Raw genomic sequence first — 115,343 nt, forward strand, 5'->3', positions numbered from 1 at the left:
CTGGATGGGACGATGGCTGCTGACAGCAGCCGGCACCACCGTGCCCGGCTGACGGAGTGGCCAAAGCCCCTCCAACAACACAGTTGCTACAAGGAAGTACTTGCGGCGTGTCCCGCGATGGAGGGCGGGCACAAGGGCCCTGCAGCCAAGCAACAGATCAGCCGCTCCACAGGTAACCTGTCCGCACAGACCTATCACTTGCTGCAAAAGTGATCCATCCGCGCCGATCTATTCACTCCTCAGGGCTTGGCCGCAGCCTTGTCATCGCCGGTAGCGAACACCGTGCGGCAATCCACGCGAATCTGCGCCCCGGTGCTGCGCCAATAGAACAGGTCGCAGTGACGCTTGCCTTCCACGGTTTTCTTCACCGCCACCGCGTAAAACGACTGCGCGATCTCGTTGCGGCTGGCGGTGCCGTCGTTGTTCCAGTCCATGTCCTTGAATTCGACACCCTGGGTGATCGCCATGCCCACCGACCACGCATAGGCCAGCCACGCCAGGATCAGCACGATCACGCCGAGCAGGATCTTGCGACGGGTAGTGAAGCGGCCGCGCAGGATCATGCGGTGCGCCGGATGGTCGCGCCCAGCGCCCCCAGCTTCTCCTCGATGTTTTCGTAACCACGGTCCAGATGGTAGATGCGGTCGATGGTGGTATCGCCGTCGGCGACCAGACCGGCCAGGATCAACGACGCCGAGGCGCGCAGATCGGTGGCCATCACCGGCGCACCGCTGAGGCGTTCGGCGCCGCGCACGATCGCGGTGTGGCCTTCGACCTGGATGTCCGCACCCAGGCGCAGCAGTTCGTTGACGTGCATGAAGCGGTTTTCGAAGATCGTTTCGTTGATCACGCCCACGCCGTCGGCCACGCAGTTGAGCGCCATGAATTGCGCCTGCATGTCGGTCGGAAACGCCGGATACGGCGCGGTGGTCAGGCTGACAGCACGCGGACGCTTGCCCTGCATGTCCAGGGTGATGCTGTCGGCGGTGGTGGTGATGGTGGCGCCGGCTTCGGTCAACTTGTCCAGCACCGCATCCAGGGTTTCCGGACGCGCGCGGCGCACGGTGACGCTGCCGCCGGTCATCGCCGCAGCGACCAGGAAGGTACCGGTCTCGATACGATCCGGCAGCACCGCATGGTGCCCGCCGCCCAGCCGCTCGACGCCCTGCACCACGATGCGCGGCGTGCCGGCGCCTTCGATCTGCGCACCCAATGCGATCAGGCAGTCGGCCAGGTCGGTGACTTCCGGCTCCATCGCCGCGTTTTCCAGCACCGTGGTGCCCTCGGCCAGCACGGCGGCCATCAGCACGTTTTCGGTGCCGGTGACGCTGACCATGTCGAACACGTAGCGGGCGCCCTTCAGGCGTCCGTTGCTGGTGGCCTTGATGTAGCCGTTTTCCACGCTGATATCGGCGCCCAGGGCCTGCAGGCCCTTGATGTGCTGGTCCACCGGGCGCGAGCCGATCGCGCAGCCGCCAGGCAGCGACACTTCGGCGGTACCGTAGCGCGCCAGCAGCGGGCCCAGCACCAGGATCGAGGCGCGCATGGTCTTGACCAGCTCATACGGCGCGACCTGATGGGTGACCGAGCGCGGGTCGACCAGGATCGAGCGGCCCTTGGCCAACGTGCCTTCGTCGATGGTGACCTCGGCGCCCAGCTCGCTGAGCAGCTTCACCGTGGTGATCACGTCGTGCAGGTGCGGCACGTTGCTGATCTCCACCGGCGCATCGGCCAGCAGGGTGGCGCACAGGATCGGCAGCACCGCGTTCTTGGCGCCGGAAATATTGACTTCACCGTGCAGCGCTTGGCCGCCGGTCACTACGATTTTTGCCATGGGATCTTCAGGGAATCCGAAAGAGTGGGATCGGGGGAATGCGTGAGTGGCCGGGCGCTTGTCGGCGCTTGTGGTCGAGGCGGATGGACCGCCCCGGCCAGTCAAGCGCCGACCACTGCTCAGCCCTCGTCGGGGGTCAGCGTCTTGAGCTGCAGCGCGTGGATCGCCCCGCCCATCAGCTCGCCCAGGGTCGCGTAGACCATGCGGTGGCGGGCCAGCGGGGCTTTGCCGGCAAATGCGGGGCTGACCACGGTCGCCTCGAAGTGCACGCCGTCGTCGCCGTGCACGTCGACGCGGGCTTCGGGCAAGCCGGATTCGATGAGTTTACGGATGGTTTCGGCGTCCACAGGGCGTTTCCTCATAAAATGAGCGCACATTCTACTCTTCACCCGAGTCCCGCATGGCCGTCTCGCACCTGCCTTCCGCCCCCTTCAGCGACGCCAGCCTGGTCGCCAGCGGCCAGCGCGTGCTCGAGATCGAGCGCGAGGCGCTGGCCAGCGTGGGCGCCCGCATCGGCGCCGAGTTCGCTGCAGCGTGCCGGCTGGTGCTGGCCTCGCGCGGGCGCGTGGTGGCCACCGGCATGGGCAAATCCGGGCATATCGCGCGCAAGATCGCCGCCACCCTGGCCTCGACCGGCACGCCCGCGTTCTTCGTGCATCCCGGCGAAGCCGGCCACGGCGACCTGGGCATGATCACCGAGACCGATATCGTGCTGGCGCTGTCGTATTCGGGCGAATCGGACGAAGTGCGCATGCTGCTGCCGGTGCTTAAGCGCCAGGGCAACCCGATCATCGCCATGACCGGGCGCCCGGCCTCGTCGCTTGCCCAGGCCGCCGATGTGCACCTGGACATCAGCGTGTCGGCCGAAGCCTGCCCGCTGCATCTGGCACCCACCTCCAGCACCACCGCCTCGCTGGCGATGGGCGATGCGCTGGCGGTGGCACTGCTCGATGCGCGCGGCTTCACCGCCGACGACTTCGCCCGTTCGCATCCGGCCGGCAGCCTGGGCCGGCGCCTGCTGCTGCACATCACCGACGTGATGCATGGCGGCGATGACCTGCCGCGCGTGCGCGAAGACGCCAGCCTGAGCGAGGCGCTGATGGAAATGAGCCGCAAACGGCTGGGCATGACTGCGGTGGTCGATCACGACGGCCGGCTGATCGGGCTGTTCACCGACGGCGACCTGCGCCGCGCGCTGGACAGCGACATCGACGTACGCAGCGCCGGCATTGCCGAGGTGATGACGCGCAATCCCAGGACCATCGGCGCCGACCAGCTGGCTGCCGAGGCCGCGCGGCTGATGGAGGATTACAAGATCAACGGGTTGATCGTGGTCGATGCGCAGCAGCGCGCGGTCGGCGCATTGAACATTCACGACCTGTTGCGCGCCAAGGTGGTTTAACAGGTTCAGTTTTCCACCGCCGGAACCCCGTTCTCACTGATTCGTGCCGATGCCCTATTCCCCTTTGCAGCACCTGCCCACCGACCTGATCGACCGCGCCGCACGCGTGCGCCTGGCCTGTTTCGATGTCGATGGCACCCTGACCGACGGCCGCCTGTATTACGACCACGCCGGTAACGAGAGCAAATCCTTCAATGTGCTCGACGGCCAGGGGCTCAAGCAGCTCGATCAGGCCGGCATCCATGTCGCGCTGATTACCGCGCGCGCCAGCCTGTCGGCGGAAAAACGCGGCCAGGACCTGGGCCTGCACGTGCAGATCGGGGTCAAGAACAAGCGCCTGGCGGTGCTGGCCCTGTGCCAGGAGCACGGCCTGTCGCTGGACCAGGTGTTGTTCATGGGCGACGACCTGCCCGACCTACCGGCGTTGCTGGCGGTCGGCCTTCCGGTCGCGCCCGCCAACGCCCATCCCTGGATCGCAGAGCGCGTGCAGTGGCATACCCGCGCACGCGGCGGCGAAGGTGCAGCGCGTGAGGTCTGCGATGTGGTGCTTGCCGCGCAGGGCCAGGTCGAGGGCATCATCGAAAGGTTTTCCGCATGAGCTGGAACTGGCGCACCACCCTGGGCGTGGTGCTGTTCGTAGTGGCAGCCGTGTCCGGCTGGTCGGCGTGGCAGCAGCGCGCACGCCCGGCCGCCGCCGCAGTCGACGACTCGCGCGTCGATTACGTGCTGCGCGATTTCGAATTGATCGCGCTCGATAAACAGAGCGGCAAGGAATCGATGACGCTGCGGGCGCCGGAAATGCACCGCAACCGCGCCGACCAGACCTCGGAGATCACCACCCCGGTGTTCTTCATGCCCGACAACGCCAATCAGCCGTGGACGCTGCGTTCCAAGACCGGCTGGATCAGTCCCAAGGGCGACGAGTTGCGCCTGCGCGGCGATGTGTCCGGCGACAGCCCGACCACCGGCGATACCCCGCCGACGACGTTCCGCACCCAGAGCCTGGACGTCTTCCCGCAGCAGAACCTCGCCAAGACCGCCGCCCCGGTGAGCATGACCCGCCCGGGTATCATGCAGAGCGGCGTCGGCTTCGAAGCCGATCTCAAATCACGCCAGTACAAGCTCCTTTCTCAGGTCAAGACCCGCTATGAACCGAATGCTGCCCGCTAAACTGGCATTTGCCGCGCTGCTGTTGCCTGCCATGGCGATGGCCAAGACCAGCGACCGCAATCAGCCGATGGCGATCGACTCCAATGCCAACGATTGCAACATGCTCGACGACAGCGGCAAGTGCCGCTTCAGCGGCAATGTGGTGATCACCCAGGGCACGCTGGAAATCCACGCCGATACCGCCGACATCTTCCAGAAGAACGGCCAGACCGACCGTGTGATCCTCAACGGCAAGCAGGCTACGCTCAAGCAGCAGATGGACGATGGCGCGATGATGAACGGCAAGGCCGACAACATCGAATACAAGGTCGCCGACGAGATCATCATCCTGACCGGCAACTACAAGGTCGACTCGCCCAAGGGCACCAACGCCGGCCAGCGCATGGTCTACAACACCAAGACCGGCAACATGCAAAGTGGCGGCGATGGCAGCCGCGTGCGCACGATCATCCAGCCCAAGACTGCAGCCCCGGGGGCAGCGACGCCTGCTGCCGCGCCGGCGACCACCCCGGCACCGGCAGCAGCCAAGCCTGCTGCCAAGCCGCAGGGGAAGAAGTAATGCTGGTCGCCACCGGTCTGCGCAAGAAGTACAAGCAACGCGAAGTGGTCAAGGAATTCGGCCTCACCCTGGAGGCCGGCGAAGTGGTCGGCCTGCTCGGCCCCAACGGCGCCGGCAAGACCACCTGCTTCTACATGATCGTCGGCCTGGTCGAGGCCGATGCCGGGCGTATCGAGCTGGACGGCCGCGATCTTACTGCCGAGCCGATGTACGCGCGCGCCAAACTCGGTGTCGGCTATCTTCCGCAGGAACCGTCGATCTTCCGCAAGCTGACCGTGGCCGACAACATCCGGCTGGTGCTCGAGCTGCGTGAGGAACTGGACACCGCCGGCCGCGAGAAGGAACTGATCTCGCTGCTGGAAGAACTGCAGATCACCCATGTGGCAGATCAGTTGGGCGCCAGCCTGTCCGGCGGCGAGCGGCGGCGTTGCGAAATCGCGCGCGCGTTGGCGGCCAAGCCGCGCATGATGCTGCTCGACGAACCCTTCGCCGGCGTGGACCCGATTTCGGTCGGCGAGATCCAACGCATCATCATCCACCTCAAGGAACGCGGCATCGGCGTGTTGATTACCGATCACAACGTGCGCGAAACCTTGGGGATCTGCGACCGCGCGTATATTCTGGCCGAGGGAGGCGTGCTGGCGCAGGGAGCACCAGACGCACTGCTGTCCAATCCCGACGTCCGCCGCGTCTATCTGGGGGAAACCTTCCGCCTTTGAGCGCGTCGCCGCGCCATCGCTTCTTCCAGTCATTGCCTGCATGAAAGCCCGGCTCCAGACATCGCTAGGACAGCAGTTGGTCATGACGCCGCAATTGCGTCAGGCGATCAAGCTATTGCAGATGTCCACCACCGAGCTGGAACTGGAAATCGCCGAAGCGGTGGAAACCAATCCGCTGCTCGAATGGGCCGACGAGGCGGCGCATGCGGCTAGCGCCTCGCCGGTGGAAGCGTCGTCGGCCGCCTCCACCGACGACACCCCGCGCGAAGAGCCCACGCCTGCCGAGCGCGATGACGACTGGTCGCAGGACGAGTTGCAGTGGACCGGTACCGGCAGCGGCGGCAGCTTCGACGACGACGAGTCCGGAGACGCCGCCGACCGGGTGGCCGAATCCGAGACGCTGGCCGACCATCTGCTGTGGCAGCTGCATCTGTCGCCGCTGTCGCCACGCGACCGCCAGATCGGTGCGCTGCTGATCGATGCGCTGGACGAAGACGGTTATCTGCGCGAGCCGCTGTCGGCCATTCTCGAAACCCTGGCGCTCGGCGCAGCGGTGGACGAAGCCGAAGTACTGACCGTGCTGCACCAGATCCAGCGCTTCGACCCGGTCGGCGTGGGTGCGCGCACGCTGGGCGAATGTCTGGCACTGCAGCTGGCCGTGCTCGACCCTGCCATCCCGGGGCGCGAACTTGCGCTGCAGATCGTCGCCGGCCCGCTGGAACGCCTGCCGCGCGCCGGTGTGGCCGGGCTGGCGCACGAACTCAAGCGCTCCGCCGCCGATGTCGAACAGGCCGTGCAGCTGGTGCGCTCGCTGGACCCGCGCCCGGGCAAGCAGATCGGCGACCTGGCGCAGGACACCTACGTGGTGCCGGACTGCGTGATCTGGCGCCAGCATGGCGTCTGGCGCGCCTCGCTGGCCGGCCGCTCGCAGCCCAAGGTCACCATCCACCGTGGCTACGAGAACCTGATCCGCAGCTGTGGCGAATCCGACGCCGGCTATCTGCGCGGGCAGTTGCAGGAGGCGCGCTGGCTGCTCAAGAGCCTGGAAGCGCGCGGCGAAACCCTGCTGCGGGTGGTGCGCTGCCTGCTGCGGCATCAGGCCGGGTTCCTGGAATTCGGCGCGCAGGCCTTGCGCCCGCTGACGCTACGCGAGATCGCAGGCGAGCTCGGCCTGCACGAATCCACCATTTCCCGCGCGATCGCCCGCAAATACGTGCGCACCCCGCGCGGCACCATCGCGTTGCGTGCGTTCTTCGCTTCCGGCATCGACACCGACAGCGGCGGCGAGGCCTCCAGCACCGCCATCCAGGCCATGATCCGGCGGCTGATCGAGGCGGAAAACCCGCGCAAGCCGCTGTCCGACGCCAAGTTGGCAGATCTGCTGAAAACCTCCGGCATACCAGTGGCGCGGCGCACCGTTGCGAAGTATCGTGAGGCCATGAACATTTCCGCCTCCCACGAACGCGTCCGTATCGCCTGACGTTGCAACCACCGCAACGCCGGCCTGCGCCGGGTAAGTCGGATCACCGGAAAGGTTCATTGGCCCACCGACCAATGGAGGTATCCGATGCGTATCGAGACGTATGGCCACCAGCTTGAAGTGACCCCCGCGCTGCGGGAGTACGTGGCAAGCAAGCTGCAGCGACTGCAGCGCCATTTCGACCAGCACTGTGAAGTCCGAACGCAGCTGGCCGTTCGCAAGCCAGACCACCACGTGGTCGCCACCGTCAACCTTCCCGGTCGTACCCTGCACGCCGATGCCAGCGGCTCCACCATGTATGCGGCCATCGACCTGCTGGTCGACAAGCTCGACCGCCTGGTGCTCAAGCACAAGGAAAAGAAATGTAACCACCATGCACGCGAGGTGCGCGACAATCTCGCATGACGCTTCCCGCTTGATGCCCTCATGCCTTTAACCGATCTGATGGCGGCCGTGCGCACCGTGGTGTCGCCGGCCGCCGATCGCGACACCGTCCTGCATACCGCCGCCGACCTGCTGTCCTGTCGCCAGGCCGGCGCAGACGAGCTCTACGCCAATCTGTGCGAACGCGAAGCGCTGGGCAGCACGGCCATCGGCCACGGCATCGCCATTCCACATGGGCGTTGCCCCAATCTCACCGAACCACGCGGGGCGCTGCTGCGGCTGGACACGCCCGTGCCTTTCGGCAGCGACGAGCCGGTGGATCTGATCTTCGCCATGGCGGTGCCGGCGCACTACACCCATCAGCATCTGATGCTGTTGTCGGAACTGGCCGAACGGTTTTCCGATGCGGACTTTCGTCAGCAGTTGCGCGCCGCCCCCAATGCGGACGCCCTGATGGCGCTGCTCACCGAGGTGCCACCACCACAGGCCAGCGCCGCATGAATACCAGCATCACCGCACGCGAACTGTTCGACCAGCAGCGCGACAAGCTGGCGCTGCGCTGGGTGGCCGGCCAGAAGGGCGAGCACCGCGAGATCGAGGCCGGCAGCAACAATGCACGCCGTCCGTCGCTGGCCGGCTATCTCAACGTGATCTATCCCAACAAGGTGCAGATCCTGGGCACTGAAGAGCTGGCCTGGCTGGACTCGCTGGACGCGCGCCAGCGCTGGGAAACGATCGAAAAGATCATCCAGGTGCAACCGCTGGCGCTGGCGATCAGCAAGAACCAGTCGTGCCCGGAGGATTTGCGCGCGGCCGCCGACGAATCCAATACGCCGTTGTGGATTTCGCCCAAGCGCGGCCACGAACTGCTCAATCACCTGTCCTACCACCTGGCACGCACGCTGGCGCCACGGGTCACGCTGCACGGCGTGTTCATGGAAATCTATTCGATCGGCGTGCTGATCACCGGCGAAGCCGGTTCGGGCAAGAGCGAACTGGCGCTGGAACTGCTTAGCCGCGGTCATCGGCTTGTCGCAGACGATGCGCCAGAATTCACCCAGATCGCGCCCGACGTGCTCGACGGCACCTGCCCCGAGCTGCTGCAGGATCTGCTGGAAGTGCGTGGCCTGGGGGTCTTGAACGTGCGCGACATGTTTGGCGACACCGCCGTGAAGAAGAACAAGTACCTGCGCCTGATCGTGCACCTGACCCGCCCGATGACCGAGCCCACCCCATCTGGCTACGAACGCCTCACCGGCGATTCCGGCAGCCGCCACGTGCTGGATCTGGACGTGCCGCTGATCACCCTGCCGGTGATGCCCGGCCGCAACCTGGCGGTGCTGACCGAGGCCGCCACCCGGCTGCATATCCTGCGCACCAAGGGCATCGACCCGGCGGCGATGTTCATCGCCCGCCACAGCAACCTGCTGGAGAGACGCACGCCATGAGTACCGCGCCCTCCACGTTGATGATCGTGAGCGGGCTGTCCGGCTCGGGCAAATCGGTTGCGTTGAAGACCTTCGAAGACCTGGACTACTACTGCTCGGACAACCTGCCGGTCGAACTGCTGCCGGACTTCGTCAAGAGCCGCCTGCGGGGCAACCCGATCGGCGACCAGCGCCTGGCGGTGGGCATCGATGTGCGCAGCCGCAGCGACCTCACGCAGCTGGCGCAGTGGCGCCAGGCCGCGCAGGAATACGGCATCGAGGCACGCCTGCTGTTCTTCGAGGCCAGCGACGAGGCCTTGATCAAACGCTACGCGGACACGCGCCGCCGCCATCCGCTCAGCCATCTCGGGCTGGCCTTGCCCGAAGCGATCACCCGCGAGCGCGAGCTGACCGAACCGCTGCGAACGCAAGCCGATGCCATCATCGACACCAGCACGCTCAATGTGCACCAGTTGCGCCGCCGCGTGGTCACCGAATTTGCGCTCGGCAGCAACGATCGCTTGTCGCTGTTGTTCGAGTCGTTCGCCTACAAGCGCGGGGTGCCGGCCGAGGCCGACTTCGTGTTCGATGCACGCGTATTGCCCAATCCGCACTGGGACCCGGAGCTGCGCCCGCTCACCGGCCGCGATGCCGGCGTGCGCGAGTACCTGGACGGACAACCGGATGTGGTGCGCTACAGCGCGCAGATCGTGGACCTGCTCGACACCTGGCTGCCGCGGCTGCGCAACGACACCCGCAGCTACGTGACCATCGCCTTCGGCTGCACCGGCGGCAAGCATCGCTCGGTGTATCTGGCCGAACGCATGGCCCGGCATGCGCGCGAACAGGGCTGGCCGGAAGTGGCGACGTTTCATCGCGAGCAGGACTGAAGGGCTGGGATTGGGGAATCGGGATTCGGAAATCGTCAAAGCGGTGTCATGCGGCTTGGAATGTGCGAACGGCCGATGACATCTGTGCTTTGACGCTTGGCCTTGCGAGTTGGCTTCGGCATCGGGTCCCTGCCCCGCGCTTGCTGTGGATGTTTTGGTCTTGATGGCTGATTTGGGCGATGCAGGTCGCCTCTTTGCCACGGCTGCTTTCTTTTTTTGCTGCGGTCGCAGATCGATCGGCCTGACGCAGGCATTGGGTCTGCGAGAAAAAACTTCTGATCGGTGCATTTCGTCGGCGCGTTCCGGTCGCGCGCTGCAGCGTTCGCTTGTGATGCGGTTCGCATCGGCAGACTCTGGACTCACGACCATCGCCATGCGGCAGCGGCGCACTTGCTGCTTACGCTGCACGCTGCAGCGGTCCTAAACGGCTATTCAGTTCGCAACGCATCGGTGCGGGCAAACGCTATCGCGCGGTCATGCCGACCTGTTAACGTTTCGGCATGGCCTGTGGCATTCTCCTCATTACTCATCCCGGCATCGGCGCGGCGTTGTTGAACGTGGCGACGGGGCTGTTGCGGCAGTTGCCGCTGAAGACCGAAGCCTTCGAAGTTCCGTTCGATGCAGACCTGGACGCGTTACTGCCCCAGGCATCGGCGGCGATGCGTCGGGTCGACAGCGGCGACGGCGTGCTGGTCATCACCGACCTGTATGGCGCCAGCCCCAGCAATCTCGCCAGCCGGTTGGCCAAGCTGGGCACGCCGGTTCGCCGGGTGTCCGCGCTCAGCCTGCCGATGCTGCTGCGGGTGATGAACTACCCCGAACAAGGATTGCAGGAGCTACCCGCCACTGCGGCGGCAGGCACCCGCAACGGAGCGATCATCGACGATGCTTGAACGCGAACTCATAGTTTCCAACCGACTCGGACTGCATGCGCGGGCAACCGCCAAGCTGGTGCAGACGCTGTCGTCCTATCGCGCCAATGCGACGCTGGCGGCCAAGGGCCGCGAGGTGAATGCCAAGAGCATCATGGGCGTGATGTTGCTGGCCGCCGGCCAGGGCACCAGCGTGGTGGTGCGGCTGGATGGCGAAGACGAAGCCGAGGCCTTGCAGGCGCTGGTGGACCTGTTCGAGCGTCGCTTCGACGAGGACAGCTGAGCATGCGTGGCGTCGGTGCCGTTTCGACCGACACGGCGCCGCCGCGCCAGGCACACGCATGAGCCTGCGCCTGCGCGGACACGGCGCCTCGCGCGGCAACGCACTCGGGCGTGCGCGCGTGCGCCAGAGCCACACCCTGGAAGTGGCCGAGCAACGCGTGCCCGCCAGCCAGGTGGAAACGCAGCTGCAACGCCTGCATGTGGCGATCGAGGCAGCGCGCACCGAGATGCAGCAATTGCGCGATCGCCTGCATGGCGCGCTTGCGCGCGAGGTCGGCGAATTCCTCGAACTGCATGCGCTGCTGCTGGACGACCCGGAGCTGCTGCAAGGGCTGGACGAGCTGATCCGCACCCACCGCTACAGCGCCGACTACGCCTTGCGTGTGCAGCGCGACCGGCTGGCGGCGGTGTTCGACGGCATGGAGGATGCGTACCTCAAGAGCCGCATGGACGATCTGGATCACGTGATCGGCCGCATCCATGCGTTCCTGCACAAGCGCGCGCCCGACCTCAAGGGCGTGGCCGGCGAGATCCTGGTCTGCGACAACGTGGCGCCGTCCGAGCTGGCGCAGCTGCAGGCGCAAGGGGTGGTCGGCATCGTCACCACCGCCGGCAGCGCGCTGTCGCATAGCGCCATCCTGGCGCGCAGCCTGCACCTGCCGTTGGTGGTCGGCGTGGCCGATGCGCTGCAACGGATCGACGATGGCGATGTGCTGATCGTCGATGCCGGCTCGGGCCAGGTGATCGTCGATCCCAAGCCCGAACATCTGCGCGACTACCGCGAACGCCTGCGCGCGCTGGCCAAGGAGCAGCGCGAGCTGGGCCGGCTGCGTTCCAAGCCCACCCGCACCCGCGACAACGTCGATATCACCCTGCTGGCCAATGCCGAGTCGCTGGAAGACGTGGCGCGTGCGCATGCACTGGGCGCCAGCGGCCTGGGTTTGTATCGCACCGAATTCCTGTTCCTGCAGCGCAACGAGTTGCCGGACGAAGACGAGCAGTTCCACACCTATCGTGCCACCGTGCTGGGCATGAGCGGGCGCCCGGTCACCATCCGCACGCTGGATCTGGGCGCCGACAAGGCCGACCGTACCGGGCTGACCTTGAGCGACGAAGACAACCCGGCGCTGGGCCTGCGCGGGGTGCGCCTGTCGCTGGCCCGCCCGGCGGTGGCGCAGACGCAACTGCGCGCGATCCTGCGCGCGTCCGGCTACGGCCCGGTGCGCATCCTGGTGCCGATGGTCAGCGGCCGCGAGGAAATCCAGCTGCTGCGTCGGCAGATCAAGAAGCTGGCGGTGCAATTGCGCGAGCAAGGCCACGAGATCGCCGAGCACATTCCGTTGGGCGCGATGATCGAAGTGCCTGCCGCCGCCCTGGCGCTGGATTGCTTCATCGACGATATCGATTTCCTGTCGATCGGCACCAACGATCTGGTGCAGTACCTGCTGGCGGTGGATCGCAACAACGAGGCCCTGGGCGAGTTGTATTCGCCACTGCATCCGGCCGTGTTGCGCTTGATCGCGCAGGTGATCGCCACCGGCCGCAGCTACGGCAAGCCGGTGGCGGTGTGCGGCGAGATCGCGGGCGACCCGCGTTTCGTGCCGATGTTGCTGGCGTTGGGGCTCACCGAGTTCAGCCTGCATCCGGCCACGCTGCTGGAAGTGCGCCGTGCGGTGCGCGACATCCACCTGGGCGAGCTGCGCGTGCAAGGCGACAAACTGCTGCGCGCACGCGACCGCAAGGGCATCGAGAAGTGGCTGGCCGGCAACGCGTCGGGTTAGCCGCATCTGGCTGGCTGTGTCATCGCAGCGCGCGCAGTGGCACAGCACTGTATGTTTCGTCACCATGCGCAAGCGATAATGCCGGGCTGATCCAGCACCGCGTCCTCCATCAAGACGCGTCCACTCTTCCAGGGAGCTGCGCATGGCCGAAGCCGTCCGCCACGACAAGACCGCGCGTCAGCTTCGATTGCTGTCCGATGCGCTGGATAGCGGACGCCTAGGACCGGTACGCCGGCTGGTCAATACGCTGGCGCCGGCGGAGATCGGCAACCTGCTCGAATCGCTGCCGCCCGGCAAGCGCGAAGTGGTGTGGGGGCTGGTCGATCCGGAAGACGACGGCGAAGTGCTGCTGCATGTCGGCGAGGAAGTGCGCGAAAGCCTGCTGGCCGACATGGACACCGACGAGATCGTGGCCGCGGTCGAAGACCTCGACATCGACGATCTGGCCAATCTGGTCGAAGACCTGCCCGACACCGTCATCGACGAAGTGCTCAAGTCGATGGACCGCGAGAACCGCGAGCGGCTCGAGCAGGTGTTGTCGTACCCGGAAGACACCGCCGGCCGCCTGATGAATCCGGACGTGGTGACGGTGCGCGCCGACGTCAATGTCGATGTGGTGCTGCGCTATCTGCGCCTGCGCGGCGAACTGCCCGATCACACCGATCACCTGTATGTGGTGAGCCGACGCCATCAGTACCTGGGCCGCGTGTCGCTGGCCGCGCTGGTCACCCATGAAGACAACACGCCGGTCAATCGCCTGATCGACGACGAACAACCGGCGATCGATGTCGGCGATGGCTCGGACGAAGTGGCGCGGCGCTTCTCCGACCATGACTGGATCTCCGCCCCGGTGGTGGACGACAACAACATCCTGCTAGGCCGCATCACCATCGATGACGTGGTCGACATCATCCGCGAGCAGGCCGAGCACCAGGCGTTGAGCGCCGCCGGCCTGGACGAGGACGAAGACATGTTCAGCCCGGCACGGCGCGCGTTCCGCCGCCGCCTGATCTGGCTGGGCATCAATCTGTGCACCGCGTTTCTGGCCTCCAGCGTGGTCAGCCAGTTCGAAGGCACCATCGAAAAGCTGGTCGCCCTGGCCGCGCTGATGCCGATCGTGGCCGGCATGGGCGGCAACGCCGGCACCCAGGTGCTGGCACTGATGGTGCGCGGCCTGGCGCTGGGCCAGATCGGCTCGTCCAACGTGATGACCCTGATGAAGAAGGAGCTCACCGTCGCCTTGATCAACGGCATGGTGCTGGGCATCGGGCTGGGCCTGATCGTCCTGGTCTGGTTCCGCCAGCCGATGCTGTCGCTGGTGATCGGTACCGCACTGACCTTGAACATGCTCACTGCGGCGTTCGGCGGCGTACTGGTGCCGGTGACCTTGAAACGGCTCGGCTTCGATCCTGCGCTGGCCGGTGGCGTGATCCTGACCACGTTGACCGATGTCATGGGCTTCCTGAGCTTCCTCGGCCTGGCCACGCTGATCCTGCTGCCGTGAACGCGCGCAACGGGCAGCAGAGGACCGCGCCGCATGATCCGTGGCACGCCTCGCCGCAGCGCGGCATGCCAGTACATCTGAATGCGGTAATACTGCAGTCCTGTAATTGTTGGGGAGTGGTGCGTGATTCGTCGTTTCCTTGTACTTGCCGCCCTTGCGCTGGTGCTTGCCGGCTGTTCCAGCATGGCTGATCGCCATCACGACGGACGGCGCGGCCATTTCGTCAGCCGCACGCTGGAAATGGAAGGGCGTCTGTACCGCTATCAAGTGTTCGTGCCGGCCTCCAAGGTGCCGCAGCCGCGCCCGATCGTGTTGTTCCTGCACGGATCGGGCGAGCGCGGCGACAACGGACGCGACCAGGCCGAGGTCGGCGTCGGCCCGTACCTGAGCGAACACACCGCCGAGTTTCCTGCGTTGGTGGTGCTGCCGCAGGTGCCTGACGACGAAGAATGGATGGGCGTGAACGCACGCATGGCGCTGGCCGCGCTGGATGCGGCCAGCACCGAGTTCGAAGCCGACCCACAACGCACCTATCTCACCGGCATTTCGATGGGCGGCTACGGCGCGTGGGAGATCGGGCTGATGCAGCCGCAGCGTTTCGCAGCGATCGTGCCGATCTGCGGCGCACTCAAGGCGCCGCGCGATGAGCGCCGCACGCTCTACGTCAGCCTGGTCGCGCAGGAAGCCGACCCCTACACCGCAGCGGTCACCCGCTTGAAGCACGTGCCGATCTGGATGTTCCATGGCGCCAAGGACGACGCGGTGCCACCGCACGACGACCGCGCGTTGTACCGCGCCGCAAAAGGCGTCGGTGCCAATGTGCGCTACAGCGAGTATCCCGACGGCAACCACAACGCCTGGGACGCGACCTACGCGGAGCCGGCGATGTGGGCGTGGATGTTCAAGCAGCGCCTACGCTGAGCGGGGCGGGCATCCAGCGGACCGCAGCGTGGGGACCAGACCCGCTTGGTGCAGCCGTGCGCATGCTGGCTGGAACTTACCGCAGGTTTCCAACGCGATTACCGCATCGACAGTCACCGCACCGCGCATTCAATCGCAGCATGTGGCGCGGTGACGCCGCAGACCCCCTCAATGGTGATAGCCGGTTTCTGCAGTGACCTTGCCGCGAAACACCCGATACGACCACACCGTATAGCCCAGGATCAGCGGCAACAACACCACCAGGCCGATCAAGGCGAACACCTGCGAAGACGGCGGCGCGGCGGCCTGCCAGATGGTGTAGACCGGCGGCACCAGGTACGGCCACATGCCCAGCACCAGGCCGAGAAAGCCGAGCACGAACAGGCCCATCGCCAGCAAGAACGGCGGCATATCCGGCCGCCCCGCTTCCGTGGCACGCCACAGCGCAACGCCGACGATGGTGACCAACACCGGCACCGGCATCAGCCACAGGTAATGCGCGCCGGTGAACCAACGCTCCATCACATGCGATTGCAGCGACGGCAGCCAGGCGCTGACCAGGCCGATGAAGAGCAACACGGCGATGGTCAGCGGCCGACTCAATCGACGCGCAAGCTGCTGCACGTGGCCTTCGGTCTTGAGGATCAACCAGGTGCTGCCGAGCAAGGCATAGCCGAACACCAGCGCGGCCCCGGTGAGCATGGCGAAGGGACTGAACCAGCCCCAGATGCCGCCGACATAGCGGTCGTTCTCGATCGGCAGGCCCTGCACCAGCGCGCCCAGGATCACGCCCTGCGCAAACGTCGCCAGGATCGAGCCGGCGGCGAAGGCGTTGCTCCACAGCCGCCGCGAACGCTGCGCCTTGAAGCGGAACTCGAACGCCACTCCGCGGAACACCAGCGCCATCACCATCAACAACACCGGCAGGTACAGCGCCGACAGAATCACCGCATATGCCTTGGGAAACGCCGCCAGCAGCCCTGCCCCGCCCAGCACCAGCCAGGTTTCGTTGCCGTCCCAGATCGGCGCGGCGGTGTTCATCATCAGATCCAGTTGCGCTTCGTCCTTGCGGAACGGCGCCAGGATGCCGATGCCGAGCACGAAGCCGTCCAGCACCACGTACATCAGCACCCCGAAGCCGATCACCGCGAACCACGCCACCGGCAATACGCTGCTCATGTCCATCATGCGGCTCCGTCGATCGGTTCGTCGGCCGCCGACAGCGGCCGCGCGGGTGTGTGTTCGCCGTGGTCCAGCTGCGGCGCGTCATGCGGGGTCGGCCCGATCTTGCCGATCTTGACCAGGTACCAGATGCCCCAGCCGAATACGAATGCGTAACCGGCCACGTACACCGCCAGCGAGATCGCGGTCATCAGCGTCGATTGCGGGCCCACTGCATCGGCGGTGCGCAACAGCCCATAGACCACGTACGGTTGCCGCCCCATCTCGGTGACGAACCAACCCGAGACCAGCGCGATGAAGCCGCTCGGCAACATCCAGCGCCAGGTCGCCAGCAACCAGCGCCACTGCAGCAACTTGCCGCGCCACCAGGCGAACGCCGATACCCAGGCCACCAGCAACATCAACGAGCCGATCCCCACCATGATGCGGAAGGCGAAGAACACCGGCGTCACCGGCGGACGATCGGCCGCAGGCACCGAGGTCAGCGGCGCGATGCTGCCATCCAGGCTATGGGTCAGGATCAGGCTACCCACGCGCGGAATCGCCACCTCGTAATCGTTGCGCTCGGCCTTCTCGTTGGGCAACGCGAACACCACCAGCGGGACGCCCTTGCCCTGCCCGTCGTCGTGCCAGTGCGCTTCCATTGCCGCGATCTTCATCGGCTGGTGCTTGAGCGTGTTCAGGCCATGCATGTCGCCGACGAAGATCTGCAGTGGCACGGTAATCGCCGCGAAGGCCACCGCCAGCTTGAGCATGCGCAGCCCGGCCTCGCGGTGTACGCCGCGATGCAGATACCACGCCCCCACCGCACCGACCACGAAACAGGTGGTGATGAACGAGCCCAGCGCCATGTGCGCAAGCCGGTACGGAAACGAGGGATTGAAGATGATCTTCAGCCACGCCACCGGATGCACGATGCCGTCGACCACCTCATAGCCGGCCGGGGTCTGCAACCAGCTGTTGGACGACAGGATCCAGAACGTGGAAAACAGCGTGCCCAGCGCCACCATGCAGGTGGCCAGGAAATGCAGGCGCTCGGAGATGCGCCCCCAGCCGAACATCATCACGCCCAGGAAACTGGCTTCCAGAAAGAACGCGGTGAGCACTTCGTAGCTGAGCAGCGGGCCGATCACGCTGCCGGCGATGCGGCTCAGCTCCGGCCAGTTGGCGCCGAACTGGAACGCCATCACGATGCCGCTGACCACGCCCATGCCGAACGACACGGCGAAGATCTTCTGCCAGAAGAAATACAGCTCGCGCCATACCGGCTGGCGGGTGCGCAGCCAGCGCCATTCGAGAAAGGCCAGCAGGCTGGACAGCCCGATGGTGAATGCGGGAAACAGCACGTGGAATGCGATGACGAACCCGAACTGGATCCGCGATAACAGCAAGGCATCCATGGAGAATCCTCCAGGAGAGATGGGGCAGCATCAGCGCACAGGTTGCGGGTCGACGAACGAAGTAACAGTGCGCTCGATCGCGACGTCTGCGCTGCAGGAGCATCATAGAGAAGGTCGTGCTCGTTCCCGATGCGACACGGCGTCGCATGTGCGGCAAATTGCCGCGCTTGTGCTGCAACGCGATGCTACACCCTATGTGCAAAGCCCACCACGCCGCCGGTCCGCACGCAGGTCGCCGCAAAGCGCTACGGCCGCACTCGCTCCCAGACCCGCAGGAAATTGCCGCTATACACATCGACGATGCGTTGCGCAGGCCATCCTGCATCCATCATCGCCTGCGTGAACCTGGGCAGATCCGCGCCGCTGCGCATGCCGGTCGGCAGGCTGGAAATGCCGCCATCGAAATCGCTGCCAAAACTCAGGTGTTTCCATGGATCTTCGACGATCCCCATGTCGGCGATCTGTCGAGCGAAGGCTTCGTAATAGCCAATGACAAACGCGAGATCGGCATCCATATTCGGCTTGCCATCGGCCAGATAGGAATGCTGCAGGAAGTACGGCGCCAGGATGACGCTGATGCAGCCACCGGTCTGAACGATGGCGCGGATCGCCGCGTCGTCCAGCCCCCGGTCGAGATGACGCGACGGCCGCGTCTCGGCGCCACGGGTGACGCTGCGCGATGCGGCATGCGAGGCGAAAGCCGGCACGTTGCGACGGGCGCAGATGGCGCAGGCGTCGAGTATCCCCTGGCTCGACGTATGCGAAAGATCCACCAGCAGCCCAACATCGATGCAGCGCTCCACGACCGTGCTGCCGAACTCCGAGAGCCCCGCGCCCTCGATCCCACGCCACGGATTGAGCGGCGCATAGCCGGCCTGCGAGATGTCGGTATGGCTGAAATGGTTGAGCGTCACATAGGCGGCGCCGGCCTTGGCAGCGATCTCCAGACGCTGCAGGCGCAGCGCCTGGCTGCGGATCCCGCGTGGTCCAAGCATATGCGCGCCCTCCAACGACAGGATGGCGCAGCAAAGACCCTCGGCCCGAATCGCGCGTAACTCGGCAGCGCTGCGTGCCAGCCGCATCCGACCGTTGCTCGCCGTCACCATCTCCTCGACATAGCGCTGATGCTCCACCCAGTTCTTCCAAGGATCGAGAAAAGGCGCACCGATGAGGTTTTCCCACAACGCGTGGGCGCTGAAGCAGGCAGCTCCGTACCCGCCCGCGAGAAAGTCCGGGCCGCTCACGTGGTACATCAGCGGTTGATTGCGACCTCTCGGCGAGGTTTTGGACGTCAGCCAGAGGATCAGAGAGCGTCGATGCGCTTTCCAGTCGCCCTTCCAGAAATCGAAGCCACCCAAGCGCGACAGATACAGGGAGTCCAGATGCGTATCGACCGGATAGGCCAGCGCATGTACTGCATCCAGCGTGGGCTTGGCAGGCAAGACGGCAGAGTTCTCAGATGAGACGGCATGCATGGAAGAACCCCGGCAGTGACTTGTGAAAGATCAAATGCCAAAACGACGCGTTCGATCGTTATGGAATACCAGGCCGATCTTCTCAAGGCGCCTTGACGGGGCGAACAGGTTCGCCCAAATGACGGTAACTGAACTGGATCAGCAGATCCAGAAAGCCGTCGCTCGGCCGAGCAGGAAAACGCAAGACTGCTGGCGTGCTTCTCATTTCGACCGTCCGAAGGAGATCCCTGCCGCCTGTCTCCACCGCTGGATGACCATTCGCATGCGGCTCCAGTCACCCTGCCCTGGCCGTTCGGGCGACGCAGCGGCCAAGCCATGCCGACACGATGCGGCAAGCCGCGATGGGAACCGCAAACGACGCGTCAGCGCTCACACCAGGACTCGCAGTCTCACGTCCGCGCGCGGACACGTCGCGCCACTTCGCTGACCATCGCAATGAAGGCAGTCAAACCGACCATCGACAGGAACTGCGCACGGGTATCGTCCGACCACGCGAGCAATACGAAGATCACCGCCAGGATCGCCAAGGCCAGCACGGTCAGAAACGGATACCCCCGCATACGGAACGGCAGCGCGATGCCGGCGCGGTCGGCGCGCGCGCGCAGGATCAGTTGCGACAGCAGCGAGATCGTCCACACCAGCAGACAGGTGGCGCCGACGATGTTGAGCAGCATCGGCAACACCTTGTTGGGGTACAGCAACTCCAGCGCCGCCGCTGCAAAACCGAACAGCACGCTGGCGATCACCGCCGCCAGCGGCACCTGCTCGCCGCTGGTCTTGCCAAGCAGCTGCGGCGCCTCGCCGCGCTGGGCCAGCGAAAAGATCATCCGCGAGGCGCCATACAGGTTGGCGTTGAGCGCCGACAGCAAGGCCACCACGGCGACCAGCGTGATGGCGGTGGCCGCGCCGGGAATGCGCGCCACCTCCAGCACGGAGGCGAACGGCGAGCGGAGCGCCACCCTGTCGGTCCACGGCACCACCGCCACGATCACGCTGATCGAGCCGATGTAGAACACCAGGATGCGCCAGGCCACGGTGCGAATGGTGCGTGCCAGGCTGCGGCCCGGGTCGGCGGTTTCCGCAGCGGCCACGGCCACGATTTCGGTGCCGCCGAAGGCGAACACCACCACCAGCAACGCCGCGCCGATGCCGGCCAGTCCCGTCGGCGCGAATCCGCCGTTCCGGGTGAAGTTGGACATCCCCGGCGACGCCACGCCGGGCAACCAACCGGCCAGCAAGGCCACGCCGATCAGCAGGAACACGATGATCGCAACGACCTTGAGGATGGCGAACCAGAATTCGAACTCGCCGAAGTTGCGCACGCCGAGCAGATTGATCGCCGTGAAGGTGGCCATGAACACCACCGCCAGCAACGGCACCGGCAACGCCGGCCACACCGAGGCGAGCAGGCCTGCGGCGCCGACCGCCTCGGCCGCGATCACTACCACGATCTGCAACCACCACAACCAGCCCACCGTCGCACCGGCGGTCGGCCCCATCGCGTCGGCTGCATACACCGAGAACGCACCGCTGGCCGGCTTGGAGGCGGCCATTTCGCCCAGCGCATTCATCACGATGATCACCAAGGCGCCGGCGATCAGATACGACACCAGCACCGCCGGCCCCGCCGCGTGGATACCCACGCCGGAGCCGAGAAACAGCCCGGCACCGATCGCCGTGCCCAGGCCCATCATCATCAATTGCCGCGGTTTCAGCGCATGGCGCAACGCGGGCGCGGTGGACGGAGCGGTCTCAGCAACGGGATCGGTCGGAAGCGGCATGGACGGGCTTGGCTGGATGGAATCGCGACACGATACCGCGTCGCGGCGCCCGCCGCGCCCCTTGATGCCTGCCTGGAAGAACCTCACCAAGCCTGGCAACCCGCGCCCTGCCATTCGCCCCCATCGGGGGTCCATCTCGCCGTGCCCGCACGCTGCCGCAGATCCACTGCAGGCGCGATGGAAGAATCTGCAGCGAACTGTGCGGCGCCGATAAAAAAATCCCCGGACATGCCGGGGATCGGTGTTGCCGCTACGCCTTGCCAGCGATCACTCGGCCAGGTTGGTGCCCGCCCCTGCGGTGGCGATCACCTTGGCCTTGACCTGCGCGGCCGGCGTGACGGTGTAGATGTAGCCCAGCGATTCCGGGAACACCTTGGTGCTGACCCAGTTGGTGGCGTTGGCATACGGCTTGCTGCCATCCGGGGTGCCCCAGGTGATGCCGCTGCCAACGTAGTTGTTGATCAGGTCCCAGTAGCCGATCTCGCTGCTGTCGCGCGAGGTCACCGGGTTCTTGATGTTCTCGAAGTAGTTGGACTCGATCTTGGCCACGCCGCCCATGCGCACGTTGATGCCGGAGGTGCTGACGTTGTTGAAGTAGTTGTTGTAGATGTGGCTCAGCCCGCGACGCTGCAACGGCACGCGCGCATCCACGTTCTCGAAGCGGTTGTGGTGGTAGGTGGTGCGGGCGGCCGCGTTCTTGGTGTCGCTATCGCTGTAGCCGTTGAGCGCGACCTTTTGATAGTTATAGACGTAGTTGTAGGACACGGTGACGTGGTGCACGCCCTTCTTCATGTCGATGCCGCCATCGAACGAGGCATCGCCAGCGCCCGAGCACTTGGTCAACGACGCGAATATGGTGTTGTGATCGATCCAGATCTTTGACGGCTCGCCACTGGAATTGCCTTCCAGGGAAATCGAATCTGCATCTTCGCCACCCTGCAACAGACCGATGGTCATGTTCTGGACGATCACATTGTGCGCGTTGCCGACCACGCGGATGCCGAAGTTGGCCGAGGATCCATTTGCGCCCTTGATGGTGACATCGCTCTTGTTCTTGATCTGCACGGTCTTGGCCGGCAGTTTCCACTGCGCGCACACGTCCTTGATGGTGCCGAAGTCGAACTTGCCGGTGTAGTTGAGCACCAGCCCGCCACTGCCGGAATAACTGTCGATGGCCGACTGCATGGCCTCGAAGGTGGTCACGGTGACCGGCATCTTGTTGCCGCCGCCGGTAGTGGCAGCACCGTACCCGACCGGGCCGGCGATAGCGCTCGTGGCGCAGGCGGACAGTGCGAGCGCGAGTGCGCACTGAAGTGTGGTGATACTCATGCAGTCTCTCCCAATGATGTCGAAAAGCCATGCGTGCTGTCGGCGCAATGGCGACGACGGCAGCAAAGCGGTGCGTGGGGGCCGCATTCTTCGCGCGATTCAAAACATAAAACAATTATCCAACGTTGAAACCTTGACGCACCACGGTGTTCTCCTTGCGGGACATGCAAAAGAGACAGCGAAAGACAGTGAGGACAGGACATCTCCACAGGCAGACGACCGCTGCATTTGGATCGATGCAAGCAAGCGTTGGCGCGCATGCTTGGCGTGTGTCGGCCCTTGGCTGCTGGTGAAGCGATCACCACTGCATCGCATGCGCTTGCAAACGCGCAGCGGTGCGAAGAGACATGGCGTGGCTGCGCACGATTGCATGCAACCAAGAGTGCGTATGCGTCAGCGCAGATCGTGCGCGGCAATGCGATAACGCTGATGGAGCGTCGGCGTGCAAGAGCGCCGTGGTGATGGCGCACGCACCGTGTCGCCGCTGTGCGTCGGCGCGACCTTGGCGCTCGCTTGCCTGCTGTCGCGGGACGATCCGATCGCCATCTTGACGATCATCCACATCCGCACCATCTGGCAGACTGGCAACTTGTCGCTAGGCGTGACAGAAACGTCCTCGGCCTGTGCGTAATGCATCAGGCAACCCACAGGGTGCAGCACAGATGAGCGCGTTGATCCAAGCGCCCTGCGTGAGCGGCCATGCGCTTTCCACCCGCAGCATCGGCCCGTACGCCGCGCGCACTGGCAGGTCACCCGCTCAGACGGCGGGACTGGCCAACACCGACGGGCGTGCCAATTCTCCACCGAGCCAGGGCGTCTGGTCGTCGAGGAAGTTGCCGACCAGGCGCATGCAGGCAGCACGTTCTTCCACGTGCGGCATGTGACTGGAATTGGCGAACACATGCCAGCGCGCCTCCGCGATCAGGCGGGCGTAGGGCTCCACCGTCTCCGGCGTGGCTTCGTCGTACTTGCCGGACAGCACCAGCGTCGGGACGTTGATACGGTGCAGGCGCTCGATGATGCTCCAGTTACGCAGGCTCCCCACCACGTGGAATTCGGTGGGACCGTTCATGGCGTGGTACACGGTCGGATCGGCATCGATGGCGGCGAACGTGCGCGCCACCTCTGCCGGCCACGGCACGGTGCGGCACACGTGCTGCGCGTAGAACACCTGGCTTGCGGCGCGATAGGCCGGATCGTCCAGCGTGCCGGCGGCTTCGTGCGTGTCCAGCGCCGCCTGCACATCCTCGGGCAGGCGCGCACGCAGGCGCAGTGCCGCAGCGCGCCACAAGCCCATCGATGCCGGCGAATTGGCGATCACCAACGCACGCAGACCGGTCGGCCGACGCACCGCATGCTCGGCGGCCAGCATCCCGCCCCACGACTGGCCCAGCAACGCATAGCGCGACAAGCCCAGGTGCGTGATCAGGGTCTGCAGTTCATCCAGAAACAATCCCACCGTCCAGAAGCCCGGATCGGCATTGGGCAGATGGGTGGAGTGACCGTTACCGAGCTGGTCGTAATGGATCACCGCGCGGCCATTGGCCGCCAGATCCTTGAAACTGTCCACGTAGTCGTGGGTGCAACCAGGGCCGCCGTGCAGGACGATCAGCGGGCAATCGTCCGCGCGCAGGTCGCCGGTAATGCGGTACCAGGTGCGGTAGCCGCGGAATTCGACGTAACCCTCGGTGGACTGCATGACCTACGCCTGCCTACGGCAATGTGAGCGCCGAGCCTAGCGACCGTATGCGGCTGCGATAACTGGCAAATCTCCCAGGTTTTGGCGCGTCTGCGCCCAGGCGGAGGTACCGGCGGCGCATCGGCTCAGCCAGATGCGCCTGGCCAGCGGCGGCCCGACCCGACCTGCCCTCCGCTGCGAGTAGCGGTTCATCGGAGCGCCGGCTCTGCGCTGCGCCTCCATCGCAACGGCACGGAATCACCGGATCACGGTTCCAGCAGCCGATAGTGCATGCCGCGCACCACCGCCTCCACGCGATTGCGCGCACCCAGTTTGCGCGCGGCGGAGTTCAGATGCAGGTTCACCGTCGCGGTTGAGCGATTGAGCGCGGCCGCAATGCTTTTCGAGGTCAGGCCCTTGGCCGAATACTGCAGGCATTCGCGCTCGCGGCGGGTCAGCGCGATGTGGCAGCAACGGCGTTCGTTCGGATCGAGCAGCGTCTGCGCGCGGGCCTGGAAGGTATGCGCCAGCAACAGAAACGGCGACAACTGCGCTTCGGCCACTCCCGGCCCCTCGGCGGACACGGTGTCCACCGCCGCGGTAAATGTCGCGAACGCGCCGCCCGGCAGATGCAATGGCACGGTGACACCGGTGCCCATGCCGCTATCGCACAGATAGCGCGTGATCTGTGGATGCAGACCACCGACGTATTCCACTCCGGCCCTGTCGCCATCGGTGCGGTACGACCAGACGAAGGGCGTGGCGCGCTGCGTGGCACGCTGCTGAACGGGGTCGTTCTGGTAGTAGCCGTGTTCGCACCATACATGCTGCATATCGCGCGGCGCGTTGCGCTGCAGGAATACCGACGGGGTGATCAGCGTGCCCTCCATGCTCAGCGGTACGGGTGCGTAGTCGTACACCAGCGACTGGAAGCCCAGCCCGCAGACATCGCGGAACACCCGATCCAGGCAGGCGTCGAGCGTGTGCAGCGCCTGCAGATCGCGGCCCAGGCTGGCCAGAGTGTCGAACATGATGGGCCCTTAGGAATCGACGTTGTCGCTGGAGGACATCCAGCTTGGAAAACCTAGCACTTTTACCAATGAATGGGCTTGCCGGCCACTTTATCGTCACAATGCCAGTCAGGCAGCTGCACTGCGGCATCGACGTTCAGGTGCTGCGGCGCCTGCATCGAGATCCGGACCTTCTCTCAGCGGACAACTGCATGACCGACACCCCACGCCGCGACGATGCGGCCACGCTGGAACGCTTCGGCTACACCCAGGAGCTCAAGCGCCAGCTCACGCTCAAGGATCTGCTGATCTACGGGCTGGTGTTCATGGTGCCGACCGCACCGTTCTCCATCTTCGGCGGCGTGTTCGACATCAGCGCCGGCATGGTGCCGTTGACCTACCTGCTCGGCTTCGTGGCGATGCTGTTCACCGCGCTGAGCTACCAACAGATGTCGCAGGCGTTTCCGGTGGCAGGCTCGGTGTATGCGTACGTGGGGCGCGGCATGAGCAGCGGCATGGGCTTTCTGGCCGGCTGGGCGATCCTGCTCGATTACCTCCTGGTGCCGACCCTGCTCTACGTGGTCGGCGCCAATGCCATGCACAACGTGTTGCCGGCGGTGCCGCAGCCGGCGTGGATCGCCTTCTTCGTGGTGCTCAATACCGTGGTCAATCTGCGCGGCATCGAAACCACCGCGCGTGCGAATCGGTTCTTTCTGTATGCGCAACTGGTGGTGTTGGCAGTGTTCGTGGTACTGGCGAGCCTGGCGATCCAACGCGGCGTCAATGGTGCGTCCTGGAATCTGCGCCCGTTCTACAACCCGCAGGCGTTTTCGCCACAATTGATCTTCAGCGCGTTGTCGGTGGCGGTGGTGTCGTTTCTGGGCTTCGATGCGATTTCCACGCTGTCGGAAGAAACCCGCGGCGGCAACCGCGTGGTCGGGCGGGCCACCTTGCTGGCGTTGCTGATCGTGGCGAGCTTGTTCATCGTGCAGACCTGGCTGGCCGCGCTGCTGCAACCGACCCTGCAACGCTACCCGAGCGCACAGGCCTCCAACGATGCATTCTTCGAGATCGGGCGTTTGATCGCCGGGCCGTGGATGCAGATCGTCATCGCGCTCACGGTGGCGATCAGCGCGGCCGTCGCCAATTCATTGGTGGCGCAGGCGGCCACCTCGCGCCTGTTGTTCGCCATGGCACGCGACCGCCAGCTGCCCGCGTTCTTGCGCTACATCCATCCGCGCACCGGCGTGCCGCAGCGCGCCATCCTGCTGGTGGCCGGCTTGAGCATGGTGTTGGGCGAAGTGTTCGTCGGGCAGATCGCACTGCTGTCCTCGTTATGCAATGTGGGCGCGCTCAGCGCGTTCATCCTGTTGCATCTCGCGGTGCTGTGGCACTTCCGCAAGCAAGCACGCAGGATGCTGCACGGCGGGGTGCCCATCGTCGGCATCGTGATCCTGGCCTATGTGCTGATCAGTTCCGACCGACATGCGCAGCTCGGCGGCACTGCATGGATGGTGCTCGGGCTGGCGGTGTTGGCCTTTCTTAAAGTCAGCGGCCGCTCCACCGAGTTCCGCGCCAGCGATGCGTTGGGATAGCGCCGGTTAGAACGCGTGCCTGGCCTTCCGCACTGCGTGTTGCCGATCTTCATGGCCGGCTGCGCTGCGTCAGCTAACGCAGTGCATCGGCCAGCGCCTGCCATCCATCACCAGCCTTCGGCATCGGTTACGAAGATGCCTGCATGTAGGCCCGCAGAGGTGACGCCCACGGTGTGCGCCGCTCAGCACGCGGCTTGCGTGAGGCGGTGAATCGATGTTTGCACACACGATTGCATCTTTCTTGATTGCCAACCTCTGAACGAGATTTTCCGCACATATTCAGCTATCAACATTCGCTAGTCTCGTCCGGCGCCAATGATGGCGCCCGCAGGCTGTGGCCCCCGCCGCAACCTGCCGCTCCCTGACGACAAGGACTACCCATGAATCGCAAGAATGCGTTGTATCTGGCCCTGTTTTCCGCAGTTTCCGGCTCTGCGCTGGCAGCACCGCCAACCGAAATGGACGCAGCGCCGGTCGGCACGGCGCCGCAAGCGGCCAAGCTCGGCGCGGCGACATTGCAGTCAGCAAGTTTGCGCGGCGGCATCCTGCCCACGCGCGTGGTGCAGCTGAGCGCGCCCACCAGGACCGACATCAGCCGCGTGCGCGAGCGCCGTATCGCGCAGATCAAGCATGGGCAGCCCTTGCAGATCGGCTTTTCGCGTAGCGTGGCCAAGCCGGCGATCAACCTGTCAACCCTCGATTGGCAGATGGCCGGCGACGGTTCGCGGGTGGCGACCCTGCAGGTGAGCTCCGCACAGGCAGCGTCGCTGCGCGCAGCGTTGATCTTGCGTGGCGCCGGCGCAACGCCAGGCGACCCGTCAAAGGTGACGCTACGTTTTGCCGGCGACGATGGCCGCGTGTTCGAGCAATCCGGCGCCAGTTTTGCAACCAGCGACAACGACATCGGCTGGTCGCCAACGGTAAGCGGTGAGACGCTGCTGGTGGAAATCTCGTTGCCGGCCGGCCAGTATCCGGAGAACTTCAGTCTGCGCATTCCGCAGCTGTCGCATCTGGACATCAGCCCCACCGCCAGTACGCGCGAGATGATGACCATTGCCATCGGCGAAAGCGACTCATGCCAGAACGATGTCGTCTGCCGAGCCAATCCCACTGCCGGTTTCACCAATGCCACAAAAGCCGTGGCACGTATGGTGTTCACCACCAGCCAGGGCTCGTTCCTGTGCACCGGCACCTTGCTCAACAACAGCAACTCGCCCAAGCGCTATCTGTTCTGGACTGCCGCGCACTGCATCAGCACCCAGACCGTTGCCAATACACTGCAGACCTACTGGTTCTACGATGCAGCCAGTTGCAACGGCAGTACAGTGAGCTCGCAGGCAACGACATTGAGCGGCGGCGCGTTCCTGCGCCATGCCAATACCACGCGCGACACCGCCTTGCTGGAACTGAAGAGTGCACCGCCCAGCGGGGCGTTCTATGCGGCCTGGAATAGCGCAGCGATCGGCGCCACCGGCACCTCGATCGTGGGCATCCACCACCCGGCGGGCGACGTCAAGAAGTATTCGCTGGGCACCGTCAATGCACTGAGCACGTCCCTGGACGGCAAGAGCCCGCTGTACCGCGTGGTCTGGAACGATGGCGTCACCGAAGGTGGCTCGTCCGGCTCCGGCCTGTTCACCGTCGCCAGCGGTGGTGCGTATCAGCTACGCGGCGGCCTGTATGGCGGTTATTCGTTCTGCAGCGCGCAAACAGATCCGGATTACTACTCGCGCTTCTCGGACGTGTATTCCACGATCTCCAGCTACTTGGGCCAGTAAGCGGTTCAAGGCACGTGGCGGGTGGTAGACCGCCTGCCACGTTCGATCGCACCTGGCTTACAGTGAGCGCTTTCGACAGGAGGCCTCATGTCCGCCGCTTCTCCACATCGCTCCCGTCGGCAGCTGCTGCGCATCGCATTGGCTGCGGGCACGCTGACCGTGGCAGGTCAACTCGGCGCTGCACGACGGGTCGAGTCGAAGAAAGCAGGTTCACCAGCCGACCCGGCACCGCCGGCGCCTTTCCCTGACAATTTTCCGGCCAAGGGCAGCGTGCTGGTGCTGCTCGGCACCAAGGGTGGCCCAACCCCATCGCCGCTGCGCGCCGCAGCCGCCAATGCCTTGGTCATCGATGGGCAACCGTATCTCATCGATTGCGGCAATGGTGTTGCACAGCAACTGGCCAAAGCCGGCATCCGCCTGCCTGCGCTACGCGATATCTTCCTGACCCATCACCACTCCGATCACAACGCCGACCTGCTCAACGTGGTGTGGCTGGCGTGGGCGAGCGGGCTGCAAACCCCGGTGCATCTGTATGGCCCGCCTGGTATCGCCAGGATGGTCGACGCCTTTGTCGACATGAATGCCATCGACATCGAGGCACGCATCCGCGAAGAAGGCCGCCCGCCGTTCAAGCCGCTGATCCACGTACACGAATTTGACCGACCCGGCACGGTGCTGCAGAACGATCAGGTGACCGTCACCGCGACGCTGGTCGATCACTACACACTCAAGCCGGCATTTGCTTACCGCTTCGATACACGCGACCGCAGCGTGGTGTTCTCCGGCGACACGCGCTACGTGCCGGCGTTGGCCGCGTTCGCGAAGAACACCGACATCCTGGTGCATGAGGTGATGTATCTGCCAGCACTGGAGAAGATGCTCAAGACCAACGACAGCGCGCCGACGCTGCTCGACCACCTGCTCGAGAGCCACGCCACCAGCGAGGAAGTGGGCAAGATCGCGACGGCGGCCAACGCCAAGCGACTGGTGCTCAATCACTTCGTGCCCGGCGGCGACCCGACCATTACCGATGCGATGTGGAGCGAAGGCGCGCGCAAGCACTACGCCGGACCGATTGTGGTTGGCAAGGATCTGATGCGATTGTAGCCAAGCAACGGGGCGAGCCGATGCCAGCGCATCCCGGCGGTGTCACGTCATGTGCCTGTGCACCAGCGAGCATGCACGAGCGAACGGCGCAGAGCAGGCGCTGCATGAACATCGACAGCGCTGCATCTCCGTTTGCCTTTTACGCCACAACCGGATTGCGCAACCCCCATACGCTCGCTCCGGCTTTGCAATACCCATCGATAAACGCCTGCTGCGATGGCATCTGCGCCACCGCATGCCGGATCGGCTGTGCGATGCCGTCGAGCAGCCGGTGCAGGTCCCGATCGGAGATGGCGCGTGCCAGCGGGTGATGCTGCTGCGGCATGATGCCCTGGCCCATCAATACATGGGTCCAGGAATCGACGCGGAACAGCTCATCGGCACCTTGCCACGCATGCGCACGTTCGCGCCAGGCACGCAGGCGCAAGGCGAGCGACGCGGGCAGTTCCATGCTGCGGCATTGCTGCCATAGCGGTTCGTCACGCTGGGTGGCGTGGTAATGCAGGATGACGAAGTCGCGCACGTGTTCCATCTCGGCGCGGCTGATGTCGTTGAACAGGTCCACCTGCGACGGCGCGATACCTTCTGCCGGGAACAAGGTGAGCAGGCGCACGACGGCGGCAATGGTGAGATGGATGCTGGTGGATTCCAGCGGCTCGATAAAACCGCTGGCCAGGCCCAGCGAAACCACGTTCCTGTTCCAGGCCTTGAGCCGGCGGCCGGTGCGGAACGGTACCAACCACGGTTCCTTGAGCGGCGTTGCGGCAACGTCGCGCAGCAACTTGGCATGGGCCTCGTCATCGGATAAATGCCGGCTGGAAAATACCAAGCCGTTGCCTACCCGATGTTGCAGCGGAATGTGCCAGCGCCAGCCGGTGGCATGTGCGATGGCGCGGGTATACGGCACCGGCGGACCGACCGCTTCGGTCTGCACTGCAACGGCGCGGTCGCACGGCAACCAGTGGCTCCAGTCTTCGTAGCCGGTGTGCAGGGCCTGTTCGATCAGCAGGCCGCGAAAGCCGCTGCAATCAATAAACAGATCGCCTTCGAGCACCTGCCCGTCGTCCAGCACCACACTGGCGACATCGCCGCTATCGGGCTGCAACGTCACCTGCTGAATCTTGCCTTCGATGCGTGTGACGCCATAGGCTTCGCTGCGCGCGCGCAGGAATTTCGCGTACAACGCCGCATCCAGGTGATAGGCGTAATTGACCGCAGGCTCGCGCAGCAATGCAAAACGGTCGACGCGTGAGGCCGCCGTCTCCAGGCAGTAATCGCCGAACGTGCCGGGCATGCCGCGGCGCTGACCTTCCAGCCATAGATGATGGAAGGCGCAGACCAGCGTGCTTTGTCCGGTGATCCCGAACGGATGGAGATAGCGCTCTCCCTCGCGACGCCAATGCTCGAAGGAAATCGACAACTTGAAAGTGCCGGCCACCGCACGCAAGAATTCCTGTTCGTCGATCTGCAGGAAACGATGGAAGCTGCGGATCGGCGGCACGGTGGATTCGCCCACGCCCACGGTGCCGATCTGCTCGGATTCGACCAGGGTGATATCGAGCAACTCGCGGAACTGATGCGACAACGCACATGCGGCGATCCAGCCAGCGGTACCGCCGCCGACGATGACGACCTTGCGAATCCGAGCCTGGGTCACTGCGCGCTCCTGTGCGTAGGGTTGAGGCGGCCAACAAACCGGTGCCAGCGGTTGCAAGGTGGCAGCAGATGGATCATGAAAACCGGGGTAAGCGAGCGGCAAATAACGATTCCGGACAGCCGTCTTGCCTGCCCGGCGGCTGTGCAGTGCGCTGGCGATGCGCGCTCGAGCTGATCCCGGCCCTCAACGATTCAACCTGCCGATCAACATGGCGCGCAGCTGGCGCGCCAGGGTGGGATCGATCGGTCCCAAGACATGCCGCGCCTGTTCGGGGAGATGTTCGCCGGCACGCTCGGCAGGACCGAACACGTAGTAATCGAACAATGCCCGCCACGCCTGTTTTTCCGAAGCGGGCCGGTCGCGGATGGCCCACAGCGCGTGATACAGCGCCTGCATCGGCGCCGGCAGGTGGGCGGGCATGCTGCTCCACCAATAATTGACCAGCACGTTGAACGGCTGCAGCGACTGCACGTGGTGCCACCACATGCTGGGAATAAACAAGGCATCGCCCGGCTCAAGCACGGCGGTCTGTGCGTGTGCCAGCGCGCCGGCCACACGCGGATAACGCTGCAGATCCGGGTTGGCGATATCGACCATGCTCACCACCTGCCCGCCCGGAGTGGGCTCCAGCGGGCCGGGATACAGGTTGGCGACTTGCGCGGGCGGAAACAGCGTGAACCGACGCTGCCCCACCGCGCAGCAGGCCAGATTATTGGGGGCATCGTAGTGGCATGAAGCAATGACACGATTGCCGATCCAGATGCTGGGCTGCACCGCGTTGCCATCAGCCACCACGTGGAGCGCATTGGCCGCACGCAAACCCGGCAAGCTGTCGTCGACCGGCAACGAAGCCAGGTAATACGTGGGCGGCTGCGGGTCATCGCGATGGCTGGCGATGGCATCCAGCAACATGCTCAGGCTGCCGCGCTGCACATCGAAGTTCAACGCCGTGCAATCGTCGGTATAGAACGGGCGGCCGGCAATGGTCGGGGCACCATAGGAAAACTGCAGGACACGTCCGCTGTCGTGCGTGCGCAGCAGCGCCATCGCCTCGTCCGGGCTACGACGCCCTGCCTGCACCAGCGACCAGTCGCGTGCGATGCCGCGCAGCACCACCGGCACGGCCGCCTCGCAGAGTTCGGCAAGCGGCAATGCGTCAGGCTGGCAATCGCCACGCTCGGCAATCGCGGCGATTGCCGGCAGTGACGCCATGGATGCGCTCGCCGTCATCGGTCAGGCGTACGCGGCGGCGGCAGGCGTGCGCTGTGCCTGCTGCTGCAAGCGGCGTTGTTTCTCGGCCATCAACCGGCGCACATTGTGCAGCGAGGCCAGCATCAGGAATGCGGCTTCCAGATAGCCGGCCTGATGCAACTGCTGCAACGCTTGCGCATCGAGCGCGGCAAGCCGCTCGCGGTCGATGACGAACAGGCCTTCCAGCTGCGTGGCATGGGTTGCATCGAGCATGACATCCAGCTGCATGGGCTGGATCAGCCCGAGCGCATCGAAGGCAGCGGCCATCGCCTGACCGGCCTCCACGCCGTCGCGGATGCCGCGCAGCACACCGATGATGTGCTCCAGATAGGGGCTGTGGCCGCCCTGCGGCAAAAACACCGCTTCGCCTTCGTCCCGGCTCACGCGCGGGTGCTCCAGATCGACATGGATCACCGGCTCCTGCACCAGCACGCCATCGACGTGCTGCTCCTGGAAACCGATCAGAAATGGCCCCTTGGCCACGATGCCCGGCAGGTAGCTGGCATTCCAGCGCCCGTCCTGCAGGAACAGATTTTCATCCTGGGCAAAGCCCAGCAACGCCACCGACTGGTAGCCGGCAGTTGCAGGATCCTTGCGAAAGAACAACGGATACTCACGCTGCAACTCGGCGTACTCGGTGACGAAGGCCGGCACCAGGCCGAGCGCATCGCCGAACTCGGCGCCGAAGCGCAGGATGACGCGAAGATCGTGATGGGCCACGTTGTTGAGCACTGCGTATCGCGTCATCTGAACCTCCAGCAGTGATCCGCGACGGACGACCGCATTACGTGGGTGTGAGCCGATCATGCGGCGGCATGCTGCGCTAGCCGGAGACCAGCATTGCCAAAAAGCCGCAGGCGGGCAAGCGGCAAAGCAGCATGCACTGCAGGGCGCAGACACCGGCGCCGCTATGCGCCCCGCGAACATGAGACTAGCCGCACTTTCGCATGCACGCGCGGCTCTGCGCACGGTGGCGGCCACGACAAGGACGCATGGGCATGCGTCTCGGCAATACGGTCGCGGCCGCCGTCCAGGACAGCGGCCGCACCGATATGCAGCACACCGATCCCCTAGAACACGTAACGCACGCCCAACGTGTAACGCGGTTGCTGATCGATCAGGCGGATGACCTGCTTGTCCGAGCGCCCGTGCCAACGCACGTCTTCGCCAGTCAGATTGATTGCCTCAAATCCCACCGATAGTTGCTTGCTGAAGGCGTAGCTGACACTGAGATCCCACTGCTGGTAGGCCTCGACGTAGTAAGGATTGCGATTGGAATTGTCCTGGTTGGCAGCGATCAGATACTCGTCGCGCCAGTTCCAGGCCAGACGCGCGCTCCAGCCGTACTTTTCGTACATCAGCATGGCATTGGCGGTGTCGCTCAGGCCGAGCAATGCGAACTGATCCCGATCGATCACGGTGTTGTCGAAACCCACATCGCCTTCGACGATGGTGTAGTTGGCGTAGATACCAAAACCGCTGCTGCCGAAGAAGTACTGCCCGCCCAGTTCCCAGCCGTGGATGTTGGCCTTGTTCTGGTTGATCGGACGCGACACGTCGAACTGATACAGCGGGTCGGACGCATTGCCGACGATGTCGTAGGCGCTCTCCAGTGCAAGGCTCTGCGCAGAACTGCCGTTATAGGCAGCCAGGCCACCGGTGGCAGCGGCGTTGCGCAGCAACGCCATCGCGGCGAACAGCGAGGTGTCGTTGGCCGAGCATGCCGCCGCGACGTCGTTGCCCGACGCCCCCACCTGCGCAGCACAGGCACCGCTCTGCAGGAAGGCCAGCGCCGATTGTGCGTCCGGGCCGGAGGTGGGATCGCGCAGCCCGTACAGCGATTCGCGCGAGACCGTGTTGCCGATGAAGTTGCTGACGCGCTTGTTCCAGAACGTGGCCGACACATAGCTGGCGTCGGCGAAATACCACTCCAGCGCCAGATCGAGGTTGTCCGATTCCAGCGGGTCCAGTTGCGGATTCTGCGAATCACCGCCGGCACGGTTGGACGGATTGATCAGGATCGAGCCATTGGGCGTATTCGGCGTCGGGCCTGCGATGAGGTTGTTGTAGGGCGCACGCGCAATGGTCTGGCCGAACGACGCGCGGCCCTTCAACTGGTCGGTGATGTCGATGCTGAAGTCGAGATTGGGCAGGATGTAGTTGTAGCTGGTCTTCTCGCTGAAGGGTTGCTGCTGGTCGGAGCGCTCCAGCAGGAAGTCGTTGTTGGCCTGCCAGAGCAGCCCGGTGGGCGTGGCCACCTGCGAGGTGGACTCCACATCGGTACGCTCGTAGCGCAACCCCAGCCGCGTATTGGTGGTCATGCCGGAGATGTCGCCCTTCAATTCCAGCTGCACGTAGGCGGCGCGGGTCTTTTCTTCCACCTGGTTGTTGGCGCTGTACTGCGGGTTGTAGCGCGTGGTGGCACCGTACTGGCTGCCGCCCCACAGTGCGAGCTGATCGGCATCGCCACGCCACGCATTGGGCGCGGCACCGTTGGCGTTGAAGTCCTTGAACATGCCGGTGATGCTCACCGGCCGCAACAACGCCTGCATGCCCGGCTCGTTGCCGGCATTGGTCACACCCCAGTCGCCGAGCGTGGAATTGGTGTCGCTGGTGAGCCGGTTCATGGTGGTATTGGCCGTGCTTACACCGAACTGGAAGCGCCCGTCATCGAAGTCGAAGGTGCCATCCACGCGCCCTTCCTTGATTTCGGTCACCTGCGATTGGTAGTAGATGCGCAACACCTGCGAGCCGAGCTCGGCGGGAGTGAAATCGGGGTTGACCACGCCGTTGGTGCCGGCCAACGAATCGGCGGCGGTGGGATACCAGGTGCGTGACCCGATCGGCAGCGAGTTGTTGAACCACAGTTCCTGCCCCCACTGACCGTTACAGGACGGGCCGTTGGTGCAGTTGTTGGTGCCGGCGAAACTGAAATAGGTGGCACTGCCGCCGGTGACCGGGTCGTTGGGCATGCTCTTGGTTTTGGAGTTGTGCGCGTCGAACGACAGCTGGAAACGATCGCTCACTTGCCAGTCGGCATTGAAGCCTAGCGAGCCGAGCGTGTACTTCTGCTCGTTGCGCTGCTGCTCCATGCCGAAGTCCTTGGCGCCGTTGGGCACGTCGCGCAGATACACCGGCGTGGCCACCGCCTGGCCGGTGTCGAAGGTCAGATCGGTGAAGCTGTTGGCGCGTTGCAGCCAGATCCCCTGCTCACCGCGCTCCTCGCGGATTTCATTGGACGAATAGGTGTAGTCCAGGGTCAGGGTGAGGCTGTCGCTCGGCGCGAACTGCATCACCGCCTGGCCATTCATGCGCTCGCGCTGGAAGTCGGCGAATGCGTAGCGCAGATCGTTGGGCATGCCGTACAGCTGGCCGATCGCCGGTGCGTCGGTCACCACCGCATCCGGCCGTAGCGCCGGATCGGTGCCGGTCCAGCGCTGGATATTCCAGGCGTTTTCGGTGGCCTGCACCGAGCCGCCGTGCCGCTTCTGGTAGCTGCCGCTCAAGCCGATACCGAAGGTCTTGTCGGGATTGGTATAGCTGAAAATGCCCGACACCTCAGGCGTGAGCGAATCGCCGAACGGCTGCGACCGGTCGGAGACCATCTTGGCGCCGGCATTGGCGACCACCCCGGAGTGATTGAACGGCTTGTCGGTCTGGATGTTGATGGTGGCGCCGATGCCGCCGCTGGGCGCGGTGGCGCGGCTGGTCTTGTAGACCTCGATGCCGGTGATGGCTTCGGAGGCGAGCTGGGCGAAGTTGAACGCGCGCGTGCCCACGTCCACGCCACCGATCGGCGTCTGGCCCGGCGCACCGAACGCATCGGCACCAGGAATCAGACGACCATTGAGCGTGACGGTGTTGAACTGCGGGCCGAAACCGCGTGCGGTGACCTGTGCACCTTCGCCGTCGCGGCGTTCGATCGAAATACCGGTGATGCGTTGCAGCGACTCTGCCAGATTGGTATCGGGAAATTTACCGATGTCCTCGGCACTGATCGCGTCCACCACGCCGGCTGCATCGCGCTTGATGCCCATCGACTGATCCAGGCTGCTACGGATGCCGGTGACATTGACCGCATCGAGCGTAGTGGCGTCGGTAGCGGACTGCGGCGTTGCGACCTGCCGCGCGGGCACGTCCTGCGCGAATGCAGGGTTGATGACCAACAGGCCACCGACGAAGGTAAACATGGCCTTCGACTTCAAACTGCTCAACGTACGACGCATCGATCTATCCTCGGGTCTGGAGTCAACACCCACGGCCGCCGTCGCGGAATGCGACACGGCGATTGTTTGGCTACGCGACTTGATCCGCCACGTGCGCTTATCTCTCTGCAGCACTGCATCTGATTCCCCGCGTGTGATGCACGCGGCCATCCCCCTGATGCCGACCATGCGTGCCGGGTTGCAGACGAACCCGGCCTGAGCCACAACCCATGCAACACCTGCGTGCCGACCTTTCAAGCGGCACGCCTGCGACCAACGCTGCTACGCGACCACTCGCTCAAGCCAGTGCCAGCAACCGTTTCAAGACTGATAGCGCTAACATGGGGCGCAGCCTAGTCATGCGTGCCAGTGCTTGTCACCGTGCGTTGCAACAAACACGCAATGCCACGCGACAGCACAAAACAGCGCGCGCGCTTGAGCCTGCAAGGTAAATGCAGATGCACCGTGGCTGTAAGCGTTATCAGCCGATGCCTGCGGTGATGCGGCATCCCCCTTGCCCGCGCGCGCAATCGCAAGGCTGCACGAAGGCGGCGTTGAAAAGTTGCGCAAACTCTCGCAGTGACGGAACAGCACATGCGATGCAAGGTCGCGGTGGCAACGCTGCACCGCCATCATCCCCAAGCCGGAGACGGGCACATGCGCTGCGGTTGTCGAGTACGTCGCTCGCACTGGCCACAACAAAAAAGCGCGCAACCGTTGCAATCGATTGCGCGCTTTTGCGCTCCAGCCTGGCACATCGTGCCCGTCGCATCCGCGCCATGGCGGCGCGGATGATTGCATCGGCAACCGCTAGCCGATCACATCCAGTCGGTTGTCGCTGCGTTGCGCATCGGGCAACACATGGTCTGGGTCCAGCGTGACGTGCAGCACCTTCTGCGTGGTCGGCAGCGTCAACGTGGGCGCGGTGCTCTGCAGCCACGTCTCCACCGGCACACGGCGATCCAGATGACTGCCGTCGGCCAAGTCCACGCGCACGGTCACCGGCATCACCAGTTTCTGCCGGCTGCGCAGCGTGAGCTGTACGCCCTTGGCAGGATTGTGATCGATGTAATGCGCCTCGCTGATCCCCATGTCCAGCTGCCAGTTGTTGAGATACCAGCCGCGCCACCACCATGCGAGGTCCTCGCCGCTTTCGCTTTCCATCAGCCTGAAGAAATCCGACGGCGTGGGATGTTTGTAGGCCCAGGTGGCGATGTATTTGCGGAAGGCCGGATCGAAGCGTTCCGGCCCGAGGATCTGCTCGCGCAACAGCACCAGCCCCAATGCGCCTTTGAAATAGGTCAGTGAATGGCGGTACTTCTCGCTGGTGGAATCGGCATTGTCCATCAACGTCGGCGCGCTAGTATCGGCCAGCAACGGCAGGATTTCATCGACCGGGTTGCCGCCCTTGGGCGCATATTCCGAATCGCGCTTGGGCGCGTATTCGCCCTTGTTGAAGGCGTCCGATGCATACACGTCGATGAAGGTGTTGAAGCCTTCATCCATGAACGCATGCCGGCGCTCGTTGGAGCCGACGATCATCGGGAACCAGGTGTGGCCGATCTCGTGCGCGGTGATCCAGAACAGATCCTTGCCGCCATCTTCAAAGCCATCGAAGACGATGCCCGGATACTCCATGCCCGCGCCATACCCACCCAGGTTGACCGCCGCCGGCCATGGATACGGGTACCACTGCGAAAAATGCTCGATCGCGCCTTTGACGTATTCGGTGGAGCGGTTCCACTTGTCCGCGCCCACGCCTTCGACCGGATACACCGACATCGCCAGCGACTGCTTGCCGCCGGGCAGCTTGATGCGCGCGGCGTCCCAGACGAACGCAGGCGAGGCGGCAAACGCAACATCGCGCGTGTGTTCCATATGGAAGCGCCAGGTGCGCGTGCCGGCTCCCGCCGGCTTGGCAGCACGCGCGGTCACTTCATCGGGGGTGCGGATCAGGACGGTGCGATCGCTCTCACGCGCCTGTTCCAGACGTTGCTGCTCGGCGCGGCTGAGCACCTCGGACGGGTTGGTCAGCGCGCCGGAACCGGCGACCAGAAAGCCCTCCGGCACGGTCACCGCATAGTCGAAATCACCGTATTCCAGATAGAACTCCGAGCCCAGATACGGCTGCGTGTCCCAGCCACGCAGATCGTCGTAGACCGCCATGCGCGGATACCACTGCGCGATCTCGTAGATCTCGCCCTGCTTGCTGGCACTGAACGCCGTACGGCCGCCCCAGGTGCCCGGAATCGTGTAGCGGTAGCGGATATGCACGGTGAGCGCCTTGCCCTGCCCGGCCAGCGGCTGCGGCAGGTCCACCCGCATGCGGGTGTCGTCGACGACAAAGTGCGCGGGCTGGCGGCGGCCACCGGTGTCGATCTCGACACTGGCGATCTGCATGCCCTCAGTGAACTGGGTGCGCCGCGACGGCCGGCTGGCGGCAGCGCGCGCATCGGTGCGGTAGATGTTCTGATCCAGCTGCAACCACAACACGTCCAGCGTGTCCGGGCTGTGGTTGGTGTAACGGATCGCCGCCTCGCCGGTGAGCGTATGGCTGGCCGGATCGATACGGGCGTTGAGCGTGTAGTCGGCACGGTTCTGCCAGAACAGCGGGCCGGGCACGCCGCTACCGCTGCGGTAGGCACTGGGTGCATCGGGCAATTGCAGCGGGGCGAACAGGGCCAGCGGATCGAACGCGGCGTTGGCACCAGGCGGGCTTTTTGCCGGCGCGGCCTGCGCATACGAGGTGACGCACGCCAGCGACAGCGCAATGGTGAGCGAGCGACGCAAGCTGGGGAACATGGGGGAGATCCTGCGGCGGAGGGGATGCCCATCCTACGGTTGCCTTCGCCTGCCGTGGCACTGCCATTGGTCCCGGTTGGGGCGTTCAGGTATCGCCCGATGCCGGGCACGCCGGCTTGAGACGCCTCGCAGCGCAACCGCTGCGGGCGTGGGCCAGAGCGCCAGGCTGCTGGCCCGTCCACGCTCGCCCGAAAGCGACGCCGCTGCCCGGCCGACGCCGTCAGTCGGCGGCAAGCCGTGCCAGTCGCATCGGGCCATTTCCACCCTCGGCCAGCGTGTCGCCTGGATTGCTCAAGCGACAACGCCGCAGCGACAGGCAACCGCAGCCGATGCAGTCGGTGAGCTGATCGCGCAAGGCCTGCAGCTCGGCGATACGTGCGTCCAGTTGACCGCGCCAGCGCGCCGACATGCGCGCCCACTCCGCGCGCGTGGGGGTGCGCTGGTCCGGCAATACCGAGAACGCATCGAGCACCTGCTGCAGCGGTACACCCAGCCGTTGCGCCACGCGGATGACCGCAATGCGTCGCAGCACATCGCGCGCATAGCGGCGTTGATTGCCCGCCGTGCGCAGGCTGTGGATCAAGCCTTTGCGCTCGTAAAAATGCAGCGCCGACACCGCCACGCCGCTGCGCCTGGCCACTTCACCCACGGACAACTCACGCTGCATTGCCTTGACCTCAACCTTGGTTGAGGCAGGATGCTGCGCTGCCATGACCGGTGCAAGCACTGTCGCCATGGCCTGCACACTTCAGTTTCTGGATATTCGATGCCCGCCGATACCGCCTCGCCCGCTACAGCCAATCGCCACACGCACCCCACGTCCATCCTCGCCGCTCCCTATCGCGCCGCGACGCTGGGCATGGTGGCACTGGTGTCGCTCAACGCTTTCGAATCGCTGGCAGTTGCCGCCGCCATGCCGACCGTGGCACGCGAATTGAACGGGTTGTCGCTGTATGCGCTGGCGTTTGGCGGCACGCTGGCGACCAGTGTGGTGGGCATGACCGCTGCGGGGCACTGGAGTGATCGTCGCGGCCCGGGTGCCGCGCTGGCCGCAGGGCTGGTGTGTTTCGTGATCGGCCTGTTGGTTGCCGGGCTGGCGCCGAGCATGCCGCTGCTGATCGCCGGCCGCTTGCTGCAAGGACTCGGCGCCGGCGCGTACTCGGTGGCGCTGTACGTGATCGTCGGTCAGCTGTATCCGGCAGCCTTGCAACCGCGCGTGTTCGCCGCGTTCTCGGCCGGCTGGGTGGTGCCCTCGTTGATCGGGCCGGGCATCAGCGGGTTGATCGTGCAGCACGCGGGATGGCGCTGGGTGTTTCTGTCGGTGCCGCTGCTGGCCATTCCGGCCGGGCTGATGCTGTGGCCGGCAATCCGCGGGCGGGCGTGGTCGAGCGCGGCACCCGGCGACTCCACTGCGGCATTGGGCTGGGCGATCGGCGCGGCGATCGGCGTGCTCGGCGTGTATCTGGGCGGACAATTGCAGGGAATGTTCGCGTTGTTGGCGATGACGCCAGCGCTGTTGCTCACGGTGTTCTGCGCCTGGCGCCTGCTGCCGGCCGGCACGCTGCGGCTTGCCCGCGGCCTGCCCAGCGTGATCGCGCTGCGCGGCATCGCGGCGGCGGCGTTCTTCGGTTTCGAGGCGTTTCTGCCGCTGCTGCTGTCGCGCGAACGCGGGCTGTCGCCATTACTGGCCGGGGTCGCGCTGAGCGTCGGTGCGCTGGGCTGGTTCAGCGGTTCGTGGTACCAGGGCCATAGCCGTGCTGGCTGGTCGCGCCCACGCCTGCTCAAGACCGGCGCGCTGTTGATGTCGTTGGGCATCGTGATCAGCGCCGGCGCGGTGTGGCCGGCGATTCCGGTGCCAGTGGCGATGACGGGTTGGGCGCTGACCGGCCTGGGGATGGGGCTGCTGTATCCGAGCCTGTCGGTGTTGATGTTGTCGCTGTCGCCGCCCGCGCAACAGGGTGCCAACAGCTCGGCGCTGCAGTTGAGCGAAGCGATTGCGGTGGCCGCCGCGCTGGCGCTGGCCGGTGCGTTGTTCGCCGCGCTGCTGACATCGGCGACGGTCGCCGCGTACCTGAGCGTGTTCGCACTGGCCTGGCTGCTGACGGCGGCGAGCTTTTGCGTGGCGCGTCGGGTGTGATGGCTGGTGCGGCGTCCAGCCAGCGATGCAGCGAAGCGCTGACCATGGAGGCGGGCCAACCGACCTGCATCGCACGCAACCGCTGCCGCGATTGCACGGTGCACACCGGCGCCTCGCTCGGCACGTCACGCATCGGTCGCACGCTGCCGGCCAGCACAGCGCACCGATGAACGTGCCAGGCGCTTTGCCGATCCTGTCGGGATCACTCTGGCAGGGAATGAAAAACCCAACTCGCCAGCGACTGGTCATTTTTTCGCCACCCATCTTGACAGCGTTGCGGGCCGGGGCCTGTACGCACTTGTCCACAGCCTTGTGCAGCGTCCATCCACAGGGGGTGTGGAAAACCTGCGCAGCTTGGCAGGCACTGCAGGGCTTGCGCGCAACGTCAGCGTGTGCGACGCGATAAGCCGCATCGCCACGCACATCCGTCTGGCTGATGGCACAACGCCTGCCGCCGCATGCATGCCTCTGCTCGAGGCATGCCGTCACCACCAGCATTCGATCCGACGCGCAGCACCGCCACCTCACAGTGGCGATGCATGCTCAGCGCCGGATCACCCGACGATGACGTGTGGCACGAAGCGCGAAGTGTCGCGGGTGATCGGGCCGTCGTCGTCGCGCATACCCAAACCGGCGGGGCGATCGGCCACCACCCAGCTGCCCACCAGGGCATGCCGGCCGTCGAACACCGGCAACGGATGATGTGCCTGCAGGATCGCCGGTCCATCCATATACGGCCCATCGGTCTGCGCGGCGTCGCCTTGTGCGGTCACCAGCGAAATGTTGGCGCCCTCGCGCGACAGCAGCGGCTTGCGCACCCAGCCTGCCGTCGGCGCCTCGCCGGCTTGCGCAAACCGCGCAGGCAACAGATTGGGATGGCCCTGATGCCGTTCCCACAGCAGCGGCAGGATGCCCTTGTTGCTCAATACCGATTTCCACGCCGGCTCGATCAGGCGCACGCGGTTGGCGCACAGCGCCGGGCCGAAGCGCTCTTCCATCATGAATTCCAGCGGGTAGAGCTTGAACAGGGTCTGGATCACCCGATCCTGCTCATCGGTGAACCAGCCCTCGGCACTGAGGCCGATGTCTTCGATGGCCACTTCTTCGGTGCTGATGCCCACCTGATGTGCGCAGTCGCGCAGGTAACGCACCGTGGCGCGATCTTCCAGCGAATCGCGTACCGCCGAAAAATGCATCTGCGCACCGATCGCGCCATCCACCGCCAACGCGCCCAGGGTCTCGCACAGCAGATCCTGGATCAGGTTGTACTGATCGGTGCCCTTGGGCAACGCACCGGCGGCAATCTGCTGCTCCAGCCACAACCACTGGAAATACGCCGACTCGTACAGCGACGTCGGCGTGTCGTAATTGAGCTCGTACAACTTGGCCGGGCCGTTGCCGGAGTACGCCAGGTCCATGCGGCCATACAGATGCGGGTCGCGGTTCTTCCACGAATTGGCGATCCAGTCCCAATAGAACGGCGGAATCGCCAGCTGCGTCATCAGCTGTTCGGAGCCCACCACCTCGTCCACCAACTGCATCGCCATGTCGTGCAGGTCTTGCGTGGGCGCTTCGATGTCGTCTTCGATCTGCTGCAGCGAAAACGCGTAGTACGCGCTTTCGTCCCAGTACGGCTCGCCGTCGATGGTGTGGAAATGGAAACCGAGCGACTCGGCCTGCGCGCGCCAATCCGGCCGTTCGGCAATTGCGATGCGTTGCATGTCAGCCGCCGAATCCGGAACTGCGCCCGCCGCTGCCGAACGAGCTGCGCGCCGCCGCACTGGAGCCGAAACCCGAGCGCGACACGGTGATCGCGCGCGTCGGCATGTCGATCGCACCGCTGCGGCCGCGCACGGTGCCGATGCGGTTGCTGGCCAGATCGCCGTTGGGCTTGTAATACCCACCGCTGCGGTAATCGCGGTACAGCGGGATCGAGCCGCCATAGCGATAGCCGCCGCCACCGCTCATGTTGCCCAATGCGTAGCCCAGCAGAAAACCGCCCATCGGCGGGATCCAGCTCTGCTGGCCCTGCGCCGTCTGCACCGCCGTACAACTGCCGAACTGCTCGTCGCACTCGTAACGCGTATTGAAGCGCGGGGCTGCCTGCTGGTGCTTGGTCACCGCCTCGTCGTAGGCCTTGAGGCATTGCTGGATATCGGTCTGTTCCTGCTTGATCTTGTAGCAGTCGGAGGCCGATTGCAGCACCACACCCGTTTCCGGTTCGGAACCGCAACCGGTAACCAGCGCGACCGGCAATGCGGCCATCAGGGTGAGTTTGAGATTGCGTGATCGCTTCATGCCTGCGCTCCGTTACGGCGTGATCGCTGCGGCATTGATCAGCCCGACCGCGATCGAGACACCAGCCGAAAAGATGCCGGCGGCGGCGACGTTGTCGGTGATCTGCCGCGAGATGCGCCCGGCCACCAGATTGGCCAGCAGATACGCCAGCACCTGGATGCCGCAGGCGACCACGCCCCAGATCAGCGCATCGATCAGGCTCACCGAGTGGGTGATGGCCGAATGCAGCGGCAAGGCCACGCCGATCAAATTGCCGGCCAGCGCGGTGGCGGCCGCCACATTGCCCTGCCGCAGCAGGGTGAAATCCTTGTGCGGGGTGACCAGGGTCACCAGTACCACCGAGACGATCAACACGCCCAGGCCGGTACCGAAGTAGGAAACAAACGCGAGAAAACTTTGCAGGTTGATCGGGTTCATGGCAGGACCAGGGTAAGGGGAAGACGAGCGCGCACGCTCAGGTGATATCCAGATCGGCGACGGTGACATCGATGCCGACCGCATAGGTGACGCAGAATTCGTTGGGGCCGGAATCCTCGCCGGTGACCAGCAGGAACTCTTCGCGCTGCAACGCCGGCACATCGCGGCTATAGAGCATGGCGTAATGGGTCAGGTCGCCATCGCGGCGCGGCGGCTGATAGCGGTACAGCACCTCGTCGTAGGCGATCGGCGGGATGCGCGCACTGTCATCGGTGGATTGGGTGGCGCGCTCCCAGCGCTTGCCGGCGTACTCGATCTGCGCCGCGCCCAGATGCGGGTGCTGCATCACGAACTCCTGAAACGCCTGCTTGCTCGGCGGGTTCACCGTCTCGCAATACACGAACGCCTTCATCGCCTCCAGATCGCCGCCGACCGTGGTGACCTGCAAGAACGCATCGTCATCCAGATAGAAACGATGCAGCGAATAGCCATCGCCCAGATTGACGTGGCCGTAGCACGGGATGCCCTGATTTCCGCCCGGCAACTCGGCAGTCATGGCATCCGGCGCCATGCGGTACAAGGTGGTGTCGATCTCCACCTGACCACCGACGCGCAGGCCCAGCGGCAGCATGTGGCCGATCGCGCCGCTACCGGTGGTGGGCAGCGGCGGCGGCTGTGGTTGACCGAACAACTTGCTGAAAAAACTCATCGTCATGCACCTCGTGGCGATGTGGGAATGGAAGCAGCCGCTGGGCGCAGGGCCTGCCATGCGATGGCGTGCACCGGCACGCGCTGCTCGGCCAGGTAATACAGCATGGCACCGGCGGCCACTGCGGTGTGTGCGGGCGGGTTCAGCCGTAACGCGCCATCGGGGGCGCGCAGGCCCAACAGCAAGGCGCCCCGCTGACTGAAATCCGCAGCCAGCAGGCTGTAATCCAGCGGCATCGCATCGGCCGGAACCATCAGGCTGAACTGGGTGGGGCCATCGTCCACCGACAGCAGCTCGGCAGTGATCGCGGCGCTGCCCGGATCCTGCGCAGCGCGCGCCAGGATCTCGGCGGTCATCGGGCGGGTGCATTCGATGGCCGGATAGTGGCAATTGACCAACCGCGCGGCGCTGCCCGAATCGAAGTGCGCCACGATGTGCGCACGCGGCGCATGCGCCATCAACGCGAACACTGCCGCCAGGGTCTGATCGTCGGACGGCGGGTTGACGATCACACGCGCCGCGCCCGCGATGCCCGCACGCAGATACACGTCTGTGTGCGTATAAGACTCGGCGGCGATAAAGCGCATGTGGTCGGGCATCGGGTTCTCGGCCACGCCCTCGGCGATCAGCACCACGCCTTCGTCGTCGGTGGCGGTGTCGGACAGCAACAGCTCCAGCAAGCGGGTGGAGGCGGCGCCCTGCCAACCGATCAGGATGGTATGCCCGCGCAGGTCGGCGTAAGCCATCTTGCCCATGTGGTGGCGCCTCCAGAAAGTGATGAGCACGCCGCTGGTCTTGGCCAGCACCGTGGCGAACAACGCCACTGCGCCCGGCATCAACACGAACGCGGCGATATAGCGCCCGGCCACCGAGCCCGGCGACAGGTCGCCGTAGCCGATGGTGGTGGCGGTGGTCATGTAGTAGTACGGAAACGCGTCCAGGCCGACGAGCTTGTGCTCGCCGGCCAGCAGCAACAACAGCCAGCTCAGCCCCATGTGCGCCAGCAGGGCCAGCGCCACCATGCCCCAGCTGACGCGGCGCACGTGGCGTCGCAACACCCGGAACAGCTTTCCGACAATGATCATGGCGCGTCCTGTGCCGTGCGGTGGATCAGCTGTCGCTGCGTGGAACCTGCTGCACGTCGCGCACCTGGCCGATCAGCGGCGCGCTGCCGCCAGCGTTGTCGTGACCGAGCTGGGCCGGCTTCTTGAAGCGCGCCAGCACGGCGGCGGCGTTGGACTCGCCTTCCATCAGGCCGGCCGCAGCCAGACGCCGATTGAGATCGCCGTCGCCGCTGGACGCTTCCAGTTCTTCGGCCGATTCGATGCGTGCGGAGGTTTCGGCCTGACGCGCCTTGATGCGCTCCAGCGATTCCAGCGCCGAGCCCATCTTGCTGCTGGCGCCGGAATGGCGCGCGGCAATCGCCGCCTGCGCCTTCTGCACCGCGTCGGTGGCCTTGACCGTATCGATCTGCTGGCGCATGCCGCGCAGCTGGTTCTCGGTCTTCTGGATGGTGGCCTTGAGCGTCACCACCGACTGGTCGAGCGAGGTCTTGGAGGCCTTGTCGCCAGCGTCCTCGCTTTCCAGCGCGGCCAGTTTGGTCGCCACATCGTGGGCCAGCGATTCGTCGCCCTTGGCCAGCGCACCTTCGATATAGCGCGTGTATTCGGCCATCTTGCCGGCGCGCGCGTCGATCTTCTGCTGGGCGAGCTTGCTCTGCGCCATCAGCTTGGTCAGCTCTTCGCGCGAGCGCGTGAGCTGGGCGCCGGCATCGCGCATTTCCTGGTCCAGGATGCGCAGCGCATTGGCGTCGACGGCCTTCTGGCCGGTTTCGTGTGCAGTGCCACGCAGCAGCGTGATCAGCTTGGAAAAAATACTCATGGCAACACGCCTTTAGGAAAAGAACGGCTTGAGAGATTCGGCGGCATCCAGCGTATTGGCCGCCAGGGTCTGGATTTCCTCGTCGATCTGGTCGAGCGTGGACGACGCCGACAGTTCGCCGAAGACCACATAGCTATCCTTGCCATCGACCTGGACCAGGCCCAGGTTGGACAAGGGATTGAGCGGATTGAGCCGCAGGCAGGCATCGTTGAAGGCCGCCCGATCGCTGACCTGGTCGGCATTGGCCAGCAGCGTGGACACGAACACCTGCGAGCCGGAGGCCGCAACCTGGATCTGCATGTCGCCATGGTCGGCCAGGGTGAGGTTGATGGCCGGCTCCAGGCCGTCGATCAACTCGACCTCGATCGGCTGGTCGCGGTAGCGCTCGGCCAGCAGGCCGTGCAATTCGACAGTGGTGTACTGCGTCATAGGATGTCCTGTCCTTTGGTCATGGAGCGATGTGATGCAGCAAGAGTCGTGCAATGGGCGGACATACTACAGACTGTTTGCGACCGGCAGAAAGGGCCCGAAGTCAGCTGGTCAGGCAAGCTGCAGGCGGAAGCAGACCACCCGTTCAGTTGGCTCGAAACCGCACGCCGCATGCGCCGCCTGGGCGCCGCTGTCTTCCAGCCGCGTATCGGAGGCCAGCTCCACGCAGCCCTGATCCCGGGTCCACTCGACCGCCGCGGCAACCAACGCACGACCGAGCCCGCGGCCGCGCCAGGCCGGAATCACATACCACCCTTCCAGAAAGCCCACCGGCGTGCTGTCGGTGCCATTGACGTATTCATGGCGCACCGAGACCTCGGCAAACCCCAGCGCCGCATCCGCATCGTCCACCACCACCAGGTGGCGGGCCTCTGATTGCGCCAGCGCGGACTGCAGCTCGTCCAGGTCATCGTCGGCATCCGGCCACAAGGCCAGGCGCAAGGCCAGCAAGGCCCGTGCATCGGTACCGACCGCCGCGCGCACCCGCCAGCCGGCCTGCGCGCTCACGGATACAGCATCCGCTTGCTCCAGTGGCTGGCCGCATCGGCCTCGTAGCGCCAGCGCTCGTGCAGGCGGAACTTGGCGCCGTACCAGAACTCGAACGCCTGCGGCACCACCCGGAACCCGCTCCAGCCATCCGGGCGCGGCACGTCGCGCCCGTCGAAGGTGGCTTCGACCTTGGCGATCGCCGCATCGAACTCCTCGCGCGAGCCCAGCGTTTGCGACTGCAGCGAGGCCCAGGCGCCGATCTGGCTCATGCGCGGGCGCGAGGCGAAATAGGCATCGGCTTCGTCCGCGCTCACCAGTTGCACGCCCCCTTCGATGCGTACCTGGATCCCGGCCTCGCGCAGGCTGCGCCACAGGAACAGCAACGCCGCCTGCGGGTGGGTCTGCAGGTCGCGGCCCTTGGCGCTGTCCAGATGGGTGTAGAACACGAATCCGCGCGCATCGAAGGCCTTGAGCAACACGGTGCGTGCGCTCGGCCGGCCATCCACATTGGCAGTGGCCACGGTCATCGCGCTGGCTTCGAGTTCGGCGCTGTCGTGGGCCTCGGCGTACAGCGCGGTGAAGGTGGCAAGAGCTTCTGCGTACAGGTCGGTCATGGCGGTGCGCGGGTGGCAAGATTGGTGCCTATTGTGGGCGCATCGCGCGCGCTTCGCCTATGTCCGTGTTGTCGCAGCATGCGCATGCTGCGCGCCGGCAGACCGTGTGATGCGAGCGGATGCGGCAGACACGCGTGCTGCCGGGATCGATCCGGCCGCACAGAGCGGCCCGATGCGCGGGCGTGAATGCTACGATCCGTGGGCATGAACCCCGCTCCCAATCTCGTGATGGTCGGCCCGATGGGCGCCGGAAAAAGCTGCATCGGCCGCCGCCTGGCCGAGCGCTTCGGGCTGGAGTTCGTCGACGTGGATCAGGCCATCGTCGAGCAGGTCGGCAGCAGCATCCCGGCGATCTTCGAACAGCACGGCGAAGCACGGTTTCGGCAGCACGAGCTCGCAACCTTGCGGGCATTGCTGGAACAGGACAACAAACTGATCTCCACCGGTGGCGGCGCGGTGCTGGATCCACTCAACCGCCAGCGCATCCGCGAGCGCGGGTTCGTGGTGTACCTGCACGTGAGCGTGCCGGCGCAGCTGACCCGGCTGGCGCGCGACCGCAATCGTCCGCTGTTGCAGCGCGCCGACCGCGAACAAGTCCTGCACGCGATGGCCGCGCAGCGCACCCCGCTGTACCAGGAGGTCGCCGACCTCAGGCTGGAAACCGATCACCTTTCCCCCGCCGAGGCGACCGCGCAGCTGGTGCTGCGTCTGGCCGCGCAATGGCGCATGTCGAGTCCCCCCGCATGACACTTCCCCGTTCCTCGCGCAGCGTCGATGTCGACGGCGCGCAGCCTTACACCATCACCATCGCGCCCGGCCTGCTGGCCGACGGCGCGCGTCTGGCCAGCCATGTGCGCGGCCGCCACGTGCTGCTGCTCAGCGACTCGCAGGTCGCCCCGCACTATGCGGCCGGCGTGCGCAGCGCACTGCTGCAGGCGCGCCCGGACCTGCAGCTGGGCGAGCTGGTGATCGCGGCCGGCGAAGCGTCCAAGACGCTGGACAATTTCGGTGCTGCGATCGCCGCGCTGGCCGAATTGGGCGCCACCCGCGATGCCTGCGTGTTCGCGCTTGGCGGCGGCGTGGTCGGCGACCTGGCCGGGTTCGCGGCCGCGTGCTGGATGCGTGGCGTGGACTGCGTGCAGTTGCCCACCAGCCTGCTGGCGATGGTGGATTCGTCGGTCGGCGGCAAGACGGCGGTGGATATCCCGCAGGGCAAGAATCTGGTGGGCGCGTTCCATCCACCACGTGCGGTGATCGCCGACACCGACACCTTGGGCACCCTGCCCGCACGCGAGCTGCGTGCCGGCCTGGCCGAAGTGATCAAGTACGGCGCCATCCGCGACCCGTTGTTCTTCCAGTGGCTGCATGCCGAACGCCGCGCCCTGCTCGATGGCGATGCTGCTGCATTGGCACAGGCGATTGCGCGCAGCTGCGAGCACAAGGCCGAGATCGTGGCGCGCGACCCACTGGAAAAAGGCGAGCGCGCGCTGCTCAACCTGGGCCACACCTTCGGCCACGCGATCGAGACCGAACAAGGCTACGGCGCACCGGGCAACGACAACCTCAACCACGGCGAAGCGGTGGCGGTGGGCATGGTGCTGGCGGCCCGGCTGTCGGCCGCATTGGGCATGAGCGATGCGCAGGACACCGACGCGCTGCGCGCCCTGCTGCACGACTTCGACCTGCCCACCGAGATCCCGCCCGGCCTCTCGCCCGACGCCTTGCTGGGGCGCATGCGCCTGGACAAGAAGAACATCGCCGGCCGCTTGCGCCTGGTGTTGTGGCGCGGCATCGGCAAGGCCGAAGTGGTGCCCGATGTGGACGAAGCCGCCGTGCTGGGGATTCTGGCGCGCTGAGTCGTCCACGCCGGCTCGGGATACTGCCGGGTCGTGGATGCAGCGGAGATCGCGTGACTGAAGCCCCCGGCAGCGGGAACCTGCGCTGGTGAGCGCCACCGAGATGGCGACGCTGCATCACGGCGTTGGACGCATTGCCCGCCAACCGCTTACCGCGCAGGTTGCACGGCAAACCGGATGCCGCGACATGCTCGGGTTGGATCGGCCGGGCGCGCGCTGGCACCCACCGTGCTTGCAGCCGCCGCACCCCGAGCACGCCCCAGCATCCCGAAGACCTAGCACCGTTCGCAGCTGCGCGGCCGGTCCGGTCATGCTGCAACTGGCCGTCTCCACGTCCGAATTCCAACTCCCCCCAGCCTTCAGCACCGCCCGGCTACAATCGGCGCCATGCGCATCCTCCTGCAACACGATCCGGGCGGCAACGAACCGCTCCGCTACGTCCAGCTGACCCTGCAACCGGACCTGTTCGGTGGCTGGGAGTTGCTGCGCGAAAGCGGCCAGATCGGTGGACGCACGCAACTGCGGCGGGACCAGTACCTGCAGCAGGAGGAAGCGGACCGTGCCTTCGAGAAGGCGCGCGATACCCACATCAAACGCGGCTTCCAACTCATCACCAGCGGCGCCGACGCGCCGCGCTGAGGACCCCCATGCTCAAGAACGATCGCCTGTTGCGTGCCCTGCGCCGCGAGCCCGTAGACCGCACGCCTGTGTGGCTGATGCGCCAAGCCGGCCGCTATCTGCCCGAATACCGCGCCACCCGCGCGCGCGCCGGCAGCTTCCTGGGCATGGCCAAGAACCCCGAGATCGCCTGTGAAGTGACGTTGCAGCCACTGCAGCGCTTTCCGTTGGACGCGGCGATCCTGTTCTCCGACATCCTGACCATTCCCGATGCGATGGGCCTGGAGCTGTACTTCGTCGAAGGCGAAGGCCCCAAGTTCCGCCATCCGGTGCGCGATGCGGCCGCGATCCATCGGCTGGGCGTGCCCGACATGGAAACCGAGCTGCGCTACGTGATGGATGCGGTGCGGCTGATCCGCCGCGAACTCGATGGCGCGGTGCCGTTGATCGGTTTCTCCGGCAGCCCGTGGACGCTGGCCTGCTACATGATCGAAGGCGGCGGCAGCAAGGAATACGCACGCATCAAGGCCATGGCCTTCAACGCGCCGGAGGTGCTGCATCACCTGCTCAGCACTGTCACCGATGCGGTGATCGCGTATCTGTCGGCGCAACGCGCGGCCGGCGCGCAGGCGCTGCAGGTGTTCGACACCTGGGGCGGCGTGTTGTCGCCGGCGATGTACCGCGAATTCTCGCTGCCCTATCTCACCCGCATCGCACGCGAGCTGGAACGCGGCGACGGCGCGCAGCGCACCCCGCTGGTGCTGTTCGGCAAAGGCAACGGCGCCTACGTGAGCGAGTTGGCGGCCAGTGGCGCCGATGCGGTGGGGGTGGACTGGACCATCTCGCTGGCCGACGCCGCCGAGCGCGCCGGTGGCCGCGTCGCGCTGCAGGGCAACCTGGATCCGGCCACCTTGTACGGCTCGCCCGACGCGATCCGCGCCGAAGTCGGCAAGACCCTGGACAGCTACGCACAAGGCAATGGCGGCTCGCGCGAAGGCCACGTCTTCAACCTCGGCCACGGCATGTCGCCGGACATGAATCCGGACCATGTCGGCGTGCTGGTCGACGCCGTGCAGACGCTGAGCAAGCGGTGATGCACCGCGCGATCGACAGCGCATCGGCGCTGTCGATCGCGCGAAGGGTCGATGATCCATATTGGAATGGGTGGAGCCAGTTGACCTGGCCGGCCGCTGCGGCAGACCGCGATGTATTCCATCACCGACCCGCACGATACCGTGTGCATTCGACCACGGCATCGATAACCGAAGATCGGCCACGCGCCCGCGCATGCGATGCCGCGCCACCGTGATAACGGCCTGCACAGTTGCCGTCCTTTCATCTTGCTGCGATCGCGACGCGGCTTGATGGCGCACAGGCCACGCCATGCGCAACCCGCGTTATCGCTCTTCCAACCGAAGCCGCATGCTGCTGGGTCGCAGAATTGATCGCGCCTGCAATCAATCGTGTCTCTCTACCAGGCATGAAACGCCGTTGCCCGCGGTTATTGAAAACGGCGAAGAAAACGCCGGCCATTGACGACCCACGCGATCGCTATTCGGCTCGCACACCAGACGCCAGACAGAAACTCCCCTAGTGGAGTTCGGTTACCGCTTGCGTTCGCAACCGGAGACGACCACACCAGCACGACTGCGCATCCATCGCCGTAACTCCGGCACAAATCCGGGGCGGCAGCCGACCTTGCGCGTCCCTGACGACACTCCCAACGCATCGGGGGCGCCACAGGGGTGGATGGACCGATGGATGACCATCGCGGCGATGGCACCGGCAAGCGCCACGTCCCGCAGGCAGGAAGGCCCCCTTGCCGAGTGAGCACGCCTCTCTGGGTTTCTGCACGGTGGTGCTGGGATAATGCAGTTCCTCTTCGATAGCGACCACCATGTCCCGACCCGTCCCCGTCCTGCGCGACTACGACACCATCAAGCCCTTGCTGTGGCTGGTGTCGCTGGCGATCTTCATGCAGATGCTGGATGCGACCATCGTCAACACGGCGTTGCCGTCGATGGCGCACAGCCTGCACGAAAGCCCGCTGCAGATGCAGTCGGTGGTTTTCAGCTATGCGCTGGCGGTGGCGATGTTCATTCCCGCATCGGGCTGGATTGCGGACCGCTTCGGCACCCGGCGCACCTTTCTGGCCGCGATCATCGTGTTTACGCTGGGTTCGTTGCTGTGCGCAGCCGCACAACAGCTGCCGCAACTGGTTGCCGCACGCGTGGTGCAAGGTATCGGCGGCGCGATGCTGCTGCCGGTAGGCCGGCTGGCGGTGCTCAAGACGGTGACACGCACCGACTTTTTGCGCGCGATGAGTTTCATCGCAATCCCGGCGCTGATCGGCCCGCTCATCGGCCCCACGCTGGGCGGCTGGCTGGTCGAAATCGCCTCGTGGCACTGGGTGTTCCTGATCAACCTGCCGATCGGGGTGATCGGTTTCATCGCTGCGTTGAAGGTCATGCCAGACCATTATGGCGATGCGCGCAAGCGCTTTGATCTGGTCGGCTATCTGATGCTGGCAGTCGGGATGGTCGCGTTGTCGCTCGCATTGGACGGCATTTCCGAACTCGGATTACGGCATGCGTTCGTAATGCTGCTGGCGATCGGCGGGCTGGCCGCGTTGGCCGGTTATTGGCTGCATGCGGCCAGTGCGCCGGCTGCATTGTTTCCACTGGTGTTGTTCAAGGTGGCCAGCTATCGCATCGGCATTCTGGGCAACCTGTTCGCGCGCGTGGGCAGCGGCTCGATGCCGTTCCTGATTCCGTTGTTGCTGCAGGTTGGTCTGGGCATGAGCCCAATGAATGCCGGGTTGATGATGGTGCCGGTGGCGCTGGCCGGCATGGCCTCCAAGCGCGCCGCGGTGAGACTGGTCGGCCGCTTCGGCTACCGGCGCATCCTGATGCTCAATACCGTATTGGTGGGCCTGGCGATGGCCAGCTTCGCGCTGATCGACGTCGGTCAGCCGCTGTGGCTGCAGTTGATCCAACTGGCCTGCTTTGGTGCGGTGAACTCGCTGCAGTTCACCGTGATGAACACCGTGACCCTGCGCGACCTGGACCGCGAGCAGGCCAGCCCAGGCAATAGCCTGCTGTCGATGGTGATGATGCTGGCCACCGGCTTCGGCGCGGCGGCGGCGGGCAGTCTGTTGGCCGCCTTCAACACGCATCTGGGCGATAGCCACGGCGCCACGGCGGCGCTGCATGCCACCTTCCTGTGCGTGGGCGGCATCACCCTGTCTTCGACGCTGATCTTCTGGCAGCTGGCCGAGACCCGCCCGCATCCCCGGCAGGTGGAAGAAGTCGCCGAGTAACCGTTGCGCTACAGGCCCGCGTGCGGACGCCGTCGCAACGCCTCGGCAATCGTATCGGCCAGCATGTCGCCGGTCAGCGGCTTGCGCAGGAAACTGTCGAATCCAGCCTCCTGTGCAGTGGGTTCGACCGCTTCGTCCGAGCGTGCGGTCACCGCAATCAGCGGCATGTCGTAGCCGAACACGCGCAGCTGTCGTGCCAGCGCGAAACCATCCAGGCCCGGCAGGTCCAGATCCAGCAAGGCCAGGTCGAAGGCGTTGTCGGCCGCCTCGGTCAACGCAGCCAACCCATGCGGGGCATGCACCACCGAGTGGCCTTGCGAACGCAGCAGACCGACGATGACCTCGGCGATGGTCGCGTCGTCCTCCACCAGCAGGATGCGCTGCGGTGCGATCGCCGCGCTGGCACGCGTCACCTCGCCGCCGAGCGTGGCATTGGACGTCACCCAACGCAGCGGCAGATCGACCACAAAGCGCGTGCCGGCGCCCAGGCGACTGATCACCTCGATATGCCCGCCCATCGCCATCGCCAGTTCCTGACAGATCGCCAGGCCCAGGCCGCTGCCGCCGTAACGCGACGTGGTCTTGGCCCCATCGCCTTGTTCGAAACGCTGGAACAGGCGTGCCTTCTGATCGGCATTGATGCCCGGCCCGGTATCGGCCACTTCGAAACGCAGGCCTTGATACGAGCCCAGCGTGGTCAACTTGAGCCCAACCACGCCGCGCTCGGTGAACTTGATCGCGTTGCTGAGCAGATTGAGCAGGATCTGGCGGATGCGGGTGACATCGCCGCTGGCGGTGATGTCGCCCAGCAGGCCGATTTCCAGACTGAAACGCAGGCCGCGCTCCTGCGCCAGCGGCGCCGTCAGCCCCTCCACTTCGGCCACCAGCTGGCGCACCGAGAACGGCTCCAGATCCAGCTCCAGGCGCCCGGACTCGATCCGCGCCAGATCCAGCGCATCGTTGACCAGGCGCAGCAGATGCGCGCCTGCGCGGCGAATGGATTCGGTATAGCTGCGTTGCTTGTTGTCCAGCGTGGTCTTGAGCAACAACTCGCTCATGCCCAGCACACCGGTCATGGGCGTACGCACTTCATGCCCGAGCGTGGCCAGAAAGCGGGTCTTTGCAAGCGATGCCTGCTCGGCCAGTTCCTGCTTGTGTACCGCCAGTTGCCAGGCATTCAAGCGATGCAGACGCCGGCGGTACAGCAGCACCGCAGCGGCAATGCTGCACAGCGCGAGCAGGCACAGCAGGGTCAGACCCCACGGCGACAGCCACCACGGCGGCAGCACCTGAAAGCGCAGCGTCTGGCTGGCCGACCAGATGCCGTCGGCGGTGCGCCCCTGCACTTCCAAGGTGTAAGGGCCCGAAGGCAGCCGCGAAAACAGCCGCTCGCCGCTGGGGCCGACATCGATCCAGTCCGGGTCGTAGCCGCTCAACCGGAAGCGGTAACTGGTGGACTCGGGACTGGTGAAGGTCGGCATGCGCGCGACGATGTGCAGATCGCGGTCGCCGTCGAGCATCTGCAGCGGTTCGATGCCGGTGACATCCAGGCCTTTCTCGCCACGACGCAACCCCACCCGCTCGATCAACAGCACCGGCCGATGCAGACTGGGACGCATGGCGCCCGGATCGAACAGCACCACGCCGTCGGGCGTGCCGCCCACGATCTGCCCGGTGTTTGCCTGCACCAGCGTGTCGGGCTGGAATTGCTGGTTCGGCAGTCCGTCGTGCACGCCGTACACGCGCACCAACTTGCTGCCGGGATCGATGCGGATCAGTCCGCGCGCGCTTGAAACCCAGGCCACCCCACCGGCATCGATCACCAGCCCGTTGGGCTCCACCATCGGGAATTCCTGCGTGTCGTCCACCGTATCCAGATGCTTGAGCCGGTGACCGTCCCACAGGTAGCGCCGCATCTGCCCGACCAGCCCGATCCAGACAATGCCGGCCTCGCCGAATCGAAACACGTGTACTGTCTGCGCAGGCGCACCGGGCACCGGCACGAAACGATCCGTCTGCGGCTCCCAGCGCCACAGACCGGTGCTGTTTGCAAGCCAGACCTCGCCATCCGGGCCAGTTCGCAGATCGCGGATGCTGGAGGTTCCCAGGCCGTGCTGTCCTGGTGCAATGCTGCGTAGCAGGCGACCGTCTTCGTCGCGTATCTGCAGCCCGCCCCTCATCAGAGACACCCACATGTGTCCCCGCTCATCGGCGACAAAGTGGCCCGGCGAATCGGAATAGGCCGCCGATGTGGGGTCATCCGAGATCGGCAAGCGCCTGATCTGCCTGGTGCGCGGGTCGTAGCGCACCAGACCCGCCTTGAAGCCGATCCAGACAATTCCCTGTGGGCTTTCGAGAATGGCGTCCGGCCAACGCAGGCCATAAATCACCCTGCCGTGGCGCTCCAGTCGCCCCGTCGCCGGGTCCAGGCGTTCCAGCGCCCCGCGCGTTCCGGAGAGCCACACCCCACCTGACACCGACGGCGTGGCAACCCGTACGAAGGGATTGCTCATCGATTGCGGATCGTCGGCGTGATACGACAACACCGAGAAGGTGTTCCAGTTCGGTGGCAGGTGCCAGAGCCCGCCATTGAGACTGGAGAACCACAGCCCGCCCTCGCGGTCCTCGTAGGCCGTGGCCCAACTGGGCTTGACCATTCCATGTGCGGAGGGGCTGTAGATCGGCACGTTGCTGACCTGCCCCCCGTCGGAAATACCGAGACCGGACATCGTATCCAGCCAGTAACGTCCACTGCGATCACGCAGCAGCATGCCGAGCACGCGCTGGGTTCCGGTACTGTCCTGCCAGGGCTGTTGCACAAAGTGGCCGCTGGGGTCGAGCTTGAACAAGCCTTTATCGATATCACTGACCCACAGCGTGCCGTCGCTTTCCATGCGCAGCCCATTGGTGTTCTGTGATGAACCAGGCAGCGGCAATCGCTCGAAGTCCTTGCCATTCCAGCGCGCAAGGCCGGCGCCGGTGCCGATCCACAGATCGCCCGCAGGGGTGACCTTCAATGCGTTCACGGTATTGGACGGCAGGCTGTGCGGGTCTCCCGCAACCGACTGAAAGCGCTGCAGGCTGCCGTCGGCGCGGCGCCGATACAACCCGTTACTGGACGTCCCGAACCAGACCTCACGTCCCAGCGCGGCGATCACCCAGACCGTGCTTTCCTTGAGTTCGGGAAATTCGGGACTCTCCAGCCGCTTGAACACCCGCTGCCTGGCGCTCATCACCCCGGTGCCACCGTTTTCAAAGCCGACCCAGACCTGGTCGTCGGCGTCGATACAGATCGCCCACACACCGTTGTTGGGCAGTCCTTCCTCCATCCGCCAGATGCGGTAACTGCGCCCATCGAATCTACTCAGGCCGTCGTCGCTGGCGAGCCATAGATAGCCCTGCTTGTCCTCGGCGAAATCATTGATTGTATTGGACGGCAAGCCATCGGCGACGGTGAGCTGGACGGGGACAGGGGTGATCGGCACGCTCGCACAGGCAAGCGCAGGCAGCACTGCGATCAGCAGACACACACACAGCCTGGCAAAGCGCTGCCGGCAATCGAGGCGAGGACGTAGATGAGACATGAAGGTTTCGCTGCAGGTTGCTGCATAGTGCGGGCCGCACCGTGCACGGGCAAGCCTGTCGCGGTGCAGGCGGACGCGCAACGTGCGATGCGACCTGCCAAGCATGCAGGTGACCGTGCAGTCACGCTCGCTTGGACCGACAGATCGGCGCTGGCGGATGTGCGCAGGCTGCGCCGTACCCTTGTCGCGCCGGCCCTGTTGCGATCATTGAATCGCGGCGAGCGGCCAGCGTAGGCAAACCGACCACAACGCCTGAGACAGCAATCCCCCATGATCCATGCCGCAGCGTGCAAGGCCTTACACGGCCAGCGGTTGCGGCATTGGTCAACGCGAGTCGATGGCCGGGCCGTCCCGCGTATCGGCAGCGTCGGCAAGCACCTGCGCCAGGGCCTGCGCGAGCAACTCGCCGGTGACCGGCTTGCGCAAGAATCCGTTGCAGCCAGCCGCCATCGCCTGCGGTTCTGCATCGGCATCGGCACGTGCGGTCACTGCGATGATCGGGAAGCGCACGCCGCGCGCACGCAGTTGCGCCACCAGCGCAGCACCGTCGATCCCCGGCAGATCCAGGTCACACAGGCCCGCATCGAAGCTGCGTGTCGCCACCTCGGCCAACGCGGCCAGGCCATGCAGCACATGGGTGACCTGATGGCCGCGCATCTGCAGCAGGCCGGTAATGACCTGCGCCACGGTCGGGTCGTCTTCGACCAGCAGCAGTTGCAACGGGACCGAGGCCTGCGCCGAGGTGACGCGCGGCGCGGCAAACTCCGGGAGCGCACGCGCCCAGCGCAACGGCAACTCGACCACGAAACACGCCCCCTGCCCCAACTCGCTGCTGACGGTCACCGCACCGCCCATCGCCGCCGCAAGCTCGCGGCAGATCGCCAGCCCCAGGCCGCTGCCGCCATGTCGCGCGAGCGTGTGTGCGCCTTCGGCCTGCTCGAAACGCTGAAACAGGCGCCCACGCTGCTCGGCGCTCATGCCCGGACCGGTATCGCGCACCTCTACCCGCACCCCCCGCGCCGGACTGTGCGGCAACACCGACACGCGCAGCTGCACGCTGCCGCGCTCGGTGAACTTGACCGCGTTGAACAACAGGTTGAGCAGGATCTGTTGCACCCGGCTGGCATCGCCATGCAATGCAGGCGGCAGCGCGTCATCCAGCTCGCACTCAAAAGCCAACTGCTTCTGCTCGGCACTCGGGCGCACCAGCTCGGCCACCTGCCTGACCAACTGGCGCAGATCGAAATCGCGATCATCCAGCGGCAACTTGCCGGCCTCGATCCGCGCCAGATCCAATGCATCGTTGACCAGCCGCAGCAGATGCTTGCCTGCCGACTGGATCGCACTGGCATAGCCCTGCTGCCGTGCGTCCAACGGCGTCTGCAGCAACAACTCGCTCATGCCCAGCACACCGGTCATCGGCGTGCGCACCTCGTGCCCCAAGGTCGCAAGAAAGCGCGTCTTGGCCAACGACGCCTGCTCGGCCAGCTCGCGCTTGTGCTGGGCCAACTGCCATTGCGCACGCATCCGCACACGGCGGCGGTACGCGGCGGCGAGCAGGCCGCCCAGCAGCACTGCCAGCACGCAGATCAGCGCAATGCCGGCATCGCTGCGCCACCAGGGCGGAGTGACCGAAAAGCGCAGCGATTGCACCTGCGATGCATTGCCCAATGGATCGATCCCCTGCATCTCCAGGACATAACTGCCTGGCGCTAACGAGGAGAACTCGCGCATTCCCGCAGCACCATGTTCCACCCACCCGGTATCGAACCCCGACAGCCGCGTACGGTAGCGATTGGCCATCGGATCGACGAACGAGAGCAGCCGCATGTTGATCCGCAACTGGCGATCGCTCGGCGCAAGCGAAAAGCCACCGAGGATCGACAATGCCTGACGGCGATCGGCGCGCTGGATGCTCACCGCTTCCAGGCGCATCTGGGGGGTGAACGACGGCACATCCGGCGCCTTGGTATCGATCAGCAGCGTGTAGCCGTCTGCAGTGCCCCCGACCAGGACCCCATCGCGCGCCATCAGCAGACAGCGGCGGCTGAACTCCTGACTGGTCAATCCGTCGCGCGCACTGAAACTGCGGATCCGGGCGGGCGTGGTGCGTGCATCGATGCGCCACAGGCCACGCGGACCGGACATCCACACGCGTCCAAGCCCATCAAGCTCCAAACCGTATGCGTCCATGGCCGGAAAACCTTCCGCCGCACGAACCCGGCGCACCCGCTTCCACGCGGCACCGTCTTTCTGCCAACGCTCAATGCTGCCTGCGCGGTAAAGCCACAGGTGGCTTTGATCCTCGAAGACAAAGCGTTGGATCGGATCGATCTGCAGACCTGGTACCGGTACGAAGCGATGTGACGCGGACTGCCAGACGTACATGCCGCCGACGGCACTCAGCCACAGGTTCCCATCCGGTGCCACGCTCAGCTGACTGGGAATCACCTGCTTCAGGCCATGCGGGTCGGCCTGGGAAATCGTCTCAAGCACGCGCCCGGTCACCAGATCTCGCCGCTGGATCACCTGCTCGTAAGCGGTCCACAACGTGCCGTCGCCGGATTCGCCCATCCAGATGACCGTCTCAGCAGGTCCGTCATCGCTGAAATGCTCAAGCGCGCCCGTTTCGAGGTCCAGACGCGACAACCGGTGCTCGCCATTACCCAGCCAGAGCTGCCCCCGACTGTCTTCCAGGGTCATTGCAATCTGCAGATCGCGCAGGTCGGGATGTTGGATACCGGTCTGCACGAGTGCCCCGGTGGACGTGTCGTAACGCAGCAACCGCCCACTGCCGTCGAACTGCCAAAGCCCACCGGATCGATTGGCTTGCGCAAGACTGCAGACGATGCCCTTGCCCTGGTCGTTGATCTGTTTGAAAGCGGCAGTGCGGCGCCAGTCTTCACGCAGATAGGCAAGCCCGCGTCCATGCAGGGGCACCCAGATTCCCCCGTGCGGACTGCGCCAGATGGTGGCCACGTGGCGGTTGGAGACCAGCGGGGCATCGCCATTGTTGACCGGCGTCGGCGGATGATCCGGACGGGTATGCCATAGCCCCTGTTCGGTGCCCAGCCAGAACTCGCCATCGCCAGCGTCGGCCACTGTCCAGACCCGGTTGCCGGCAGCAAACATCGGTGCCCAGGAGGGCGTATGCCACGCACCGGACGCGTCCATGTAGCGCAGCCCGGTGTCCATGGAAGCCCACAGCCGCTGGCCGACCCATTGCAGCGCATTGATGCCGGTGTCGTCACCATCCGGGTGCACGCGGTGCAATGCCAGGCCGTCGTAATAGGCCAACCCGCCCAGGGTGCCGATCCACATCCGGTCGCGATCGTCCAGCGCAAGCGCATACACGGGACTGGGCGTCAGCGGCTCCTCCATCTCGGCCAGGTCGAAGGAGGTGAATTGGCCCGTGGCCGCCAGACGCAAGACGTTGCCGGTGGACAAGCCAAACCAGACCTCGTCGCCGCGCCCGGCGATGGCATAGACGTCTCCCAGCGCCAGTTCGGGTACGTCATCGGGAAGATACGCGGTCAGCTTGCGGCGATCGGCACTCAGCATGGCCACGCCCGCGCCGCCCAGCGCCAGCCAGATCCGATCCTGGTTGTCGATATACAGCGCCTGCAGGAGATTGCTGCGCAGCGAGTAGCGATCGGTCGGATCGTTGTGCCAGACCTTGAACTCTGCGCCGTCGTAGCGGACCAACCCGTCGGTGGTGGTCATCCACAGATAGCCGGCGCGGTCCTGCGCAATGGCGGTGATCATGGTCGAGGGCAGCCCCTCGGCAGCCCCGACGATGCGGAAACGCGGAATCGCCGGCACCTCCGCCAGCGCCGGAAATACGGTCAGGGCGGCAAGCAGCATGAGCAGCAGATAACGCATGTGGGCATCCTTTCCACGTCCAGCCCGCATGCTCGCAACGGATCGTTGCGAGCGCAAGCCGCGCGCACATCCTCGGGATATGCCTAGAATCCGCCCATGACAACCCTCGCCCGCCTGTTGCTGCTTGCCATCCTGGGAATGACCAGCCTTGCCGCTAGCGCCGCGCCGGTGCGCTATGCGCTGGATCCGGTGCATACCCGGGTCATGTTCGCGGTTGAACATGCCGGGTTTTCCAAGGCGTTAGGCGCCGTTTCCGGAACTAGCGGCACGTTGGTCTTCGACCCGGACGACTGGGCCGCAGCGCGGCTGGATGTCAGCGTGCCGCTGCAACGCACCGACCTGGGCGATGCCAAGTGGAACCAGGCCACGCTGGCGCGCAACCTACTCGACGCCGAGCGGTTTCCCGACGCCCGTTTCGTCTCTACGCACGTAGAGGCCAACGGCGAAAACCGTGCCAAGGTCACCGGAAATCTGACCCTGCATGGGGTCACTCGCCCGGTCACCCTGGACGTGACCCTCAATGCGCTCAAGCGCCATCCGCTGCCACCGTTCCGCCGCACCGCCGGGTTTTCCGCGACCGCCACGCTGAGCCGTGCGGAATTCGGCATCGACGCGTGGAAATCGATGATCGGCGATACGGTCGAACTGCGGATCGAAGCCGAGGCCGTACGCGAAGGCCGCGCCGACGATGACGCACTGCAACCGCAAGATGCCCCCACCGCCCCTGACACTGCCGCCCCTCCGGAAAACCGAACATGAGTCTGAAAAATATCGAACGCTGGGGCGGTGTCAGCCAGATCCTGCACTGGCTGATCGCGCTGTTGATCCTGGTGCTGGGCATCGTCGGCCTGACCATGGGCGAACTGCCCAAGACACCGAAATATTTCTGGGTCTATACCGCGCACAAATCGCTCGGGCTGACCGTGCTTGCGTTGGTGATCGTGCGGCTGGGCTGGCGCTTGTATGCGGGCGCGCCGCCGCCGGTCAACGGCACCCCACGTTGGCAGGAACGCATCGCCAGCCTGACCCACTGGCTGCTGTACGCGATGCTCTTTGCCATGCCGCTGTCGGGCTGGTTGTACGACTCCACCAGCGGGCTGCGGCCGTTCCGTTGGTTCGGGCTATTCGCTGTGCCCAAGCTCAGCCCGCCAGACGAACAACTGCGCGCAATCGCGCATTTCATCCACGAATGGGGCTTCTGGCTGTTGATTGCCGTGGTACTGGCGCATGCCGGCGCTGCGTTCTATCACCACCTGTTCCAGCGTGACGCCACCTTGGCGCGGATGTTGCCGCGCGGCTGGCTCTCTTCCAAAACCTAAGGATTTCTCATGTCGTCCAAGCTGTTTGCCTCTCCCCTGCTGGTCGCGGCCTCGTTGGTCGCCACCTTCGCCGCCGCGCCGGTCCTCGCCGCCGATTACATCCAGGCACCCGGCTCGTCGCTGGTGTTTGCCAGCAAATACGATGGCGAAGTGTTTACCGGCAAGTTCCCCGGTTTCGACACCACGCTGAGTTTCGATCCGGCCAATCTTGCCGGCGCCAAGCTCGATGTGCGTATTCCGCTGGCCAGTGCCATCAGCGGCAATAACGACCGCGATTCAACCCTGCAGGGGCCGGACTTCTTCAATGTCGCCAAGTTCGCCACCGCGCGCTACCGCGCCGACAAGTTCCGCGCACTCGGCGGCAACCAGTACGCCGCCGACGGCACCCTGGAGCTGCGCGGCGTCAGCAAGCCGGTCACGCTGACCTTTACCTGGACCCCCGGCGCGCAGCCGGTGCTGACCGGCAAGGCCGTGGTCAAGCGCCTGGACTTCGGCGTGGGCAGCGGCGACTGGGCCGACACCAAGACCATTCCCAACGAAACCGCGATCAGCACCAAGGTCGTGTTCAAGGCGAAGTAACGCCACCGGCCGCACCGGACGCGGCCATTGAGCGGCGGACTACCTCGTCGGGTCCGCCGTTTTTTTGTGCCTGATGATTGAATGACACCGCGCGACAGCTAGACTCGGCACTCGCCCCAAGGACGCCGACGATGCGCGCACATGGAACGTTGACCCGCTGGAATACCGACCGCGGCTTCGGCTTTATTACCCCTGCTCAGCCGGGCGATGACGTGTTCGTGCACATTTCCGCGTTTCCCAGAAGCGCAGATGCACCGCGTATCGGTGAGCTGATTTCCTTCGAGATCGAACCAGGCAAGGATGGGCGACAGCAAGCGGTGCGCGTGATGCGCGCCGGAGCCCGTGCACCCGAGCGCAGCCCACGCCGGCAGCATGCAGCGGCGCGATCGACATCGGCTCATAGTCCCGTCGGGCTTGGCAAAGTCATGTTGCTCTTGCTTGTGGCAGGCGCTGGCGGTTATGCATATCTCAATCGGGACATGCTGATGCCAGAGCCTGCGCCCACTGAAACTTCGTCAGCGTCAGCAGCACCGGCACGAACACCGGTAGGCAGGACGCCGCCAGACCGCGCAGCAGCTCAGAGCTCGCGTGCGGTAACGGCACCTGCGTCGGCAAGCAGAACGTCCGCCACCCCCGCCCCCACACCGCACTACAGCTGTGGCGGACGCACGCATTGCTCGCAGATGACCTCCTGCGACGATGCCACTTACGTGTTGCAGCATTGCCCAAATACCGAAATGGACGGCGACCACGATGGCGTGCCCTGCGAGGACCAGTGGTGCCATTGAATCAATGCGGCTGACACCTTGAACGGGCGGCCGAGAAGAATAGTTTGTTAGCCGCATCTTGTTAGATGCAGTCAAACGCCCAGGTCAAACGCTGAGTTGGTCGAGCGCGCGGTGCCCTCACCGCTCGCGGGACACGCCGTGAACCCGTCCCTGGGGGCTCGGTGGCGGCATCCATGCCGCCACACGGTCCCGCAAGCGGCGAGGACACCGCACCATAAAGTTTGCCGACTGTTTGATTAAAAAAGATGCAAACGACCATCTCCACTGGTCCTTGCCCGCCCACCGTCGCGGGACCTTACGCGGCATGGATGCCGCGTAAGAGCTTACAAGGACGTATTTGCGGCGTGTCCCGCGATGGTGGGCGGGCAAGGGCACTGCAGCCAAGTGGCAGATGGCCGCCCTGCAGCGAAGGCCCAGATCACCTCCCCGCACCAGACCGGCGTGAAGTCGTTTTCAGCCGCTCTGAATCCACACTCTGGCGCGTATCGGGTGCGCACGCACGGCATCAGCGTGTACCGGCATTCAACCACTCGCGCAAACGCTGGCTGTCGAACGGCCACCCCAACTCGCGCCCACCCGCATCGCGCAACACCGGCACCCGCTCACCATAAGCGGCCTCAAGCTCCGCATCGTTATCGATAAAGACGCTGCTGAACTCGCCTGCGCGCACTTGCGCCAGCACCTCCACAGCCTGGTCGCACAGGTGGCAATCGTCGCGTTGGTACAGCGTCAAGGCCATCGCAAAGTTCCCAATGCTGCGCTGCAGCCGTGCTGCAATCGCCGAACGACTAGAATAGCCGCCTTTACGCTCACCCCTCCGGCACGCATGGCTGTCAGCACGTTCGACCTGTTCAAGATCGGCATCGGTCCGAGTTCCTCCCACACCGTGGGCCCCATGCGCGCGGCCGAGCGCTTCGTGCATCGCTGGCTGCTCGACACCGGCCGCCTGCAGGACGTGGTGCGCATCCGCGCCGAGGTATTCGGCTCGCTGGCGCTGACCGGCCGTGGTCATGGCACCGACAAGGCGGTGCTGCTGGGGCTGGAAGGCCACCGCCCCAACCTGATCGACCCGGACATCATCCCCGCCACGCTTGAGCGCATCCGCACCAGCAAGCGCATCAACCTGATGGGTCAGCGCGAGATCGTCTTCGACGAAAAACGCGACCTGCCGATGAACAAGCGGCAGAAGCTGCCGTACCACACCAACGGCATGCGCTTCACCGCTTACGACGCCGACGATGCAGTGATCGCCACGCGCGATTACTACTCGGTCGGTGGCGGCTTCGTCGTCAACCAGGACGATGCCGCCGACGACCGCATCGTGGCCGACGAAACCCCGCTGCCCTACCCGTTTCTCAGTGGCGACGAACTCCTCGCGCAGTGCGCACGTAGCGGCCTGAGCATCGCCGCGCTGATGTTCGAAAACGAAAAGAGCTGGCGTAGCGAGGACGAGATTCGTGCTGGCTTGCGCGAACTCTGGGCGGCAATGCAGTCCTGCGTGGAGCGTGGCATCCGCCAGGAAGGCACATTGCCGGGCGGCTTGAACGTGTCGCGGCGCGCACCGGCGTTGTACCGCGAACTGTCGTCCAAACCCGAAGCGGCGATGCGCGATCCACTGACCACACTGGATTGGGTCAATCTCTACGCACTGGCCGTCAACGAGGAAAACGCCGCCGGTGGCCGCGTGGTCACCGCACCCACCAACGGCGCGGCCGGCATCATTCCCTCGGTGCTGCATTACTTCGACCGTTTCTGCCCTGGCGCGTGCGAGCAGCGCATCTTCGATTTCCTGCTCACCGCTGCAGCCATCGGCATCCTCTACAAGGAAAACGCCTCCATTTCCGGTGCTGAAGTCGGCTGCCAGGGCGAAGTGGGTGTGGCCTGTTCGATGGCCGCCGGCGGCCTGGTCGCCGCGCTCGGGGGCAACCCCGGGCAAATCGAGAACGCGGCGGAAATCGGCATGGAACACAACCTGGGCCTGACCTGCGACCCGATCGGCGGCCTGGTGCAGATCCCCTGCATCGAACGCAATGCAATGGGCGCAGTCAAGGCGATCAATGCCAGCCGCATGGCCATGCGTGGCGACGGCAAGCACAAGGTGTCACTGGACAAGGTCATCAAGACCATGCGCGACACCGGCCGCGACATGCAGGACAAGTACAAGGAAACCAGTCGCGGCGGCCTGGCAGTCAACGTGATCGAATGCTGAGCCGGGCGCGGTTTTGAACCGCGGCATGGATTTGCATTGACGCAGCAATGCAGCGCCAACCTCTCATCCGCCGCGAAAGGTAACACCCAACGCCGTCCATTTCTGGCAGACGCAGAAAGCTGCGCAGTCGAGAAAGCTGCACAGCCCGCCCTGCAACAAGCCCCCGCTTCCAGCTTCCCTTCTCCCGCCTGCGGGGGAAGGTGCCCGAAGGGCGGATGGGGGCCATCGCCATCGCCGTCATTCCCCCTCGCAGGCCGGCATCCAGCGGCGCAGCCACACAACCTGCACCGCCAAGGCGCACCTGCAGGCGCTTCCGGCACTGCCGCACACCGCCAAACGCACAGCGATGCGACCACCCGCAGCGCCCGCTGACGCAATCGCTCAACACTGCAAAGCTGTACGTGCCCACCACATGCCACCGTGTACCGTTTGCCGCTGGATTCCGACGGAGATCGCGATGCGACAGCTTGCCTGCACTCTCGCCCTGGCCCTGGCCTGCGGCCCTCTGATGGCACAGGAAGCCAGCTACGGCCCGCGACTGGAAGGCTTCGATTACCCGTATCCGGTCAAGACCTTTGCGTTCACCTCGCAACGGCAGCCGCTGGAAATGGCGTACCTGGATGTCGCGCCCACCGGCAAACCCAACGGGCACATCGCCGTGCTGCTGCATGGCAAAAACTTCTGCGCCGCCACCTGGGAGCAGACCATCGCCGCGTTGAGCACCTCCGGCTACCGCGTCATCGCGCCGGACCAGGTCGGCTTCTGCAAATCCAGCAAGCCGGCCGCCTATCAGTTTTCCTTCGCGCAGCTGGCCGACAACACGCAGGCACTGTTGAAGAAGCTGGGTATCGAACGTGCCGTGGTGGTCGGTCATTCGATGGGCGGCATGCTCGCCATCCGCTATGCACTGATGTATCCGCAAGCCACCGAACAGTTGGCATTGGTCGACCCGATCGGCCTGGAAGACTGGAAGGCCGAAGGCATCCCCTGGCGCAGCGTGGATGCCTGGTACGACAACGAACTGAAGATCAGTTTCGAGCGCATCAAGAAGTATCAGATGGAGGTCTACTACGCCGGCCAATGGAAGCCCGAATTCGAACGCTGGGCGCGCATGCAGGCCGGCATGTCGCTGGGCAACGGCAAGCAGGCGGTCGCCTGGAACCAGGCGCTGACCTACGACATGGTATTCAACCAACCGGTGGTCTACGAACTGCCCAGGCTGGCCGTGCCGACGACGCTCTTCATTGGCCTCAAGGACCGCACCGCGATCGGCAAGGACACCGCCCCGCCCGAGGTCAAGGCACGCGTCGGCGACTACACCAGGCTGGGCAAGCGCGCCGCCAAGGCGATTCCGAACGCGAAGCTCGTCGAGTTCGCCGACCTCGGACATTCGCCGCAGGTGCAGGACCCGACGCGTTTCAATGCTGCGCTATTGAAGGCGATTGCGCCGTAATTGCACGACCCGCTGCACTGTGGTCGATGTGGGTCCATTCCTCTAAAAACCGCAGCTCGGTAACGTCCGGGCTGCGGCGCACTGCAATTGAATGTTCGGCGCAGACGCGCTGCCTCAGTCAGCACGACAGACAGCCGCCAATCCCCGCCACGCAAGTCGGCCATCGAGTTCGGCGCCACATCCCGCCAGCGCATCTCACCGACCCGTTACCCAGCCACGATCCGCAACACATCATCCAGCAACGCCGCCGCCGTCACGTCGGCACCCGCGCCCGGCCCCTGGATCAGCAATGGCTGTTCACGATAACGGTCGCTGCTGATGGCGACCCGGTTGTCGGTGCCCGCACCGCCGGCCAGCGGGTGATCCAGCGCCAACTCGCGCAGGCCGACGCTGGCGCCATGCGCATCCACGCGTCCCACAAAGCGTAGGCAGCGCCCTGCGGCACGTGCCTGCTGCCAGCGCGCGCCCACCACCTCATCCAGCGCGTCCAGTTGTGCATCCAAGGCCGCAAGCGGCACGCACGCGATACTCGCGGGCACCAGCGATTCCACATGTACCTGTTCGGCCTCCAGCTGCCACCCGGCCGCACGCGCCAGGATCAGCAGCTTGCGCCGCACATCCTCGCCCGACAGATCGATACGCGGATCCGGCTCGGTGTAACCGGCCGCCACCGCCTCGCGTACGCAATCGGAAAACGCGCTACTGCCGTCGTAGCGATGGAACAGCCATGCCAGCGAACCGGACAATACGCCTTCGATCGAATGAATATGGTCGCCACCCGCCACCAACGCGCGCACGCTACTCAACACCGGCAACCCCGCACCCACCGTCGCGCTGTCACCGTAATGCGCGCCACTGGCATGACGCGCCGCCTGCACCGCCTGCGCCCGCGACAATGCGGTGCCCTGCCCGAGCTTGTTGGCGGTAACCACGTGCACACCACGCAACAACCATTCCACATGCCAATCGGCGACCACATCGCTGGCGGTGGCATCCACCAGCACATCGCCGGCTCGCAAGGCGGCGGTTTCGGCCCAGGGTTGCAACACGGCCTGGCCACGCGGCGCGGCGTTGGCTTGTTGCAAAGCCTGGGCGGCGCTGGTGCCGCAATCGTGCGCGACGCGCGAGTTGGCCAACCAATCGAAGCGCGGCAACTGCAGCTGGCGCTCCTGTAGCGCGGTGTAGCGCGCCACAAACGCGCGCCCCACCGTGCCGGTGCCCAGCAAGGCCAGCCGTGGCGTTGGCGTCACTGCTGCCGTCGAAGCGCGACGCGAAGCAGGCAGTACCGCGCTCACGCGTCGACCTGTTTGCGGCTTGCGGTGGTCAGCGTTGCTTCGGCACGCGCCAGACCTGCGCGTAGATCGATCAGCAGATCCTCGGCCGATTCGATGCCGATCGACAACCGCAGCAGCCCGTCGGAAATCCCGGCCGCAGCCCGGGCTTCGGCAGTCATCGCCGCATGCGTCATCGAGGCCGGATGGGCGATCAGGCTTTCCACACCGCCCAGCGACTCGGCCAGGGTGAAGTAACGCAGGCCATCGACAAACGCGCGCACCGCGGCTTCGCCACCATCGAGCTCGAAACTCATCATCGCGCCGAAGCCCTTCTGCTGGCGCGCGGCCAGCGCATGTCCCGGATGCGCAGCCAGGCCCGGGAAATACACCTGATTGACCACCGCATGCCCGTCCAGCAGTGCGGCGATCGCATCGGCGTTTTCCTGGTGCACGCGCAGGCGCGCATCCAGCGTGCGCAGACCGCGCAAGGTGAGGAAGGCATCGAACGGCGAGCCGGTCAGGCCCAGCGCATTGGCCCACCACACCAACTGCTGATGCAGCTCGGCATCGCGCGCAACCACCGCGCCACCCACCACATCGCTGTGGCCGTTGATGTACTTGGTGGTGGAATGCAGCACCAGGTCCGCCCCGAATTCCAGCGGCTTCTGCAGTGCCGGCGATAGGAAGGTGTTGTCCACCACCGTCAACGCACCCACCTTCTTCGCCGCCTCGATGACGAAGCGCAGATCGGTGATGCGCAGCAGCGGGTTGGACGGGGTTTCGATCAGCACCAGCTTGGGCGAGTGCGCCAGCGCATCGGCCAGCGAGCGCGGGTCGGTGAGGTCGGCGGTGATCAGCGCGAAGTGGCCTTTCTTGGCCAGCGCATTGAACAGGCGCCAGCTGCCGCCATACGCATCGTGCGGCACCACCAAGGTATCGCCCGGCTGCAGCAGTGCGTTGAGCACCAGGTTGATCGCGCCCATGCCGGTGGAGGTGATCACTCCGCCGGCACCGCCTTCCAGTTCCGCCAGCGCTTCGCCGAGCAGATCGCGGGTCGGGTTGCCGCTACGGGTGTAGTCGTACTGGCGCTTGTTGCCGAAACCATCGAAGGAGAAGTTCGACGACAACACGATCGGCGGCGTCACCGCGCCATACGCAGTGTCGCGATCGATGCCTGCGCGGACGGCGGCGGTGGCGGCGGTACAGGGGGCGTCGGCGGGGTCACGAAAGCTCATGCGGTTTCTCCGGTGAAGCGAAGGGCAGTGGTGAGGATCGCGTCGATGCGATCGATTTCTTTCAGGAAGGCGTCATGGCCATACGGCGAGCGCAGCACGCGCAAGCTGCCCCGCGGCCCCAGGCCTTCGACCAAGGTGACAAGGTCGGCCAGCTGCACCAGGCGGTCGCCTTCCACCGCAACAACGACGGTGGGCACGCGCACCTGCGCGGGATCGATGCGATGCAGATCGATCGATTCGGACAGCCGCAGATACGCGTTCACCGGCGTGCGCGCCACGTATTGCGCGCCGGCGGCATCCAGATAGTCTTCGGCCGCCACCCGCACGCGGCCATTGATCACTTCCGGCGGCGCGTCGAAGCGCTCGCTGAATTCTTCCGGCGTGCGGTAGCTGAGCATGGCGAACTGCCGTGCCAGCGCCAGCCCATGGTTTTCTGCGCATTGCAGCTGACCCAGCGCCACCGCGCGGCGCTGCAGTGCACGCCAGGCGGCGGCATACGGATGGGCGCGATGCGCGCCACTGACCGCCACCAAGGTGCCGACGCGGGCGGCGTGCCGAATGGCGAACTGCAAACCGACCAGCGCGCCGTACGAGTAACCGACAAAGCCATGCAAACGCGCGATGCCCAGCGCATCCAGCAACGCGGCGATCGCATCGGCCTGGTCGGCAGTGTCGATCGGCGCATCCAGCGTGCCGTCGGCGCCAAGGAAATCGAACGCCAACAGACGACGCGATGCCGGATCCAGCGCGCGGCCGTTGCCGACCAAGCCATCCATCCAGCCCTTTTCGGGGAACAACGCACTGGGAGCCAGATGACGGTGCGCGGAAATTCCGCCGGCCACGAACACTACCGGCGCATTGGCAACGCCAATCAATTCGTAGCGCAGCCGCACCTGGCGCATGCCGGCGTGCCGCATCGGCAAGGCGATGACGAGATCGCCGCGCACGGCAATCGTCCCGTCATCGGTGACGGCGGGTGGATCGGCGTAGTCGGTAGGTGACGGCGATGCTGTATTCACGAGGCTCATGGCGATATCCGGGGTGGATCGGCCATCGAGCTTCGCGGGAGCTCGCGTTCGACGTGCACAAGGCACGATTCGAACCATCTTTCGGCGGACGCGACGGTCCCCGCAGGATTTGGCACCAAACGCGGGCGCTTGCGCGCTCCGCTGGCTGCCCCGGCATCAAAGGGCCTGTCCCTCCGCCGGTCTCGATGGTGAGGCTAAGATGCCACCGCTTTTTTGCGATGTCAATCTCTTCATGCGGATGGAAAGATATATTTTCATCCGATACCACTCCGGCCAGTGATGGGCCACATACTTGCCGCTCCCTTTCGTCCGAGCCCAGCGCGTGGCCCTTCAGCTGTCCTGCAGCGCCGTGTCCCCTCTCGCATTGGCCTTGATCGCCGCGCTGCTGGCCTGCGCAACACCGGCGGCTGCACAGCAACGCTGGCATTGGCCAGGCGCCACAGCCGTCGCCCAGCCCGCGACGACGACACAAGCACCGGCTGCATCCACCGGTACCAGCCCATCGCTGCAGCTGGAATGGCAGGCGCCGGCCTACCTGGTCTGGGTCAGCAATCCGCTGGCCGGGCCTGCACAGGTCCAGCTGGGCGCACCGCCCAGCGAGGATTACCGCGCCGTGCCGCAGTTACCGCTGACGGCGCAACTGGCCGCGCACGAGCGCCGGCTACTGGCCCGGCTGTATCCGGCCAGCAACCAGCGCAGCCTGGGCGGGCTGGGCCTCAAGCTCGACGCAGTGCCCGGCGATCCGCAGGCACGCCCGCAGCAACAAGTCCGCTATCAACTCCCGTTCCGCGATGTGCCGATACACGTGGACCAGGGCTTTGGCGGGCACTTCAGCCACACCGATGCGGCCAACTGGTACGCAGTGGATTTCGCCCTGCCGCAGGGCACGCCAGTACTGGCCGCGCGCGCGGGCGTGGTCATGCAGATAGCGCGCGATATCGTCGAAGGCCGCCCGCACGACCAAGCGGCCGGGGGCGGCAACCTGGTGCGGGTGCTGCACGCCGACGGCAGCATGGCGCTGTATGCCCACCTGGCACCCGATGGCGTGGCGGTGCGCCCCGGCCAGGTGGTCCGCACCGGCGAGCGCCTGGGCGCCTCGGGCAATACCGGCTTCAGTACCGCCCCGCATCTGCATTTCGCAATCCAGCGCAATGCGGACATGCAACTGCGCTCGCTGCCGTTTCGGATGCTGGGCCCGCAGGGCGAACTCCAGTTTCCGTCGCCAGCGCCGTGAGCGACGGGGGCCGGGAAGTCACGGCTTGCCGACGGGGGAGTTCCGGGCCGGGACCGCAGAAGCCCACCGCACCGAAGCCGCTATAATCACCGGCTTCCTCAGTTTCCGCAGGCGTCCGACCGGGCGCGCCCAGCCCATGTCCGACGTCTCCAACGAAGCCGCGCGCCGGCGCACCTTCGCCATCATTTCCCACCCCGATGCGGGCAAGACCACGCTGACCGAAAAGCTGCTGCTGTTCGGCGGCGCGATCCAGATGGCCGGCTCGGTCAAGGGCCGCAAGGCCGCCCGCCACGCCACCTCGGACTGGATGGCGCTGGAAAAGGAGCGCGGCATCTCGGTCACCTCCTCGGTGATGCAGTTCCCGTACGAGGGCAAGGTGATCAACCTGCTCGACACCCCCGGCCACGCCGACTTCGGCGAGGACACCTACCGGGTGCTGACTGCGGTGGACTCGGCGCTGATGGTCATCGACGTCGCCAAGGGCGTGGAAGAACGCACCATCAAGCTGATGGAAGTCTGCCGGCTGCGCGACACCCCGATCATGACCTTCATCAACAAGCTCGATCGCGAAGGCAAGAACCCGATCGACCTGCTGGATGAAGTCGAAACCGTGCTCGGCATCCAGTGCGCCCCGGTGACCTGGCCGATCGGCATGGGCCAGCGCCTGAAAGGCGTGGTGCACCTGATCACCGGCGAGGTGCACCTGTACGAACAGGGCCGCAACTTCACCCGCCAGGATTCGACCATCTTCCCGTCGCTCGACGCGCCCGGCCTGGCCGAAAAGATCGGCGCACAGATGCTGGCCGAGCTGCGCGACGAACTGGAGCTGGTGCAGGGCGCCAGCAATCCGTTCGATCTGGATGCGTATCGCGCCGGCCAGCAGACCCCGGTGTTCTTCGGCTCGGGCGTCAACAACTTCGGCGTGCAACCGCTGCTGGATTTCTTCATCGAGCACGCCCCGCCGCCGCAGGCGCGCGACACCACCGGTCGCCGGGTCGAGGCCACCGAAGCCAAGCTCAGCGGCTTCGTCTTCAAGATCCAGGCCAACATGGACCCGCAGCATCGCGACCGCGTGGCGTTCATGCGCGTGTGTTCGGGCAAGTTCACCGCCGGCATGAAGGCGCTGCACGTGCGCAGCGGCAAGGACCTCAAGCTGGCCAACGCACTGACCTTCATGGCTTCGGACCGCGAGATCGCCGCCGAAGCCTGGCCGGGCGATGTCATCGGTATCCACAACCACGGCACCATCTCCATCGGCGACACCTTTACCGAAGGCGAATCGCTGTCGTTCACCGGCATTCCCAACTTCGCGCCGGAGCTGTTCCGCCGCGCGCGCCTGCGCGACCCGCTCAAGCTCAAGCAGCTGCAAAAGGGCCTGGCGCAGCTGTCCGAAGAAGGCGCCACCCAGTTCTTCCGCCCGTTGATGAGCAACGATCTGATCCTGGGTGCGGTCGGCGTGCTGCAGTTCGACGTGGTGGCCTACCGGCTCAAGGACGAATACGGCGTGGATGCGATCTTCGAGCCGGTGAGCGTCACCACCGCGCGCTGGGTGCATTGCGACAACGCCAAGAAGCTGGAAGAGTTCCGCGAGAAAAATGCCGGCAATCTGGGCATCGATGCAGCCGGCCAACTGGTCTATCTGGCACCGACCCGGGTGAATCTGCAGCTGGCGCAGGAACGCGCACCGGACGTGCGCTTCTCTGCCACGCGCGAACATGCGCATGCCAAGGCAATCGATTGACCGCCACTTGAACCACCACGCGAGAACGCAACTGCCGGCGATGCGAATCGCTCGCAGTTGCGGTACCTTTTTGCCATGAACGCAGACGCTCCCCCCTCCACTGACCTGCGCGACGAAATCGCCAGTGCCGTGACGCACGGCCTGGGTGCAATCGCTGCATTGGCCGGCGGCTCGGTGTTGATCACCCTGGCGGCCATCTATGGCGATGGCTGGCAATTGGCCACCTCCATCGTCTTCAGCGCCACCCTGATCCTGCTCTACGTCGCCTCCACGCTATTCCATGCCATCCCGCATCCTGGCGCGAAGGCGCGCCTGCAGGTGCTCGATCACTGCGCGATCTATCTGTTGATCGCCGGCACCTACACGCCGTTTACGCTGATCAATCTGCGCGGTCCCTGGGGCTGGGGATTGTTTGCCGCCATCTGGACGATTGCCGCAGCCGGGGTGGTCTTCAAACTGTTCTTCACCGGCCGCTTTCGATTGCTGTCGACGGTGCTGTATCTGGCGATGGGCTGGCTGATCATCGTGGCGATCCAGCCGTTGCTGCGCTCTGTCGATACCTGGTCTCTTTGCTGGCTGCTGGCCGGCGGGCTCTTCTACACCCTGGGCACGTATTTCTACCAGCGCGACACCCAACGCTATTTTCATGCGATCTGGCATCTGTTCGTGCTCGCCGGCAGTGCCTGTCACTTCGTTGCGGTGACCGAGCAGGTCGTGTGAGCTGAGGTGCGCTGTGCGGTGCGTTCGCACCCTGTGCACGAGGGATCGCCAACCATCGCTCGTGTGAACAACATGATCGACTCAGCTACTGCACCGCCCGCCCGCGCACCGCGTCGTCGACGCTGGCTGATCGGACTTGGCATTCTCGTCGCCATCGTGGTGATTTTCTTGCTGGTGTTCGACTGGAACTGGCTGCGCGGTCCGGTCGAACGCATGGTCAGCGCCAAGACCGGGCGCGAATTCCATCTTGGCCACCTGGATGTGACGTTGGGCCGCACCACCACGGTCCGTGGCAATCGGCTCAGCCTGGCGAACGCGCCGTGGTCCAAGCGCGGCCCGATGGCCGAGCTGAATTCCGCCGAGATCGATGTCGAGTTGTGGCCGTTGCTGCGCGGCAATGTGCGCTTGCCGGAAATTCGTCTGGATCATCCGAAGGTCTTACTGGAAGCGGGTGACGACACGCACCCTGGCAACTGGGTGTTCGATCAGGACGATGGCAACGGCACGATGCCGCGTCTTGGCCGGCTGCTGGTGAACAACGGGCGCCTGCAGTACATCGATGCCGCCAACCGCTCGGACGTCGACCTGGCCGTCAACAGCCTGGCCCCGCCAAGCAGCGACCAGCGTGCCGCGCCGATCGGTATCGATGGCAAGGGCCGCTGGAAAGGCTATCCCTTCACGCTGAAGGGCAATACCGCCTCGCCGCTGGAGTTGAGCCAGAGCGAACATCCCTTCCGCATCGACCTGCGCGCCAGTGCAGGCGCCACCCGCACGCACGTGCGCGGCACCTTGACCAACCCCTTCCAGTTCCAGGTCTTCGATCTGCAGATGGCGCTCAGCGGCCAGGACATGCAGGACCTGTATCCGTTGACCGGCGTGGCCATGCCGTCGACGCCGCCGTACAAGCTCGACGGACATCTGCGCCGCAACGGCAAGATCTGGCGCTACGAAAAGTTCACCGGCACCGCTGGGGACAGCGACCTGGCCGGCACTGCCGAGGTGGACCTGCGCAACAAGCGCCCGTTCCTGCGTGCGGACCTGGCATCAAAGCGCCTGGATTTCGACGACCTGGCAGGGTTCGTCGGCGCGCCACCGAAGACCGGCGCAAACGAATCGGCAAATGCCGAGCAGAAAAAACAGGCTGCAAAACTCGCTGCGAGCGCGCGCGTGCTGCCCACCACACCTTACGACTTGTCCAAGCTGCGCGCGATGGATGCACAGGTACGCTGGCGCGCGCAGCGCATCAATGCACCATCGTGGCCGCTGGACGACATGGATGCCTCGCTGACATTGAAAGACGGCCTGTTGCAACTGGATCCGCTCAACTTCGGCGTTGCCGGCGGCGATATCCGTTCCACCATCCGCATGGACGCGCGCAACCAGGTCATCACTACCCAGCTCAAAGCCGGTATCCGTGGCATCCGGCTGGACCAGCTGTTTCCCGACAAAGCGCTCGCAAAACAAGCCTCGGGCGCAATCGGCGGCGCATTGGATCTGCGCGGACGCGGCAATTCGATCGCCGCGATGCTCGGCACCGCCGACGGCACGATCGGCGTCGGCATGGGCCGCGGTCATGTCGGCAACCTCATCATGGAGTTGGCCGGTCTGGATATCGCCGAGTCGTTGAAATACCTGTTCGTGGCCGATCGGCAGATTCCGGTGCGCTGCATGTTTGGCGATTTCGGAGTCAAGGACGGGCTGATGCAGTCGCGCGCACTGGCCTTCGACACCACCGACACCATCATCGTCGGCGAGGGCTCCATCAGCCTGAAGAACGAGACCCTGGACCTGTTGCTGCGCCCGCGCCCGAAGGACCACAGCATTCTCAGCTTGCGTTCGCCATTACGCGTTGGCGGAACCTTCAAGGACCCGTCCTTCCACCCCGACTACAAGGCGCTCGGCATCCGTGGCGCGATTGCGATCGGCCTGGGCCTGATCGCCCCGCCCGCCGCCTTGCTGGCGACCTTCGAAATGGGCCCGGGCAAGGATAGCGATTGCGGAGGCAAGTACGCCAAGTGAGGCCGGCGCGGCGGCCTCAGCTGGCGATGTAGCGCTGCAGTTGATCGATATCGCGCTGCTGGTTCTCGATCACCGCCTTGACCAGATCGCCGATGGAAATGACGCCCTGCACCCGGCCATTTTCCATCACCGGCAAATGCCGGAAGCGCCCATCGGTCATCAATTGCATGCAGCGCTCCACGGTATCGGAGGGCGACACTGTCACCACCTCGGCGCTCATGATCTCGGCGACGCTGGTGGTCGAAGAGGCGCGATCGCGCAGCACCACCTTGCGCGCGTAATCGCGCTCGGAGACGATGCCGACCAAACGTGGCCCGTCCATGACCAGCACCGCACCGATGCCCTTTTCGGCCATCAAACGGACGGCTTCGATCACCGCGGCGTCGGCCGCAACCGCAAATACCTCAACCTGTTTGGTCCCCAACAGCTGTCGTACGGTCTGCATGGCCCGCTCCGCGCTTGGTCTGGTGATCGCAGACTACTCCCACTGCGCCACGGTGGGTATCGACCAGATACAGCGGGCGCTGCTTGGCTTCGTCATACAACCGGCCCAGATACTCGCCGATCAACCCCAGGGCAATCAGCTGGATACCGCCCAGAAACAGGATCACCGACATCATGGTCGGCCAACCTGCAACCGGGTCGCCGATCAGCGCCGCCTTGATCACCACCCAGGCACCGAACAGCAACGCCACCACTGCGGTGAACAACCCCAGATACGTCGCCACGCGCAGCGGCACCGTGGAAAAACTGGTGATGCCATCCAGCGCCAGGTTCCATAGCCGCCAAGCCGTGAACTTGCTGCCCCCGGACAGGCGCGGCGCACGCCGGTACGGCACGGCGACCTGGCGAAACCCGACCCAACCGAACAGCCCCTTCATAAAGCGGTGGCGCTCGCGCAACTGCTGCAGCGCCTGCACCACGCGCGGCGACAACAACCGGAAATCGCCGCTGTCGGCTGGAATCGGCGTACGCGACAGCTGTCCGATGACCCGATAGAACACGTGCGCAGAACCGCGCTTCATCCAGCTTTCGCCCTCACGAAACACCCGCGTGCCAAAGATGTTGTCGTAGCCGGCACGCCACAATGCGACGAACTCGGGAATCAGCTCGGGCGGATCCTGCCCGTCGGCATCGAGCAGCATCACCGCGCCCGGCAGCACATGATCCAGGCCTGCAGAAATGGCCACCTCCTTGCCGAAATTGCGCGACAGCCGCACGGCGCTCACCTGCGCATCGTCATCGGCAAGTGCCTGCAACAGCGCCCAGGTGCCATCGATACTGCCATCGTCCACATACAACACGTGCGTCTGCAATCCACTGAGCTGCGCCAATACTGCACACAGACGCGGATGCAGCAGCGGAATGCTGGTTTCTTCGTTATAGGCCGCAATGACCACCGTGAGGCGCTCTGCGGCAGCCAGCGATGGCACCAGGTCGGGCGCGTGCACGCTCACGGCGCCTGCAGATACGCAGCGCCGCCCAACTGGCGGGCCTGGCGCTGAATCCACGCGGCGCGCCGCTGCACGTATGCGCCCGGCCGGCGTGCGTCATAGCGCCGTGGCGAAGGCAACACCGCCGCCAGACGCGCTGATTCGCCCGGCGATAACCCTGCCGCATCCTTGCCCCAGAACTGCCGGGCAGCGGCTTGCGCGCCATACACCCCATCGCCGAATTCGGCCACGTTGAGATACATCTCCAGGATCCGCTGCTTTGGCCACAGCCACTCGATCAGTACCGTGTACCAGGCCTCCAGGCCCTTGCGCACCCAACTGCGGCCCTGCCACAGGAACACATTCTTGGCGACCTGCTGGCTGATCGTGCTGGCTCCACGCACCCGCCCGCCACGGGCGTTGTGATCGCGCGCCTTCTCGATGGCCTGCAGATCGAAGCCGTGATGCAGCGGAAACTGCTGATCTTCCGCAGCCACCACCGAAATCGGCAGGCTGGCGGCGATCTTGTCGTAATCGCGCCATTGCTGGTGCAGCGAAAAGCTCCAGTCGCCTTCGCCCCAGGCTTCCAGATAGCGTGCCACCATCATGCTGCTGATCGGCGGATCGACCACCCGCAACACCAGCACCTGCAACACGCTCGCAGCCGCGAACAGCAGCGGTGCCGCCAATATCCAGGGCAGCCAACGCCTGCGCCGCGGTGGCGCCACCTGCTTGCCATCCAATGCAACCGTCCCCATTGTTCGCTACGACCTTTCATCCCGATGCCTGCCGCATTATCCGGCAACCGGCGTCCCTTACGTCCGATGTTTCCATGACCGATCACGATCAGCTTTCCCGTTTCCTGTTGCCCGCCGCTGGCGTGCGCGGTGTCCATGTGCGCCTGACCCAGGCCTGGCACGACATCCAGGGGGCCGCCGACTACCCGCCGGCCGCACGCCAGTTGCTCGGCGAGGCGGCGGTGGCTGCGGCCCTGTTCACCGGCCACACCAAGGTCGATGGGCGTCTGTCGGTCCAATTGCGCGGCAACCAGACGCTGCGCACCCTGTTCGCCGAATGCACCGCCGCCGGCACCTTGCGCGGTATCGTGCAGCTGGCCGACGGCGCCGACGCCCCGACCGACCTGCGCGAGCTCGGCGACGCCGCCCTGCTGGCGATCACCATCGAGAATCCCGGCCTGGACCCGCGCGAACCGCAGCGCTACCAGAGCCTGGTCGGCATGCAGTCCCCGGATCTGGCCGAAGCCTTCGAGACCTATTTCCACCAGTCCGAACAGTTGCCGACCCGCCTGCTGCTGGCCGCAGGCCCCGACCAGGCCGCCGGCCTGCTGCTGCAGAAGCTGCCTGGCGACGAAGGCGACAACGACGGCTGGACCCGCATCGGTGCCCTGTTCGACACCCTGGGAGCACCGGAACTGCTCTCGGTCGCCGGGAACGACCTGCTGCACCGATTGTTCCACGAAGAAGACCCTCAGCTGCTCGGCGACAGGCCGCTCAGCTTTGGCTGCTCCTGCTCGCGCGAACGGGTCGCCTCGATGTTGCAGTCCCTGGGCGAGGAAGAGGCCCGGGCAGCCGCCGAGGCCACCGGCGAGGTCGAGGTGCGCTGCGAGTTCTGTGGGCGTGAGTATCACTTCCCATTGACTGAACTGGAGGTACTTTTCAGCGCCCCCCAGTCGTTGCAAGAAGCGCCGGAAAGGTTGCAATAGATAGGATTTCGGGCATTTTGGGGGAGCGGGGGCGCTTGTTAAATAATCATAAACACCCTAGCATCTGCCTTGCCCGCTCTCGGGAACTTAACAACTGCCCCCTGGGTCTGACTCTGGTATGCGACACCTACTGTGCCTCCCGCTTGCTCTGATGGTTGCCCTTGCGGCAACTGCGGGCGTGCGCGCGCAGACGGCATCGCAGCAACTGCGCGAGAGCACGATCCTGCCGGTGTGGAACAAGGGCAGCGGCAAGGTAGAGGCGTTCCTGTATCTGGAGCCCACGGGCGAACAAAAGGCCGGGGCACGCTGGCACTTTGGACGGAACTCGCTGGATGCTGCCTTCGGCCTGACGTCGGGCGACTCGCTCGGCCTGCTCTGCAACAGCAGCCGTGGCACCAACATCAGCGGCCTTGCCAGCCATTGCCTGCTCGCAGGAATCGGCGATGACGAAGAAGACAGCGCCGCTGCCTCGCGCCGTGTCTCGGCCACGGTGGGTTTTAACCGTGGCGGCGCCCGCGCTGGTGTCACCGCCGGCGCTGGCCGCGATACCCTGCCGGCCTGGTTGGTGGGCGGCGGCAAGGCCCCGCTGACCCGCGTCGAGCAGAACGACCTGACCGTGTTCGGCCAGAAGAATATCGGCCGCGAAGGCTTTGTCTCGATCGGCGGCACTTACGCCCGCGCACGCTTGGTGCCGCTGGCCGATGTCTCGCCGGCGATCGCCGACCAGTGGGACAGCAAGACCCTCAGCGTCGGTGGCGGCTACGGCGCTTTCAGCGCAAACGTCATTGGCCGGGTCGTTGACGTTCCCGGCCAACCCGAAAAATGGGAAGGCCTGGGGCTGGGCCTGACCTGGCGGACTCCCTGGAGCGGCCAGTTGACGGTCGGCGCCGAGAACGTGATCTCGCGCGGCAAGAACCCGTTTGCCCCGAACAACGAAAGCAACAGCGATGGAACGGTTCCATACGTCAGGTACGAACAGGACCTGTAACTCGCTGAAATGACGAGGTTCTTTAGACGCCACCGGCTTCCAGTCGGTGGCGTTTTTCGTTGTAGGGCTCGCTTAGCACACCGTTCTTCACAGGTTTCTTCTTTTTCATTAACGGGACTTTAATTTCCTGCGCAACGCATATACCATCGGTTCACCCTGACGTTTTGGATCCGCTTCTTTCGGACCCCCCGACAGGCAAACAACCCTTGGCAGTACCCAAGATCACTTGGAGAGAGAGAGCCCGATGAATTTCAAGTCCAACAAACTGCGCGATGCCGTCGTCTTCGCGCTCGTGTTAGGCACCGGAAACGTTGCCCTGTCGTCATCCGCAATTGCACAGAGCAAACCCGCGGATGAAGCAGCTACGCTTGACACAATCACGGTTACCGGCAGCCGTATTTCAACACCAGGCCTGACCACAAGCAGCCCGGTTACCAGTATCGAGCGCGAAGAATTCATGCGCACGCAACCGGTCTCGGTGGAAGAGTTCGTAAAGCAGCTACCGAACGTGTCGCCAACTGTTGGACCAGGCACCAATAACGGCGCTACCGGCGCTGCAGAACTCGATTTGCGTGGCCTCGGATCAAACCGCACGCTCGTCCTGGTCGATGGCCGTCGCCCCGTGCCCTACGATCTGTCCGGCGTGGTCGATACCAATACGATCCCGGTGGCATTGATCCAGAGCGTCGATCTGCTGACCGGTGGCGCTTCGGTGGTTTACGGCGCCGATGCCATCTCCGGCGTCGCAAATTTCATTCTGCGTCGTGATTTCGAAGGCGTGGAGGTCCAGAGTTCTTATGGGCAATCCAAGTATGGCGATGGCGCTCGTCAGCGCATCGAAGCCACGATGGGTGCCAATTCGGCCGATGGGAAAGGAAACGTAGTTTTCAGTGTTGGCCACACCAAGGTTGACCCGGTTTTCCAGGGCGATCGTGCATGGGGCGGTGTTTCGCGCTCATCCGGCAGCGGCAATCCACAAGGGTCTGGCACGACCGTTCCTTCGCTCATTGCTGGCCCTCCGGGCGTCTGGGGCTCGCCTGGCGAAGACGGCACCTTAGACGGCCGCGGCCAGATCGACCCAACGACCGGTCAAATCGTCAACAACGTCCAGACTTATAACTTCAATCCGGTCAATCTTTTCCAGACCGGGCTCGATCGTTATCAAGCAACGGCCTTGGGTCGTTACGAAATTAACGAACATGCTGAAGCCTATGGGCAGGTGAACTACACCCGTTCGCGCGTTGAAGCATCCTTGGCACCGACTGGTCTGTTTCAAGAGGCATTTGATATGCCGATTGGAAATCCGTTGATACCGGAGCCTGCACGCCAACAGCTCTGTCAGGCCTATGGTATTGACGCAGCCAACTGTGTTCCGGGCAACGCCACCATGATCGAAGGTCTGACGGTCGGACGTCGCCTGACTGAGCTGGGCCCACGTATAAACCGCTTTGATACAAAGACGTTCCAGGTAACCGCAGGCCTGCGTGGCGCAATTACCGACAGCTGGAAATACGACGCGTTTTGGTCGCATGGCGAATCCGAGCGGTTAGCCGAATCACGCAACTGGGGCTCTTTGTCAAAGACCCGCCAAGCATTGATGTCCCTTGACGGCACTACCTGCGTCGATCCTAGCAATGGATGCGTACCGCTCAATATCTGGGGTCCCGAAGGTTCCGTCTCACAAGAAGCGCTCAACTTTATCAACTTGAGCGCCTTCTCGATCCAGAACGTCGAGCAAGACAACGCAGCGTTGAATTTCTCTGGCGACCTTGGCGAATTCAAGAGCCCCTGGGCGGATTATCCGATCGGCGTCGCCGTGGGCGCAGAACATCGCCGTGCAACAGCCGGCACGCGTTCGGATGGCCCTTCGCAGATTCAGGGCGAAGTCATGGGCACCGGCGCACCGGTACCAGACCGCCAGGGTGGCTTCACGATCAATGAAGCGTTCGGTGAATTCATCATCCCGTTGGTCAATAACGCCCCCGGTTTCTACGCGCTGTCGCTCGAAGCCGGCTACCGCTACTCAGACTTCAAGACCAAAGCCAGCACGGGCGACGAGTACGGGAGCTTTAAGTACGGCCTGAACTGGGCACCTATCGAAAGCTTGCGCTTCCGCGGCATGTTCCAGCGAGCCAATCGCGCGCCTGGCATTGGTGAATTGTTCGCTCCACAAGTGACCGGTCTAGGCAACCTGGATACCGACCCGTGTGCTGGCGGTGCAATCAGCGCCGCGCAAGCCAACACACCTGGAACGCTGTCCAACCTGTGCGTCCAAACCGGCGTCCCGGCAGGCTCTGCGGGTCTGGTCGCCCAGCCCAATGCTGGGCAGGTCAACATTCTCAGTGGTGGCAACACGCTGTTGGAACCTGAGCAAGCCGATACGCAGACAATCGGCCTGGTCTGGAATCCCACATCGAACTTCGCAATGACGCTGGACTATTGGAAGATCGAGATGGAAAAGACCATCTCCTCCCAGAGCGTCGACGACGTGATCTCCGGTTGCTACGATCCGGCGCTCAATCCGGGCCTGGGCTTCAACAGCAATTGCGCGTTGATTGGCCGCTCACCGCTGACCGGGACATTCAACGGCACGACGTCTCCTGGCATTTCGCTGATCCTTAGCAACCAAGGCACACTGAAGACTGACGGCTTTGATCTTGGTCTCAAGTATGGCTTTGATCTGCCCGGCACCATGGGCCGCCTGAATCTGGCTTACGACGCGACGTTGGTGACCACACTGGAATCCCAAGCCACGCCTGAGTCTGAAAATCGCGACTGCTTGGGACACTACAGCGTCAGCTGTACGCCCAACTCCAAGTATCGTTCGATTCTGCGCTCCAGCTGGTCCTACAACGATCTATCCGTCTCGCTGGCTTGGCGCTACAACAGCAAGATGGAAGTTGAGCCGAACACCGGCACGTGGTTTGCCAGCTACAGTAAAATTCCGTCGTACAGCTATTTTGACTTCGGCGTCAACTACAAGCTGCCGTTCAATGCGGAAGTCAATCTGTCCGTGGCCAACCTGATGGACAAGAAGGCGCCGGTCGTCGGCAATACCATTGGTGACACTGCTGAAAACAGTGGCAACACGTTCCCGAACTTCTACGACGCGATTGGCCGCTTTTACACATTGGGCGTAACTTTCTCGTTCTGATCAACTGGCTTTACAAATCAAAAAAAGCGGGCCGATTTCCGGCCCGCTTTTTTTATGTCTAGCGCAAAATCGAGCTTCACCAATACAGCAATCCGATGCCACTGCACCCTACCCCGGAATCAACGTCTGAATCACATGCTCCACGTAGGCTTCGAAGTCTTCGCGGGCCTGCTTGGGTTGCTGCAGTTGCAGCGAAAGTTGCAGGAAGCCAACGTAGGCGGCGTAGGCCAGGCGGGCGCGGTGTTGGGCGTCGGTGCGGGTCAGGCCGGCCTGGCGAAATGAGGCAATCAAATAATCGAGGCGGCGTTGCGAGACGCGGTCGATGACCGGGCGCACGGCTGGGTGATCGAGCGCCTTGAGCAGTTCGCTGTAGATCACGTGCGGCTTGACCTCATGCGCCACCAGTTGGAACAAGGCGCGTAGACGGGCGCTGGGATCGGGCACGTCTTCCAGGCTGCCGAACACTTCCTTCTGCTCGAAGATCTCCCAACGTTCCAGAGCGGCCTGCAGCAGCGCATCGCGCGAGGGGAAATGCCAGTAGAAACTGCCTTTGGTGACGCCCAGACGGCGCGCCAGCGGTTCGACCGCAACGGCGCCGACGCCTTGTTCGGCGATCAGATCCAGCGCGGCCTGTGCCCAGTCGTCCGCGCTGAGGCGGTTGCCGCGACCGGAACTGGCGCGGGGCGTGGTGACGCTGGAGTCGGTAGTGTCGTTCATGGAACGATTTAACCATACGCTTGAGGCAGTTGCAGTACGCATTACCCAACGTAGGCACAATCGCCGCGATCGCGCGCCTTAACCATCCATACCACTGAGTATTGACAGCGGCCGCCGCATATCCATACCATTAGGTATGGTCACCTCTCGTTCTAGCCTCGCCCAGACTGCATCCGTGACCAGTGTTCGCGCTGGCGACGCTGTACTTGCGGTGTCGGTGCGTGGCGAAGACAACGCGCCGACGGTCGTGTTCGCGCATGGGTTGGGACAGACGCACTTGGCGTGGGAAGCCTCGGCGGCGATGCTGGCGGAGGCGGGCTATCGCGCGTTGTCCTACGACGCACGCGGGCACGGGGATTCAAGCGTCAATGCCATGGATCTGCCCTACTCGCCCATGCAATTCACCGATGACCTGATCGTCTTGGCGGGCGAGCAAGCCGAGCCGCCAGTGCTGGTCGCCGCGTCGATGGGCGGTTTGTTCGGCCTGCTCGCAGAAGCGCGCTGGCCTGGCCTGTTTCGCGCGATCGTGCTGGTCGATATCACCCCGCGTTGGGATACCGCTGGCGTGGAGCGGATCCTGCGCTTCATGACCGCGCACCCGGATGGATTCGCGTCGCTGGATGTCGCTGCCGACGCCATTGCCGCTTACCTGCCGCATCGGCCGCGCAAGACGCCCAGTCAATTGCAGGGACTGCTGCGGCAACGCACCGACGGCCGTTGGCTCTGGCATTGGGACCCGCGCCTGGTCGACGAACTGGCGGGACAGGATCCCCACACGCAGCAGCAGGCATTGCTGGACGCCGCCGCGCAGGTGCGCTGCCCGATGCTGTTGATCAGCGGCGGGCGCAGCGATCTTGTGACGCCGGCAAACATCACCGAATTCCTGTCGATCGCCCCGCATGCGCAGCACGTGCACCTGCCCGAGGCCACGCACATGCTGGCAGGCGACGACAACACCACCTTTACCGCAACCGTGTTGCATTATCTGGACGCACTGCCCCCGGTTGGCACCATCGCAGCGTCCAACATCACCGAGCATGTCACTGGAGCAAGACCATGAGCATCGTTGCACCGTTCCTCCTCGTCATCCTGGCGGCGGGCATCGCTGCCTATCACCGTATGCGCCTTGCCACCTGGGTTGCACTGAGCGCCTGCGTGCTGGTGGCCTGCTGGCTGCTGGGTGCCAACCTCACCGCAACCATCGTCGCCGCCGCGCTGGTGGTGCTGGTGTCCGCACCGGTGCTGTTGCCGTTCCTGCGCAAGCCGCTGCTGACCACGCCGTTGATGAGCTTCTTCCGCAAGGTGCTGCCGCCGCTGTCGCAGACCGAGCGCATCGCGCTGGAAACCGGGTCGGTGGGCTTCGAAGGCGAACTGTTCACCGGCGACCCGGACTGGCAGAAGCTGCTCAACTATCCCAAGCCGCAACTGACCGCCGAAGAGCAGGCGTTCCTGGACGGCCCGGTCGAAGAGCTGTGCAAGATGGTCAACGACTGGGAAATCACCCATGTCCACGCCGATCTGCCGCCCGAATTATGGGACTACATCAAGAAGAACAAGTTCTTCGGCATGATCATTCCCAAGCAGTACGGCGGCCTGGGTTTCAGCGCGCTGGCGCATCACAAGGTGATCCAGAAGCTGTCCTCGATCTCCAGCGTGGTCAGCTCCACCGTCGGTGTGCCGAACTCGCTCGGGCCGGGTGAACTGCTGCTGCATTACGGCACGCCGGAACAGAAAGACTATTACCTGCCGCGCCTGGCGGTCGGTGCCGAGGTGCCGTGTTTCGGTCTGACCGGCCCGTTCGCCGGTTCGGATGCGACCTCGATCCCGGACTACGGCATCGTCTGCAAGGGCGAGTGGAATGGCGCCAACGTGCTCGGCGTCAAGCTGACCTTCGACAAGCGCTATATCACCCTGGCACCGGTCGCCTCGCTGATCGGCCTGGCGTTTCGCGCCTACGATCCGGATGGCCTGATCGGCGACAAGAAGGACATCGGCATCACCCTGGCGCTGCTGCCGCGCGAGACCCCCGGCGTGGAAATCGGCCGTCGCCATTTCCCGCTCAATTCGCCGTTCCAGAACGGCCCGATCCATGGCGAGGAAGTGTTCATCCCGCTGAGCCAGTTGATTGGCGGCGTGGAAATGGTCGGCAAGGGCTGGAACATGCTCAACGAGTGCCTGGCGGTGGGCCGTTCGATCACCCTGCCTTCTACCGCCAGCGGCGGCGGCAAGTACGCTGCGGTGGTGACTGGTGCGTATGCACGCATCCGCAAGCAGTTCGGTCTGTCGATCGGCCGTTTCGAAGGCGTGGAAGAAGCGCTCGCGCGCATCGGTGGCAAGGCCTACGCGATCAGCGCGTTGTCGCAGGCCACCGCTGCGGCGGTGGATCGCGGCGATGTGCCGTCGGTGCCATCGGCGATCGCCAAGTATCACTGCACCACCATGGGCCGCGAAGTGGTCAGCGACATGATGGATGTGATCGGCGGCAAGGGCATCATCCTGGGGCCACGCAATTTCGCCGGCCGTGCCTGGCAGGCTGCGCCGATCGGCGTGACCGTGGAAGGCGCCAACATCATGACCCGCAGCCTGCTGATCTTCGGCCAGGGCGCGATCCTGTGCCATCCGTGGGTGATGAAGGAAATGAAGGCGGCGCAGGATCCGGATACGCGTCGTGGCCTGGAGGAGTTCGACCAGAGCCTGTTCGGGCATATCCGCTTCGGCATTTCCAACGCGGTGCGTTCATTCTGGTTCGGTCTGACCGGTGCGCGCATCGGTGCGGCGCCAGGCGATGCGTACACGCGTCGCTTCTTCCGCAAGCTGGATCGGTATTCGGCCAACCTGGCGCTGATGGCCGACGTGTCGATGCTGATGCTCGGCGGCAAGCTCAAGTTCAAGGAATCGCTGTCCGGCCGTCTGGGCGATGTGCTGAGCCACATCTACCTGACCAGCGCGATGCTCAAGCGCTATCACGACGAGGGCGCGCCAGCGACCGACCAGCCACTGCTGGCCTGGGCGTTCCACGACAGCGTGCACAAGATCGAAACCGCGCTTTCCGCGGCGCTGCGCAACTTCCCGATCCGGCCGGTGGGCTGGTTGATGTGGGTGCTGATCTTCCCGCTGGGCCGTCGTGCCGAAGCGCCGGGCGACCGCCTGGGGCACCGCGTGGCATCGATCCTGATGACACCGAGCGAAGCGCGCGACCGCCTGGCCCAGGGCGTGTTCCTGACCCCGTGCGCCAACAATCCGGGCGGACGTATCGCCAGCTATCTGGCCAAGGCCGTGCTGGCCGAGCCGGTGGAGCGCAAGTTCCTCAAGGCACTCAAGACCAAGGGCATCGAGGCACTGGATTTCACTGCGCAGCTGGACGAGGCCGTGGCCGAAGGCGTGATCACCATCGACGAGCGCAAGCAACTGGAAGAGTTGCGCGAGATCATGATGGACACCATCACCGTGGACGACTTCGATCCGCACGAGCTGCGTGCGGCGAGCTTCTACGACAAGCCACAGGCCCAGCAGCCGCGCGAAGCGGCCTGAGCAAGCGACACACCTCGCGTCAGGTCATCACGCAAACGGCGAGCTTCGGCTCGCCGTTTGCGTTGGCGTACATGCTGTCGCGCCGCGCATGCTTGCCGAGTGTGTGGGCCGGCGCACCGACCAGCACGCTCGCAGTCAGCTGCAGAGCCACGCCGGAGATTGCCTGCAGGCATCAAGACGGCTGCAGCAATGGCCACCAGCTGGTATCGATCAACGCGGCAACCACACCAGCGCCAGCGCGATCAACGCCGGCAGCGCCTGCACGAAGAAGATGCGTCGGTTGACGCTGTAGGCGCCATAGCAACCGGCCACCACCACGCAGCCCAGGAAGAAACTCAGCACGTCGCTGCGTGCAGCCAATGCGCCCCAGAACAGGCCAGCAGCCAGGAAGCCGTTGTACAGGCCCTGGTTGGCCGCCAGTACGCGCGTGGCTTGCGCCTTCTCCAGGGTATTGCGGAAGGTCTTCAGACCCACTGGGCGCGTCCACAACACCATTTCCAACACCAGAATGTAGACATGCAGCAATGCGACAAACAGGCCGGCGACGATGGCGAACAGAGACATGGCAGATTGATCGAGCGAATGTGGCGGCCAGCATAGCCGCGATTGCGGTCGCCCTGTTCGGAGCGGCGTGCCGATCGCCGCACCGCGCTCAGACGCGCGGACACGATGCACATGATCGCGCGCGAGTGAACACCGGCAGATGGGCGCACTCGCTCGACGGCGTGCGCGCTGATCGGTCAATTGCGCGGATCGGGCGCCTGCCCGGACGTATCGACACCACGCTCGGCTGGCAGCCTGCGTGCTTGGCGCAGCAAGCCGACTGCGCCCACGGTCATCCCTGCTCCCGCCAGCAGCCCGATGCCGAATACCGCGCCGGAGCCGAATGCGGACACCAGTTTGTATACCCACACAAAGCTCAGGTCGCTACCGCGATAGACCACGGTATCGATCGCCGCACCTGCCTTGTAGCGCCATTGGCGGTCCACACGCGTGTACAGCGTTTCGCGCGCGGGTTTGGCCAGTGCGAACTCGCTGGATCGCGTGATCACCTGCACGATCGCCACCATCATGGGAGCGGCGACGCAGCCAGCACGGCATAACCCAGCGTGATCGCCACGCCGGGAATCAGCAGCGCCGGCGCGATGCCAAACCGCGACAACAGCGCGCGTGTCACCAACAACTGCAATACCAGGGTCAATGCGTTGACTGCCAGATCGATGCTCGCGTAGTACGCGGTGCTGGCCGCCGCATCCGTGTACAACCGCCGCACCAGCGCCGCCTGTTCGTTGTAGAGCAGCGTGCCGACACCCACTCCGAACACCATCGTCACTGCCAGCCAGCGCAGCAGCGGCTCGCGCACGATCAACTTGAGCCCGCCCAGCACATCGCCGCCCATCGGCACTTCGCCGGAATCCTGCTGCCGCTCCTGTTCGCGTGCCACCGCCCACCACCGCAAGCGCAGCAGGCACACCACGCACAACCCCAGAAAGGCGGCCGAGACCAGCATCAGGTGCGCAATGCCGATGCGCTCCACCAGGGTACGGGTGAGCATCGGCCCGAGAAATGCGCCCAGCGTGCCGGCCGCACCGATATAACCGTAATACCTGCGCGCCTCGGCATTACTGAAGACATCGGCCATGAAGCTCCAGAACACCGCCACGGCGAACAGATTGAACACGGAAATCCACAGGAAGAACGCCATGCCGCGTCCGGGCACGCCACTGTCGAACAGCACATAGAACAGCAGCAGGGTCGCAATGAAGAAACCGTACACCACCGGCAGGAACACGCGCCGCGGATAGCGGCTGACCAGCGCACCGTAGACCGGCTGCAGCAACAACATGATCAGGAAGGTGCAGGTAAACAGCACCTGCAGGGTGAACTCCTTGAGCGGCATGCCGTGCGCGGCGAAGAACGCGATCATGCCGGCAGGAAAGATCGCTTCCACATCGGCCGAAGCGCCCATCGTCTCGCGCACCGGACGCAGCACGTAATAGCCGCTGAGCAGGCAGAAGAAATACAGGAACGACCACGCCAGCGGCGGCGAGCTGCGCAACGCCGCGCTCAAACGGCCAGCCGCGAGCGCGGCGCAGATGGGCTGTTCATCGGGGAAAGTTCGCTCGCATCGACGGGCGTGACAGCAAGGACATGACGGCGGCACCCGCGAAACAAGCGCGCAAGTTAGCCGATGCCGTGCTGCATCACCAGCCGCCACGGGCAGGACACCGCCGGCCGGCCTAGGTATCGATACGGCACGCTGCTTGCAGCTGCATTCGCACGGGCTCCGGGCTGCGTTGGAAAGGCGCTGCGCAGGCCGATTTATGAACCTAAAATCATCAATAGGATCAATACGATGCCCATTCATCTTCCGGCAGTTTGTGCTATTGCGAAGCACGGCGCTAGAATCGCCGATGGCAGTGGAACAGGCGGCACACACATGACACAAATGCGCAGTCGACGGTTCCGTCCGTTGGCCATCGGGCTGCTCGGGGCGTTATTGCCCCTGGCCCTCTCTTCCACCGCGCAGACACCCGCGCCGACTGCCTCTGCGTTGCAGCCGGCCAGCGTCACACAGTCGCCGACTGCTCCGCTGCAATACCGCGCATCGCTGCCGGCCAGCCAGGTGTTGGCGCCAGCGGCTGGCTTCGATGTCGCGGCATTCGAATCGATGGCCAACCAACTGACCTACGGCAATCGCGTGCCCGGCATGGCGATGGCGATCGTGCAGGGCGGCAAGGTGCTCAGCGCACGCGGTTATGGCGTCACCGACGTCAATCATCCGCAGCCGGTCGATGGCCACACCGTGTTCCGGCTGGCCTCGCTGTCCAAGGCCTTCGCCGGCACCATGGCGGGGCTGTTGGTCAACGATGGCGTGCTGCGCTGGGACAGCAAGGTGGTCGACTATGTGCCGGGCTTCCAGCTCAGCGACAACGTCGCCACCCGTCAGCTCACCGTCGCCGAGGTGCTCAGCCACCGCGTCGGGCTGACCCGCAATGCCTACGACCGCGATATCGAATCCAACGTCGATTACTACTCGCTCAGCCACAAGCTGGCCGCCGCGCCGCTGCGCTGCGCACCGGGCGACTGCTATGCGTATCAGAACGTCGCCTTCAGCCTGGTGGGCGATGTGGTGTTTGCCGCGTCGGGCGGCTTCTACGAGCAGTCGGTGGAGCGCCGCATCTTCAAGCCGCTGGGCATGAACGATGCGAGCATGGGGCTGGCCGGCATCCAGGCCAGTCCGCATTGGGCGCGTCCGCACGTGCGCAGCCGCAATGGCTGGGTATCGCTGACGCCCAAGCCGACCTACTACCGTCTTGCCCCCGCAGCAGGCGTCAATGCCAGCGCCAGCGACATGGCGCAGTGGTTGCTGGCACACACAGGCCACCGCACCGACGTATTGCCTGCGCCGCTGCTGGCGACGCTGCATGCGCCACTGATCTCCACCCCGGGCGAAATGCGCTCGGGCTGGCGCCACGAGCGCGTGGATGCGGCCAGCTACGCGCTGGGCTGGCGTGTGTTCGATTACGCGGGCCATCAGGTGGTCTTCCATGCCGGCGCCGTCCAGGGTTATCGCGGTCTGGTCGCATTGCTGCCCGAGCGCGATCTGGGCATCGCAATCCTGTGGAACGGCGAAAGCGGCCTGCCCTCCGGCATGATGCCGACCATCCTGGATCGTGCACTTGGTCTGCCGACCAAGCGTTGGCTGGATATCGATGTGGATGGCGACTTCGGTAGCGAGAACATGCTGGCGGAGCGCCCCGATCCCGCCGGCAAGGGCGCCTCGTCCGGCAAGTCGGTGGCATCGCCACGCTGACGTGGCGGCAGCAGCGCCTGATATCGATGCGGACACAACCAAAGGCGGCCTCGGCCGCCTTTGGTGTTTTTCGCATCTGCCCGTTGCCGATGAACTGGCAGGGCCGTGAGGCGACCGTCGGCGCATGCGGGGAGACTCGCACCGTCATGGCATGCCGCTAGCGTCAGCGCATCAGAGCGCCTGTGGAGACGAACGGCCGCTGATTGGCCACCTCATCGCAGACGACGTGCGGCAACATGCATGCTCGCTGCGACGCCGTCGCGATATTCGGGCCGATTCCAGTGAGGTCGGCGACCGTCGGCAACGGGGCCGGCCGCTGCCGTCGCTGCATGGCTGGATGCTTGAGCAGACGATCGGCCCATTGTTGAACCGGAAGGACCATGGGCACGCTGCGGGGAATCGGTCGTGTGCACGCGCGAAACGGGGGCGCTGCAGATATGGCGACGTCGGCACTTGACCGCAGCCGGCGTCGGTCTGTCCGTCACGCGCGGCCTGGCATGCGCGAATCGATCGGGATGGATGGCGACACCGCCAGGCACAACAAGACCGCTGCCGCGCTCACCCCATCTGCGGATCGGTCGCGTTGGAGGCCATGGCGAACACCGGCTGATTGCAGCTTGCGCACATACCCGGCACGCGCACGGTTGCGATGCGCCGCCACTTCCCGCCGCGCTCGGCGGCGTGGCCAGCCTGAAAACAGCTAGATGCCAGCCCAATAAAAAAGCTCCCTCCCCGCTGGGCGTCGGGGAGAGAGCTCGATGTTTACGGCGATCGGGTATTACAGATCAGATCAGCGGTGCCGGAGTTGCGGGCAGCGCGACCGGAGCGGCCTTCTTCTTGCGAACGGCCGGCTTCTTCTTGGCGACCTTCTTCGCAGCAGGCTTCTTGGCAGCAGTCTTCTTGGTGGCGGACTTCTTGGTCGCCTTCTTCGCCACTGCCTTCTTGGCAGTCTTCTTCACTGCCTTCTTGGCGGCCGTCTTCTTGGTCGCCTTCTTTGCAGTCTTCTTCACGGCCTTCTTGGCGGCCGTCTTCTTGGTCGCCTTCTTAGCAGTCTTTTTCACTGCCTTCTTGGCGGCTGCCTTCTTCACTGCCTTCTTCGCAGTCTTCTTGACGGCCTTCTTGGCAGCAGCCTTCTTCACTGCCTTCTTGGCGGTCGCCTTCTTTGCGACCTTCTTGACGGCCTTCTTGGCGGCAGTCTTCTTCACTGCCTTCTTGGCGGTGGGTTTCTTTTTCGCAGCTTTTTTAGTGGCCATGTAATTGGCTCCTCGTCAGTGAACTATGGAGTTGAAACGCCCAGTTGAACCAAACCCCGCAACGGCGTGCCGTCGTCGGGAACCGTCCGCAGGGAATGCGCGACGGGACGGATACAGAAACACCCGCATCGAACGGCGACACGGGTGCGTGATCGAAAGGACGACTGCTTTCTTGGAGAGAAGCGAACCCGACTCCACCGCTGATGGCGCTTCGGTGGACATCCGGAACAAGCTTGTCGGCTTGATGTCGATTCTGCTCACTCTCTTTCGCAGCAATGTCTGCTGGGCGAAACCTAATCACGCTTTTTTTTACTGTCAACACTCTTTTGCAATTTTTTTTTGGCCGGGCATCGCGATGCGGTGTATCCAAGCGAGCAAAGCGTGCCGCACGCTGCCTCACCCAAGCGAGCAAAGCGTGCGCGCGCATAACAGCGCTTTCAAAAAACCACTTCTTTTGCGCTGTTTTTCTTCGCCGATACAAATACACCCGGCATCGGCGACCACGATGGCGCGTTGAGCTATCGGCGCGGCCGGCAGGATCCGCCGCCTGTCCGCCAGCTGAAAATTTTTTATCCAACAACGTTGCTTGAGGCAGCGCACGAGCGGAAATGCGCAAACTTATTGCGTCGTTTGATCGCCATGCGTGCGTCCGCACGCACCATCGCAGGCATGCGTTGCGCCTTGTGCTGGACGATCGGTGCGTACGGCGGCGGCAGAATCTTTCACCGCGCGCACGCTCGAACGTCACCAGCGACTCACGTCAGAAATCCGACGCACCCGCATGCGCGCGGCTTCGACAGGACGCAATCGCGGACATGGCGAACAGCAAACCGCCATTCGTCGCCGACCACATCGATGCGCGCAGACCCACAACACACGCCTCTGGATCGAGCCGTCGGCATGGTGTCCGCCATCACACCGAAGCGAGGCCACGGCACTGCCACCGGAACCGCACCCAAAAAAATGGCCGCTCTCAGGAGCGGCCATCGGGACGTGCGAACGGTGCTGCGACGTCAGTGCGACTCGTCTTCCAGCAGCTCGGCGTAGTCGTCCGGCGACAGCAGGTCGTTGAGCTCTTCCTTGTCGTCGAGTTCGACCACGAAGATCCAGCCGTCGCCGTAGGCGTCTTCGTTGATGGTTTCCGGCTTGTCGCTGAGTGCGCTGTTGACCTCGACGACGGTGCCGCTGACCGGGCTGTAGACGTCGGAGGCGGCTTTGACCGACTCCACGACCGCAGCGCCGTTACCGACCTGCACGGTGTCGCCGACGCCCGGCAGTTCGACGTAGACCAGGTCGCCCAGCAGGCCCTGCGCGTGGTCGGAGATACCGACGGTGACGCGGCCGTTGCTTTCGACGCGGGCCCACTCGTGGGATTTGAGGAACTTGAGGTCGCCAGGGATCTCGCTCATGGGTGTGCTCCGGGAAGCTAGGGGTTGGGGACAGGTGGCTAGTTTAGACCGCGCGACAAGGCAGGTACACGTGCGTCGGTCCGTGTTGGTTCGCAGGGTGTTGCGCGCTGCAGGCCGACTAAGGCCGACAGCGCCTGACGCATCAACCGAGCACGCCGGCCTGCGCCTGGCCATCGCGCACGAACGGGAACTTCACCGCGCGCAGCGGCACCTGCTTGCCGCGGATGTCCACGCGCAGATCGTCGATGCTGCCAGCCGGCACGCGCGCGAACGCGATCGCCTTGCCGAGCGTGGGCGAGAACGTGCCGGACAGGATCTCGCCCTCGCCGCTGGCGGTGAGCACGGTCTGGCCATGCCGCAGCACGCCCTTCTCATCCATCACCACACCGATCAATTGGCGCGGTGCGCCCTGCGCCTGTTGCGACTCGAGCACGGCGCGACCGATGAAGTCGCGGCCTTCGTCCAGGGCGATCGTCCAGGCCAGCGCTGCTTCGTAAGGACTGACCGTGTCGTCCATGTCCTGACCGTAAAGATTCATGCCGGCCTCCAGCCGCAAGGTATCGCGCGCGCCCAGACCGGCCGGCTTGACGCCTTGCGCGAGCAGCGCGTTCCAGAACGCCACCGCCGCGTCTTGCGGCAGCACGATCTCGAAACCGTCTTCGCCGGTGTAACCGGTGCGCGCGAGAAACAGCTCCACGCCATCGCGCGAGCGCGTCTGCAGGGCGGCGAAACGGCCGAGCTTGCTGGCCGCCGCGGTATCGGCCGAATCCACCAGTTCGATGACCTTGGCGCGTGCATTGGGGCCTTGCACCGCGATCATCGCGAAGTCGCTACGCTCTTCCACGCGCACCTCGAAGCGTGCGGCCTGCTCGCCGATCCACTGCAGATCCTTTTCGCGGGTAGCGGCATTGACGACCAGACGGAAGAAGTCCTCGGCCATGAAGTAGACGATGAGGTCGTCGATCACCCCGCCCTGCGGGTTGAGCATGCAGGTGTACAGCGCCTTGCCGGAGACCTTGAGCTTGTCCACCGAATTGGCCAGCAGGTAGCGCAGGAACTCGCGCACGCGTGGGCCGTGCAGATCGACCACGGTCATGTGGCTGACGTCGAACATGCCGGCGTCGCGACGCACCTGGTGGTGTTCGTCGAGTTGCGAGCCGTAGTGGATCGGCATGTCCCAGCCGCCGAAGTCGACCATCTTGGCGCCGAGCGCGCGATGGGTGTCGTTGAGGATGGTCTTCTGGGTCATGGGCGCCGGTCCGAGGAAAGAGGACCATTATCGCTGCCCGGCCGCGCTTGGGGAAAACGGCGTTGGCGATGCGCTATCGCAGCGACGGCGGCTGGACGTCGCTGCAGCATGCCGCGCCGCGCTGCAACATCGATTCCCGACAGGGCAGCGCACCCTGCCCTGCTCGCTCAATCGACTGCCTGCACCTGCAAGGTCATGCCATCGACACCGACGATGCGTACCGGCGCGCCGGCCGGAAGATCCGGACCGCTGACCACCCAGAACGCGTCGTCGACCTTGGCGCGACCACGACCGGCGTGGATCGGCTGGTCGAGCACCACACAACGGCCGATCAACTGCTCGGCGCGTCGGTTGAGCAGGGGGCGATCGCTTTGCCGACCCTTGCCGCGAAACCAGCTGCGATACCCCTGCACCGACAAGAAACTGAGCAGCACGAAGGCGACGATCTGCAGCAGCAGCGTCATGCCCGGCAGCGCGAGAACCAGCACGCACACCGCCGCCGCGGCAATGCCCATCCATAGCAGGAACGCGCCGGGCACCAGCGTCTCGGCAGCAATCAATACCAATGCCAGCACCGCCCAGACCACCACGTCCCAGCGCATGGCTCAGTCTCCCACGCGCGGCGGCATCGGCGGCACCCGCACAGTGCTTGCGTCGGGCTTGTTCAATGCTTCCTTGGCCAACTCGGCGATACCGGCGATCGAGCCGATGATGCCGCTGGATTCCATCGGCATCAGCACGAACTTCTGGTTGGGCGCAGTGGCCAGCGCCTTGAACGCCTCCACATATTTCTGTGCGACGAAGTAGTTGATCGCCTGCACGCTGCCGTTGGCGATCGCATCGGAGACCACCTGGGTGGCCTTGGCTTCGGCCTCGGCCAGACGCTCGCGCGCTTCGGCATCGCGGAACGCGGCTTCCTTGCGGCCTTCGGCTTCGAGCACCGCTGCCTGCTTCTCGCCTTCGGCGCGCAAGATTTCCGACTGGCGCGAACCTTCGGCTTCGAGGATCTGCGCGCGCTTTTCGCGCTCGGCCTTCATCTGCCGCGCCATCGAGTCGATCAGGTCGCGCGGCGGCTGGATATCGCGGATCTCGATGCGGGTGACCTTGATGCCCCAGGGATTGGTGGCCTGATCGACCACGCTGAGCAGCTGCGCATTGATGGTTTCGCGCTGACTCAGCGATTCGTCCAGATCCATCGAGCCGATCACGGTACGGATGTTGGTCTGCACCAGCGCGATCGAGGCGATCTCCAGGTTGGAGACCTCATACGCGGCCTTGGCGGCATCGAGCACCTGGAAGAACACCACGCCGTCCACGCGCACCACGGCGTTGTCCTTGGTGATGACGTCCTGGCTGGGCACGTCGAGCACCTGCTCCATCATGTTGATCTTGCGCCCCACCCCATAGACCACCGGCACCAGAAAGTGCAGGCCCGGACTCATGGTGTGGGTATAGCGGCCGAAGCGCTCCACCGTCCACTGAAATCCCTGCGGCACCATGCGCACGGTCTTGAACAACACGATGACGCCAGCGACCAGAACGGCGATGGCCAGAAAAGAAGTCGGAAACATATGCAGCCCCTTGCAAGTGACGAGTCGGTCCTTGCCTTGAGTATGCCCTAGCGCCACCTGTACCCATATCGTGAGCTACGCATGCGGCGAGGCGGCTCACCGGTTCGGGCACTTGGTCTTGGTTGGGCATCTCTCCGGCACCGATCAGGCAGCTGCGGTTTGCGAAGCACATGCGTTGGTGTGCGAGTGCGCGCTCAGGCGCTACGCGGCGAAAACAGGATGATCGCCATGCCGAGCAGGCAACAGCTGGCACCCAGCAGATCCCAGCGCGTGGGCGTGACCCGGTCCACCCACCACAACCACAGCAAGGCGCTGGCGACATAGACGCCGCCATAGGCCGCATACACCCGCCCGCTGGCATCCGGATGCAGGCTCAACAACCACACGAAGATCGCCAGGCTCAGCGCCGTGGGCAGCAGCAACCACGCGCTGCCGCCTTTGCGCAGCCATAGATAAGGAAGGTAGCAACCCACCAGCTCGGCGATCGCGGTGGCCGCGAACAACGCCAGCGTGGTCGGCGCGGAATTCATTCGCGGTCTTGCCGGTCAGGGTGCGCGCGGTGCAGACCTGGCCTGTCGCCACCTTGCTCACCGATGCCTGACATCTGCGTGACAGGCTGACCGCTGTCGAGCGCCGCCGGATCACCGTCACGCTCGTCGCGCTTGACCTGTTGCCACAGCGCTTCCTGTTCGTGCAGGGACAGCGCCGTCAACGACGTGCCAGCGGCGTGCGCCTGCGCTTCCATCGCACGGAAGCGGCGTTCGAACTTCAGATTGGCGTGGCGCAGTGCAGCACCGACATCGACCTTGGCATGCCGCGCCAGATTGGCGCAGACGAACAACACATCGCCGAGTTCGTCCTCCAGCCGGGCCTGGTTGTCGGCGACCGGCCCGCGTGCGAATTCCACCCGCAGCTCTTCGATTTCTTCCTGCAGCTTTTCCAGCACCGGTGCCGGGCCCGGCCAGTCGAAGCCGACCCGCGCCGCGCGCGCTTGCAGTTTGGTGGAGCGCTGCCATTCGGGCAGGCCGCGTGCGATGCCGGCAAGCGCGGAGTCGTCCTGATGGCCGGCGGCGCGGCGTTCGTCGCGCTTGATCTGCTCCCAGTTGACGCTCACCGCCTGCGCGTCGTCGGCCCGTTGCGCGGCGAACACATGCGGATGGCGGCGCACCAGCTTGTCGCTGAGCGTGGCCACCACGTCGGCGAACCCGAAGGCTCCCTGCTCGGCCGCCATCTGCGCATGGAACACCACCTGCAACAACAGGTCGCCCAACTCGTCGCGCAGGCCTGGCAGGTCGTTGCGATCGATCGCGTCGGCAACTTCGTAGGCTTCTTCGATGGTGTATGGCGCGATGCTGGCGAAGGTCTGCGCCACGTCCCACGGGCAGCCATGTTGGGGATCGCGCAGGCGCGCCATCAGTTGCAGCAGGTGCTGGATATCGCCGGTCGGCGGGGTCTGAACCATGAAGTTTTTCCTGGAACGTGGCATGTCGTTGCGTGCGTGCCTGGGCGATGCAGGCGTGCCTGGCACGGCCATGCGCATCGGGATCCTGCTGTAGGCGGCGCACGTGCCGGAGTGTACCGTTCACGCCATCGGGATTCGCGCACCGCCAGGTCCGAGCGGGCGGCCCGCACGCGCCTGCCGGTCGCTCACACCAGCCAGGTACGCCACGGCAGGTTCGGGTCGCCCAATGCGATGAAGTCGCCGTTGAGCAAGGTATCCCGACGGTTGTAGCGGAACGGCTTGCCGGAATCGCCTGCCAGCAGCATGCCGCCTGCGGCATGCAACACGCACTGACCGGCTGCGGTGTCCCATTCGGAGGTCGGACCGAAGCGCGGGTACACGTCCAGGTCGCCTTCGGCGATGCGGCAGAACTTCAACGACGACCCCTGCGCGACGACGTCGATCTCGCCCATGCGCTCCAGCGCGGCGGCCGTGCGCGCATCGCGGTGCGAACGGCTGGCCGCGACCCGCAGCGGGGTGGTGGCAGGCGTGCGCGTGTGCAGCATTTCGTCGCGGTCGCCGTCGCGGCGATAGGCGTTTTCGCCACGTGCCGCATACCAGACTCGACCATCGACCGGCGCCTGCACCACGCCCAGTACCGGCGCGCCCATATGGATGAGTGCGATGTTGACGCTGAACTCGCCATTGCGCTTGACGAACTCGCGGGTGCCATCGAGGGGATCCACCAGCCAGTAGCTGGTCCAGTACTGGCGCTCTTCCCAGGCAATGTGTGCGGATTCTTCCGACAGCACCGGCACGTCCGGCGTGACCCGGCGCAACGCCTCGACGATGACCCGATTGGCGGCCAGGTCGGCCTGGGTCAGCGGGCTGGCATCGTCCTTGATCTCCACCGCGAAGTCCTGCGCGTACACGTCCATGATCGCCGCGCCTGCGTCGCGGGCGATCGCGATCACGGTTTCGCGCAATTCCATCGGAATGCGGATCATGGATTGCGCTCCAGCCACTCGCGCGCAATGAACAAGGCGGCCAGCGAGCGGCCTTCGGAAAAATCCTCGCGCAGCATCAACTCGTCCAGGCGCGCGATCGGCCAGGGCACCACCTCCATCTCTTCCGGCTCGTCGCCCACCAGGCGTTCGGGATAGAGGTCGCGCGCCAGCACCAACCAGGATTGATGACTCATATAAGTAGGAGCGAGCGTCATCGCGCGCAGCACCTGGACCTGGCGCGCGCCGTAGCCGGCTTCTTCCTTGAGTTCGCGGTCGGCCGCCTGTTCGGGCGTCTCGCCCGCATCGATGCGGCCCTTGACCAGACCCAGCTCGTAGCGATGCACGCCGGCGGCGTACTCGCGCACCAGCAACACGGTCTGCGCATCAAGCATCGGCACCACCACCACCGCGCCGTGGCCCTGGCTGAGTTGACGTTCGTACACGCGGCGCTGCCCGTTGGAAAATTCCAGATCCAGCTGCTGGCGACGGAACGGCCCGTCACCCAGATCGGTGATCTTGTGGATGGTCGGCAGGCGCGGACTCATGCGCAGCACGCAGCGGCGGAGCCGGCCGATAGAATAGGCAGATGCATCGACATGTTCATGAGCCCGAAATCCTAGCAGACCCGGCAGCCTCTCAAGCTGACGGACATTGGCGGCAACGCGATCTTGAGGTGCTTTGGCATCCCTGCACGCAGATGCGCGAGCACCCGCACACACTTCCGCTGGTGCCGATCGCGCGTGGCGACGGCGCGTGGCTGATCGGCTACGACGGTCGCCACTATCTGGATGCGGTCAGCAGTTGGTGGACCAACCTGTTCGGCCACACCGAACCGCGCATCGGCGCGGCCATCGCGCGCCAGGCCGGCGAACTGGAGCAGGTGATGCTGGCTGGCTTCACGCATGCGCCGGCCGTGCAACTGGCCGAGCGTCTGTTGGCGATCGCGCCGCGCCAGGCCGGCCGCGCGCCGTTGTCGAAGGTGTTCTATGCCGACAACGGCTCGGCCGGGGTGGAAGTGGCGTTGAAGATGGCCTTCCATTATTTCCACAACCGCGGCGAGCACCGCCGCACGCGTTTCATCGCGCTGGAAAACGGTTACCACGGTGAGACCATCGGCGCGCTGTCGGTTGGCGACATTCCGCTGTACCGCCGCGTGTATGCGCCGCTGTTGCTGGAATCGACCTTTGCGCCGTCGCCCGATGCCTACCTGGCCGAGCCCGGACAGAGCGCCGAAGAATACGCACTGCAGGCAGCCGATGCGCTGCAGGCATTGTTCGAACAATCGCCCGGCGAAATCTGCGCGTTGATCCTGGAGCCACGTGTGCAATGCGCCGGCGGCATGCGCATGTATCACCCGGCCTATCTGCGCCGCGCGCGCGACGTGTGCGATGCGCATGGCGCATTTTTGATCGCCGACGAGATCGCCACCGGTTTCGGCCGCACCGGCACCTTGTTCGCCTGCGAACAGGCTGGCGTCATGCCCGACCTGCTGTGCCTGTCCAAGGGGCTGACCGGCGGTTTCCTGCCGTTGTCGGCGGTGCTGGCCACGCAGCAGCTGTACGATGCGTTTCTGGACGATTCGCGCGAACGTGCGTTTTTGCATTCGCATAGCTATACCGGCAATCCGCTGGCGTGTGCGGCGGCACTGGCCACCCTGCAGATCTTCGCCGACGACGATGTGATCGCGCGCAACCAGCACACTGCTGCGCGCATGAGCGCGCTCGCTGCGCAGATCGGCGAACACCCGGCCGTGGCGGACGTACGCCAGGCCGGCATGATCGTGGCCTTCGAACTCACCCAAGGTGGCGACAAACGCATGCCGTTTCCGGCGGCGGCGCGGGTCGGTTTGAAGGCCTATCGCGCTGCATTGGACAAGGGCGTGGTGCTGCGCCCGCTCGGCGATGTGCTGTACTGGATGCCGCCGTATTGCGTGGACGAGGCGCAGCTTGCGCTCCTGGCGGCGACCACCCGCCATGCCATCGAGGAGGCCGTTGCATGCGCCTGACCCGTTCCCATGTGGCGCAAGCACTGCAGTGCGATCAGGAAGTGCTGCTGCCCGAAGAGTCGGCCAATCACCTGTTGCGGGTGCTGCGGCTGCGCGAGGGCGATGCCTGCATCCTGTTCAATGGCGATGGCAGCGATTACCACGCACGCATCACCCTGGCCGGCAAACGCGAGGCACGTGCACTGGTGGAACGCGCCGAGCGGTTATGCAACGAATCGCCACTGCGCATCACCCTGATCCAGGGCATCGCACGCGGCGAGAAGATGGATCTGATCCTGCAGAAAGCGACCGAGCTGGGGGTTGCAGCCATTGTGCCCGTCAACGCCGAGCGGACCGAGGTCAAGCTCGACCCGGCGCGCATGGAAAAACGCGTTGCGCATTGGCGTAGCGTGGTGGTGTCGGCCTGCGAGCAATCCGGACGCGCATGCGTACCCACGGTTGCCGCGCCAGCGGGCCTGCAGGACGCGGCACAGGCAAGCGATCCAAAGGCGCTACGGCTGACATTGGACCCGCACGGCGAGCATCGCCTGGGCACGTTGCCCGCAGGCACTCAGCAGCATCTGACGGTGGCGATCGGGCCGGAGGGCGGTTGGTCGCCGCGCGATCGCGCGATCCTCGCCGAGGCCGGCTTCAGCGGCCTGCAATTGGGGCCGCGGATCTTGCGAACCGAAACCGCCGGGCTGGCCGCGATCGCAGCGTTACAGGCGCGGTTCGGAGATTTATAAGCGCGGTGCGGTGGACATGCGCAATGCATGGAACGGCGCGCTCACACGGCGTCATGGGCAATCGCCAATGGATGCGCGCGGCGCCGGGCATCACCGTGGCTGATTAGCCCCGCCTTACGCTGCATCGCTGCATCCACCATGCACGCATGGCAGTCGCGCATGTGCGTGCCGCCCAGGCACCGCAGCGCGGCAACTGACGCGACGGCCGTGATCGCTGACCCGCCGTCGCACGTCGCACCTGTCAGCATCGCCAACAACTAAGGAGTCAATCGGTTCGACGCAGCGGGCCTGACGGCCCGGCGTGATGCGCAAGCGCTCAGCGGCCGTGCTGCAAAAACCAGCTGGCTGCGCCGATCACGCCGAGCTGGCCGTGCTCGACGATGCTGACCGGCACCTGCTCCAGCGCGGGCCGTAATGCACCCTTGTCGAGCAGCCGCCCAGCGAAGTCGCTTTGCTCGGCAACGAAGGCGGCAATCTGCGGCAGGAAGCCACCGGCCAGATACACACCGCTGCGCACGCCATAGAGCAGGATCATGTCGCCGACCACGCTGCCCATGAAACCGCAGAACGCCTGCAACGCATCGCGCGCCAGCACGTCATTGCCAGCCAGTGCCGCAGCGGTGACATCGGCCGGGCCGGCATGCACCGCCGTCTCGCCACGCAGGGCCGCCAGCGCGGTGTACAGATTCAACAAGCCGGGCCCGGACAGCAGATGCTCGGTGGCCACGTGCGTGCGCGTGCGGCGTAGCTCCTGCAGCAGCGCCACTTCCAGATCGTTGCCTGCGGCAAGCGCGGCGTGGCCCGCTTCGGTCGGCAGCACCGCCGGATGAGCACCATTGGGAATCCACAACGCTGCCCCCAGTCCGGTGCCGGGACCAAGCACCAGCGCCGGGCCCGGCGCACCCTGCGCAGGTCCGGACAACTGCATGACCTGATTGTCGGTCATGTAATTGGCCGCATGCGCCACCGCTTCGAAATCGTTGACCAGATGCAACGCCTGCATGCCGAGCTGGCGGCGGATCTGCTCGGGCGCCAGCACCCAGGGCAAATTGGCGGTGATCACGCTGCCGTCCTCCAGCGCGTAACCAGCGCTGGCGATGACGCCGCGCTTGACCGGTGCGCAGCCAAGCTCGGCGAAGAACGCAGCCATGATCTCGGCCAGACCCGGATAATCGGCGCACCGGTACTTGCGGTAATCAAGCACAGTCACCGGTTTGCGTGGATCGACGCTTTCGCACACCAACGCAAGGCGCACATGCGTCCCTCCCACGTCTGCGGCAACGAAGGTTTCGGGGCGCGGAAAGGCCACCGCTTCCATTGGACTGCTTGCGCTCACGCATTCTCCTGATCTGTGGCGGCGGCTGGCGTCGTGTTCCGTTTCCGACGAACGGCAGCGGATAGACAACGTTGTCAGTAATCGCCTTGTAACGCAACCGTGGCGATCCCGCTTTATACAGAACGAAAGCAACCGCGGCATCTGTTGAAATTTGCCACGCATTACGAAGATTTCCGCACAAACCCTGTTCGCGCCACGCCATTTTTGGCAATTCACCATAGAAAATGCCGATCACGCCAGTCAGGCTCGGTTGAGCCGCTGTTTTAACTGCGCAGGCCCAACGCAGCCCACCCAGGGAATGCTGCATTGCAGCGCAATCGCAGGCGGTTCAGAGATCTGTGACCATGTGTTGACAACGCTGTCAGCGCTACGCGAGACTCGATCCCGATCGGGGTTCTGGCAGGAGGGGCCATGGACCGTTCGGCACTCAAAGAACGGGCTTACCCTCACCTGTCGATTCCAGATTCGCGAGTCCTGCGTCGCCAGACGTGCGTCTCGCTGAAGTCGCATTCGCACCACCGCTTCACCATACGGGGGACACCTCCTCTACCACGCGAATCGCCTGGAACCTGCGTCGGACGCAGTGCACCAATGCGGTCCCCGCGATCGGTCAGGGCGTGTTGTTTTGCCGGCCACGCCGAGTGCGTGACGCCTCTTCAAGGCGACGCACTCACAGCACTAACCAATGAGGTTTAGCCATGCACAGCCGCACCACGACGTTAGCACTCTGCATCACCGCCGCTCTGTACTGCTCCGGCTCTGCCATGGCTGCCGGGCAAGAACAGCAGGCCACTCCGAGCGCGCCCTCGGCCACCACCGAGCTGGACACGATCACCGTCACCGGTTATCGCGCATCGCTGGAAAAGAGCCAGGCGGTCAAGCGCTCGGCCAACTCGATCGTCGATGCGATCAGCGCCGAAGACATCGGCAAGTTCCCGGACATCAATGCGGCCGAATCGCTGTCGCATCTGCCGGGCATCAGCGTCGACCGCCAGTTCGGCGAAGGCGAAAAAGTCAGCATCAACGGCACCGACCCGGCGTTGAACCGCGTGCTGCTCAACGGCCAGACCATCGCTTCGGGCGACTGGGGCGGCAACCCGACCGACACCAGCGGCCGTACCTTCAACTACACCCTGCTGTCGCCGGAAATCATCGGCCTGATGGAGGTCTACAAGACCCCGGAAGCGCGCATCGACGAAGGCTCGATCGGCGGTACCGTGATCGTGCACACCCGCAAGCCGCTGGACCTGCCCAAGAACACCATCCGCGGCTCGGTCGGCTACAACTACAACGACCGTTCGGAAGAAGGCAATCCGCGCGGCTCGGCGCTGTGGAGCTGGAAGAACGACGACGAAACCTTCGGTGCGTTGATCTCCGCCACGCATGACAAGCAGGACCTGGCACGCGCCGGTATCGAATACTTCGGCTACACCACCGGCGCCAATATTCCCGCCAGCGCCACCATCACCGGCGACGGCAGCGATGTGGCCACCGCCCGTGTGCCGGCCGGCATCAACAGCGCGTTCTTCCAGCAGACCCGCGAACGCAGCGGCGTGCAGGGCGCGTTGCAGTGGAAGCCGAACGAGCAGAACGAGTTCAACCTGACCGGCCTATACATCAAGGGCAAGTACAACAACTTCAGCCAGTCGCGTTACATGTGTCCTGCGTGTGGATCGCCGGCCGCTGACGGTTCTGGAGACAGCATCAATAACCTGAGGCTGGTGACGCAGGCTAATGTGCAAAACGGCGTGATCACCTCCGCTACGGTTTCTGACGGCGGGTTGGCGCAGCCGTACGCGCAGCTGGACGCAAATTACCGCGAGAGCACCGTCACCACCAAGAGCCTTAACCTGCGTCATGATTGGTCGGGTGAAAAGTGGGTGTTCACCACCCAGGTCGGCGACACCAAGGCCACCGGCGGCAAGAACCCCGAATACCTGATGAAGTTCTTGTTGCAGGATGGCGGCTATAACTTTGCCTACAACGGCAACAGCACGGCCGTGAACTATGACAATGGCGGTGTCGCAAACTGGACGCTGCCGGGCTCTCCGGCCGGACTTGCAGCAGGCTCACAGGATCAAACCGCCATACAGGCCGGCGGCATCCTTTATCAACAGAGCACTGACGAAGAGAAGTATTTCCAGTGGGACGCGGCACGCGACCTGGAATGGGGTCCGTTCACCAAGCTGCAGTTCGGCTACAAGTACATCAACCACAACAATGGTGTGGCAGCACGCAGCAATCGCATCAACACCACGGATCCTGTTTCGCTGACTCAGTTCAGTCCTGGTAGCACGCCGAGTAGCCTGTACGACGGGCTGGGGGCCAGTGGCGACCTGACAACCTGGTCCACTGCAAATCTGGGCGCCGTGCGCAGCTATCTGCTATCGCAGCCGCAAGGACCGTTCCGCACTGACTTCGGCTCGTCCTTTGATGTGAAGGAGATCACGCAGAATTTCTACACTCAATTGAATTACGAAACTGGCAAGTGGCGCGGTAATGTAGGCGTACGCTTGGTCGATACCACCGACAAATCGCTGTACTGGCAGAGTGCCGATGGCGGCACCAACTACTCGCGCGTGGCCGAGACCAACGACTACCGCAAGGCGCTGCCGAGCTTCAACATCGCCTACGACATCACCGACGACGCCGTGCTGCGCTTCTCAGCAGCCAAGGTCATTGCGCGTCCGCGGTATGGCGACCTCGCAGGTACCTTCACCATCAATAGCAACAATGGCAACCTGACCGCCGGTGGTGGCAATCCGGATCTGAAGCCTTACGAATCCACCAACTACGATCTGGCGGCCGAGTGGTATTTCGCGCCATCCAGCATGCTATCGGGTGAAGTGTTCTATCGCGACATCAGCTCCTACATCGTCAACACCACAAGCGTCCGTCAGCTCACAGATCCGGTCAGCGGCGTTGCTGGCTTGTATCTGGTGACATCGCCGATCAACGTCTCCGACGCCAAGGTCAAGGGTGTGGCGGTCAACTACCAGCAGACCTTCGGCCTGGGCTTTGGCTTGCAGGCCAACTACACGTTTGCCGAATCCGATTCCAGTTCCGGTCTGAACCTGCCGTACCTGTCGCGCGATACCTACAACGTGATCCCGTACTGGGAGCACGGCGACTGGACGGTGCGTGTGAACTACAGCTACCGCTCGAAGTACTTCACCCAGATCGGCCGGTTGTCGTCGGAAGATTTTGCAGACAGCTACAAGCAGCTGGACCTGACCGCCTCGTATCAGATCACCGATTACATGGGCATCACCTTTGGCGCGACCAACCTGCTGGATTCGACCTACCGTCTCTTCAGCAACACGCGCGATACGCCAACGGCGTTCTACAAGAACGGCCGCGGTTATCAGGCCCAGTTGAACTTCAAGTTCTGATGTAGCACCGGCGCGCCACCGACCCTCCACGGTGGCGCGCTTTTTTGAGCGGTGCGTTGCATGCAGCGCACCGCTTGATGTCGTACCAAGGAGTGGTACTGGCCACGCCCCTTCGCGGTTGAGGGAGCATGGCCAGGCCCGCTTTTGCCATCCACGTGCCGGCTGCGCTGCAACCGGCATGTCTCGCTTGTAAGGAGTGCAGTTCCCATGACGACCGATAGCCGCCTTGCGGCTCCATCCCGCCGCCACGCCGGAGCTGCACCCAGAACGCGAATACTCGCGCTCGGTCTGTTGCTCGCGCTACCTGCTGCCACGCTCAGCGCGCAGTCGCCCACCGCGCCGACCGCCACCACGCTCAGCCCCGAACAGATCGACCAGCAATGGCTCAGCGCCACCGCCAAGTACGCACCCGAGCGCGAACGCCTGGTGCACGAAGCCGAACAAGGTGCCCGCAAGGGCCCGTTCCGCCCCGACTGGGCCGCGCTGAAGGCCTATCAATCACCGGCGTGGTACGACAACGCCAAGTTCGGCATCTTCATCCATTGGGGCGTGTTCTCGGTGCCGGCGTTCGGCAGCGAGTGGTATTCGCGCAACATGTATCTGCAAGGCTCCAAGGAATTTGCCCATCACGTGGCGACCTATGGCCCGCAGGCGACCAACGGCTACAAGGATCTGATTCCCAAGTTCACCGCGCCCAAGTTCGACCCGACGGGCTGGGCCAAGTTGTTCCGCGACTCCGGCGCGCGCTATGTGGTGCCGGTGGCCGAGCATCACGACGGGTTTGCACTCTACGACTCCAAGCTGTCGGACTGGACCGCGATGAAGATGGGGCCCAAGCGCGACCTGCTGGGCGAGTTGTCCAAGGCGATCCGCGCGCAGGGCCTGCACTTCGGTTTGTCCTCGCACCGCGCCGAGCACAACTGGTTCTTCGACGGCGGGCGCACCTTCGATTCGGACGTCAACGACCCGCGCTATGCAGCGCTGTACGGCCCGGCGCAGGTGCGCCTGCCCGGCAAGGACGATGCCGACGTCACCAACGACTGGACGCCGGTCTCGCAGGCGTGGCTGGACGACTGGTTGGCACGCACCACCGAGTTGATCGACACCTACCAACCGGACCTGATCTATTTCGATTGGTGGATTGCGCACCCCACCTTCCGCAGCAGCCTGCCGACCATGTTGGCCTACTACTACAACCAGGGCGCAGCGCGGACCGAGGCCGATCGCGGCGTGGTGGTGAACTACAAGCTGGGCGCCTTCCCCGAAGGCGCCGGCACGCTGGACATCGAACGCGGCCAGCTCACCGGCATCCACCCCACCCATTGGCAGACCGATACCTCGGTCAGCAATGCCTCGTGGGGCTACATCGAAAACGACACCTACAAATCGCCCACCTTCATCATCCACATGCTGGCCGATGTGGTGTCCAAGAACGGCAACCTCATGCTCAACATCGGCCCGCGTGCCGATGGCTCGATCCCGGACACCGAACGCGGCATCCTGCTGGCCATCGGCAAGTGGCTCAAGACCAATGGCGGCGCGATCTACGACAGCAAGCCGTGGCGCGTGTATGGCGAAGGCCCGACCGAAGTGGTGGGCGGCACCTTCCAGGACGTCAAGACCAAGCCGTATACGGCCGAAGATTTCCGTTTCACCACCCGCGATGGCGCGCTGTATGCCATCGAGCTTGGCTGGCCGAGCAATGGGGAAGCGGTGATCCGCTCGCTCAATGCCGCCGATGGCGTGCGCGCTGTGACGTTGCTGGCCACTGGCAAAAAGATTCCGTTCGAGCAACGCGCCGACGGCCTGCACCTGCGGCTGCCGATCAAGCCCATTGGCGAGAGCGCCTATGTGTTCCGCATCGACCTTTCTTCCTCCCCCACTCCCTGATGGATGCTGTTTTCATGCATAAGCGATTGACCTGGATCCTGCTCGCATTGGCATCTGTCTGCATGCCGGCCTTTGCCAAAAACCCCACGGCGTTGTTCTATCTGATGAACACGCAGAAATCGACCAACTCGTTCCTGGCCAATGTCGACAAGATCGATCTGGTGGTGCCGACCTGGTATGGCGTGGATCAGAACGGCCTGGTCAACGGCACGCCCAATACGTACCTGTACGACATCGCCAAGCAGAAGAAGCTGCGGGTGATGCCGATCCTGTCGATGACCACCGGCCGCGACGGCTTCCACAAGCTGATGCACGACGAAGCGGCCAAGAAGCGCATGATCGAATCGCTGCTGATCCACGGCAAGCAGCACAAGTATTACGGCTTTCAGTTCGATTTCGAGAACATCGCCTGGACCGATCGCGACGCCTACACGCTGATGGTCAAGCAGACCGCCGATGCGCTGCACAAGGCCGGCTTCAAGATGTCGGTGGCGGTGGTGCCGAATGCGCCGGGCCATGCCGAAGGCGGCCAGTTTTCCAAGTGGATGTGGGAATACTGGCGCGGTGCGTACGACCTGAAGGCGTTGGGGCAGGCGGTTGACCTGGTCAGCATCATGACCTACGACCAGCACACCCGCTGGACCACGCCGGGCCCGGTCGATGGCATGGTGTGGATGAAGAAGCACCTGGACTATGCGATCACCCAGGTGCCGAAGGAAAAGCTCTCGCTCGGCATCGCCACCTATGGCTATCGCTGGTACACCGGCAACCCGGTGAAGGAAGACGGCACCGAAGCGTCGAATATCTCGGCCACGTATATCGATGCCGACGAATCGTTCCCGCTGGCGATCGAACAGAACGCTACCGTGCAGTGGGATCCGGTCGAGCAGGAATCGTGGTTCTACTTCTATCGCGATGACATGCGCGAGTGGGTGTTCCGCCCGGACGCACGCAGCTTCAAGGCGCGCTACGACATGGTCAAGCAGTACGGCCTGGAAGGTTTCAGCTGCTGGGTGCTCGGCGCCGAAGACCCGAAGGTATGGGACGAGTTGCCGACTGCGCAGCGCTAAGCGCGTCAACGCATTGCCGGACACCCTGACGGGCGCGATCGGTGTGCGCATCGGACTGCGCGCACTGCGCCCCGATGCGAGCGCTGCCCGCGCCCGTTTTGTCGCGGCCGACGCGCGTGCGTTCGGTGCTGCACAGTGCCCACTGCGTGCATCGGGACGAAGCGTGCGCCAGTCCCTGCGCCATCCGGCATGGCTTTGCTACTGTGCGTGGCCGCCGTATTTTCCCCGCCATCTCCGGATGTGATTGCATGACGTCCAATTCCGCACCTGACCTGCCGCCCTTGCCGTTATCGAAGCCGCCGTCATCGAAGCTGCCGTTGCGCATGCGGCCGTCGAGCCTGCTGTCGTCGATGGCACGTTCCTCGCGCCTGCTCGCGATGACGCTTGCGGCGATGGTGTTGTCCGGTTGCGGGCAGCGCGATGCAGCGACCCCGCCGGCTGCGGCCGAGTCCGGCAACGCCTCGACGTTGCCTGCAACCAACGCACCATTGCCATTGATTCCCGCCCCGGCCGACGCCAAGCGCGGCAGCGGCAGTTTTCACGTCGGAACCGGAACGGTGATCTCCATCGTCGGTGGCGATGCGGATGCGCGCCGCAGTGCCGAGCATCTGGCCGGCTTGTTGCAACGCACGCGCGGGCTGGCGCTGGAAGTCCGCGCAGAGGCCACCGCATCGCCGCGCAGCATCCGCCTGGAGCGCAGCGCGCAGGCAGTAGTGGCGCACAAGGAAGGCTATCGCCTGGATGTGGATGGCAATGGCATCCGCATCGCTGCACGCGATGGTGCAGGCCTGTTCTATGGCGCGATCAGCGCCTGGCAACTGATGACGCCGGATGGGCGCAAGGGCGATGTCGATGTGCCGGCGGTAGCGATCCGCGACTGGCCGCGTTTTGGCTGGCGTGGTCAGCATCTGGACGTGGCCCGCCACTTCCATGACGTGGCCACGGTCAAGCATGTGCTCGATGCGATGGCCGCACACAAGCTCAACGTACTGCACTGGCATCTCACCGACGACCAGGGCTGGCGCATCGAGATCAAGCGCTATCCCAAGTTGACCGAGATCGGTGCATGGCGGACCCCGCCCGGCGCCGGCCGGCACGGCACGCCGGAGCGGTATGGCGGCTTCTACACGCAGGAACAGATCAGCGAAATCGTTGCCTATGCGGCGCGCTTGCACATCACAGTGCTGCCGGAGCTGGACATGCCTGGCCACGCGCAGGCCGCGGTGGCGGCATACCCGGAAGAAGTGGGCGTGCCTGGTCAGCGCACGCAGGTCGGTGTGGACTGGGGCGTCAATCCGTACCTGTTCAACACCAGCGAGCGCAGCCTGACCTTCATCACCAACGTGCTGGACGAAGTGCTGACGCTGTTTCCGTCCGCGTATATCCACATCGGTGGCGATGAGGCGGTCAAGGATCAGTGGGAGGCCTCGCCGGCGGTGCGCGCGCAGATGCGCAAGCTCGGGGTCAAGGACGCGCACGCGATGCAGGGCTGGTTCAACGCGCAGCTGGCGCACTACCTCACCCAGCACGGCCGGCGCATGATCGGCTGGGATGAAATTCTCGAAGGCGGCGTACCGGCCAGTGCCTCGGTGATGTCGTGGCGTGGCATCGACGGTGCGGTGACGGCGGCCAAGCAAGGCCACGATGTGGTGCTTGCGCCCGGCGACTGGCTGTATATGGACAACCTGCAGACCACGCGCAGCGACGAGCCCAACGGTCGTCTCACCGTGTTGCCGCTATCGAAGGTCTACGCGTTCGATCCGGTACCGAGCGCGCTCACCGCCGAGCAGGCCAAGCACGTGCTGGGCGCGCAAGGCGCGTTGTGGGCCGAATACATCCCTTCCAAGTGGCATGTGGATCATGCGCTGTTCCCGCGCTTGTCCGCCGTGGCCGAAGTGACCTGGTCGCCGGCAGCCGCGCGCAACTGGAAGGATTTCCTGGCGCGCATGCCGGCGCAGTTGCGGCGTTACAAGGCACTGGACATCGACGCCAGCGACGGCGCGTTCGCTGCCGATATCGCATTGGAAGGCGGCCCCAACCCGGTGCTCGCCGGTGGCCCGGCCAAGGTGGCACTCAGCACCCAGACCGGTGCGGGCACGCTGCACTACACCGTTGACGGCAGCGATCCCACTCCGGCATCGCCGCGCTACGGCGCACCCTTCACGATCAAGCTGCCGACCACCATCAAGGCCAACGCCTTCGATGCCGATGGCACACCGCTGGCGGCGACACGCAGCCGCACGTTCGATCGTGCCGGGTTGTTGCGTGTGGATACGCAAGGCTTGCGCGATTGCGTGGCGACCGGTGCGCTCGGCCTGCGCTTGCCGCTGTTGCCGGAGATGACCGGCGCCGATACGCCGGTCTACAACGTCGATCTGTTCCACGCCTGTCGCCTCTATCCACAGGCGCGCCTGGATGGCATTGGCGCGATCCGGATCGAAGCCGCTCGCCTGCCGAACAACTTCGGCCTGGCGCACGAGCAACCCAAGGTGGTGCAGTACCCCGCCAAAACGCGCGGCGGCGAGCTGGAAGTGCGCCAGGGCTGCGAGGGCGAGCTGATCGCCAGCGTGCAATTGCCCGACAGCGCCGCCCTGGGCGAACAATTCACGCTGGAAACCGCACTGCCTGCACGCACCGGCATCCACGATCTCTGCCTGCGCTTCACCGCCCCGATCCGCGGCCCGTTGTATGCCATCGGCGCCGTGCAATTGATTGAAACCACTGCGCAGGCGCCCCCCGCTGCCACGCGCTGATCCATCCAAGGAGAATCATCCATGCCCCTGTCCCGTCATCGTTGCGTTCCCGCCCCCGCCTGCCTCGGGCTTGCCCTGGCCTTTGCGATCTCGCAGGCCTGGGCCGCGCCGCCCACGGCAACGCATCTGGACAGCGGCTGGCAGGTGCGGCTGGTGCCGGGCCAGGAACAGGCCAGGACATATCCCAAAGCGGCCGCCTGGTTGCCCGCGCAGGTGCCGGGCGCGGTGCAGACCGATCTGATCGCCGCCAAGATCGTGCCAGATCCGTTCTATCGCGATAACGAAGGCAAGATTCAGTGGGCCGGCCTGAGCGACTGGCAATACCAGACCCACTTCAACGTGGACGCGGCCACGCTCAAGCGCGCGCATGTCGAACTGGTCTTCGATGGTCTGGATACGTTTGCCGAGGTCACCCTCAACGGCAAGAAGTTGCTCAGCGCCGACAACATGTTCCGGCAGTGGCGCGTGGATGCGAAATCTCTGCTCAAGCGTGGCGACAACGTGCTTGAAGTCAAACTGTTTTCGCCGATCAAGAAGATCCAGCCATGGCTGGCCAAGCAGCCGTATGCACTGCCGGGCGCCTACGATTCGGCCTTCGGCGACGAGCCCGAGGCGCGGCATAGCTCCACCTATGTGCGCAAGGCGCCGTACAACTTCGGTTGGGACTGGGGCCCGCGCATGGTCAATGCCGGCATCTGGAAGGATGTGCGCATGGAAGCCTGGGATGCGGTGCGCGTGGACGGGCTGCACATCGCCCAGCAACGTGTGGATGCCGACAGCGCGCAGTTGCAGGCGCAGCTGGAGCTGCAGGCCGGCCGCAGCGGCCCGGTGCAGGTGACGCTGGATGTGCTTGGGCCGGACGGGCAGAGCGTCGGCCAGTTCACCCAGCAGGCGGTGGTCGATCCCGGCCAGAACCGCATCGATCTGCCGGTACGCATCGCCAAGCCCAAGCGCTGGTTCCCGGCCGGCTACGGCGCGCAGGACCGCTACACCTTCGTGGCCAGCGTGCGCGATGCCGATGGCGACAGCCAGCAGATCAAGCGCGTCACGGGGCTACGCTCGGTGGAGCTGCGCCGCGAAAAAGATAAGTTCGGTAAAGGCATGGAAATCGTGATCAATGGCATCCCGATTTTCGCCAAGGGCGCAAACCTCATTCCGCTGGATGCGTTCCCGGCCCGCGTAAGCCACGAACGCATGCGCAGCACCTTGCAGGATGCACGCGATGCCAACATGAACATGCTGCGCATGTGGGGCGGCGGGCATTATCAGGACGACTATTTCTACGACGTGGCCGATGAGCTGGGCATCATGGTCTGGCAGGACTTCATGTTCGGCGGCGCGGTGCCGCCGTACGACGTGGAGTTCCGCGAGAACACCCGGCAGGAGGCGATCGAGCAGGTCAAGCGGCTGCGCGACCACCCCAGCATCGTGCTGTGGTGCGGTAACAACGAAGTGCAGACCGGCTGGGAAAACTGGGGCGACCGGGTCAAGTTCAAGCAGTCGGTGGACCCG

At 64.7% G+C, this 115,343-nt stretch carries 98 protein-coding genes, 1 pseudogene and 1 riboswitch (1 of these 100 running past the window's edge); of the genes and pseudogenes, 48 read left to right on the forward strand and 51 right to left on the reverse strand.

From position 1 onward, the window contains the following. The coding region (locus tag GGR62_RS20925) for a hypothetical protein (RefSeq protein WP_221229070.1) at positions 1–213 on the forward strand (213 nt) is incomplete at its 5' end. 26 nt (positions 214–239) lie between these two features. On the opposite strand, the gene GGR62_RS06125 is transcribed toward GGR62_RS20925, so the two are convergent. The 3 genes from GGR62_RS06125 to GGR62_RS06135 all read right to left on the reverse strand — a co-directional run bounded on the left by GGR62_RS06125 (position 240) and on the right by GGR62_RS06135 (position 2,181). Next, positions 240–563: an EF-hand domain-containing protein gene (locus GGR62_RS06125; RefSeq protein ID WP_184407042.1), complete on the reverse strand. Its 324-nt coding sequence runs from the start codon at positions 561–563 to the stop codon at positions 240–242. Then, positions 560–1,834, reverse strand: a complete 1,275-nt coding sequence (gene murA, locus GGR62_RS06130; RefSeq protein WP_184407043.1) for a UDP-N-acetylglucosamine 1-carboxyvinyltransferase — start codon at positions 1,832–1,834, stop codon at positions 560–562. Before murA ends, GGR62_RS06125 begins: the two co-directional genes overlap by 4 nt. A gap of 119 nt (positions 1,835–1,953) precedes the next feature. After that, positions 1,954–2,181, reverse strand: coding sequence for a BolA family protein (locus GGR62_RS06135; RefSeq protein ID WP_104614516.1), 228 nt, complete (start codon positions 2,179–2,181; stop codon positions 1,954–1,956). Between the two features lie 53 nt (positions 2,182–2,234). Here GGR62_RS06135 and GGR62_RS06140 point away from each other — a divergent pair, with 53 nt between their 5' ends. From GGR62_RS06140 to GGR62_RS06210, 15 genes are all read left to right on the forward strand, one after another. Further along, positions 2,235–3,236 carry a KpsF/GutQ family sugar-phosphate isomerase gene (locus GGR62_RS06140; protein WP_184407044.1) on the forward strand — a complete coding sequence of 334 codons (1,002 nt, stop codon included), beginning with the start codon at positions 2,235–2,237 and terminating at the stop codon, positions 3,234–3,236. Positions 3,237–3,285: 49 nt separating this feature from the next. Continuing rightward, positions 3,286–3,834 (forward strand): HAD hydrolase family protein, encoded by a 549-nt coding sequence (locus GGR62_RS06145; RefSeq protein ID WP_184407045.1) that lies wholly within the window; start codon positions 3,286–3,288, stop codon positions 3,832–3,834. Next, positions 3,831–4,406 (forward strand): LPS export ABC transporter periplasmic protein LptC, encoded by a 576-nt coding sequence (gene lptC, locus GGR62_RS06150; protein WP_184407046.1) that lies wholly within the window; start codon positions 3,831–3,833, stop codon positions 4,404–4,406. Before GGR62_RS06145 ends, lptC begins: the two co-directional genes overlap by 4 nt. Then, on the forward strand, positions 4,384–4,965 hold the full coding sequence (gene lptA / locus GGR62_RS06155; protein WP_184407047.1) for a lipopolysaccharide transport periplasmic protein LptA: 582 nt from the start codon (positions 4,384–4,386) through the stop codon (positions 4,963–4,965). Before lptC ends, lptA begins: the two co-directional genes overlap by 23 nt. After that, a complete protein-coding gene (gene lptB, locus GGR62_RS06160) occupies positions 4,965–5,684 on the forward strand; it encodes an LPS export ABC transporter ATP-binding protein (RefSeq protein WP_184407048.1) in 720 nt (239 codons plus the stop codon). Before lptA ends, lptB begins: the two co-directional genes overlap by 1 nt. 40 nt (positions 5,685–5,724) lie before the next feature. Beyond that, on the forward strand, positions 5,725–7,164 hold the full coding sequence (locus tag GGR62_RS06165) for an RNA polymerase factor sigma-54 (RefSeq protein WP_184407049.1): 1,440 nt from the start codon (positions 5,725–5,727) through the stop codon (positions 7,162–7,164). Positions 7,165–7,251: 87 nt separating this feature from the next. Next, positions 7,252–7,569 carry a ribosome-associated translation inhibitor RaiA gene (gene raiA, locus GGR62_RS06170; protein ID WP_006451270.1) on the forward strand — a complete coding sequence of 106 codons (318 nt, stop codon included), beginning with the start codon at positions 7,252–7,254 and terminating at the stop codon, positions 7,567–7,569. Between the two features lie 21 nt (positions 7,570–7,590). Beyond that, a complete protein-coding gene (locus tag GGR62_RS06175; protein ID WP_184407050.1) occupies positions 7,591–8,049 on the forward strand; it encodes a PTS sugar transporter subunit IIA in 459 nt (152 codons plus the stop codon). Further along, positions 8,046–8,996, forward strand: coding sequence for an HPr(Ser) kinase/phosphatase (gene hprK / locus GGR62_RS06180; RefSeq protein WP_016904610.1), 951 nt, complete (start codon positions 8,046–8,048; stop codon positions 8,994–8,996). The genes GGR62_RS06175 and hprK overlap by 4 nt, the downstream gene beginning before the upstream one ends. Then, entirely contained in the window at positions 8,993–9,865 is an 873-nt protein-coding gene (rapZ, locus tag GGR62_RS06185; protein WP_184407051.1) for an RNase adapter RapZ, read from the forward strand. Before hprK ends, rapZ begins: the two co-directional genes overlap by 4 nt. A 500-nt stretch (positions 9,866–10,365) precedes the next feature. Continuing rightward, positions 10,366–10,758 carry a PTS fructose IIA subunit family protein gene (locus GGR62_RS06190; protein WP_184407052.1) on the forward strand — a complete coding sequence of 131 codons (393 nt, stop codon included), beginning with the start codon at positions 10,366–10,368 and terminating at the stop codon, positions 10,756–10,758. Continuing rightward, a complete protein-coding gene (locus GGR62_RS06195; protein ID WP_184407053.1) occupies positions 10,751–11,020 on the forward strand; it encodes an HPr family phosphocarrier protein in 270 nt (89 codons plus the stop codon). The genes GGR62_RS06190 and GGR62_RS06195 overlap by 8 nt, the downstream gene beginning before the upstream one ends. Positions 11,021–11,078: 58 nt before the next feature. After that, on the forward strand, positions 11,079–12,800 hold the full coding sequence (gene ptsP / locus GGR62_RS06200) for a phosphoenolpyruvate--protein phosphotransferase (RefSeq protein WP_184407054.1): 1,722 nt from the start codon (positions 11,079–11,081) through the stop codon (positions 12,798–12,800). Positions 12,801–12,942: 142 nt separating this feature from the next. Next, positions 12,943–14,304: a magnesium transporter gene (gene mgtE / locus GGR62_RS06205; RefSeq protein WP_184407055.1), complete on the forward strand. Its 1,362-nt coding sequence runs from the start codon at positions 12,943–12,945 to the stop codon at positions 14,302–14,304. A gap of 183 nt (positions 14,305–14,487) precedes the next feature. Then, complete coding sequence (locus GGR62_RS06210; RefSeq protein ID WP_221229072.1) at positions 14,488–15,225, forward strand: prolyl oligopeptidase family serine peptidase; 738 nt, start codon at positions 14,488–14,490, stop codon at positions 15,223–15,225. 168 nt (positions 15,226–15,393) lie between these two features. Here the strand turns inward: GGR62_RS06210 and cydB are convergent, their stop codons facing one another. The 8 genes from cydB to GGR62_RS06250 form a co-directional block, all read right to left on the reverse strand. Next, positions 15,394–16,410 carry a cytochrome d ubiquinol oxidase subunit II gene (gene cydB, locus GGR62_RS06215; protein WP_184407057.1) on the reverse strand — a complete coding sequence of 339 codons (1,017 nt, stop codon included), beginning with the start codon at positions 16,408–16,410 and terminating at the stop codon, positions 15,394–15,396. Continuing rightward, a complete protein-coding gene (locus GGR62_RS06220; RefSeq protein WP_184407058.1) occupies positions 16,410–17,807 on the reverse strand; it encodes a cytochrome ubiquinol oxidase subunit I in 1,398 nt (465 codons plus the stop codon). The genes cydB and GGR62_RS06220 overlap by 1 nt, the downstream gene beginning before the upstream one ends. A gap of 245 nt (positions 17,808–18,052) precedes the next feature. Further along, positions 18,053–19,282 (reverse strand): dipeptidase, encoded by a 1,230-nt coding sequence (locus GGR62_RS06225; protein ID WP_184407059.1) that lies wholly within the window; start codon positions 19,280–19,282, stop codon positions 18,053–18,055. 389 nt (positions 19,283–19,671) lie between these two features. Then, positions 19,672–21,063, reverse strand: a complete 1,392-nt coding sequence (locus GGR62_RS06230) for an amino acid permease (RefSeq protein ID WP_184407060.1) — start codon at positions 21,061–21,063, stop codon at positions 19,672–19,674. Positions 21,064–21,330: 267 nt separating this feature from the next. Continuing rightward, positions 21,331–22,392 (reverse strand): pectate lyase, encoded by a 1,062-nt coding sequence (locus GGR62_RS06235; protein ID WP_184407061.1) that lies wholly within the window; start codon positions 22,390–22,392, stop codon positions 21,331–21,333. 393 nt (positions 22,393–22,785) lie between these two features. Continuing rightward, positions 22,786–23,028, reverse strand: a complete 243-nt coding sequence (locus tag GGR62_RS06240) for a hypothetical protein (protein ID WP_184407062.1) — start codon at positions 23,026–23,028, stop codon at positions 22,786–22,788. A gap of 121 nt (positions 23,029–23,149) precedes the next feature. Then, a complete protein-coding gene (locus GGR62_RS06245) occupies positions 23,150–24,091 on the reverse strand; it encodes a proline iminopeptidase-family hydrolase (RefSeq protein ID WP_184407063.1) in 942 nt (313 codons plus the stop codon). A gap of 245 nt (positions 24,092–24,336) precedes the next feature. Then, positions 24,337–25,101, reverse strand: a complete 765-nt coding sequence (locus tag GGR62_RS06250; RefSeq protein WP_184407064.1) for a LuxR family transcriptional regulator — start codon at positions 25,099–25,101, stop codon at positions 24,337–24,339. A gap of 191 nt (positions 25,102–25,292) precedes the next feature. Here GGR62_RS06250 and GGR62_RS06255 point away from each other — a divergent pair, with 191 nt between their 5' ends. The 3 genes from GGR62_RS06255 to GGR62_RS06265 all read left to right on the forward strand — a co-directional run bounded on the left by GGR62_RS06255 (position 25,293) and on the right by GGR62_RS06265 (position 29,560). Further along, a complete protein-coding gene (locus tag GGR62_RS06255; RefSeq protein ID WP_184407065.1) occupies positions 25,293–26,675 on the forward strand; it encodes an APC family permease in 1,383 nt (460 codons plus the stop codon). Positions 26,676–27,055: 380 nt separating this feature from the next. Further along, positions 27,056–28,453 carry a trypsin-like peptidase domain-containing protein gene (locus GGR62_RS06260; protein ID WP_184407066.1) on the forward strand — a complete coding sequence of 466 codons (1,398 nt, stop codon included), beginning with the start codon at positions 27,056–27,058 and terminating at the stop codon, positions 28,451–28,453. A gap of 87 nt (positions 28,454–28,540) precedes the next feature. Further along, complete coding sequence (locus GGR62_RS06265; RefSeq protein ID WP_184407067.1) at positions 28,541–29,560, forward strand: MBL fold metallo-hydrolase; 1,020 nt, start codon at positions 28,541–28,543, stop codon at positions 29,558–29,560. A gap of 139 nt (positions 29,561–29,699) precedes the next feature. Here the strand turns inward: GGR62_RS06265 and GGR62_RS06270 are convergent, their stop codons facing one another. The 7 genes from GGR62_RS06270 to soxR form a co-directional block, all read right to left on the reverse strand. Next, positions 29,700–31,217, reverse strand: coding sequence for a tryptophan halogenase family protein (locus GGR62_RS06270; RefSeq protein ID WP_184407068.1), 1,518 nt, complete (start codon positions 31,215–31,217; stop codon positions 29,700–29,702). 183 nt (positions 31,218–31,400) lie between these two features. Further along, positions 31,401–32,447: a cupin-like domain-containing protein gene (locus GGR62_RS06275; protein ID WP_184407069.1), complete on the reverse strand. Its 1,047-nt coding sequence runs from the start codon at positions 32,445–32,447 to the stop codon at positions 31,401–31,403. 3 nt (positions 32,448–32,450) lie between these two features. After that, complete coding sequence (locus tag GGR62_RS06280) at positions 32,451–33,215, reverse strand: SapC family protein (protein WP_184407070.1); 765 nt, start codon at positions 33,213–33,215, stop codon at positions 32,451–32,453. Between the two features lie 323 nt (positions 33,216–33,538). Then, positions 33,539–36,694 carry a TonB-dependent receptor gene (locus GGR62_RS06285; RefSeq protein WP_184407071.1) on the reverse strand — a complete coding sequence of 1,052 codons (3,156 nt, stop codon included), beginning with the start codon at positions 36,692–36,694 and terminating at the stop codon, positions 33,539–33,541. A gap of 336 nt (positions 36,695–37,030) precedes the next feature. After that, a complete protein-coding gene (locus tag GGR62_RS06290; RefSeq protein WP_184407072.1) occupies positions 37,031–37,330 on the reverse strand; it encodes a hypothetical protein in 300 nt (99 codons plus the stop codon). A 153-nt stretch (positions 37,331–37,483) separates the two neighbouring features. Beyond that, positions 37,484–39,475 carry a M1 family metallopeptidase gene (locus tag GGR62_RS06295; protein WP_184407073.1) on the reverse strand — a complete coding sequence of 664 codons (1,992 nt, stop codon included), beginning with the start codon at positions 39,473–39,475 and terminating at the stop codon, positions 37,484–37,486. 220 nt (positions 39,476–39,695) lie between these two features. Next, positions 39,696–40,142, reverse strand: a complete 447-nt coding sequence (gene soxR / locus GGR62_RS06300) for a redox-sensitive transcriptional activator SoxR (protein ID WP_184407074.1) — start codon at positions 40,140–40,142, stop codon at positions 39,696–39,698. Positions 40,143–40,241: 99 nt separating this feature from the next. Here soxR and GGR62_RS06305 point away from each other — a divergent pair, with 99 nt between their 5' ends. Then, positions 40,242–41,612: an MFS transporter gene (locus GGR62_RS06305; RefSeq protein WP_184407075.1), complete on the forward strand. Its 1,371-nt coding sequence runs from the start codon at positions 40,242–40,244 to the stop codon at positions 41,610–41,612. Between the two features lie 554 nt (positions 41,613–42,166). On the opposite strand, the gene GGR62_RS06310 is transcribed toward GGR62_RS06305, so the two are convergent. From GGR62_RS06310 to pdxH, 9 genes are all read right to left on the reverse strand, one after another. Next, entirely contained in the window at positions 42,167–43,333 is a 1,167-nt protein-coding gene (locus GGR62_RS06310) for a glutathionylspermidine synthase family protein (RefSeq protein ID WP_184407076.1), read from the reverse strand. A 1-nt stretch (position 43,334) separates the two neighbouring features. Further along, positions 43,335–43,910 (reverse strand): DUF1190 domain-containing protein, encoded by a 576-nt coding sequence (locus tag GGR62_RS06315; protein WP_184407077.1) that lies wholly within the window; start codon positions 43,908–43,910, stop codon positions 43,335–43,337. Between the two features lie 12 nt (positions 43,911–43,922). Then, a complete protein-coding gene (locus GGR62_RS06320; protein WP_184407078.1) occupies positions 43,923–44,327 on the reverse strand; it encodes a DUF350 domain-containing protein in 405 nt (134 codons plus the stop codon). Between the two features lie 37 nt (positions 44,328–44,364). Further along, positions 44,365–45,042, reverse strand: coding sequence for a YjfK family protein (locus tag GGR62_RS06325; protein WP_184407079.1), 678 nt, complete (start codon positions 45,040–45,042; stop codon positions 44,365–44,367). Next, positions 45,039–46,121, reverse strand: coding sequence for an ion channel (locus GGR62_RS06330; protein WP_184407080.1), 1,083 nt, complete (start codon positions 46,119–46,121; stop codon positions 45,039–45,041). The genes GGR62_RS06325 and GGR62_RS06330 overlap by 4 nt, the downstream gene beginning before the upstream one ends. Before the next feature lie 25 nt (positions 46,122–46,146). After that, on the reverse strand, positions 46,147–46,917 hold the full coding sequence (locus GGR62_RS06335; protein ID WP_184407081.1) for a PspA/IM30 family protein: 771 nt from the start codon (positions 46,915–46,917) through the stop codon (positions 46,147–46,149). A gap of 12 nt (positions 46,918–46,929) precedes the next feature. Further along, the gene (locus GGR62_RS06340; RefSeq protein WP_005995044.1) at positions 46,930–47,346 is read right to left on the reverse strand and encodes a YjfI family protein; all 417 of its coding nucleotides are present in this window, start codon (positions 47,344–47,346) and stop codon (positions 46,930–46,932) included. A 111-nt stretch (positions 47,347–47,457) separates the two neighbouring features. Next, positions 47,458–47,889, reverse strand: a complete 432-nt coding sequence (gene aac(6'), locus GGR62_RS06345) for an aminoglycoside 6'-N-acetyltransferase (protein ID WP_184407218.1) — start codon at positions 47,887–47,889, stop codon at positions 47,458–47,460. 20 nt (positions 47,890–47,909) lie between these two features. Next, the gene (gene pdxH / locus GGR62_RS06350) at positions 47,910–48,509 is read right to left on the reverse strand and encodes a pyridoxamine 5'-phosphate oxidase (protein ID WP_184407082.1); all 600 of its coding nucleotides are present in this window, start codon (positions 48,507–48,509) and stop codon (positions 47,910–47,912) included. 204 nt (positions 48,510–48,713) lie between these two features. Between pdxH and GGR62_RS06355 the strand changes: the two genes are divergently transcribed. From GGR62_RS06355 to mdtD, 5 genes are all read left to right on the forward strand, one after another. After that, a complete protein-coding gene (locus GGR62_RS06355; RefSeq protein ID WP_184407083.1) occupies positions 48,714–49,256 on the forward strand; it encodes a shikimate kinase in 543 nt (180 codons plus the stop codon). Continuing rightward, positions 49,253–50,365: a 3-dehydroquinate synthase gene (gene aroB, locus GGR62_RS06360; protein ID WP_184407084.1), complete on the forward strand. Its 1,113-nt coding sequence runs from the start codon at positions 49,253–49,255 to the stop codon at positions 50,363–50,365. The genes GGR62_RS06355 and aroB overlap by 4 nt, the downstream gene beginning before the upstream one ends. A 387-nt stretch (positions 50,366–50,752) precedes the next feature. Beyond that, on the forward strand, positions 50,753–51,004 hold the full coding sequence (locus GGR62_RS06365; protein WP_184407085.1) for a WGR domain-containing protein: 252 nt from the start codon (positions 50,753–50,755) through the stop codon (positions 51,002–51,004). Between the two features lie 8 nt (positions 51,005–51,012). After that, positions 51,013–52,077 carry a uroporphyrinogen decarboxylase gene (gene hemE / locus GGR62_RS06370; protein WP_184407086.1) on the forward strand — a complete coding sequence of 355 codons (1,065 nt, stop codon included), beginning with the start codon at positions 51,013–51,015 and terminating at the stop codon, positions 52,075–52,077. A gap of 803 nt (positions 52,078–52,880) precedes the next feature. Then, entirely contained in the window at positions 52,881–54,302 is a 1,422-nt protein-coding gene (gene mdtD / locus GGR62_RS06375; RefSeq protein WP_184407087.1) for a multidrug transporter subunit MdtD, read from the forward strand. An 8-nt stretch (positions 54,303–54,310) separates the two neighbouring features. On the opposite strand, the gene GGR62_RS06380 is transcribed toward mdtD, so the two are convergent. After that, positions 54,311–57,886 carry an ATP-binding protein gene (locus tag GGR62_RS06380; RefSeq protein ID WP_184407088.1) on the reverse strand — a complete coding sequence of 1,192 codons (3,576 nt, stop codon included), beginning with the start codon at positions 57,884–57,886 and terminating at the stop codon, positions 54,311–54,313. Positions 57,887–58,210: 324 nt separating this feature from the next. Continuing rightward, positions 58,211–61,768: an ATP-binding protein gene (locus GGR62_RS06385; RefSeq protein WP_184407089.1), complete on the reverse strand. Its 3,558-nt coding sequence runs from the start codon at positions 61,766–61,768 to the stop codon at positions 58,211–58,213. A 96-nt stretch (positions 61,769–61,864) separates the two neighbouring features. On the opposite strand from GGR62_RS06385, the gene GGR62_RS06390 reads away from it, so the two are divergent. The 4 genes from GGR62_RS06390 (at position 61,865) to GGR62_RS06405 (ending at position 64,454) form a co-directional block, all read left to right on the forward strand. Next, positions 61,865–62,527, forward strand: coding sequence for a YceI family protein (locus tag GGR62_RS06390; protein ID WP_184407090.1), 663 nt, complete (start codon positions 61,865–61,867; stop codon positions 62,525–62,527). Further along, on the forward strand, positions 62,524–63,087 hold the full coding sequence (locus GGR62_RS06395; RefSeq protein ID WP_184407091.1) for a cytochrome b: 564 nt from the start codon (positions 62,524–62,526) through the stop codon (positions 63,085–63,087). The genes GGR62_RS06390 and GGR62_RS06395 overlap by 4 nt, the downstream gene beginning before the upstream one ends. A gap of 9 nt (positions 63,088–63,096) precedes the next feature. After that, a complete protein-coding gene (locus GGR62_RS06400; protein ID WP_184407092.1) occupies positions 63,097–63,666 on the forward strand; it encodes a YceI family protein in 570 nt (189 codons plus the stop codon). A gap of 131 nt (positions 63,667–63,797) precedes the next feature. Next, the gene (locus GGR62_RS06405) at positions 63,798–64,454 is read left to right on the forward strand and encodes a cold shock domain-containing protein (protein WP_184407093.1); all 657 of its coding nucleotides are present in this window, start codon (positions 63,798–63,800) and stop codon (positions 64,452–64,454) included. A gap of 505 nt (positions 64,455–64,959) precedes the next feature. Here the strand turns inward: GGR62_RS06405 and GGR62_RS06410 are convergent. Next, positions 64,960–65,193 (reverse strand): glutaredoxin family protein, encoded by a 234-nt coding sequence (locus tag GGR62_RS06410; protein ID WP_184407094.1) that lies wholly within the window; start codon positions 65,191–65,193, stop codon positions 64,960–64,962. A gap of 87 nt (positions 65,194–65,280) precedes the next feature. Between GGR62_RS06410 and GGR62_RS06415 the strand changes: the two genes are divergently transcribed. Both GGR62_RS06415 and GGR62_RS06420 read left to right on the forward strand, forming a co-directional pair. Beyond that, entirely contained in the window at positions 65,281–66,663 is a 1,383-nt protein-coding gene (locus GGR62_RS06415; RefSeq protein WP_184407095.1) for an L-serine ammonia-lyase, read from the forward strand. 457 nt (positions 66,664–67,120) lie between these two features. Further along, positions 67,121–68,116 carry an alpha/beta hydrolase gene (locus tag GGR62_RS06420; protein WP_184407096.1) on the forward strand — a complete coding sequence of 332 codons (996 nt, stop codon included), beginning with the start codon at positions 67,121–67,123 and terminating at the stop codon, positions 68,114–68,116. 206 nt (positions 68,117–68,322) lie between these two features. Here GGR62_RS06420 and GGR62_RS06425 read toward each other — a convergent pair whose 3' ends face one another. The 3 genes from GGR62_RS06425 to GGR62_RS06435 are packed head-to-tail and all read right to left on the reverse strand — an operon-like array spanning position 68,323 to position 71,653. Continuing rightward, the gene (locus GGR62_RS06425; RefSeq protein ID WP_184407097.1) at positions 68,323–69,411 is read right to left on the reverse strand and encodes a homoserine dehydrogenase; all 1,089 of its coding nucleotides are present in this window, start codon (positions 69,409–69,411) and stop codon (positions 68,323–68,325) included. Continuing rightward, entirely contained in the window at positions 69,408–70,625 is a 1,218-nt protein-coding gene (locus GGR62_RS06430) for an O-succinylhomoserine (thiol)-lyase (RefSeq protein WP_184407098.1), read from the reverse strand. Before GGR62_RS06430 ends, GGR62_RS06425 begins: the two co-directional genes overlap by 4 nt. Then, complete coding sequence (locus GGR62_RS06435; RefSeq protein WP_184407099.1) at positions 70,622–71,653, reverse strand: homoserine O-succinyltransferase; 1,032 nt, start codon at positions 71,651–71,653, stop codon at positions 70,622–70,624. Before GGR62_RS06435 ends, GGR62_RS06430 begins: the two co-directional genes overlap by 4 nt. A 71-nt stretch (positions 71,654–71,724) precedes the next feature. Further along, a riboswitch (SAM riboswitch) is annotated at positions 71,725–71,845 on the reverse strand. Between the two features lie 142 nt (positions 71,846–71,987). On the opposite strand from GGR62_RS06435, the gene GGR62_RS06440 reads away from it, so the two are divergent. The 4 genes from GGR62_RS06440 to GGR62_RS06455 all read left to right on the forward strand — a co-directional run bounded on the left by GGR62_RS06440 (position 71,988) and on the right by GGR62_RS06455 (position 77,367). Continuing rightward, positions 71,988–72,887, forward strand: a complete 900-nt coding sequence (locus tag GGR62_RS06440; RefSeq protein ID WP_184407219.1) for a M23 family metallopeptidase — start codon at positions 71,988–71,990, stop codon at positions 72,885–72,887. Positions 72,888–73,023: 136 nt separating this feature from the next. Next, positions 73,024–74,628 (forward strand): peptide chain release factor 3, encoded by a 1,605-nt coding sequence (locus GGR62_RS06445; protein WP_184407100.1) that lies wholly within the window; start codon positions 73,024–73,026, stop codon positions 74,626–74,628. A 75-nt stretch (positions 74,629–74,703) separates the two neighbouring features. Further along, the gene (locus GGR62_RS06450; protein WP_184407101.1) at positions 74,704–75,348 is read left to right on the forward strand and encodes a hemolysin III family protein; all 645 of its coding nucleotides are present in this window, start codon (positions 74,704–74,706) and stop codon (positions 75,346–75,348) included. 72 nt (positions 75,349–75,420) lie between these two features. Then, positions 75,421–77,367, forward strand: coding sequence for an AsmA family protein (locus tag GGR62_RS06455; protein ID WP_184407102.1), 1,947 nt, complete (start codon positions 75,421–75,423; stop codon positions 77,365–77,367). Between the two features lie 16 nt (positions 77,368–77,383). Here the strand turns inward: GGR62_RS06455 and GGR62_RS06460 are convergent, their stop codons facing one another. From GGR62_RS06460 to mtgA, 3 genes are read right to left on the reverse strand one after another with little or no spacing between them, the layout of a single operon-like run. After that, positions 77,384–77,812: a CBS domain-containing protein gene (locus GGR62_RS06460; RefSeq protein ID WP_184407103.1), complete on the reverse strand. Its 429-nt coding sequence runs from the start codon at positions 77,810–77,812 to the stop codon at positions 77,384–77,386. Further along, positions 77,772–78,818 (reverse strand): glycosyltransferase family 2 protein, encoded by a 1,047-nt coding sequence (locus GGR62_RS06465; protein ID WP_184407220.1) that lies wholly within the window; start codon positions 78,816–78,818, stop codon positions 77,772–77,774. The genes GGR62_RS06460 and GGR62_RS06465 overlap by 41 nt, the downstream gene beginning before the upstream one ends. Before the next feature lie 2 nt (positions 78,819–78,820). Further along, the gene (gene mtgA / locus GGR62_RS06470) at positions 78,821–79,558 is read right to left on the reverse strand and encodes a monofunctional biosynthetic peptidoglycan transglycosylase (RefSeq protein ID WP_184407104.1); all 738 of its coding nucleotides are present in this window, start codon (positions 79,556–79,558) and stop codon (positions 78,821–78,823) included. A gap of 74 nt (positions 79,559–79,632) precedes the next feature. Here mtgA and GGR62_RS06475 point away from each other — a divergent pair, with 74 nt between their 5' ends. From GGR62_RS06475 to GGR62_RS06485, 3 genes are all read left to right on the forward strand, one after another. Next, complete coding sequence (locus GGR62_RS06475; RefSeq protein WP_184407105.1) at positions 79,633–80,523, forward strand: Hsp33 family molecular chaperone HslO; 891 nt, start codon at positions 79,633–79,635, stop codon at positions 80,521–80,523. Between the two features lie 151 nt (positions 80,524–80,674). After that, positions 80,675–81,511, forward strand: a complete 837-nt coding sequence (locus tag GGR62_RS06480) for a hypothetical protein (protein ID WP_184407106.1) — start codon at positions 80,675–80,677, stop codon at positions 81,509–81,511. Between the two features lie 244 nt (positions 81,512–81,755). Further along, a complete protein-coding gene (locus GGR62_RS06485; protein WP_184407107.1) occupies positions 81,756–84,665 on the forward strand; it encodes a TonB-dependent receptor in 2,910 nt (969 codons plus the stop codon). 108 nt (positions 84,666–84,773) lie between these two features. Here the strand turns inward: GGR62_RS06485 and GGR62_RS06490 are convergent, their stop codons facing one another. Next, entirely contained in the window at positions 84,774–85,382 is a 609-nt protein-coding gene (locus GGR62_RS06490) for a TetR/AcrR family transcriptional regulator (protein ID WP_184407108.1), read from the reverse strand. Between the two features lie 136 nt (positions 85,383–85,518). Between GGR62_RS06490 and GGR62_RS06495 the strand changes: the two genes are divergently transcribed. Next, positions 85,519–86,442, forward strand: a complete 924-nt coding sequence (locus GGR62_RS06495) for an alpha/beta hydrolase (RefSeq protein ID WP_184407109.1) — start codon at positions 85,519–85,521, stop codon at positions 86,440–86,442. Continuing rightward, positions 86,439–88,913, forward strand: coding sequence for an acyl-CoA dehydrogenase (locus tag GGR62_RS06500; protein ID WP_184407110.1), 2,475 nt, complete (start codon positions 86,439–86,441; stop codon positions 88,911–88,913). Before GGR62_RS06495 ends, GGR62_RS06500 begins: the two co-directional genes overlap by 4 nt. 19 nt (positions 88,914–88,932) lie before the next feature. On the opposite strand, the gene GGR62_RS21125 is transcribed toward GGR62_RS06500, so the two are convergent. The 3 genes and pseudogenes from GGR62_RS21125 to GGR62_RS06510 form a co-directional block, all read right to left on the reverse strand. After that, positions 88,933–89,064, reverse strand: coding sequence for a hypothetical protein (locus tag GGR62_RS21125; RefSeq protein ID WP_260305577.1), 132 nt, complete (start codon positions 89,062–89,064; stop codon positions 88,933–88,935). A 59-nt stretch (positions 89,065–89,123) separates the two neighbouring features. Continuing rightward, complete coding sequence (locus GGR62_RS06505) at positions 89,124–89,477, reverse strand: DUF1304 domain-containing protein (protein WP_184407111.1); 354 nt, start codon at positions 89,475–89,477, stop codon at positions 89,124–89,126. A gap of 176 nt (positions 89,478–89,653) precedes the next feature. Then, positions 89,654–91,022: pseudogene (locus tag GGR62_RS06510) on the reverse strand (MFS transporter). A gap of 364 nt (positions 91,023–91,386) precedes the next feature. Between GGR62_RS06510 and GGR62_RS06515 the strand changes: the two are divergent. Then, entirely contained in the window at positions 91,387–92,730 is a 1,344-nt protein-coding gene (locus GGR62_RS06515; RefSeq protein WP_184407221.1) for a serine hydrolase domain-containing protein, read from the forward strand. A gap of 163 nt (positions 92,731–92,893) precedes the next feature. On the opposite strand, the gene GGR62_RS06520 is transcribed toward GGR62_RS06515, so the two are convergent. The 10 genes from GGR62_RS06520 to nudE form a co-directional block, all read right to left on the reverse strand. Further along, complete coding sequence (locus tag GGR62_RS06520; protein WP_184407112.1) at positions 92,894–93,112, reverse strand: hypothetical protein; 219 nt, start codon at positions 93,110–93,112, stop codon at positions 92,894–92,896. Between the two features lie 403 nt (positions 93,113–93,515). Further along, on the reverse strand, positions 93,516–93,983 hold the full coding sequence (locus tag GGR62_RS06525; RefSeq protein ID WP_184407113.1) for a hypothetical protein: 468 nt from the start codon (positions 93,981–93,983) through the stop codon (positions 93,516–93,518). A gap of 1,013 nt (positions 93,984–94,996) precedes the next feature. Beyond that, on the reverse strand, positions 94,997–95,392 hold the full coding sequence (gcvH, locus tag GGR62_RS06530) for a glycine cleavage system protein GcvH (protein ID WP_184407114.1): 396 nt from the start codon (positions 95,390–95,392) through the stop codon (positions 94,997–94,999). Between the two features lie 142 nt (positions 95,393–95,534). Further along, positions 95,535–96,641 (reverse strand): glycine cleavage system aminomethyltransferase GcvT, encoded by a 1,107-nt coding sequence (gene gcvT / locus GGR62_RS06535; RefSeq protein WP_184407115.1) that lies wholly within the window; start codon positions 96,639–96,641, stop codon positions 95,535–95,537. Between the two features lie 167 nt (positions 96,642–96,808). Beyond that, a complete protein-coding gene (locus GGR62_RS06540) occupies positions 96,809–97,243 on the reverse strand; it encodes an NfeD family protein (RefSeq protein ID WP_184407116.1) in 435 nt (144 codons plus the stop codon). A gap of 3 nt (positions 97,244–97,246) precedes the next feature. Continuing rightward, complete coding sequence (locus GGR62_RS06545) at positions 97,247–98,212, reverse strand: SPFH domain-containing protein (RefSeq protein ID WP_184407117.1); 966 nt, start codon at positions 98,210–98,212, stop codon at positions 97,247–97,249. A gap of 194 nt (positions 98,213–98,406) precedes the next feature. Then, positions 98,407–98,742 (reverse strand): YnfA family protein, encoded by a 336-nt coding sequence (locus GGR62_RS06550; RefSeq protein WP_184407118.1) that lies wholly within the window; start codon positions 98,740–98,742, stop codon positions 98,407–98,409. Then, positions 98,739–99,674, reverse strand: a complete 936-nt coding sequence (mazG, locus tag GGR62_RS06555; protein WP_184407119.1) for a nucleoside triphosphate pyrophosphohydrolase — start codon at positions 99,672–99,674, stop codon at positions 98,739–98,741. Before mazG ends, GGR62_RS06550 begins: the two co-directional genes overlap by 4 nt. A 185-nt stretch (positions 99,675–99,859) precedes the next feature. Beyond that, entirely contained in the window at positions 99,860–100,660 is an 801-nt protein-coding gene (gene cysQ / locus GGR62_RS06560; RefSeq protein ID WP_184407120.1) for a 3'(2'),5'-bisphosphate nucleotidase CysQ, read from the reverse strand. Then, entirely contained in the window at positions 100,657–101,205 is a 549-nt protein-coding gene (gene nudE, locus GGR62_RS06565) for an ADP compounds hydrolase NudE (RefSeq protein WP_184407121.1), read from the reverse strand. The genes cysQ and nudE overlap by 4 nt, the downstream gene beginning before the upstream one ends. A 41-nt stretch (positions 101,206–101,246) precedes the next feature. Between nudE and bioA the strand changes: the two genes are divergently transcribed. Together bioA and GGR62_RS06575 are read left to right on the forward strand one after the other, a co-directional pair. Then, positions 101,247–102,665, forward strand: coding sequence for an adenosylmethionine--8-amino-7-oxononanoate transaminase (bioA, locus tag GGR62_RS06570; RefSeq protein ID WP_184407122.1), 1,419 nt, complete (start codon positions 101,247–101,249; stop codon positions 102,663–102,665). After that, on the forward strand, positions 102,656–103,390 hold the full coding sequence (locus tag GGR62_RS06575; protein ID WP_184407123.1) for a 16S rRNA (uracil(1498)-N(3))-methyltransferase: 735 nt from the start codon (positions 102,656–102,658) through the stop codon (positions 103,388–103,390). The genes bioA and GGR62_RS06575 overlap by 10 nt, the downstream gene beginning before the upstream one ends. Before the next feature lie 316 nt (positions 103,391–103,706). On the opposite strand, the gene GGR62_RS06580 is transcribed toward GGR62_RS06575, so the two are convergent. After that, positions 103,707–104,726: a glucokinase family protein gene (locus GGR62_RS06580; protein ID WP_326520242.1), complete on the reverse strand. Its 1,020-nt coding sequence runs from the start codon at positions 104,724–104,726 to the stop codon at positions 103,707–103,709. Positions 104,727–105,424: 698 nt separating this feature from the next. Here GGR62_RS06580 and GGR62_RS06585 point away from each other — a divergent pair. The 5 genes from GGR62_RS06585 to GGR62_RS06605 form a co-directional block, all read left to right on the forward strand. Next, positions 105,425–108,118, forward strand: a complete 2,694-nt coding sequence (locus tag GGR62_RS06585) for a TonB-dependent receptor (RefSeq protein WP_184407124.1) — start codon at positions 105,425–105,427, stop codon at positions 108,116–108,118. Between the two features lie 207 nt (positions 108,119–108,325). Then, positions 108,326–110,008 carry an alpha-L-fucosidase gene (locus GGR62_RS06590; RefSeq protein ID WP_184407125.1) on the forward strand — a complete coding sequence of 561 codons (1,683 nt, stop codon included), beginning with the start codon at positions 108,326–108,328 and terminating at the stop codon, positions 110,006–110,008. Between the two features lie 14 nt (positions 110,009–110,022). Next, positions 110,023–111,078 carry a glycosyl hydrolase family 18 protein gene (locus GGR62_RS06595; protein ID WP_184407126.1) on the forward strand — a complete coding sequence of 352 codons (1,056 nt, stop codon included), beginning with the start codon at positions 110,023–110,025 and terminating at the stop codon, positions 111,076–111,078. A gap of 323 nt (positions 111,079–111,401) precedes the next feature. Then, positions 111,402–113,831, forward strand: coding sequence for a family 20 glycosylhydrolase (locus GGR62_RS06600; RefSeq protein ID WP_260305625.1), 2,430 nt, complete (start codon positions 111,402–111,404; stop codon positions 113,829–113,831). A gap of 21 nt (positions 113,832–113,852) precedes the next feature. After that, positions 113,853–115,343, forward strand: the 5' portion of a protein-coding gene (locus GGR62_RS06605) for a glycoside hydrolase family 2 protein (RefSeq protein ID WP_184407128.1). The gene runs 1,191 nt beyond the window's last position; 1,491 of the gene's 2,682 nt are visible here — the first part of the coding sequence; the start codon lies at positions 113,853–113,855; its stop codon lies off the right edge, out of view.

Origin of the sequence: Xanthomonas sp. 3075 (genome assembly GCF_014197275.1) — a bacterium.
Taxonomy (GTDB): domain Bacteria; phylum Pseudomonadota; class Gammaproteobacteria; order Xanthomonadales; family Xanthomonadaceae; genus Xanthomonas; species Xanthomonas campestris_B.

What these genes read in the sequence shown, in the direction of transcription:
- GGR62_RS06125 (WP_184407042.1), bottom strand. Translation starts at nt 563, where the DNA reads ATGATCCTGCGCGGCCGCTTCACTACCCGTCGCAAGATCCTGCTCGGC.
- murA (WP_184407043.1), bottom strand. Translation starts at nt 1,834, where the DNA reads ATGGCAAAAATCGTAGTGACCGGCGGCCAAGCGCTGCACGGTGAAGTC.
- GGR62_RS06140 (WP_184407044.1), top strand. Translation starts at nt 2,235, where the DNA reads ATGGCCGTCTCGCACCTGCCTTCCGCCCCCTTCAGCGACGCCAGCCTG.
- GGR62_RS06145 (WP_184407045.1), top strand. Translation starts at nt 3,286, where the DNA reads ATGCCCTATTCCCCTTTGCAGCACCTGCCCACCGACCTGATCGACCGC.
- lptC (WP_184407046.1), top strand. Translation starts at nt 3,831, where the DNA reads ATGAGCTGGAACTGGCGCACCACCCTGGGCGTGGTGCTGTTCGTAGTG.
- lptA (WP_184407047.1), top strand. Translation starts at nt 4,384, where the DNA reads ATGAACCGAATGCTGCCCGCTAAACTGGCATTTGCCGCGCTGCTGTTG.
- lptB (WP_184407048.1), top strand. Translation starts at nt 4,965, where the DNA reads ATGCTGGTCGCCACCGGTCTGCGCAAGAAGTACAAGCAACGCGAAGTG.
- GGR62_RS06165 (WP_184407049.1), top strand. Translation starts at nt 5,725, where the DNA reads ATGAAAGCCCGGCTCCAGACATCGCTAGGACAGCAGTTGGTCATGACG.
- raiA (WP_006451270.1), top strand. Translation starts at nt 7,252, where the DNA reads ATGCGTATCGAGACGTATGGCCACCAGCTTGAAGTGACCCCCGCGCTG.
- GGR62_RS06175 (WP_184407050.1), top strand. Translation starts at nt 7,591, where the DNA reads ATGCCTTTAACCGATCTGATGGCGGCCGTGCGCACCGTGGTGTCGCCG.
- hprK (WP_016904610.1), top strand. Translation starts at nt 8,046, where the DNA reads ATGAATACCAGCATCACCGCACGCGAACTGTTCGACCAGCAGCGCGAC.
- rapZ (WP_184407051.1), top strand. Translation starts at nt 8,993, where the DNA reads ATGAGTACCGCGCCCTCCACGTTGATGATCGTGAGCGGGCTGTCCGGC.
- GGR62_RS06190 (WP_184407052.1), top strand. Translation starts at nt 10,366, where the DNA reads ATGGCCTGTGGCATTCTCCTCATTACTCATCCCGGCATCGGCGCGGCG.
- GGR62_RS06195 (WP_184407053.1), top strand. Translation starts at nt 10,751, where the DNA reads ATGCTTGAACGCGAACTCATAGTTTCCAACCGACTCGGACTGCATGCG.
- ptsP (WP_184407054.1), top strand. Translation starts at nt 11,079, where the DNA reads ATGAGCCTGCGCCTGCGCGGACACGGCGCCTCGCGCGGCAACGCACTC.
- mgtE (WP_184407055.1), top strand. Translation starts at nt 12,943, where the DNA reads ATGGCCGAAGCCGTCCGCCACGACAAGACCGCGCGTCAGCTTCGATTG.
- GGR62_RS06210 (WP_221229072.1), top strand. Translation starts at nt 14,488, where the DNA reads ATGGCTGATCGCCATCACGACGGACGGCGCGGCCATTTCGTCAGCCGC.
- cydB (WP_184407057.1), bottom strand. Translation starts at nt 16,410, where the DNA reads ATGGACATGAGCAGCGTATTGCCGGTGGCGTGGTTCGCGGTGATCGGC.
- GGR62_RS06220 (WP_184407058.1), bottom strand. Translation starts at nt 17,807, where the DNA reads ATGGATGCCTTGCTGTTATCGCGGATCCAGTTCGGGTTCGTCATCGCA.
- GGR62_RS06225 (WP_184407059.1), bottom strand. Translation starts at nt 19,282, where the DNA reads ATGCATGCCGTCTCATCTGAGAACTCTGCCGTCTTGCCTGCCAAGCCC.
- GGR62_RS06230 (WP_184407060.1), bottom strand. Translation starts at nt 21,063, where the DNA reads ATGCCGCTTCCGACCGATCCCGTTGCTGAGACCGCTCCGTCCACCGCG.
- GGR62_RS06235 (WP_184407061.1), bottom strand. Translation starts at nt 22,392, where the DNA reads ATGAGTATCACCACACTTCAGTGCGCACTCGCGCTCGCACTGTCCGCC.
- GGR62_RS06240 (WP_184407062.1), bottom strand. Translation starts at nt 23,028, where the DNA reads ATGCATTACGCACAGGCCGAGGACGTTTCTGTCACGCCTAGCGACAAG.
- GGR62_RS06245 (WP_184407063.1), bottom strand. Translation starts at nt 24,091, where the DNA reads ATGCAGTCCACCGAGGGTTACGTCGAATTCCGCGGCTACCGCACCTGG.
- GGR62_RS06250 (WP_184407064.1), bottom strand. Translation starts at nt 25,101, where the DNA reads ATGTTCGACACTCTGGCCAGCCTGGGCCGCGATCTGCAGGCGCTGCAC.
- GGR62_RS06255 (WP_184407065.1), top strand. Translation starts at nt 25,293, where the DNA reads ATGACCGACACCCCACGCCGCGACGATGCGGCCACGCTGGAACGCTTC.
- GGR62_RS06260 (WP_184407066.1), top strand. Translation starts at nt 27,056, where the DNA reads ATGAATCGCAAGAATGCGTTGTATCTGGCCCTGTTTTCCGCAGTTTCC.
- GGR62_RS06265 (WP_184407067.1), top strand. Translation starts at nt 28,541, where the DNA reads ATGTCCGCCGCTTCTCCACATCGCTCCCGTCGGCAGCTGCTGCGCATC.
- GGR62_RS06275 (WP_184407069.1), bottom strand. Translation starts at nt 32,447, where the DNA reads ATGACGGCGAGCGCATCCATGGCGTCACTGCCGGCAATCGCCGCGATT.
- GGR62_RS06280 (WP_184407070.1), bottom strand. Translation starts at nt 33,215, where the DNA reads ATGACGCGATACGCAGTGCTCAACAACGTGGCCCATCACGATCTTCGC.
- GGR62_RS06285 (WP_184407071.1), bottom strand. Translation starts at nt 36,694, where the DNA reads ATGCGTCGTACGTTGAGCAGTTTGAAGTCGAAGGCCATGTTTACCTTC.
- GGR62_RS06295 (WP_184407073.1), bottom strand. Translation starts at nt 39,475, where the DNA reads ATGTTCCCCAGCTTGCGTCGCTCGCTCACCATTGCGCTGTCGCTGGCG.
- soxR (WP_184407074.1), bottom strand. Translation starts at nt 40,142, where the DNA reads ATGCAGCGTGAGTTGTCCGTGGGTGAAGTGGCCAGGCGCAGCGGCGTG.
- GGR62_RS06305 (WP_184407075.1), top strand. Translation starts at nt 40,242, where the DNA reads ATGCCCGCCGATACCGCCTCGCCCGCTACAGCCAATCGCCACACGCAC.
- GGR62_RS06310 (WP_184407076.1), bottom strand. Translation starts at nt 43,333, where the DNA reads ATGCAACGCATCGCAATTGCCGAACGGCCGGATTGGCGCGCGCAGGCC.
- GGR62_RS06315 (WP_184407077.1), bottom strand. Translation starts at nt 43,910, where the DNA reads ATGAAGCGATCACGCAATCTCAAACTCACCCTGATGGCCGCATTGCCG.
- GGR62_RS06320 (WP_184407078.1), bottom strand. Translation starts at nt 44,327, where the DNA reads ATGAACCCGATCAACCTGCAAAGTTTTCTCGCGTTTGTTTCCTACTTC.
- GGR62_RS06325 (WP_184407079.1), bottom strand. Translation starts at nt 45,042, where the DNA reads ATGACGATGAGTTTTTTCAGCAAGTTGTTCGGTCAACCACAGCCGCCG.
- GGR62_RS06330 (WP_184407080.1), bottom strand. Translation starts at nt 46,121, where the DNA reads ATGATCATTGTCGGAAAGCTGTTCCGGGTGTTGCGACGCCACGTGCGC.
- GGR62_RS06335 (WP_184407081.1), bottom strand. Translation starts at nt 46,917, where the DNA reads ATGAGTATTTTTTCCAAGCTGATCACGCTGCTGCGTGGCACTGCACAC.
- GGR62_RS06340 (WP_005995044.1), bottom strand. Translation starts at nt 47,346, where the DNA reads ATGACGCAGTACACCACTGTCGAATTGCACGGCCTGCTGGCCGAGCGC.
- pdxH (WP_184407082.1), bottom strand. Translation starts at nt 48,509, where the DNA reads ATGACCGACCTGTACGCAGAAGCTCTTGCCACCTTCACCGCGCTGTAC.
- GGR62_RS06355 (WP_184407083.1), top strand. Translation starts at nt 48,714, where the DNA reads ATGAACCCCGCTCCCAATCTCGTGATGGTCGGCCCGATGGGCGCCGGA.
- aroB (WP_184407084.1), top strand. Translation starts at nt 49,253, where the DNA reads ATGACACTTCCCCGTTCCTCGCGCAGCGTCGATGTCGACGGCGCGCAG.
- GGR62_RS06365 (WP_184407085.1), top strand. Translation starts at nt 50,753, where the DNA reads ATGCGCATCCTCCTGCAACACGATCCGGGCGGCAACGAACCGCTCCGC.
- hemE (WP_184407086.1), top strand. Translation starts at nt 51,013, where the DNA reads ATGCTCAAGAACGATCGCCTGTTGCGTGCCCTGCGCCGCGAGCCCGTA.
- mdtD (WP_184407087.1), top strand. Translation starts at nt 52,881, where the DNA reads ATGTCCCGACCCGTCCCCGTCCTGCGCGACTACGACACCATCAAGCCC.
- GGR62_RS06380 (WP_184407088.1), bottom strand. Translation starts at nt 57,886, where the DNA reads ATGTCTCATCTACGTCCTCGCCTCGATTGCCGGCAGCGCTTTGCCAGG.
- GGR62_RS06385 (WP_184407089.1), bottom strand. Translation starts at nt 61,768, where the DNA reads ATGCGTTATCTGCTGCTCATGCTGCTTGCCGCCCTGACCGTATTTCCG.
- GGR62_RS06390 (WP_184407090.1), top strand. Translation starts at nt 61,865, where the DNA reads ATGACAACCCTCGCCCGCCTGTTGCTGCTTGCCATCCTGGGAATGACC.
- GGR62_RS06395 (WP_184407091.1), top strand. Translation starts at nt 62,524, where the DNA reads ATGAGTCTGAAAAATATCGAACGCTGGGGCGGTGTCAGCCAGATCCTG.
- GGR62_RS06400 (WP_184407092.1), top strand. Translation starts at nt 63,097, where the DNA reads ATGTCGTCCAAGCTGTTTGCCTCTCCCCTGCTGGTCGCGGCCTCGTTG.
- GGR62_RS06405 (WP_184407093.1), top strand. Translation starts at nt 63,798, where the DNA reads ATGCGCGCACATGGAACGTTGACCCGCTGGAATACCGACCGCGGCTTC.
- GGR62_RS06410 (WP_184407094.1), bottom strand. Translation starts at nt 65,193, where the DNA reads ATGGCCTTGACGCTGTACCAACGCGACGATTGCCACCTGTGCGACCAG.
- GGR62_RS06415 (WP_184407095.1), top strand. Translation starts at nt 65,281, where the DNA reads ATGGCTGTCAGCACGTTCGACCTGTTCAAGATCGGCATCGGTCCGAGT.
- GGR62_RS06420 (WP_184407096.1), top strand. Translation starts at nt 67,121, where the DNA reads ATGCGACAGCTTGCCTGCACTCTCGCCCTGGCCCTGGCCTGCGGCCCT.
- GGR62_RS06430 (WP_184407098.1), bottom strand. Translation starts at nt 70,625, where the DNA reads ATGAGCTTTCGTGACCCCGCCGACGCCCCCTGTACCGCCGCCACCGCC.
- GGR62_RS06435 (WP_184407099.1), bottom strand. Translation starts at nt 71,653, where the DNA reads ATGAGCCTCGTGAATACAGCATCGCCGTCACCTACCGACTACGCCGAT.
- GGR62_RS06445 (WP_184407100.1), top strand. Translation starts at nt 73,024, where the DNA reads ATGTCCGACGTCTCCAACGAAGCCGCGCGCCGGCGCACCTTCGCCATC.
- GGR62_RS06450 (WP_184407101.1), top strand. Translation starts at nt 74,704, where the DNA reads ATGAACGCAGACGCTCCCCCCTCCACTGACCTGCGCGACGAAATCGCC.
- GGR62_RS06455 (WP_184407102.1), top strand. Translation starts at nt 75,421, where the DNA reads ATGATCGACTCAGCTACTGCACCGCCCGCCCGCGCACCGCGTCGTCGA.
- GGR62_RS06460 (WP_184407103.1), bottom strand. Translation starts at nt 77,812, where the DNA reads ATGCAGACCGTACGACAGCTGTTGGGGACCAAACAGGTTGAGGTATTT.
- mtgA (WP_184407104.1), bottom strand. Translation starts at nt 79,558, where the DNA reads ATGGGGACGGTTGCATTGGATGGCAAGCAGGTGGCGCCACCGCGGCGC.
- GGR62_RS06475 (WP_184407105.1), top strand. Translation starts at nt 79,633, where the DNA reads ATGACCGATCACGATCAGCTTTCCCGTTTCCTGTTGCCCGCCGCTGGC.
- GGR62_RS06480 (WP_184407106.1), top strand. Translation starts at nt 80,675, where the DNA reads ATGGTTGCCCTTGCGGCAACTGCGGGCGTGCGCGCGCAGACGGCATCG.
- GGR62_RS06485 (WP_184407107.1), top strand. Translation starts at nt 81,756, where the DNA reads ATGAATTTCAAGTCCAACAAACTGCGCGATGCCGTCGTCTTCGCGCTC.
- GGR62_RS06490 (WP_184407108.1), bottom strand. Translation starts at nt 85,382, where the DNA reads ATGAACGACACTACCGACTCCAGCGTCACCACGCCCCGCGCCAGTTCC.
- GGR62_RS06495 (WP_184407109.1), top strand. Translation starts at nt 85,519, where the DNA reads ATGGTCACCTCTCGTTCTAGCCTCGCCCAGACTGCATCCGTGACCAGT.
- GGR62_RS06500 (WP_184407110.1), top strand. Translation starts at nt 86,439, where the DNA reads ATGAGCATCGTTGCACCGTTCCTCCTCGTCATCCTGGCGGCGGGCATC.
- GGR62_RS06505 (WP_184407111.1), bottom strand. Translation starts at nt 89,477, where the DNA reads ATGTCTCTGTTCGCCATCGTCGCCGGCCTGTTTGTCGCATTGCTGCAT.
- GGR62_RS06520 (WP_184407112.1), bottom strand. Translation starts at nt 93,112, where the DNA reads ATGGTCCTTCCGGTTCAACAATGGGCCGATCGTCTGCTCAAGCATCCA.
- GGR62_RS06525 (WP_184407113.1), bottom strand. Translation starts at nt 93,983, where the DNA reads ATGGCCACTAAAAAAGCTGCGAAAAAGAAACCCACCGCCAAGAAGGCA.
- gcvH (WP_184407114.1), bottom strand. Translation starts at nt 95,392, where the DNA reads ATGAGCGAGATCCCTGGCGACCTCAAGTTCCTCAAATCCCACGAGTGG.
- gcvT (WP_184407115.1), bottom strand. Translation starts at nt 96,641, where the DNA reads ATGACCCAGAAGACCATCCTCAACGACACCCATCGCGCGCTCGGCGCC.
- GGR62_RS06540 (WP_184407116.1), bottom strand. Translation starts at nt 97,243, where the DNA reads ATGCGCTGGGACGTGGTGGTCTGGGCGGTGCTGGCATTGGTATTGATT.
- GGR62_RS06545 (WP_184407117.1), bottom strand. Translation starts at nt 98,212, where the DNA reads ATGTTTCCGACTTCTTTTCTGGCCATCGCCGTTCTGGTCGCTGGCGTC.
- GGR62_RS06550 (WP_184407118.1), bottom strand. Translation starts at nt 98,742, where the DNA reads ATGAATTCCGCGCCGACCACGCTGGCGTTGTTCGCGGCCACCGCGATC.
- mazG (WP_184407119.1), bottom strand. Translation starts at nt 99,674, where the DNA reads ATGGTTCAGACCCCGCCGACCGGCGATATCCAGCACCTGCTGCAACTG.
- cysQ (WP_184407120.1), bottom strand. Translation starts at nt 100,660, where the DNA reads ATGATCCGCATTCCGATGGAATTGCGCGAAACCGTGATCGCGATCGCC.
- nudE (WP_184407121.1), bottom strand. Translation starts at nt 101,205, where the DNA reads ATGAGTCCGCGCCTGCCGACCATCCACAAGATCACCGATCTGGGTGAC.
- bioA (WP_184407122.1), top strand. Translation starts at nt 101,247, where the DNA reads ATGCATCGACATGTTCATGAGCCCGAAATCCTAGCAGACCCGGCAGCC.
- GGR62_RS06575 (WP_184407123.1), top strand. Translation starts at nt 102,656, where the DNA reads ATGCGCCTGACCCGTTCCCATGTGGCGCAAGCACTGCAGTGCGATCAG.
- GGR62_RS06585 (WP_184407124.1), top strand. Translation starts at nt 105,425, where the DNA reads ATGCACAGCCGCACCACGACGTTAGCACTCTGCATCACCGCCGCTCTG.
- GGR62_RS06590 (WP_184407125.1), top strand. Translation starts at nt 108,326, where the DNA reads ATGACGACCGATAGCCGCCTTGCGGCTCCATCCCGCCGCCACGCCGGA.
- GGR62_RS06595 (WP_184407126.1), top strand. Translation starts at nt 110,023, where the DNA reads ATGCATAAGCGATTGACCTGGATCCTGCTCGCATTGGCATCTGTCTGC.
- GGR62_RS06600 (WP_260305625.1), top strand. Translation starts at nt 111,402, where the DNA reads ATGCGGCCGTCGAGCCTGCTGTCGTCGATGGCACGTTCCTCGCGCCTG.